Source organism: Pseudooceanicola marinus, from assembly GCF_020177265.1.
Lineage (GTDB): Bacteria > Pseudomonadota > Alphaproteobacteria > Rhodobacterales > Rhodobacteraceae > Pseudooceanicola > Pseudooceanicola marinus_A.
This window is the reverse complement of the sequence record NZ_JAIVMC010000001.1, coordinates 56627-168662: the sequence shown is the minus strand read 5'-3', so window position 1 is coordinate 168662 and position 112036 is coordinate 56627. Positions and strand designations below refer to the sequence as shown.

Annotated in this window: 112 protein-coding genes and 2 tRNA genes (2 of these 114 cut by a window edge); 71 read left to right on the top strand and 43 right to left on the bottom strand. The window is 67.0% G+C overall.

The window, feature by feature from the left end; genetic code table 11:
- On the top strand, positions 1-1707 hold the 3' portion of the coding sequence (gene typA, locus LC066_RS00830) for a translational GTPase TypA (protein WP_222481022.1). The gene continues 108 nt to the left of window position 1, outside the view; only the last 1707 of its 1815 coding nucleotides appear in the window; its start codon lies off the left edge, out of view; its stop codon occupies positions 1705-1707.
- A gap of 78 nt (positions 1708-1785) precedes the next feature.
- Here typA and LC066_RS00825 read toward each other — a convergent pair whose 3' ends face one another.
- From LC066_RS00825 to recA, 4 genes are all read right to left on the bottom strand, one after another.
- The gene (locus LC066_RS00825; protein ID WP_224896148.1) at positions 1786-2568 is read right to left on the bottom strand and encodes a pyrroline-5-carboxylate reductase family protein; all 783 of its coding nucleotides are present in this window, start codon (positions 2566-2568) and stop codon (positions 1786-1788) included.
- A 111-nt stretch (positions 2569-2679) separates the two neighbouring features.
- A complete protein-coding gene (locus LC066_RS00820) occupies positions 2680-2973 on the bottom strand; it encodes a DUF1330 domain-containing protein (RefSeq protein ID WP_085888037.1) in 294 nt (97 codons plus the stop codon).
- Between the two features lie 11 nt (positions 2974-2984).
- The gene (gene alaS, locus LC066_RS00815) at positions 2985-5639 is read right to left on the bottom strand and encodes an alanine--tRNA ligase (RefSeq protein WP_224896147.1); all 2655 of its coding nucleotides are present in this window, start codon (positions 5637-5639) and stop codon (positions 2985-2987) included.
- A 272-nt stretch (positions 5640-5911) separates the two neighbouring features.
- The gene (gene recA, locus LC066_RS00810) at positions 5912-6988 is read right to left on the bottom strand and encodes a recombinase RecA (RefSeq protein WP_224896146.1); all 1077 of its coding nucleotides are present in this window, start codon (positions 6986-6988) and stop codon (positions 5912-5914) included.
- A 191-nt stretch (positions 6989-7179) separates the two neighbouring features.
- On the opposite strand from recA, the gene LC066_RS00805 reads away from it, so the two are divergent.
- Positions 7180-7779, top strand: a complete 600-nt coding sequence (locus LC066_RS00805) for a gamma-glutamyl kinase (RefSeq protein ID WP_224896145.1) — start codon at positions 7180-7182, stop codon at positions 7777-7779.
- A gap of 42 nt (positions 7780-7821) precedes the next feature.
- On the opposite strand, the gene LC066_RS00800 is transcribed toward LC066_RS00805, so the two are convergent.
- From LC066_RS00800 to LC066_RS00790, 3 genes are all read right to left on the bottom strand, one after another.
- Entirely contained in the window at positions 7822-10209 is a 2388-nt protein-coding gene (locus LC066_RS00800; RefSeq protein ID WP_224896144.1) for an ATP-binding protein, read from the bottom strand.
- Positions 10210-10337: 128 nt separating this feature from the next.
- On the bottom strand, positions 10338-11501 hold the full coding sequence (locus LC066_RS00795; RefSeq protein WP_224896143.1) for an RsmB/NOP family class I SAM-dependent RNA methyltransferase: 1164 nt from the start codon (positions 11499-11501) through the stop codon (positions 10338-10340).
- Complete coding sequence (locus LC066_RS00790; protein ID WP_224896142.1) at positions 11501-12913, bottom strand: FAD-binding oxidoreductase; 1413 nt, start codon at positions 12911-12913, stop codon at positions 11501-11503. The genes LC066_RS00795 and LC066_RS00790 overlap by 1 nt, the downstream gene beginning before the upstream one ends.
- Positions 12914-13666: 753 nt before the next feature.
- Between LC066_RS00790 and LC066_RS00785 the strand changes: the two genes are divergently transcribed.
- Positions 13667-14593 (top strand): carbohydrate kinase family protein, encoded by a 927-nt coding sequence (locus LC066_RS00785; protein WP_224896141.1) that lies wholly within the window; start codon positions 13667-13669, stop codon positions 14591-14593.
- A gap of 122 nt (positions 14594-14715) precedes the next feature.
- Here the strand turns inward: LC066_RS00785 and LC066_RS00780 are convergent, their stop codons facing one another.
- Together LC066_RS00780 and guaB are read right to left on the bottom strand one after the other, a co-directional pair.
- Complete coding sequence (locus LC066_RS00780) at positions 14716-15669, bottom strand: sugar-binding transcriptional regulator (RefSeq protein WP_224896140.1); 954 nt, start codon at positions 15667-15669, stop codon at positions 14716-14718.
- A gap of 232 nt (positions 15670-15901) precedes the next feature.
- Positions 15902-17350, bottom strand: coding sequence for an IMP dehydrogenase (gene guaB, locus LC066_RS00775; RefSeq protein ID WP_222481042.1), 1449 nt, complete (start codon positions 17348-17350; stop codon positions 15902-15904).
- Between the two features lie 247 nt (positions 17351-17597).
- Here guaB and LC066_RS00770 point away from each other — a divergent pair, with 247 nt between their 5' ends.
- Together LC066_RS00770 and LC066_RS00765 are read left to right on the top strand one after the other, a co-directional pair.
- Complete coding sequence (locus LC066_RS00770; RefSeq protein ID WP_224896139.1) at positions 17598-19646, top strand: ASKHA domain-containing protein; 2049 nt, start codon at positions 17598-17600, stop codon at positions 19644-19646.
- 233 nt (positions 19647-19879) lie between these two features.
- Positions 19880-19953, top strand: a tRNA-Gly gene (locus LC066_RS00765).
- A gap of 901 nt (positions 19954-20854) precedes the next feature.
- Here LC066_RS00765 and LC066_RS00760 read toward each other — a convergent pair.
- From LC066_RS00760 to LC066_RS00725, 8 genes are all read right to left on the bottom strand, one after another.
- Positions 20855-21637 carry a DUF1684 domain-containing protein gene (locus tag LC066_RS00760; RefSeq protein WP_224896138.1) on the bottom strand — a complete coding sequence of 261 codons (783 nt, stop codon included), beginning with the start codon at positions 21635-21637 and terminating at the stop codon, positions 20855-20857.
- A 15-nt stretch (positions 21638-21652) separates the two neighbouring features.
- A complete protein-coding gene (locus LC066_RS00755; RefSeq protein WP_224896137.1) occupies positions 21653-22414 on the bottom strand; it encodes an ABC transporter ATP-binding protein in 762 nt (253 codons plus the stop codon).
- A complete protein-coding gene (locus LC066_RS00750; RefSeq protein WP_224896136.1) occupies positions 22411-23223 on the bottom strand; it encodes an ATP-binding cassette domain-containing protein in 813 nt (270 codons plus the stop codon). The genes LC066_RS00755 and LC066_RS00750 overlap by 4 nt, the downstream gene beginning before the upstream one ends.
- A complete protein-coding gene (locus LC066_RS00745) occupies positions 23220-24068 on the bottom strand; it encodes an ABC transporter permease (RefSeq protein ID WP_224896135.1) in 849 nt (282 codons plus the stop codon). Before LC066_RS00745 ends, LC066_RS00750 begins: the two co-directional genes overlap by 4 nt.
- Entirely contained in the window at positions 24068-25021 is a 954-nt protein-coding gene (locus LC066_RS00740; protein ID WP_085890115.1) for an ABC transporter permease, read from the bottom strand. Before LC066_RS00740 ends, LC066_RS00745 begins: the two co-directional genes overlap by 1 nt.
- A 76-nt stretch (positions 25022-25097) precedes the next feature.
- Positions 25098-26627: an ABC transporter substrate-binding protein gene (locus LC066_RS00735; protein ID WP_224896134.1), complete on the bottom strand. Its 1530-nt coding sequence runs from the start codon at positions 26625-26627 to the stop codon at positions 25098-25100.
- 419 nt (positions 26628-27046) lie between these two features.
- Positions 27047-28198: a chorismate-binding protein gene (locus LC066_RS00730; RefSeq protein ID WP_224896133.1), complete on the bottom strand. Its 1152-nt coding sequence runs from the start codon at positions 28196-28198 to the stop codon at positions 27047-27049.
- Positions 28199-28295: 97 nt separating this feature from the next.
- Positions 28296-29282, bottom strand: coding sequence for a LysR family transcriptional regulator (locus LC066_RS00725; protein ID WP_222481058.1), 987 nt, complete (start codon positions 29280-29282; stop codon positions 28296-28298).
- Positions 29283-29327: 45 nt separating this feature from the next.
- Between LC066_RS00725 and LC066_RS00720 the strand changes: the two genes are divergently transcribed.
- The 5 genes from LC066_RS00720 (at position 29328) to LC066_RS00700 (ending at position 34341) form a co-directional block, all read left to right on the top strand.
- Positions 29328-30116 (top strand): shikimate dehydrogenase family protein, encoded by a 789-nt coding sequence (locus LC066_RS00720; RefSeq protein ID WP_224896132.1) that lies wholly within the window; start codon positions 29328-29330, stop codon positions 30114-30116.
- A gap of 144 nt (positions 30117-30260) precedes the next feature.
- A complete protein-coding gene (locus LC066_RS00715; RefSeq protein WP_222481062.1) occupies positions 30261-31286 on the top strand; it encodes an ABC transporter substrate-binding protein in 1026 nt (341 codons plus the stop codon).
- A gap of 21 nt (positions 31287-31307) precedes the next feature.
- Entirely contained in the window at positions 31308-32075 is a 768-nt protein-coding gene (locus tag LC066_RS00710; protein ID WP_222481064.1) for an ABC transporter ATP-binding protein, read from the top strand.
- Positions 32076-32224: 149 nt separating this feature from the next.
- Complete coding sequence (locus LC066_RS00705) at positions 32225-33073, top strand: ABC transporter permease (protein ID WP_224896131.1); 849 nt, start codon at positions 32225-32227, stop codon at positions 33071-33073.
- Positions 33073-34341, top strand: a complete 1269-nt coding sequence (locus LC066_RS00700; protein ID WP_224896130.1) for an FAD-dependent oxidoreductase — start codon at positions 33073-33075, stop codon at positions 34339-34341. The genes LC066_RS00705 and LC066_RS00700 overlap by 1 nt, the downstream gene beginning before the upstream one ends.
- A gap of 325 nt (positions 34342-34666) precedes the next feature.
- Here the strand turns inward: LC066_RS00700 and LC066_RS00695 are convergent, their stop codons facing one another.
- A complete protein-coding gene (locus tag LC066_RS00695) occupies positions 34667-35641 on the bottom strand; it encodes a calcium/sodium antiporter (protein WP_224896129.1) in 975 nt (324 codons plus the stop codon).
- 641 nt (positions 35642-36282) lie between these two features.
- On the opposite strand from LC066_RS00695, the gene LC066_RS00690 reads away from it, so the two are divergent.
- The gene (locus tag LC066_RS00690) at positions 36283-37554 is read left to right on the top strand and encodes an IS256 family transposase (protein ID WP_224896128.1); all 1272 of its coding nucleotides are present in this window, start codon (positions 36283-36285) and stop codon (positions 37552-37554) included.
- Here LC066_RS00690 and LC066_RS00685 read toward each other — a convergent pair whose 3' ends face one another.
- Positions 37555-38415, bottom strand: a complete 861-nt coding sequence (locus LC066_RS00685) for a saccharopine dehydrogenase NADP-binding domain-containing protein (protein WP_224896127.1) — start codon at positions 38413-38415, stop codon at positions 37555-37557.
- An 87-nt stretch (positions 38416-38502) separates the two neighbouring features.
- On the opposite strand from LC066_RS00685, the gene LC066_RS00680 reads away from it, so the two are divergent.
- From LC066_RS00680 to LC066_RS00665, 4 genes are all read left to right on the top strand, one after another.
- Positions 38503-38883, top strand: a complete 381-nt coding sequence (locus tag LC066_RS00680; RefSeq protein ID WP_224896126.1) for a winged helix-turn-helix transcriptional regulator — start codon at positions 38503-38505, stop codon at positions 38881-38883.
- Between the two features lie 709 nt (positions 38884-39592).
- Positions 39593-40468 carry an STAS domain-containing protein gene (locus LC066_RS00675; RefSeq protein WP_224896125.1) on the top strand — a complete coding sequence of 292 codons (876 nt, stop codon included), beginning with the start codon at positions 39593-39595 and terminating at the stop codon, positions 40466-40468.
- 1 nt (position 40469) lies between these two features.
- Positions 40470-40823 (top strand): STAS-like domain-containing protein, encoded by a 354-nt coding sequence (locus tag LC066_RS00670; protein WP_224896124.1) that lies wholly within the window; start codon positions 40470-40472, stop codon positions 40821-40823.
- Positions 40816-41367, top strand: coding sequence for a type II toxin-antitoxin system VapC family toxin (locus tag LC066_RS00665; protein WP_224896123.1), 552 nt, complete (start codon positions 40816-40818; stop codon positions 41365-41367). The genes LC066_RS00670 and LC066_RS00665 overlap by 8 nt, the downstream gene beginning before the upstream one ends.
- Positions 41368-41816: 449 nt before the next feature.
- On the opposite strand, the gene LC066_RS00660 is transcribed toward LC066_RS00665, so the two are convergent.
- From LC066_RS00660 to LC066_RS00635, 6 genes are all read right to left on the bottom strand, one after another.
- Positions 41817-42494, bottom strand: a complete 678-nt coding sequence (locus LC066_RS00660; RefSeq protein ID WP_224896122.1) for a hypothetical protein — start codon at positions 42492-42494, stop codon at positions 41817-41819.
- The gene (locus tag LC066_RS00655; protein WP_224896121.1) at positions 42491-43084 is read right to left on the bottom strand and encodes a hypothetical protein; all 594 of its coding nucleotides are present in this window, start codon (positions 43082-43084) and stop codon (positions 42491-42493) included. Before LC066_RS00655 ends, LC066_RS00660 begins: the two co-directional genes overlap by 4 nt.
- A gap of 183 nt (positions 43085-43267) precedes the next feature.
- Positions 43268-43915, bottom strand: a complete 648-nt coding sequence (locus tag LC066_RS00650) for a hypothetical protein (RefSeq protein ID WP_224896120.1) — start codon at positions 43913-43915, stop codon at positions 43268-43270.
- Positions 43916-44177: 262 nt separating this feature from the next.
- Entirely contained in the window at positions 44178-44729 is a 552-nt protein-coding gene (locus LC066_RS00645) for a hypothetical protein (protein ID WP_224896119.1), read from the bottom strand.
- A gap of 346 nt (positions 44730-45075) precedes the next feature.
- Positions 45076-45549 (bottom strand): hypothetical protein, encoded by a 474-nt coding sequence (locus LC066_RS00640; protein WP_224896118.1) that lies wholly within the window; start codon positions 45547-45549, stop codon positions 45076-45078.
- Entirely contained in the window at positions 45542-45838 is a 297-nt protein-coding gene (locus LC066_RS00635) for a helix-turn-helix domain-containing protein (protein ID WP_224896117.1), read from the bottom strand. Before LC066_RS00635 ends, LC066_RS00640 begins: the two co-directional genes overlap by 8 nt.
- An 88-nt stretch (positions 45839-45926) precedes the next feature.
- Here LC066_RS00635 and LC066_RS00630 point away from each other — a divergent pair, with 88 nt between their 5' ends.
- The 13 genes from LC066_RS00630 (at position 45927) to LC066_RS00570 (ending at position 54094) form a co-directional block, all read left to right on the top strand.
- A complete protein-coding gene (locus tag LC066_RS00630) occupies positions 45927-46184 on the top strand; it encodes a helix-turn-helix domain-containing protein (protein ID WP_224896116.1) in 258 nt (85 codons plus the stop codon).
- A gap of 353 nt (positions 46185-46537) precedes the next feature.
- Complete coding sequence (locus LC066_RS00625) at positions 46538-46768, top strand: hypothetical protein (protein WP_224896115.1); 231 nt, start codon at positions 46538-46540, stop codon at positions 46766-46768.
- Positions 46769-46841: 73 nt separating this feature from the next.
- Positions 46842-47018 carry a hypothetical protein gene (locus LC066_RS00620; protein ID WP_224896114.1) on the top strand — a complete coding sequence of 59 codons (177 nt, stop codon included), beginning with the start codon at positions 46842-46844 and terminating at the stop codon, positions 47016-47018.
- Positions 47015-47197, top strand: coding sequence for a hypothetical protein (locus LC066_RS00615; protein ID WP_224896113.1), 183 nt, complete (start codon positions 47015-47017; stop codon positions 47195-47197). The genes LC066_RS00620 and LC066_RS00615 overlap by 4 nt, the downstream gene beginning before the upstream one ends.
- Complete coding sequence (locus LC066_RS00610) at positions 47194-47472, top strand: hypothetical protein (RefSeq protein WP_224896112.1); 279 nt, start codon at positions 47194-47196, stop codon at positions 47470-47472. The genes LC066_RS00615 and LC066_RS00610 overlap by 4 nt, the downstream gene beginning before the upstream one ends.
- A 23-nt stretch (positions 47473-47495) precedes the next feature.
- Positions 47496-48710: a hypothetical protein gene (locus LC066_RS00605; protein ID WP_224896111.1), complete on the top strand. Its 1215-nt coding sequence runs from the start codon at positions 47496-47498 to the stop codon at positions 48708-48710.
- A gap of 12 nt (positions 48711-48722) precedes the next feature.
- Entirely contained in the window at positions 48723-49043 is a 321-nt protein-coding gene (locus LC066_RS00600) for a DUF2312 domain-containing protein (protein WP_224896110.1), read from the top strand.
- Positions 49043-49405, top strand: coding sequence for a hypothetical protein (locus tag LC066_RS00595; protein WP_224896109.1), 363 nt, complete (start codon positions 49043-49045; stop codon positions 49403-49405). Before LC066_RS00600 ends, LC066_RS00595 begins: the two co-directional genes overlap by 1 nt.
- A complete protein-coding gene (locus tag LC066_RS00590) occupies positions 49405-51189 on the top strand; it encodes a DNA cytosine methyltransferase (RefSeq protein WP_224896108.1) in 1785 nt (594 codons plus the stop codon). Before LC066_RS00595 ends, LC066_RS00590 begins: the two co-directional genes overlap by 1 nt.
- Entirely contained in the window at positions 51186-51500 is a 315-nt protein-coding gene (locus tag LC066_RS00585; protein ID WP_224896107.1) for a hypothetical protein, read from the top strand. The genes LC066_RS00590 and LC066_RS00585 overlap by 4 nt, the downstream gene beginning before the upstream one ends.
- Before the next feature lies 1 nt (position 51501).
- Entirely contained in the window at positions 51502-51699 is a 198-nt protein-coding gene (locus LC066_RS00580) for a hypothetical protein (RefSeq protein WP_224896106.1), read from the top strand.
- Between the two features lie 5 nt (positions 51700-51704).
- Entirely contained in the window at positions 51705-52769 is a 1065-nt protein-coding gene (locus tag LC066_RS00575) for a tyrosine-type recombinase/integrase (protein WP_224896699.1), read from the top strand.
- A gap of 242 nt (positions 52770-53011) precedes the next feature.
- Positions 53012-54094: an AbrB family transcriptional regulator gene (locus tag LC066_RS00570; protein WP_224896105.1), complete on the top strand. Its 1083-nt coding sequence runs from the start codon at positions 53012-53014 to the stop codon at positions 54092-54094.
- Positions 54095-54227: 133 nt separating this feature from the next.
- Here the strand turns inward: LC066_RS00570 and LC066_RS00565 are convergent, their stop codons facing one another.
- Together LC066_RS00565 and LC066_RS00560 are read right to left on the bottom strand one after the other, a co-directional pair.
- Positions 54228-56060 carry an ABC-F family ATP-binding cassette domain-containing protein gene (locus LC066_RS00565; RefSeq protein ID WP_224896104.1) on the bottom strand — a complete coding sequence of 611 codons (1833 nt, stop codon included), beginning with the start codon at positions 56058-56060 and terminating at the stop codon, positions 54228-54230.
- Positions 56061-56251: 191 nt separating this feature from the next.
- Complete coding sequence (locus LC066_RS00560; RefSeq protein WP_224896103.1) at positions 56252-57349, bottom strand: tRNA-dihydrouridine synthase; 1098 nt, start codon at positions 57347-57349, stop codon at positions 56252-56254.
- A gap of 324 nt (positions 57350-57673) precedes the next feature.
- On the opposite strand from LC066_RS00560, the gene LC066_RS00555 reads away from it, so the two are divergent.
- Positions 57674-58306, top strand: coding sequence for a trimeric intracellular cation channel family protein (locus tag LC066_RS00555; protein WP_224896102.1), 633 nt, complete (start codon positions 57674-57676; stop codon positions 58304-58306).
- 21 nt (positions 58307-58327) lie between these two features.
- Here LC066_RS00555 and LC066_RS00550 read toward each other — a convergent pair whose 3' ends face one another.
- Together LC066_RS00550 and LC066_RS00545 are read right to left on the bottom strand one after the other, a co-directional pair.
- Entirely contained in the window at positions 58328-59062 is a 735-nt protein-coding gene (locus tag LC066_RS00550; RefSeq protein ID WP_224896101.1) for a GNAT family N-acetyltransferase, read from the bottom strand.
- A 204-nt stretch (positions 59063-59266) separates the two neighbouring features.
- Positions 59267-59728, bottom strand: coding sequence for an outer membrane protein assembly factor BamE (locus tag LC066_RS00545; RefSeq protein WP_222479212.1), 462 nt, complete (start codon positions 59726-59728; stop codon positions 59267-59269).
- 86 nt (positions 59729-59814) lie between these two features.
- On the opposite strand from LC066_RS00545, the gene LC066_RS00540 reads away from it, so the two are divergent.
- From LC066_RS00540 to LC066_RS00500, 9 genes are all read left to right on the top strand, one after another.
- Entirely contained in the window at positions 59815-60390 is a 576-nt protein-coding gene (locus LC066_RS00540; RefSeq protein WP_224896100.1) for a YceD family protein, read from the top strand.
- Between the two features lie 224 nt (positions 60391-60614).
- The gene (rpmF, locus tag LC066_RS00535) at positions 60615-60821 is read left to right on the top strand and encodes a 50S ribosomal protein L32 (RefSeq protein ID WP_085888100.1); all 207 of its coding nucleotides are present in this window, start codon (positions 60615-60617) and stop codon (positions 60819-60821) included.
- Between the two features lie 31 nt (positions 60822-60852).
- Positions 60853-61977, top strand: coding sequence for a phosphate acyltransferase PlsX (gene plsX / locus LC066_RS00530; protein ID WP_222479215.1), 1125 nt, complete (start codon positions 60853-60855; stop codon positions 61975-61977).
- Complete coding sequence (locus tag LC066_RS00525; RefSeq protein WP_224896099.1) at positions 61974-62948, top strand: beta-ketoacyl-ACP synthase III; 975 nt, start codon at positions 61974-61976, stop codon at positions 62946-62948. The genes plsX and LC066_RS00525 overlap by 4 nt, the downstream gene beginning before the upstream one ends.
- A 111-nt stretch (positions 62949-63059) precedes the next feature.
- On the top strand, positions 63060-63365 hold the full coding sequence (ihfA, locus tag LC066_RS00520) for an integration host factor subunit alpha (protein ID WP_085888105.1): 306 nt from the start codon (positions 63060-63062) through the stop codon (positions 63363-63365).
- A gap of 11 nt (positions 63366-63376) precedes the next feature.
- Positions 63377-64192, top strand: a complete 816-nt coding sequence (locus LC066_RS00515; RefSeq protein ID WP_224896098.1) for a MerR family transcriptional regulator — start codon at positions 63377-63379, stop codon at positions 64190-64192.
- Between the two features lie 103 nt (positions 64193-64295).
- Positions 64296-64372 (top strand) — tRNA-Pro (locus LC066_RS00510).
- Between the two features lie 127 nt (positions 64373-64499).
- Complete coding sequence (locus LC066_RS00505; RefSeq protein WP_224896097.1) at positions 64500-65576, top strand: 2'-deoxycytidine 5'-triphosphate deaminase; 1077 nt, start codon at positions 64500-64502, stop codon at positions 65574-65576.
- A 49-nt stretch (positions 65577-65625) separates the two neighbouring features.
- Positions 65626-66765, top strand: a complete 1140-nt coding sequence (locus tag LC066_RS00500; protein WP_224896096.1) for an MFS transporter — start codon at positions 65626-65628, stop codon at positions 66763-66765.
- Between the two features lie 10 nt (positions 66766-66775).
- Here LC066_RS00500 and LC066_RS00495 read toward each other — a convergent pair whose 3' ends face one another.
- From LC066_RS00495 to argS, 6 genes are all read right to left on the bottom strand, one after another.
- A complete protein-coding gene (locus LC066_RS00495) occupies positions 66776-66970 on the bottom strand; it encodes a hypothetical protein (protein ID WP_085888113.1) in 195 nt (64 codons plus the stop codon).
- Positions 66971-67060: 90 nt separating this feature from the next.
- On the bottom strand, positions 67061-67789 hold the full coding sequence (scpB, locus tag LC066_RS00490; protein ID WP_224896095.1) for an SMC-Scp complex subunit ScpB: 729 nt from the start codon (positions 67787-67789) through the stop codon (positions 67061-67063).
- Positions 67782-68630 (bottom strand): segregation and condensation protein A, encoded by an 849-nt coding sequence (locus tag LC066_RS00485; protein WP_085888117.1) that lies wholly within the window; start codon positions 68628-68630, stop codon positions 67782-67784. The genes scpB and LC066_RS00485 overlap by 8 nt, the downstream gene beginning before the upstream one ends.
- Before the next feature lie 3 nt (positions 68631-68633).
- The gene (nagZ, locus tag LC066_RS00480) at positions 68634-69629 is read right to left on the bottom strand and encodes a beta-N-acetylhexosaminidase (protein WP_224896094.1); all 996 of its coding nucleotides are present in this window, start codon (positions 69627-69629) and stop codon (positions 68634-68636) included.
- A complete protein-coding gene (locus LC066_RS00475; RefSeq protein WP_224896093.1) occupies positions 69630-70592 on the bottom strand; it encodes an SPOR domain-containing protein in 963 nt (320 codons plus the stop codon). It abuts the gene before it with no gap.
- An 81-nt stretch (positions 70593-70673) separates the two neighbouring features.
- A complete protein-coding gene (gene argS / locus LC066_RS00470; protein WP_224896092.1) occupies positions 70674-72419 on the bottom strand; it encodes an arginine--tRNA ligase in 1746 nt (581 codons plus the stop codon).
- A gap of 269 nt (positions 72420-72688) precedes the next feature.
- On the opposite strand from argS, the gene LC066_RS00465 reads away from it, so the two are divergent.
- Positions 72689-74167 (top strand): Hint domain-containing protein, encoded by a 1479-nt coding sequence (locus LC066_RS00465; protein ID WP_224896091.1) that lies wholly within the window; start codon positions 72689-72691, stop codon positions 74165-74167.
- Between the two features lie 167 nt (positions 74168-74334).
- Entirely contained in the window at positions 74335-74592 is a 258-nt protein-coding gene (locus LC066_RS00460; protein WP_085888127.1) for a YjhX family toxin, read from the top strand.
- 61 nt (positions 74593-74653) lie between these two features.
- Here the strand turns inward: LC066_RS00460 and LC066_RS00455 are convergent, their stop codons facing one another.
- Positions 74654-75865, bottom strand: a complete 1212-nt coding sequence (locus LC066_RS00455) for a deoxyguanosinetriphosphate triphosphohydrolase (RefSeq protein ID WP_224896090.1) — start codon at positions 75863-75865, stop codon at positions 74654-74656.
- 120 nt (positions 75866-75985) lie between these two features.
- Between LC066_RS00455 and LC066_RS00450 the strand changes: the two genes are divergently transcribed.
- Entirely contained in the window at positions 75986-76303 is a 318-nt protein-coding gene (locus LC066_RS00450) for a HesB/IscA family protein (RefSeq protein ID WP_085888131.1), read from the top strand.
- A 112-nt stretch (positions 76304-76415) separates the two neighbouring features.
- Here LC066_RS00450 and LC066_RS00445 read toward each other — a convergent pair whose 3' ends face one another.
- The 3 genes from LC066_RS00445 to LC066_RS00435 all read right to left on the bottom strand — a co-directional run bounded on the left by LC066_RS00445 (position 76416) and on the right by LC066_RS00435 (position 79159).
- Complete coding sequence (locus LC066_RS00445) at positions 76416-77396, bottom strand: DMT family transporter (protein ID WP_318246697.1); 981 nt, start codon at positions 77394-77396, stop codon at positions 76416-76418.
- Complete coding sequence (locus tag LC066_RS00440; protein ID WP_224896089.1) at positions 77393-78511, bottom strand: DUF6902 family protein; 1119 nt, start codon at positions 78509-78511, stop codon at positions 77393-77395. Before LC066_RS00440 ends, LC066_RS00445 begins: the two co-directional genes overlap by 4 nt.
- 129 nt (positions 78512-78640) lie before the next feature.
- Entirely contained in the window at positions 78641-79159 is a 519-nt protein-coding gene (locus LC066_RS00435; protein WP_224896088.1) for a DUF6749 family protein, read from the bottom strand.
- Positions 79160-79594: 435 nt separating this feature from the next.
- Between LC066_RS00435 and xth the strand changes: the two genes are divergently transcribed.
- Positions 79595-80404, top strand: coding sequence for an exodeoxyribonuclease III (xth, locus tag LC066_RS00430; protein WP_224896087.1), 810 nt, complete (start codon positions 79595-79597; stop codon positions 80402-80404).
- On the opposite strand, the gene LC066_RS00425 is transcribed toward xth, so the two are convergent.
- Both LC066_RS00425 and dksA read right to left on the bottom strand, forming a co-directional pair.
- A complete protein-coding gene (locus LC066_RS00425) occupies positions 80381-81637 on the bottom strand; it encodes an FAD-dependent monooxygenase (RefSeq protein WP_224896086.1) in 1257 nt (418 codons plus the stop codon). The two genes, xth and LC066_RS00425, sit on opposite strands and share 24 nt — an antisense overlap.
- Positions 81638-81932: 295 nt before the next feature.
- The gene (dksA, locus tag LC066_RS00420) at positions 81933-82355 is read right to left on the bottom strand and encodes an RNA polymerase-binding protein DksA (protein WP_085888137.1); all 423 of its coding nucleotides are present in this window, start codon (positions 82353-82355) and stop codon (positions 81933-81935) included.
- Between the two features lie 506 nt (positions 82356-82861).
- On the opposite strand from dksA, the gene LC066_RS00415 reads away from it, so the two are divergent.
- The 10 genes from LC066_RS00415 (at position 82862) to LC066_RS00370 (ending at position 90831) form a co-directional block, all read left to right on the top strand.
- Complete coding sequence (locus LC066_RS00415) at positions 82862-83710, top strand: AAA family ATPase (protein ID WP_222479243.1); 849 nt, start codon at positions 82862-82864, stop codon at positions 83708-83710.
- Positions 83711-83982: 272 nt separating this feature from the next.
- Positions 83983-84426 carry a GNAT family N-acetyltransferase gene (locus LC066_RS00410; protein WP_224896085.1) on the top strand — a complete coding sequence of 148 codons (444 nt, stop codon included), beginning with the start codon at positions 83983-83985 and terminating at the stop codon, positions 84424-84426.
- A complete protein-coding gene (locus LC066_RS00405) occupies positions 84423-85877 on the top strand; it encodes a DUF2927 domain-containing protein (RefSeq protein ID WP_224896084.1) in 1455 nt (484 codons plus the stop codon). The genes LC066_RS00410 and LC066_RS00405 overlap by 4 nt, the downstream gene beginning before the upstream one ends.
- Before the next feature lie 77 nt (positions 85878-85954).
- Positions 85955-86122, top strand: a complete 168-nt coding sequence (locus tag LC066_RS00400) for a hypothetical protein (RefSeq protein WP_198431905.1) — start codon at positions 85955-85957, stop codon at positions 86120-86122.
- Between the two features lie 51 nt (positions 86123-86173).
- Positions 86174-87358: a vWA domain-containing protein gene (locus tag LC066_RS00395; RefSeq protein ID WP_222479251.1), complete on the top strand. Its 1185-nt coding sequence runs from the start codon at positions 86174-86176 to the stop codon at positions 87356-87358.
- Between the two features lie 63 nt (positions 87359-87421).
- Positions 87422-87853, top strand: coding sequence for an OsmC family protein (locus LC066_RS00390; protein ID WP_198431906.1), 432 nt, complete (start codon positions 87422-87424; stop codon positions 87851-87853).
- Between the two features lie 171 nt (positions 87854-88024).
- Complete coding sequence (locus LC066_RS00385; RefSeq protein ID WP_224896083.1) at positions 88025-88405, top strand: hypothetical protein; 381 nt, start codon at positions 88025-88027, stop codon at positions 88403-88405.
- A complete protein-coding gene (locus LC066_RS00380) occupies positions 88402-89061 on the top strand; it encodes a DedA family protein (protein WP_224896082.1) in 660 nt (219 codons plus the stop codon). The genes LC066_RS00385 and LC066_RS00380 overlap by 4 nt, the downstream gene beginning before the upstream one ends.
- Before the next feature lie 51 nt (positions 89062-89112).
- Positions 89113-89799: a M48 family metalloprotease gene (locus LC066_RS00375; RefSeq protein ID WP_224896081.1), complete on the top strand. Its 687-nt coding sequence runs from the start codon at positions 89113-89115 to the stop codon at positions 89797-89799.
- Positions 89800-89832: 33 nt separating this feature from the next.
- The gene (locus LC066_RS00370) at positions 89833-90831 is read left to right on the top strand and encodes an LLM class flavin-dependent oxidoreductase (RefSeq protein ID WP_224896080.1); all 999 of its coding nucleotides are present in this window, start codon (positions 89833-89835) and stop codon (positions 90829-90831) included.
- Positions 90832-90963: 132 nt separating this feature from the next.
- Here LC066_RS00370 and LC066_RS00365 read toward each other — a convergent pair whose 3' ends face one another.
- Together LC066_RS00365 and LC066_RS00360 are read right to left on the bottom strand one after the other, a co-directional pair.
- Entirely contained in the window at positions 90964-91512 is a 549-nt protein-coding gene (locus LC066_RS00365; protein ID WP_224896079.1) for an RSP_2648 family PIN domain-containing protein, read from the bottom strand.
- Positions 91509-92723 (bottom strand): RSP_2647 family RNA methyltransferase, encoded by a 1215-nt coding sequence (locus LC066_RS00360; RefSeq protein ID WP_224896078.1) that lies wholly within the window; start codon positions 92721-92723, stop codon positions 91509-91511. The genes LC066_RS00365 and LC066_RS00360 overlap by 4 nt, the downstream gene beginning before the upstream one ends.
- A gap of 491 nt (positions 92724-93214) precedes the next feature.
- Here LC066_RS00360 and edd point away from each other — a divergent pair, with 491 nt between their 5' ends.
- From edd to LC066_RS00265, 19 genes are all read left to right on the top strand, one after another.
- Positions 93215-95020 (top strand): phosphogluconate dehydratase, encoded by a 1806-nt coding sequence (edd, locus tag LC066_RS00355; protein ID WP_222479267.1) that lies wholly within the window; start codon positions 93215-93217, stop codon positions 95018-95020.
- A 4-nt stretch (positions 95021-95024) separates the two neighbouring features.
- Complete coding sequence (gene eda / locus LC066_RS00350) at positions 95025-95672, top strand: bifunctional 4-hydroxy-2-oxoglutarate aldolase/2-dehydro-3-deoxy-phosphogluconate aldolase (RefSeq protein ID WP_224896077.1); 648 nt, start codon at positions 95025-95027, stop codon at positions 95670-95672.
- Between the two features lie 144 nt (positions 95673-95816).
- Positions 95817-97136, top strand: a complete 1320-nt coding sequence (locus tag LC066_RS00345) for a sensor histidine kinase (RefSeq protein ID WP_224896076.1) — start codon at positions 95817-95819, stop codon at positions 97134-97136.
- Positions 97133-98122, top strand: a complete 990-nt coding sequence (locus LC066_RS00340; RefSeq protein ID WP_224896075.1) for a HupU protein — start codon at positions 97133-97135, stop codon at positions 98120-98122. Before LC066_RS00345 ends, LC066_RS00340 begins: the two co-directional genes overlap by 4 nt.
- Positions 98119-99549 carry a nickel-dependent hydrogenase large subunit gene (locus LC066_RS00335; protein ID WP_224896074.1) on the top strand — a complete coding sequence of 477 codons (1431 nt, stop codon included), beginning with the start codon at positions 98119-98121 and terminating at the stop codon, positions 99547-99549. The genes LC066_RS00340 and LC066_RS00335 overlap by 4 nt, the downstream gene beginning before the upstream one ends.
- Before the next feature lie 16 nt (positions 99550-99565).
- Positions 99566-101866 carry a carbamoyltransferase HypF gene (gene hypF, locus LC066_RS00330; protein WP_224896073.1) on the top strand — a complete coding sequence of 767 codons (2301 nt, stop codon included), beginning with the start codon at positions 99566-99568 and terminating at the stop codon, positions 101864-101866.
- Positions 101867-102057: 191 nt separating this feature from the next.
- A complete protein-coding gene (locus LC066_RS00325) occupies positions 102058-103152 on the top strand; it encodes a hydrogenase small subunit (protein ID WP_222479278.1) in 1095 nt (364 codons plus the stop codon).
- Between the two features lie 3 nt (positions 103153-103155).
- Positions 103156-104949 carry a nickel-dependent hydrogenase large subunit gene (locus tag LC066_RS00320; protein WP_222479280.1) on the top strand — a complete coding sequence of 598 codons (1794 nt, stop codon included), beginning with the start codon at positions 103156-103158 and terminating at the stop codon, positions 104947-104949.
- A 14-nt stretch (positions 104950-104963) separates the two neighbouring features.
- Positions 104964-105143 carry a hypothetical protein gene (locus LC066_RS00315; RefSeq protein ID WP_224896072.1) on the top strand — a complete coding sequence of 60 codons (180 nt, stop codon included), beginning with the start codon at positions 104964-104966 and terminating at the stop codon, positions 105141-105143.
- Positions 105140-105910 carry a Ni/Fe-hydrogenase, b-type cytochrome subunit gene (gene cybH / locus LC066_RS00310; RefSeq protein ID WP_224896071.1) on the top strand — a complete coding sequence of 257 codons (771 nt, stop codon included), beginning with the start codon at positions 105140-105142 and terminating at the stop codon, positions 105908-105910. The genes LC066_RS00315 and cybH overlap by 4 nt, the downstream gene beginning before the upstream one ends.
- Positions 105911-106191: 281 nt before the next feature.
- Complete coding sequence (locus tag LC066_RS00305; protein ID WP_224896070.1) at positions 106192-106800, top strand: HyaD/HybD family hydrogenase maturation endopeptidase; 609 nt, start codon at positions 106192-106194, stop codon at positions 106798-106800.
- Positions 106801-106803: 3 nt separating this feature from the next.
- Positions 106804-107124, top strand: a complete 321-nt coding sequence (locus LC066_RS00300; RefSeq protein WP_222479288.1) for a HypC/HybG/HupF family hydrogenase formation chaperone — start codon at positions 106804-106806, stop codon at positions 107122-107124.
- A 4-nt stretch (positions 107125-107128) separates the two neighbouring features.
- Entirely contained in the window at positions 107129-107539 is a 411-nt protein-coding gene (locus tag LC066_RS00295) for a hydrogenase accessory protein (protein WP_224896069.1), read from the top strand.
- Positions 107540-107551: 12 nt separating this feature from the next.
- Positions 107552-108367: a hydrogenase expression/formation protein gene (locus LC066_RS00290; protein ID WP_224896068.1), complete on the top strand. Its 816-nt coding sequence runs from the start codon at positions 107552-107554 to the stop codon at positions 108365-108367.
- Positions 108364-109254: a [NiFe]-hydrogenase assembly chaperone HybE gene (hybE, locus tag LC066_RS00285; RefSeq protein ID WP_224896067.1), complete on the top strand. Its 891-nt coding sequence runs from the start codon at positions 108364-108366 to the stop codon at positions 109252-109254. Before LC066_RS00290 ends, hybE begins: the two co-directional genes overlap by 4 nt.
- Positions 109251-110210: a hydrogenase expression/formation protein HupK gene (locus LC066_RS00280; protein WP_224896066.1), complete on the top strand. Its 960-nt coding sequence runs from the start codon at positions 109251-109253 to the stop codon at positions 110208-110210. The genes hybE and LC066_RS00280 overlap by 4 nt, the downstream gene beginning before the upstream one ends.
- Positions 110203-110544 (top strand): hydrogenase maturation nickel metallochaperone HypA, encoded by a 342-nt coding sequence (hypA, locus tag LC066_RS00275; RefSeq protein ID WP_222479299.1) that lies wholly within the window; start codon positions 110203-110205, stop codon positions 110542-110544. The genes LC066_RS00280 and hypA overlap by 8 nt, the downstream gene beginning before the upstream one ends.
- Position 110545: 1 nt before the next feature.
- A complete protein-coding gene (gene hypB / locus LC066_RS00270; protein WP_224896065.1) occupies positions 110546-111448 on the top strand; it encodes a hydrogenase nickel incorporation protein HypB in 903 nt (300 codons plus the stop codon).
- Positions 111448-112036, top strand: the 5' end (the start) of a protein-coding gene (locus LC066_RS00265) for a sigma-54-dependent transcriptional regulator (RefSeq protein WP_224896064.1). It continues 890 nt past the right edge of the window; the window shows 589 of its 1479 coding nt (coding positions 1-589); it begins with the start codon at positions 111448-111450; its stop codon lies off the right edge, out of view. The genes hypB and LC066_RS00265 overlap by 1 nt, the downstream gene beginning before the upstream one ends.

Sequence of the window (112036 nt, the reverse complement as noted above, 5' to 3'; positions counted from 1 at the left end):
GCCGAACGCGCCATGGACAGCAACGACCTGGAACGCGAGCGCGGCATCACCATTCTCGCCAAGGCCACCTCGGTCGAATGGAAGAACACCCGCATCAACATCGTCGACACCCCTGGCCACGCCGATTTCGGCGCCGAGGTGGAACGGATCCTCTCGATGGTCGACGGCGTGGTCCTGCTGGTCGATGCCGCCGAAGGCCCGATGCCCCAGACCAAGTTCGTGACCTCCAAGGCGCTGGCCCTGGGCCTGCGTCCGATCGTGGTGCTGAACAAAGTCGATAAGCCCGACGCCGAGCCCGACCGCGCGCTGGACGAGGTCTTTGACCTGTTCTCGGCGCTGGATGCGAACGAGGATCAGCTCGACTTCCCGCATATGTACGCCTCCGGCCGTTCCGGCTGGGCCGACAATGAACTTGACGGCCCGCGCAAGAACCTGGACGCGCTGTTCAACCTGATCGTCAACCACGTGCCCAAGCCCAAGCAGCAGGCGCACCAGGACGACGATTTCCGCATGCTGGCCGTGACCCTGGGCGCCGACCCCTTCGTGGGCCGCATGCTGACCGGCCGCGTGGAATCCGGCAAGCTGAAGGTCGGCCAGACCGTTCAGGCCATTTCCCGCATCGGCCAGAAGGTCGAACAGTTCCGCGTGACCAAGATCCAGGCCTTCCGCGGCCTGATGCAGCAGGACATCGAGGAAGCCGTCGCCGGCGACATCGTCAGCATCGCCGGCATGACCAAGGCGACCGTGGCCGACACGATCTGTGCCCTGGCCGTGGACGAGCCGCTGGAAGCCCAGCCGATCGACCCGCCGACCATCACCGTCACCTTCGGCATCAACGACAGCCCGCTGGCCGGCCGTGACGGCAAGAAGGTGCAGTCCCGCGTCATCCGCGACCGCCTGATGAAGGAAGCCGAGACCAACGTCGCGATCAAGGTCGCCGATACCCCCGGCGGCGAGGCCTTCGAGGTGTCGGGCCGGGGCGAGCTTCAGATGGGTGTTCTGATCGAGAACATGCGCCGCGAAGGCTTCGAGCTGTCGATCTCGCGTCCGCAGGTGATCCTGCGCGAGGAAGACGGCCAGAAGATGGAGCCGATCGAGGAAGCCACCATCGACGTCGATGACGAATACTCCGGCGCGGTGATCGAGAAGCTGACCGGCGCCCGCAAGGGGGACCTGGTGGAGATGAAGCAGGCGGGCGCGGGCAAGACCCGGATCATCGCCCATGTGCCGTCTCGCGGGCTGATCGGCTATCACGGCGAGTTCCTGACCGACACCCGCGGCACCGGCGTGCTGAACCGCGTGTTCCACTCCTGGGCGCCGTTCAAGGGGCCGATCCCGGGGCGTCGCGCCGGCGTGCTGATCTCGATGGAACAGGGACAGGCCGTGGCCTATGCCCTGTGGAACCTCGAAGATCGCGGTCGCATGTTCATCGGCGCCCAGGCGGACATCTACCAGGGCATGATCATCGGCGAGCATAGCCGCGAGAACGACCTGGAAGTGAACCCGCTGAAGGGCAAGAAGCTGACCAACGTGCGGGCGTCGGGCTCGGACGACGCGGTGCGCCTGACCACCCCGATCACCCTGTCGCTGGAAGAGGCCATCGCCTACATCAACGACGACGAGCTGGTCGAGGTGACGCCGAACGCGATCCGCCTGCGCAAGCGGTTCCTGGACCCGCATGAGCGCAAGCGCGCCGCGAAGTCCTGATCGGGTCTGGCCGCGCGACCGCGCGGCCATGCCTTCGGCGAGAGTATTTTCAGCTTTCGGATAAGAGAAAGGCGCGGGTCAGATGGTCCGCGCCTTTTCCGTTGCCGCCAATAGCGCCTCCGACAAGGCCGCATCGAACTCGCCCCGGCGCAGATGGGTCAGGCCGGCGGCAGTGGTTCCGGCGTAGTCGACCATCTCCTGCACCTGCCGAGCGGGCGTGGGCCCCTCCTTCAGCATCTCCCCCGAGGCCAGGAAGAGCTGCCGGATGGCACGAGTCGCGATCTCCTCGGGAATGCCCTGGGCCGTGGCATGGCGGATCATGCTGTCGGCGAAATAGGCGACAAAGCCCGGCACCGGGCCGGTCAGGGCGGTGAAATCGTCGATATGGGCCTCCTCCGCGATCTCATCCGTGGCGCCGATGGCGCCGAAGATACCCGTGGCCAGGGCGCGATCGCGGGCGGTGACCGCGCCGCCCGCGACCCAGGGGGTATAAGCCAACCGCCGCTCCGCCGCCGGGCTGGACATGGCCCGGATCACCCGGTGGGCGCCCGTGGCATGGCGCATCCCGTCGAGCGTCAGCCCCGCTACCACCGACAGGACCAGCCGGTCCGACAGATCCAGCGAAAGGGCAGGCACCACGGCGGGCGGCACCGCCAGCAGCACCACGTCGCAGGCCGCGCCGAGGGCCGCCAGGTCTGTGGTCTGGGTGACCGCCGCGCCCCCTTCCAGCGTGACGGTGGTGCCGCTGCGATTGGCCAGCCACAGGTTCGATCCGGGCAAGCCGCCCATCAACAGCCCCTGCGCCATGGCGCACCCCAATTGCCCGGTGCCTATGATGCCCAGGGTGATCTCTGACAGCATGGTGCCCTCCTTTGTCTCAGGCCAAGCGTAGCAGGAGGGCACAAACGAAAAAAGCCGCGCCCGAGGCGCAGCTTCTCTGGGTCTTTCGAAGATCGGGCCGGGGCCGGAGGATCACTCCTCGAAGGCCTCGACGATCATCAGGTCGCGTTCCGAGGCACCGCGGGCATGGCTGAGCGCCTCCTGGTAGTCGGGGCCGTGGTAGCAGGCCTCGGCCTCTTCCAGCGAGGGGAAGACGGCGACGACGTTGCGCGACTTCTCGTTGCCTTCCAGCCAGGTGTAGCGACCGCCACGGGCCAGGAACTTGCCGCCATGCTTGGCAATGGCGGGGCCGGCCAGCTTGGCGTAGCGGCCATAGGCCTCTTCGTCGGTCACATGCACATGGGCAATCCAGTAAGCCTGGGGCATCGTCTCTCTCCTTACGCTTCCAACACGGCGCGGCCCGCGGCCAGCGCCTGATCCGCACCGGCAAAGTCCTTGCCGCCGCCCTGGGCCATATCGGGGCGGCCACCGCCCCCCTTGCCGCCCACGGCCGGCACGGCGGCCTTCAGCACATCCACCGCCGAGACCTTGTCGGTCAGGTCGTCAGTGACGCCGCAGGCCACGGCGACCTTGCCGTCGTCCTCGGCCACCAGCAGCACCACGCCCGAGCCCAGCTTCTGCTTGTGGGCGTCGATCAGCGCGCGCAGGTCTTTGCCCGAGACGCCCTGCAGGGCCTGGCCCAGGAACTTGACGCCATTGACCTCTTCGGCCTCGGCACCACCACCCGAACCGCCGCCGCCCATGGCGATCTCGCGCTTCAGCTGGGCCACTTCGTTTTCCAGCTTGCGGCGCTCTTCCATCAGGGACTTCACGCGGTCCACCGCCTCGGTCCCCTGGGCCTTCAGCAGGCCCTCGATGGTCGACAGGGTCACGTCACGGCCGCGCAGTTCGGCCAGGGCAGCCTCGCCCGTCAGGGCCTCGATCCGCCGCACGCCCGCCGAGCTGGCGCTTTCGCCGGTCAGGGCAAAGGCGCCGATGTCGCCGGTGCGGGTGACATGGGTGCCCCCGCAGAGCTCGATCGACCAGGTTTTGCCGTCCTGGCCCTTGCCGGTGTCGGCCTGGCCCATGGAGACAACGCGCACCTCGTCACCGTACTTTTCACCGAACAGCGCCTGGGCGCCCAGGGCGCGGGCGTCATCCGGGGTCATGATCCGGGTCTCGACCGCCGTGTTCTGGCGGATGAAGGCGTTCACCTGGGCCTCGATGCGCGCCAGTTCCTCCGGGGTCACCGCCTGGGTGTGGGAGAAGTCGAAGCGCAGTCGTTCCGGCGCGTTCAGCGAGCCGCGCTGCGCCACATGGGCGCCGAGCGCCTCGCGCAGGGCCTCGTGCAACAGGTGCGTGGCCGAGTGGTTGGCGCGGATCTTCGAGCGGCGCGCGTGATCCACTTCGAGGATCGCGGACTGGGTCTTCTTCACCTGCCCCTCGACGACCTCGCCGATGTGCAGGAAGACGCCCTCGATCTTGCGGGTGTCGGTGATGCGAACCCGGCCGCCCTCGGTCCGGATCTCGCCAGTGTCGCCCACCTGGCCGCCGCTTTCGGCGTAGAACGGCGTCTGGTTCAGCACCAGGGTCACGCTCTCGCCCGTCTCGGCAGCCTCGGCCTGGGCGCCGTCCTTCACCACGGCGATGATCTGGCCCTCGGCGGTTTCGGTATCGTAGCCTAGGAAATCGGTGGCGCCGTGGGTTTCGGCGATGTCGAACCAGACGGCCTGGTCGGCGGCCTCGCCGGTGCCGGCCCAGGCGGCGCGGGCCTTGGCCTTCTGCTCGGCCATGGCGGCGTCAAAGCCTTCGGTGTCCACGGTGCGGCCCTGCTCGCGCAGCGCGTCCTGGGTCAGGTCGAGGGGGAAGCCGTAGGTGTCATAGAGCTTGAAGGCGGAGGTGCCGGGCAGTTCGGCGCCCTCGGGCAGGCCCGTCAGTTCCTCGTCCAGCAGCTTCAGCCCGCGGTCGAGGGTCTGGCGGAAACGGGTTTCCTCCAGCTTCAGCGTTTCCTCGATCAGCGGCTGCGCCTGACGCAGCTCGGGATAGGCCTCGCCCATCTGGCGGACCAGCTCCGGCACCAGGCGGTACATCAGCGGATCCTGCACGCCCAAGAGGTGCGCGTGGCGCGCGGCACGGCGCAGGATGCGGCGCAGCACGTAACCACGCCCGTCATTGCCCGGCATCACCCCGTCGGCGATCAGGAAGGAGGTGGAGCGCAGGTGGTCGGCGATCACGCGGTGATGGGTCTTGCCCGGCCCGTCCGGGTCGCTGCTGGTCGCATTGGCCGAGGCCTCGATCAGCGCGCGCATCAGGTCCGTGCCGTAGTTGTCGTTGGTGCCCTGCAGCAGGGCGGCCACCCGTTCGATCCCCATGCCGGTGTCGATCGACTGCATGTCGAGCGCCCGCATCGAGCCGTCCTCGAACTGCTCGTTCTGCATGAAGACGATGTTCCAGATCTCGATGAAACGGTCGCCGTCCTCTTCCGGGCTGCCCGGAGGGCCACCCCAGAACTTGTCACCATGGTCGAAGAAGATCTCCGAACAGGGGCCGCAGGGGCCGGTCGGGCCCATCTGCCAGAAGTTGTCGGAGGTATCGATGCGGATGATCCGGCTTTCCGGCACGCCGATCTTCTTCCACAGCTCATAGGCCTCGTCATCGGTGTGATAGACGGTGGTGTAGAGACGCTCGGGCGAGATGTCGAAATGCTTGGTCACCAGTTCCCAGGCAAAGGGGATGGCCTCGGTCTTGAAATAGTCGCCGAAGCTGAAGTTGCCCAGCATCTCGAAGAAGGTGTGGTGGCGCGCGGTATAGCCGACGTTGTCGAGGTCGTTGTGCTTGCCGCCGGCCCGGACGCATTTCTGCGCGGTGGTCGCTCGGGTGTAGTCGCGATGTTCGACCCCGGTGAAGCAGTTCTTGAACTGCACCATGCCGGAGTTGGCGAACATCAGCGTCGGGTCGTTCCGGGGAACCAGCGGCGAGGAGGGAACAATCGTGTGTCCCTGCTTCTCGAAGTAGTTCAGGAAGGTCGAGCGGATCTCGTTCAGCGTCTTCATTCTTGGCGGCCCTTGTCCCGGTTGCCTGACGGTTCCGTCGATTTAACGGGCGCAGGGGGCAGTGTCTACCGCCCCCGGGGACGCACGCGCGGATTTGACGGGTGACATGGGCCTTCCCTGCAGGCACGGGCCGGGGCGGCGGGTTTTCTGACGCTGCCACCGCCGCATCAGCCACCGGGCGCGCGGCGCGCGACCCGCCACAGACAACAGGGCTGCAAACGCAAAGAGCGGCCCGGGGGCCGCTCTCTACCAGGTCGTTATGACGGCGGGCCTCAGCCCTCCATCACGTCGCCATCGTCCTCCTCGGAGAAGTTCTCGCCGAACTCCAGCCCGTGGGCGGCACGGATCTTGTCCTCGATCTCGAAGGAGATGTCGGGGTTTTCCTTCAGGAAGGTCTTGGCGTTCTCACGCCCCTGCCCGATCCGTTCGTCGCCATAGCTGTACCAGCTGCCCGATTTCTCGACCACGCCGGCCTTCACGCCCATGTCGATCAGTTCGCCGGTCTTTGAGATGCCTTCGCCATACATGATGTCGAATTCCACCTGCTTGAACGGCGGCGCCACCTTGTTCTTCACCACCTTGACGCGGGTGGAGTTGCCGACCACCTCGTCACGGTCCTTGATCGCGCCGATGCGGCGGATGTCCATCCTGACGGAGCTGTAGAACTTCAGCGCGTTGCCGCCCGTCGTGGTTTCGGGGCTGCCGAACATCACGCCGATCTTCATGCGGATCTGGTTGATGAAGATCACCGTGCACTTGGTGCGGCTGATCGAGCCGGTCAGCTTGCGCATCGCCTGGGACATCAGACGCGCGTGGACACCGACAGAGCTGTCGCCCATGTCGCCTTCCAGTTCCGACTTGGGCGTCAGGGCCGCGACCGAGTCGACGATGACCATGGAGACGGCGCCCGAACGCACCAGCGTATCGGTGATCTCCAGCGCCTGTTCGCCGGTGTCGGGCTGCGAGATCAGCAGCTCGTCCAGGTCGACGCCCAGCTTGCGGGCATAGCCCGGGTCCAGCGCATGTTCGGCGTCGACGAAGGCGCAGACGCCGCCCTTTTTCTGTTCCTCGGCCACGCAATGCAGCGTCAGCGTGGTCTTGCCCGAGCTTTCGGGCCCATAGATCTCGACGATGCGGCCCTTGGGCACGCCGCCGATCCCGAGCGCGATGTCGAGGCCCAGCGAGCCGGTCGACGTGGCCTCGATCTCCTGGATGGCGTCCTTGCCCCCCAGCTTCATGATCGAGCCCTTGCCGAACTGGCGTTCGATCTGGGACAGCGCCGAATCCAGCGCCTTCTGCTTGTTGGGGTCTTTTTTGGAGTTCATGGAGAGTAGATCTGCCGTTGCCATTCTCTGCTTCCTTATTTCACACCCTGCCTGGGGCAGCAATGAGCGCTTATGTTCGCCTCTTGTTCCCCACTGTATGGGGGCAAAAAGAGAACATTTCAATCGAATTCTTCAGCTTCCGACTTTGCGGAGCCAGGGTTAAGGAGTAGTTTACGTGCGCAAATGCAGGGGCCAGGACGGCCAAGGGGGTTGAAATGATGGTATTTTCCAAGGCCCGGCTGGTGTTCCTGTCGGTGCCCAAAACCGGAACAACCGCCTACGAATCCGCCCTCGGCCCGCTGGCCGATATCCTGGTGTCGAATCCGCCCGAGCTGAAACACGCCCCCGTCTATCGCTACAATCGGTTCTTCCGGCCCATGCTGGAGAAGTTTGTCGGTGAAGATCTGGACGTTCTGGCCGTGGTGCGCGAGCCGATCTCCTGGCTCGGCTCCTGGTATCGGTTCCGGCAGCGGCCCTTCATGGCCGGCAAACCCAATGCCACCCATGATCTGAGCTTCGACGACTTCGTCGTGGGCTATTGCAAGGGACAGCGCCCGGGCTTTGCCAACGTCGGCAGCCAGGCCAAGTTCCTGGAACCCGCCGGCAACGGCACCTGCGCCACGAAGCTGTTTCGCTACGAGGATCAGGCCGGGTTGCGCGCCTGGCTGGAAGAGCGGCTGGAGACCCGGATCGAGACGACACGGGAAAACGTCTCCCCCGAGATGGACCTGGCCCTGTCGCCCGAAGTGGAGGCCAAGCTGCGGCGCAAGCAGGCCGAGGAATTCGCGCTCTACGACAGCATCCCCATCGCCTGACCCCGGCGGGCGCACCGCCCGGGCGGCCCCTGCCCGGCCTGGTCAGTCGCCCGACACGGCGCCACGCGCCAACTGGCGCTGCACCGTCTCGGTCAATTCGGCCAGGGAAAAAGGCTTGGGCAGGAAGACCGACCCGTGGATGCGCCGGGCCGAGTCGGCAAAGCTGTCCTCGGCATAGCCGGAGACGAAGACAACCCGCGTCTCGGGCCGGGTTTTCAACGCCTCGCGCACCCAGCTGGGCCCGTCCATGCCGGGCATGATCACGTCGGTGACGAAGATGTCGATGTCACGGTCGGTGGCAGCCAGCAACTCCAGCGCCTGTTCACCGCTTTCGGCCTCCAGCACGTCATAGCCGCGCAGGCGCAGGGCCCGGCCGGCAAAGGCGCGCACAGGCGCCTCATCCTCCACCAGCAGGACCACGCCCTCGGCGCGCGCGGGCATCTCCGCCTCGACCGGTCCGGCGGGGGCCACATCGGACGACGCCTCCGCCTCCCGCGCGGGGAAGAGCAGCGTGAAACAGGTGCCCTCGCCCGGGGTGCTGTCGATGAAGATGAAACCACCCGATTGCTTGATGATCCCGTAGGCGGTCGACAGGCCCAGGCCTGTCCCCTCGCCCACGCGCTTGGTGGTGAAGAAGGGCTCGAACACCTTCGGCAGCTTGTCGGGCGGAATGCCGTGGCCGGTGTCGCTGACCCGCACCTGGACATACTCCCCGGGCGCCACCACGGCGCGGTCGCGGCGCATTTCGCCGTCGAGGTGCAGCAGCTCGGTCTGTATGCGGATCTCGCCGCCCTCTGGCATCGCGTCGCGGGCGTTGACCACCAGGTTCATCAGCACCTGTTCCAGCTGCCGCTTGTCTGCCCGGATCTGCGGCAGCAGCGGATCATGGCTCAGCGACAGGGTCACCTTCTCCCCCACCAGGCGGTTCAGCAGGTGGGTCAGATCCGACAGCGTGTCGCGCAGGTCCAGCGGTTCGGGCCGCAGGGTCTGCTTGCGCGAAAAGGCCAGCAGCTGTCCGACCAGGGACGCAGCGCGGTTGGCGTTCTGGTTGACCTGGATGAGGTCGGCGTAATCCGGGTCCCCAGGATCGTGGCGCAGCAACAGCAGGTCGCAATGGCCGGTGATCGCGGTCAGCAGGTTGTTGAAGTCATGCGCCACGCCCCCGGCCAGCTGGCCGATGGCCTGCATCTTCTGGCTCTGGACGAACTGCGCCTCCAGCGTCTTGAGCTCGGTCGCGTCCGACAGCACGGCGATCAGCGCGCTGCGCCCCTCGTGCACCACCGGCTTCACCGCCACCTGAACGAAGACCTCACGTTCGGAATGCGACAGGCGCAGGAACTCCGAGTGCGGCTTGCTCTGCCCGTCCACCGGCTGCCCGGCGGCCTCAGCCAGCCACTCCGGGATCGACCGACCCAGCCCCTCCATCAGCTCCCCCAGCACCGCGTCAGGGCGGGGGCCGATGGACAGCAACTGGCAGGCAGCGGCATTGGCCAGCTCGATCTCCCCCTCGACCGACAGGCGCAGAATCGGCACCGGCAGGGCGTCGACCATGGACCAGATCAGCTCGCTGCCCCGCGCCACGGGCCGCGCCCGGTCGGCGGGCAGCAGCAGCACCTCGCGCCGGCCACCGACGCGGGGGGCAGAGCGCAGGAACCGCTCCTCCGTGCCGCTGGCGGTGCGGATCACCACGCGCCCCTCGGCGCGCTCCGGGTCCTCCGGCCCCTCGACCACCAGATCTTCCAGGTGCCGTACCCGGCCGCCGGCCAGGTCCCGCGCGGCGTCATTCATGTAGAGCACCGCATTGCCCCGCCCCAGCGACAGCATCGGCAGGGCGCCGCCCTCCGCGGCCAGGGGCCCGCCCAATTCTTCCAGGCGCCAGAGGATGCGATGCGCGGCCCGCCCCGCCGCCCTGTCCAGAACCTGGGCGCTGAGACGAAGGTGTCCGACCCGGCCCACCAGGTCCTCGCGCACGGAGCCGCGATCCTGCAGCTCCATCCGCAGGCGGCGCAGCACGGCCGCCGGCTGGGCCAGACGCGGCTCCAGCGCCGCCTCCAGCGTCTCGGCCGTGCCACCGGGCAGCATGTCCCGGGCAACACGGTTGGCAAAGAGAAGATCGTTTTCCGGTCCGGTGATCAGGACCGCGGCCGGGTCATTTTCCAGCACCGCCTCGACCGAGGCGCGGAGGCCCTGCCTCGTGGCGGCCCCGTCCAGCGCCGGGGCCTGCGCCCCCTGAGGCCAGAAGGCCAGCCAGCCCAGCACCAGGGCCAGGCTTACCCCGCTCAACAGGAAGGCCAGGGTCAGGATCGGGTCGGGCACCACGGAGGCGACGATGACAAAGACCAGGCTGAGCCCGAACAGCAGCGGCGCCCGCGCGCCAAGGGCACGCCGGGCCAGCTCTGTCCGTTCCGCTGCCAAGCCGGTCTGGGCCACCTTGCCTCCTGTCGCCAAACTCTGCTCCGCAGCTTGCGCCGGCAGGATTTAAGCGATGGTTAACAGGACACAGGGTAACGTCGCCGCGCCGAGCGGAACACGCCCGTTCACCGCGCAGAGATGGGACATTAGTCGCGCAATAGTTGCGATACGTAGAAGCCGTCACCGCCGTCCAGCGGCGTCAGTCGCCGTTCGCTGTCCTGCCGCCAACCGGGCGTGCGGTTCAGAAAGGCCTGGATCTGCGCGGCGTTCTCGGCATCGAAGAGCGAACAGGTCGCATAGGCCAGCCGCCCGCCCGGGGCGACCAGGGGCGCGGCCGCGTAAAGGATCTGCGCCTGGATCGCCGTCAGCTCTTCCAGCCGGTCCCGGGTCAGGCGCCACTTGCCCTCGGGCGCGCGCCGCCAGGCACCGCTGCCGGAACAGGGCACGTCGCAGAAGACCAGATCGAAGGGGCCATGGGCGGCCAGATCGTCGCTGTCCAGCAGGGTGACACGCAGCCCGGCGCGGCGAGCGCGGGCCGGCAGGTCCTTCATCCGCTGGGGTGCCGCGTCATGGGCGTGCAGGCGCAGTTCGGCCCGGGCGCCGAGGGCCAGCGACTTGCCGCCGCCGCCCGCGCAATAGTCCAGCACGCGCTGCCCGTCGGCCAGCGGCACCGCTTCGCAGATGGCCTGGCTGCCCGCGTCCTGCATCTCGAACCGGCCATCCTCGTAGGCGGCGGTGCGCTGAAGCTTGCGGGCCCCCTCGGTGACCTCCAGCGCGGCCTTGGCCAGCTCCATCGGCTGCGCAGTGATACCCTCGTCCGCCAGCTCCGTCTGCAGGGCACCGCGGGTCGTCAGACGGCGGTTCACCCGGATCTGCACCGGGGCCCGGGCGCGCAGCACGTTGGCCACGGCCAGGGCGTCGTCGCCCAGAGAGGCCTCGAAGTCGGGACGGACCCAGTCGGGGATATCGGCCCAGCCGGCCTCGTCCTCGCTCAGCCCCTGCCCGGTCTCGGCCTCGGTCAGCGGTGCCGGCGCGTGCCCTTCGCCGGTGAAAACCCCTGCCGGGTCCTGCCTGGAATCGCGCAGCATCCCGGCCATCAGGCCGCGCCCGGTCCGCGCCCCTCCCAGCAAGGCGAAGGAGCCCATGCAGCGCAGCGCGTCGAACACGTGGTCCCGGATCGCCGCGCGATCCTTGGACCCGGCGAAGCGGGCGCCTCGCGCCCAAGAGGTCAGCGCCTTCTCGGCGGCCTCCCCTTCCAGCACGCGGTCGAGGATCTCGGCGGCGGCGGCAATACGGGCGGCGGGCTGCATCAGGCGGCCCCGTCGGTCATGGCGAAGATCTTGCCCGGGTTCAGGATGCCCTTGGGGTCCAGCGCCGCCTTCACCGCGCGCATGGCGACCAGCGCGGGGCCGACCTCTTCGGCCAGGGCGCCCATCTTGCCCTGCCCGATCCCGTGTTCGCCGGTGCAGGTGCCGCCTGCCGCCTGGGCGCGCAGGGTGATGGCGTGCAGGAAGTCCTCGACCCGCGCGGCCTCGTCCGCATCCTCCGGGTCGGTCATCAGAACGACGTGGAAGTTACCGTCACCCACGTGGCCAAGGATGGTGCCGATCAGCCCCTTGGCCTGCAGGTCCGCCTGCGCGGCGGAGATGTTCTCCGCCAGGGCAGAAATCGGCACGCAGGCGTCACTGACCAGCCCCTTGCAGCCCGGCCGCAGCGCCAGCGCGGCCCAGTAGCTGTCGTGGCGCGCCGCCCACAGCTTGTTGCGGGTATCGGGATCGGTCGACCAGTCGATATGGGTGGCCCCGGCATCGCGGGCGATCTCGGCGAAGGTCTCGGCGGTGTCCTGCGCCACGACCTCGGTGCCCGTGCATTCGAAGAACAGCGTTACGGTCTCTTCCAGGTCCAGCTTGGAATAGGCGTTGCAGGCGCGGATCTGCATGGCGTCCAGCAGTTCCACCCGGCCGATGTCCAGCCCCATCTGGACCAGCAGGATGACGGCGGAGACGGCGCTGTCGAGATCGGGGAAGGCCGCGATGCCCCCCAGCACGGTTTCCGGGATGCCGCGCAGGCGCAGGGTCGCCTCGGTGATCACCCCCAGGGTCCCTTCGGAGCCGATCATCATCCGCGTCAGATCATATCCGGCGGAGGATTTCGCCGCGCGGGAGCCGGTGCGAATGACGGTGCCGTCGGCCAGGACCACCTCCAGCGCCAGCACGTTGTCGGCCATGGTGCCATAGCGGACGGCATTGGTGCCGGACGCCCGGGTGGCGCACATGCCGCCGACCGAGGCGTCGGCGCCGGGGTCGATGGGGAAGGTCAGGCCGGTGGCCCGCAATTCCTCGTTCAGCCGCTTGCGGGTGATGCCGGGCTGCACCACGGCCAGCAGATCCTCGGGGTGGGTTTCCAGAACGGCGGCCATGCGGCTCATGTCCAGGGACACCCCGCCCTGAGGCGCGTTCAGCTGCCCCTCCAGGGACGACCCCGCGCCGAAGGGAATGACCGGCACGCCCTGGGCCCAGCAGGTTCGCAGGATCAGCGACACCTCTTCGGTGCTTTCCGGCCAGACCACCATGTCGGGCGCCTGGGTGCCGCGGCCCGTCGCCGTGTTGGCGTGCTGTGCGCGGATCGCGGCGCCGGTCTGAAGCCGGTCGCCGAAGGCCTCGGCCAGGGTCGCGTGCACGGTGGCGATTGCGGTTTCACGCGGTTGTACCGTCTGGGTCATCAAAGCCTCCTGCGCTGCGCAAACGATCTACCGGGCGCAGTCGCGGGCCGGGCCGCCTGCGCGCGGGACCAGAGGCCTTTCCCCTAAACCGCCCGCCGGGAGGAGGCAAGCGGGACCGCCCGCACAGGCCTCCAGAGGCGTGTACACCACGATTGAGCGCCAACGCGGACGGGAGAGCGGTGCGAGCCTCAAGAAATCTACACGCCGGACATTTCACCCACTATTTCAAGAAGTTAAACAACAAAACTTACAAACATCATCAAACACCGCCACCTTTCCGCGCTTCCGCGGCCGCACACACCGGCGCGACAAGTCGATGCGCTTTCCACCCCTAAGCCTTTTCCAGGGCCGCAAAAAACATATCCACCTTGTCTCCACATCTCCGTCCCGCGACCGTCCACAGATCCAGGCCCCCGGCGCCAGTTGAATGGCCACGACGCGTGGAGCTTCACGCGACACCACAGGTTATAGTCACAACACATTGCAATTCGGAGATTTCCAACACCCCGCCACTACCTTCTCAGGCCTACAAAACGGCGGCCCCACGGCGCAGACGATCCAGGCAAGCCCCCTGTTCCGCCAGCCTTTTTCATGTCGAGCTGCCAAAACATACCAGCTCATCCCCAGAGTTATCCACAGGCTTCTCCCAAGTGGGGATGACCCGGCTTGGTAGCGATAACGCTTTCTCTCGCCCCGCGCGTCGGAATGCCTTATGCCTGCCCGCGAAACACCATCCCGGAGGAGGACCCGCTGATGCTGATCTGTTGTGGCGAAGCCCTGATCGACATGATCCCCGCGAAGACGAAGGACGGCCAGGACGCCTACGTGCCCCACGTGGGCGGCGCCGTCTTCAACACCGCCATCGCCCTCGGCCGCCTGGGCACCGAGGTCGGCATGATCTCGGGCATTTCCACCGACCCCTTCGGAGAGCGGCTGAAGGAGGCCCTGGGCGCATCGGGCGTCGACACCACCCGCCTGATCCGTGCCGACCGTCCCACCACCATGGCCTATGTGACACTTCAGGAAGGCAGCGCAAGCTACAGTTTTCACGATGAAAATTCCGCCGGCCGAATGATCGCGCCGGAGGACCTTCCGGCGCTGCCCGAGACCTGCGAGGCGCTTTACTTCGGGGGGATCTCCCTGGCGGTCGAACCGGGGGCGGAGACCTACGCCACCCTCTGCGCCCGGGAATGCGCGGACCGCGTGGTGATGATCGACCCGAACATCCGCCCCGGCTTCATCCGCGACGAGGCCGCCTTCCGGGATCGCATGGAGCGGATGCTGGGCCAGGCTGACATCATCAAGATTTCGGACGAGGACCTGGACTGGCTGCACCCTGGGGCCGAAGGGTCCAGCGAGAAGGCCCGCGCCCTGCAGGCGCAGACCGGCGCGCTGGTGATCCTGACGCGAGGCGCGCGCGGGGCCGAGGCCTTCCACGCCGGGGGCGAGATCCAGGTGCCCGCCCGCACCGCCGAGATGGTCGATACCGTGGGCGCCGGGGATACCTTCAATGCCGGTGTCCTTGCAGAGCTTTCCGCGCGCGGCCGGCTCAGCAAGGCCGACCTGGCTGCGATCGACGAGACCGATCTGCGCGCCGCGCTCGACTTCGGCGCACGGGTCGCGGCTGTCACCGTCTCTCGGGCCGGCGCGAACCCGCCCTGGCGGTCCGAGCTCGACTGACAGGCCCCGATCTCTTGTCATTTCCGGCATTTCGGCCGGGAATGACAAGCCCAGCCACCTGCCCTGGCTAGGAGACGCTTGTTCTTTCTGAACATTTCCAACCGCTTGGGGCGGCGATCGGTTCAGTGGTCGAGCAGCGCGCGCGCCGTCGCCTCGTCGGTTACCAGGCCCTGCAACAACCCGCCCCGCAGAGCCGCCTTCAGCGGGGCGACCTTGTTCGGGCCCGCCGCCAGGCCGATCACCCGCGTGCGGCCAAGCGGCATGCGGATGCTCAGCATGCGGCGGTTGCAGGGATGGTCGATGTAGCGGCCTTCCGCATCGAAGGCATGACCGCAGAGCTCTCCGACCGCGCCCGCTGCCCGCAGGCTCTCGACGTCCGACGGAGACAGACTGTCAGCCAGGGGCAGCGGCGTGGCAATCACGCCAACCCCGACAAAGGCGGTGCCAGCCGTGGCGACCAGATCCCGAGCCTGGCGCACATGGGGCATCTCCCTGTACTGCGCCACCTCCGCCGCTTCACCCGCCATGAGCGGCACCGGAAGAAGATGCGGCGGGGCGCCGACCCGTTCGGCGACACGCATCAGGGCCTCGTGGAACCCCGCCGCCCCGTCCGGAGCGACATTGCCGACCAGGGACACCAGCCGATGATGGCGCGCGTCCATGCTTTGCATTTCCTCGGCCATGGCGTTCATGGCCTTGCCGCAGGCCAGACCCACGACCCGAGGCGTCTGGTCCGCCAGGATCCGCTCCAGCACCTGGGCGGCAAAGGGCGCGATGGCCGCGACCGGATCGGTGCCCTCCCCCAGCCCCGGCGCCACACGAACGAGTTTAAGATCAAAACGCGCCGCGAGATCGCGCTGCAGTTCCTCGCAAGCGGCGATCGGATGCTCGATCCGCACCTGGACCAGCCCCTGCTGCGTTGCCCGCGCCACCAGGCGCTGTACGCGCTGGCGCGAAATCCCCATTTCACGCGCGATCTGGTCCTGCCGCATCCCGCCCCGATAATAAAGCCAGGCCGCCCGCGCCGCATCATCATCGCGCGTGCGGTCCCCGTCCTCTGCGTATCCCGTCCCCATGGTACCCTTCGGTCAAATATTCGTCCCCGCCGGAACAATGCTGTATACCCGTACGAAGTGCAAAGGCTTACCGGCAAGAAGACCAAGGCATGCCACCTCCAGCTGTCTCGCCTCAGAGCACCTGATCGGGAAAAGGCGCAGCATGCTCGACCTTGCTGCACGGCACGAAAAAGGGCCGGTGCGCCTTCGCGCAACCGGCCCTTTGCGGGGTCACGGGCGTGAGGTCCGAGCCTCAGCCGATACGGTAGTTCGGGCTTTCGCGGGTGATGCGCACGTCATGGACGTGGCTTTCCGACAGGCCCGCGTTGGTGATCTTCACGAACTGGCAGTTCGCGCGCATTTCCTCGACCGTGGCGCAACCGGTGTAGCCCATGGCGGCGCGCAGACCACCGACCAGCTGATGGATCACGGCGCCGGCTGGGCCCTTGTAGGGCACCTGCCCCTCGATCCCTTCCGGCACCAGCTTGTCGCTGGCCGCGTCCTTCTGGAAGTAGCGGTCGGCGGAGCCGCGTGCCATGGCGCCAAGGGAGCCCATGCCGCGGTAGGATTTGAACGACCGGCCCTGGTAGAGGATCACCTCGCCCGGGGATTCGTCAGTGCCGGCGATCATGCTGCCGACCATGGCGCAGCTGGCGCCTGCGGCGATGGCCTTGGCGAAGTCGCCCGAGAACTTGATGCCGCCGTCGGCGATGACGGGCACGTCGCCCGCCGCCTTGGCGCAATCCATGATTGCGGTCAGCTGCGGCACGCCCACGCCCGCGACCATGCGGGTGGTGCAGATGGAGCCCGGCCCGATACCGACCTTCACCGCATCCGCCCCGGCGCCGATCAGCGCCTTGGTGGCCTCGGCGGTGGCGACGTTGCCGGCGATGATCTGCACCTCGTTCGACAGCGCCTTGGCGCGTGCCACCGCATCCACCACGCCGGCGCTGTGGCCGTGGGCGGTGTCGATCACCAGGATATCGACGCCCGCGTCAACCAGCGCCTCGGAGCGTTCAAAACCCGCGTCGCCCACGCCGGTGGCCGCGGCCACGCGCAGGCGGCCCAGGTCATCCTTGCAGGCCGTGGGGTTCAGCACGGCCTTCTCGGTGTCCTTCAGGGTCAGCAGGCCGGTCAGCTTGCCGGTCCCATCGGTGACCAGCAGCTTCTCGATCCGGCGCTCGCGCATCATGTCGATGGCGCGGTCGCGGTCGGCGGGCTCGTGCAGGATGGCCAGGTTGTCCTTGGTCATCATCACCTTGACCGGGGTCTCGTCCTTCTGGGCGAAACGCATGTCGCGGTTGGTGACGATGCCGACCACCTTGTGGTTTTCATCCACCACCGGGAAGCCGGTAAAACCGTACCGCTCGGTCAGGGCCTTGGCGTCGGCCAGGGTCTGATCCGGGGTCAGGGTGACAGGGTTGTAGACGATGCCGCTCTCGAACCGCTTCACCCGGCGCACTTCCTGCGCCTGCTTTTCCAGGTCGAGGTTCTTGTGGATCACGCCGATCCCGCCAGCCTGGGCCATGGTGATGGCCATGCGCGCCTCGGTCACGGTATCCATGGCCGAGCTGAGCAGCGGGATGTTCATCGAAATCCGCTTGGTGACGCGGGTCTTGGTATCCGCGGTACTGGGCAGGACCGACGAGGCCGCCGGAACTAGAAGAACATCATCGAAGGTGAGAGCCTCGCGAATCTCCATCGGGTCACTCCATGGACAAGATCACTTGGCGCCTCCCTATTACATGTCTCGGACGCAGGGGAAAGGCGAAATCATGCCCCTGCGGAGCTTGCATGACGGGCATGCGGAGAGGCGGTTCCGGCGGCCCCGGGCACCGGCCTGCACGGGCTGCCTATGTCGGGACTGCGCCCCGGCGCGTCGGGGACAGGCCCGCGCCGCCCCACGCCACCGCCTAGGCTGGGGTCAGGACAACCCGCGGAAGGCCCCCATGACCGATCCCGACCCGCTCGTCATCTTCACCCCCTCGGGCAAGCGGGGACGGTTCCCCGTGGGCACACCGGTGCTGACCGCCGCCCGCCAGCTGGGGGTGGATCTCGATTCCGTCTGCGGCGGGCGCGGCATCTGTTCCAAATGCCAGGTGACGCCGGCCTATGGCGATTTCCCGAAACACGGGGTGCACGTCACCGACACGGCCCTGTCCCCCTGGAACAGCGTCGAGGCGCGTTACGACAGCACCCGCGGTCTGCCCGAGGGGCGGCGGCTGAGCTGCCAGGCCCAGGTGCAGGGGGACGTCGTCATCGACGTGCCGGCCGAAAGCCAGGTCCACCGCCAGGTGATCCGCAAGCGGGCGGAGACCCGCGCCCTGACCATGAACCCCGCCACCCGGCTGCACTTCGTCGAGGTGGCGGAGCCCGACATGCACGATCCCTCCGGCGATTTCGAGCGGCTCTCCGCAGCGCTGGAGGCCCAATGGGGCGTCACCGGGCTGACCGCCGACCTATCGATGCTGTCGGCGCTGCAGGGCGTGCTGCGCAAGGGCAACTGGCGGGTGACGGCGGCGGTCTACCGCGACCACACCGGCGCCGCGCCGCGCCTGCTGCACCTCTTCCCCGGCCTGCACGAAGACGGGCTGTACGGGCTGGCCATCGACCTCGGCTCCACCACCATCGCGGCGCATCTGACGGATCTGGAAACAGGCGAGGTGCGCGCCGCCTCGGGCCTGATGAACCCGCAGATCCGCTTCGGCGAGGACCTGATGAGCCGCGTGTCCTACGTGATGATGAACCCCGGCGGCGACACCGAGATGACAAACGCCGTGCGCGGCGCCCTGTCGGACCTCGCGGCGGAACTGGCGCGTGACGCCGGGATCGACCCGGCGCTGATCGTCGAGGCGACGCTGGTCTGCAATCCGGTGATGCACCACCTTGCGCTTGGCATCGACCCGACGGAGCTGGGCCAGGCGCCCTTCGCGCTGACCACCTCCTCCGCCCTGTCCCTGCCTGCGGCCGAGCTGGGCTTTGCCGCCATCAACCCGCGTGCGCGGCTCTATATCCTGCCCTGCATCGCCGGGCATGTGGGCGCGGATGCCGCTGCCGTCGCCCTGTCGGAGGCCCCGGAGAAATCCGAGGACCTCGTGCTGATCATCGACGTCGGCACGAACGCGGAGATCCTTCTGGGCAACACCAGCCGCGTGCTGGCCTGCTCCTCCCCGACCGGACCAGCCTTCGAGGGGGCGCAGATCTCCTCCGGGCAGCGCGCCGCGCCGGGGGCCATCGAGAAGGTGGAGATCGACCCGGTGACGAAGGAGCCGCGTTTCCGCGTGATCGGGATGAAGCGCTGGTCCGACGATCCCGGTTTCGCCCCCCGCGTGGCCGCCACCGGGGTCACCGGGATCTGTGGCTCCGGCATCATCGAAGCCCTGGCCGAAATGCGCATGGCCGGCATCATGGATGCCTCGGGCCTGATCGGATCGGCCGAACAGACCGGCAGCGCGCGCTGCATCCCAGACGGGCGCACGCATGCCTACGTGCTGCACGACGGTCGCGCCGAGGGCGGGCCGCTGATCACCGTGACCCAGGGCGACGTGCGGGCGATCCAGCTGGCGAAATCCGCGCTCTACGCCGGCGCCCGGCTGCTGATGGACGAGATGGGGGTCGAGCGTGTAGACCGCGTGGTGCTGGCCGGGGCCTTCGGGGCCCATATCTCCGCCAAACACGCCATGGTGCTGGGCATGATCCCCGATGTCCCGCTGGCGCGGGTGACCTCGGCCGGCAATGCCGCCGGCACCGGCGCCCGGATCGCGCTGTGCGACATTGCGGCCCGCGCCGCGATCGAGGGCAACGTGGCCCGCATCACCAAGATCGAGACCGCCATCGCGCCGGCCTTCCAGGCCCATTTCGTCGCCGCCAACGCCCTGCCCCACGCCAGCGATCCCTTCCCGGAACTGGCCAAGGTGGTGCAGCTGCCCGATGTCAGCTTCAACACCGGCGGCAGCGGCGCAGACGGCGGCGGGCGGCGCAGGCGGCGGCGCGGCTGAGGCTGAGGCCGCGCCCGGATCTCGCCCCGCCTCCGTCCAAGGGCGCGCGCCTCGGCCTCGCGCGCCCCGCCCCTGCTTCACCTCGTCCAAAATACTCCGGGGGGAGTCGCGCCCCGCGCGACGGGGGCGGAGCCCCCTCCTCCATTTCCCCGTAGCGCCACCGCCAACCGCCTGACGCCTCTCACTTCCCGCTTGACGCGACCGGGGGCTTGGCATACCTCAACTCTCGCGCGGCGGGTATGATGTAATGGTAGCCTGTCAGCTTCCCAAGCTGAACGCGCGGGTTCGATTCCCGCTACCCGCTCCATTCCCGATCACAAAATCATTATATTTCCGTCTCTTAAGTACAAAAGTGTCCCATGCAGGATTTGCACGTGGGACACATCGGCCGCTGAACGGCCGCGAGATGGACGCGACCGATGGATCGAACTTCCCTTTGCCCCTGCTAAACGACGCGAAATCCCAGACCGATCCTCGGATCGACGACGTCAAATAGTCTCTCCTCGTCTCCGCCAAACCTCCGGGTCTGCATCAGTCGTCCAGTGGACAATAGCGGCCTTGGCCCACGTTCGTCAGTACGCAGAATAAGGCGCCGCCCGAGGCCCGATCGGCCATCCGGCCTTTCAACTGCGCATGAACCGCATTGTCGGCGCCTGAATCCACTAGAGCACTCCTCACCTCCCCAGCACCCGTTCCCTAGGCACAAGCCATGCCTGAACGTCTTAAGAAGCGCGCTATTTCCCCCACAAGTTCAACAAAGCAGGTGACGCCGGCCAGCGGATTGCGGCGGCGGCGATAGTAAAGGCAGAGCAAGGCAAGCAGCGGCGTTCAAGCGCCCATCTTCCGCAATAACCACCCCGCCTCGAAGACCTCCGCTCATCTCTTGCCAAGAAGACACCCGATGCCGATACCGTTCAGTACGGAAAGATATGCTTGAGTGGTCCGCACTTCTACCGGCCGGATCGAGACGGAGCATTCGTCGAGTTGTTCAATCGCCTTACGGCTATCCGCGCCGGAGGACATTCAAGCCTTGCTCGCCCACAACCGCACCCGAACTACAAAGTCGACCTGATCGCATCGCTGGAAGCGACGCTGCTGTTACGTATCAGGTCTGCGGGACCAAGCACCAGTGTCATCGCGCGGAGCCTGTATGCATCGCCACGGCATCATCCGAGTATCGAAACTGCGCGAATAGGGATCGCCGTCTATCAGAGACGGCGTTCACCTGCTTCAATCCGCACCGGAAAGAGGTTTTCGCGCGGAGGCAGCGGGCAGACCGCATGGGCGGTAAAGGCGCAGGGCGGGTTGGTCGCCCGGTTGAAATCGAGCACCACGGTGTTCTCCGTGACCTCCTCGCCGAAGACAAAGCGCATATGCGCGTAGGTATCGTCGAGCGAGGTCAGGTCGCGGAACACGAACTGCGGCCTGTCGGCGGTGCCATAGGTCGGCAGCATGGCCATCTCGCGGCCCGCGAATTCGAATCTCGCCACATGGGTCACCGGCACCTGCGTGGGCACGCCGATGATCGTGTCGAGCGTCAGGCTCATTGGTTCGGGCAGCGGCTCCCAGCGGGCCGTGATCCGCAAGGCCGGGTCCAGCGGAAAGAACGCGATTGGCTTCATCTGTGCCGCCGCCTCGGATTCCGCATCGCGGATACGCAGCGCGCGCAGCTCATTGAGGGAGGTGATCTCCAGCAGAAAGCGATCTACCCGCCAGGCAAACGCACCCGCCGCCTTGTCGAGCGCGATTGCCTCGCCATCCATGCCTTCAAAGAGACCGGTATCGTCGGCGTTCAGGGTCAACCGGCCCAGCAACTCTGGCCCGACGGGCAATTGCACGTCACAGGCCGCACCGCGCCCGATGGTAGGCGTGCCGGGGGTCACCCACCAACGGCCCAGCAGGTTCAGCCAGCCGTCCTCGGCCGTCAGCTTGGCCATGCGGGTCTCGAACCAGGCAGCATGCGCCTGTTGGAACTCTGGGGAAACGGTCATGTCATATCCTTGAAACTAGAGGGCCACGGGGCCTTCCGGCATCCGCGGGATGCTGGCCAGAAGGCTTTGGGTATAGGCATGCTGCGGATTGCGCAGGATCTCGGCGGTGGCGCCCGCCTCCACGATCCGACCGCGATCCAGCACCACCATCTGGTCACAGAGCGCGGCGACGACCCCCATGTCATGCGACACGAAGACCATCGTCATCTTCTCGGAAATTTCCTGGAACAGGTCGACCACCCGCACCCGCGTTGACAGGTCGAGCGCGCTCACCGCCTCGTCGGCCAGCACCAGTTCGGGCCGGGCCACGATGGCGCGAGCAATGGCGATCCGCTGCCGCTGCCCGCCGGAAAACTGGTGCGGAAACCGATCGAGCGTATCCGCGCTCAGCCCGACCGAGGCAATCGCCTCCTCGGCCATCCTGCGGTGATCACCGGGCACCTTGAGCGAGCGCAGCGGTTCCGACACGATCCGCCCGATGCGGTGCGCCGGATTGAGCGAGGAATACGGATCCTGGAACACCGCCTGCACCCGCTTGCGATAGCCCTGCATGTAATGCCGGTTGCGCGCCTCCAGCGGTGCGCTGTCGAACAGGATCCGCCCCTGCTGCGGGCTGTCCAGCCCCAGCATCAGCCGCAACAGCGTCGATTTTCCAGATCCGCTCTCTCCCACCAGGCCCACGTTGGCACCCCGCGGCACGGTAAAGGAGATATCCTCCAGCACACGGCGGCCAGGGCCATAGGCAAAGCCGACATTCTCCAACGACATCAATGTCATGGCTGTCCCTCCAAGGCCTGGTCAAACCGGCGTGCGGCCGCCACGAGACTGCGGGTATAGCTGTCTTCTGGCCGTGTCAGCACCTGCTGCGCAGGCCCCGTCTCGATACTCCGTCCGTCGCGCATGACCATCACGCGCTCGGCCACCTGCCCCACCACGGCCAGATCATGGCTGATGAACAGCAGGGCGATGCCCAGGTCCTCGACCAGCGCGGTGATCAGGCGCACGATTTCCGCCTGGGTCGTCACGTCGAGCGCGGTTGTCGGTTCGTCCGCGATCAGCAGGCGCGGCTGGCAGGCCAGCGCCATGGCAATCGCCACCCGCTGCCGCTGGCCGCCCGATACCTCGTGCGGATAGGATCGTATCAGCCGCTCCGGCTCGGGCAGCCGCACCTGCTCCAGCAGGGTCTGCACCTCCCGCGCGACAGCGGCCCGGCCGGCATCCTGCCCCTTGCGTTTCAGGCGGCGACGTACCGGCCCGGCGATCTGCCGGCCCAGCGGCATCAGCGGATCCAGCGCCGTCAGCGGCTCCTGGAACACCGTGGCCACAGCGTCGCCGCGCATCCGCACAAGGCGTTTCTCCGGCGCGCCGATGATCTCCTCGCCGGCCAGCGTGATGCTGCCCGCGGGCCGGATCGATGGTTCCAGCAGCCCGGTGACCGCCAGCGAGGTCAGCGATTTGCCCGAACCGCTCTCACCGATCAGGCCGAAACGCTCGCCTGGGGCGATGGAAAAGGACAGGTCCTCCACCAGCACCTTGTCCGGGGTGGCCAGTGTCAGGCCGCGCACAGTCAGAAGATCGCCCATCATCCATCCCTCCGTGCCGGGTCGAAACGGTCGCGCAGCCCGTCAGCCAGCAGGTTGATCCCGATCACCAGCGCAAACAGCGCCAGGCCGGGCAACACGGCGCCCCATGGCGCGGTATAGACCGTGCCCTGCGCCTCCTGCAGCATCCGCCCCCAGCTTGCATTGGGCGGTGGCGCGCCCAGCCCGAGATAGGACAGCGAGGCCTCGGCCATCACGGCCAGGCCGAACTGCAACGCCAGGTTCACGCCCAGGAAGGGCACGATATTCGGCAGGATGTGCCAGTAGACGATGGCCCCCCAGGAGGTGCCCGAGACCCGCGCCGCGGTGATGTAATCCTGTCCCAGCACCTGTTTCGTCAGGATCCGCGTGATCCGGCCGACGATGGGCGACAGGCCGATGCCAAGCGCCAGGATCGCCGTCCCGAGAGAGGCCTCTTCGCGCGCGGCCACCACCAGCATGGCAATCAGCAGCGTCGGAAAGGCGATCAGAATATCGAAGAAGGCCGCCAGCGCATCATCTAGGAACCGCGTGGCAAAGGCAGCGAGGATCCCGGTCGCCACGCCGATCACCGCGCCGATGGCCACGGCACCGCAGCCGACGATCAGCGCGATCCGCGCCCCGATCATCAACTGGGTGAACAGGTCGCGGCCCAGGCGGTCGGTGCCCGCCCAATGCGCCGCGCTCGGCGCCTCCAACCGTCCGCCGGCCATGTCCGACAGCGCATAGGGCGTCCAGAAGAACGACACGATCCCAGCGAGGACGATCACCCCCACCAGGATCAGTCCCAGCCAGAAAGTAGCGTTGCCCCGCCGCCGCCGGGGCGGCAGTTCGGTGCTTTCAGCAGACATCAGCGGGCCTCCTTGCGCAGACGCGGATCAAGTACCCGTTGCAGGATATCCGCTAGGAACCCGGTCAGCAGAACCAGCAGGGTTGAAACGATCAGAACGCCTTGGATGTTCGGATAGTCCCGCTGCTGGATCCCTAGCAACAGCATGGAGCCCATGCCCGGCAGCGAGAACACCTGCTCCACCACAACGGCCCCAAGGAAAGTGGTCGACAGCTCGATGCCCAGCACCGAGACTACCGGCACCGCCGCGTTGCGCAGCCCGTGGCGCATCAGCGCGCCAGTATGACTCTCGCCCAGCGCCCGCGCGGTGCGCAGGAAATCCGATCCCAGCACCTCCAGCGTCGCCGCACGCACGTAGCGCATAAGCGAGGCCGACATGACAATGGCGATGGTCAGCACCGGTAGCACCATAGACTCGATGGCGCGCCCCGGATCGGCATAGCCCCGCAGCGGGAACCCCCCTGAAGGCAGCAGCCGCAGGTTCAGCGAGAATTCATAGACCAGCAGGATGCCCAGCCAGAACACCGGCACCGCGATGCCGACCTGCGAGACCACCGACAGCAGCAGCCCGTACCAGCGATCGGCCTTCACCGCGGCCAGGATCCCGAGTGGAATGGCAATCACCAGCGCCAGCACGAAGGCGGCCAGTGTCAGCGGAAGCGTCACGCTCAGACGCCGCGATATCTCGTCGAGCACCGACGAACGCGACACGAAGGAATTGCCGAGGTCGAACCGCGCAAGATCCCCCAGGTAGGACAGGAACTGGACGCCGAGCGGCTGATCAGACCCAAGTTGCGCTTGCGCCGCGGCAATCTGCTCGGGTGTGGCGCCCACGCCGACAAGCGCGTTCGCGGGATCCCCCGGCAGCAGGCGCAACAGCACGAAGAGCACCACCGCGGCAATGAACAGCGACAGCAGCAGGATCACCAGCCGTCGCAAAATGTATCTGAGCATTTTGATCCCGTTCCCCGGACGTTTCGGGGCCACGCCCTATGGCGCGGCCCCTTTTCATAGCGCGCGATCAGAGGCCTCAGTCAGCCTTCTGGATATCATACGCGAAGAACTGCGAGTTCAGGCCGTTCAGCGGATAGCCAGAGACGTTCGACGTGGAGACGACGATCTGCGGGTACAGGTACAGCCACATGCTGGCGGCATCCTCGGCGATGATCTTGTTCGCCTCGGTCAGCATCTCGGTCTGTTCCTCCATGCTGTGCGCGCTCTCGCTTTCGCTGATCAGCCGGGTGACCTCGGGGTTGTCGTAGCCCCAGTAGAAATCCGGGTTGCCGTAGAAAACGATGTCGCGGTGGTTCACGTGTTCCTGCAGGGTCGCATCGAAATCATGCGCCTTGTAGATCTTGGTGTACCACTCGTTGGCCGTGATGATGTTGATCTTCACGTCCACGTCGACCTTGGCCAGCTCGTTCTGCAGGAACTGCGCCACCACGGGATGCGGATCGTAATCCGGCGTGTCGAGGGTGAAGGAGAAACCATCGGGATAGCCCGCCTCGGCCAGCATCTCCTTGGTGCTTTCCGGATCGTAGGCGTTCACGTCGTTCAGATCGACGTACCAGGGGTCGGTCGGCGGCACGAAGGACCCGATCAGGGTGCCATAGTCGCCCCAGATCGCCTGCAGCAGCTTTTCCTTATCCACGGCGCGCGACAGGGCCGCCCGCACCTGGGCATTGTCGAAGGGCGCGACGCGGTCGTTGTAGGCCATCAGCTCCTTGGTGGTGGAGGCACCTTCGGACACCGTGAAATCCGGGTTGTCGGTGAACATCGACAGCGCGTCCGGGCTCTGCACCGAGGTGATGATGTCGACCGCGCCGGTCAGCAGCGCATTGTTCTGCGCCGTCGCGTCGGTGAAATACTGGAACATCACGCCGCCATTGGTGGGCTCTTCGCCCCAGTAGTCCTCGAAGGGCACCATGGCCAGGGCCGAGCCGCGCCGCCATTCCTGCAGCGTGTAGGGGCCGGTACCGTCCTCGCTGGCGCTGATGTCGCCGGCGTCGTCATTGACGATCCAGACATAGGACAGGTTGTAGGGCAGCGAGATCGAGGGGGCGCTCAGGGTCACCACCACGGTCTTGTCGTCCGGGGTCTCGATGCTGTCGATCACCGTCAGGGTCTTCTTGCGCGAACTGGCGGAATTTTCCGCGGTGACCCGCTCGATCGAGCTTTTCACGTCGGCAGAGGTCATCTTCTCGCCGGAATGGAAGGTCACACCGTCTTTCAGCGTGAAGGTATAGGTCAGCCCGTCGTCGCTGATCTCGTAGCTGTCCACCAGCTTGGGTTCGACATCACCGTCGTCGGTGAGAACGAAGAGGCCTTCGTAGACGTTGCCGTTGAAGGCCTCGTTGATACCCTGGCCCGCGCCCTGGGTGTTGTCGAGGTTCTGCGGCTCGTAGAGCGATCCGATGTTCACTACGGCCTGCGGGTCGTAGTCCTGCGCCATGGCAGCGGCGGAGGACAGCGCAAGGGCGGAAACGGCCGTCAGCGTCGCAAGGGCGGCCCGGCCGCGCGCAAGCGGCGCACCGAAAGACATGTCTGTTCTGGAGAGCATGGGGAAGTCCTGTTGGTTCTTGTTGGCGGACGATAGCGTCACGAACTAAGGCATCGAAGCATGCGGGGCGACCGAAGACAACATCACCCTTTGCGAGAGGCGCACCCTGCCCCTGTGCTTGCTTCCGAAGACTCCGAGCCGAACAGGCCGCAGAATGATGGCAAATTACGGTGCGAGAGCTGTGAGATCTTGCATTCTGGTTGCGCCCCCCGATTGCGGCTCTCTGCGCCAAACGGCCCGCCCACGCCCACGCAGCGAATGGTCGGAGCCGGTTCAAGGCCGACGGGTGTCCGTGAGCCGTGCTGCGCAGCCACGTCGGCTTCGGGTCTCCCTGGCAAAACTGATCTTTCAGCAGTCGCAGGGTCAGGCGTGACGACAGAACAGTCGACGCCTGACCCTTGTCTTGTGGCCGCCTTCGGCTACAAAACCGCACTGATGGTCTTGGCTTTTTCGACCGTCTCTTGCCATTCCGTGGCGGGGTCCGAGGCTTCGACGATCCCGCCCCCCACGTGCAGGAAGATCTGATTGCCGGAAATGCTGGCAGACCGCAAATTCACATAAAGCTGGGTGCCTCCGTTCAGGCCGCGCGGCCCCAGGTAGCCAGTATAGAAACGGCGTGTCGGCCCCTCTTCTTCCATTATGAAAGCCCGCGCCGCTGCTTTCGGCATGCCGCAGACCGCGGAGGTCGGATGCAGTCGGCCCAGCAACCGGCAGAGCGCCTCTTCGCTGCCACCCGGCGCGCTGAAGTCTGAGCGCAGGTGGCAAAGGTTGGCCGCACGTACCGTGTATGGCGCGGTTTCTTCGACGTCGTCGAAACCTTCGGCTGCAAAGGCCTCGCGGATGTAGTCGGCCACCAGGGCTTGTTCGTCGATAATTTTCCGGGGCCAGGTCAGCGAGGCAATATCGGTGTCTGGCTCGGGCCACTGGGTTCCGGCCAAGGCCATGGTCCGAATCCCGTTTTCGTCATTGGCAAGCAAGATCTCGGGGGTCGCGGTCAGCCAAGTGCCCGTAGCTTCCGACGAGACCAGGCAGACGAAGGCATGGGGGTGAAGCTCGGCCAGACCTTCAGCCAGATCCAGAAGGTCGCGATCATCCGGCAGGGCACGCGGATCAATGCGTGAGAGAACGATCTTGTCACAGTCGCCCGCGCGAATACTGGCCACGGCGCGCGCAACCCGTCCCATGTAGGAATCCCGATCAGTCGGATCAGGGCTTTCGCCGTCTGGCGTCTTGAGTGCCGACGGAGGCGTGCTTGTCGGATCTGTGATTTGCCCCTGGGCCGTGCTCACCGGGTGATCGACCAGCGCGATGCCGTCACGATAGAGAGGGCCGTCTTCCGAAATCACGACATCAGCCGGCAATGTCCAGGCTTGACTGCCGTCCTCGGTATCAAAGGGGGCCATGACGAAAGCGGGGGCGGTTTGTTCCCCGAAAACGGGCTCTTTTTCCGGCTGTGTCGTCGAGATCAGCGCGGTGAAGGCTCTCCCAAAGGGATCGCGCCACAGAGCGAAGGGCAGCCCGGCGGCGCTGGCGCGCGTGCAGGCAGTTCTCTGCATGTCATTGATAAGCAATGGAAACCTCCTCATTCGTCGGGAGGTAACTTGCGCTCTAGCGCGGCCTGCCGTCCAGATCGAAGACTATGGCGAACCATAGCTCCGAGCTATGGCGTCAGGGCTCGAGCCCGGTTTCATCCGGCAATCCCAGCTCCAACGCGGCCTGCAGGAGGCAGCGCCGGGCCTCCTGCACCTCGATGTTCTCGACGTTGTCGGACCGACAATGAAGAGAGATCGGCTGGCGTGGCGTGCCTGCCAGCGGCAACACCTTCAGCGCGGGGTTCGTGACCCCCATGGCCGAAAGCTGATCCTGTAGGGCGATGCCGAATCCTTCGCGCATCAAGTGCGGTGCGGTTTCCGCAAAGCGGGTCTCGATGGCGATATTGGGCTCAATCCCCGCCGCCTGGAAGATCTGGCGCACCAGTGCGCCGTGTGGCGTGTTGGGGTGAAAAAAGATCAGCGGCTCCTCGGCGATGTCGTGCACCGTCACTTCGCTTTTCGCCGCCAGCCGATGATCCCTTGGCACCACGCAGACCATTCCGGCCGAGGAGATCCGGAATGAATTAATACCGGGATCGTCGAGGGGAAAGATGGTGACCGTGCAGGTCCCTTCCGCCATCCAGAGATAGTCGCGGTTCTGCTTCATCGACAGGGTGTCCATCCGCAGCTTCATTTCGGGTCGACGACGGCGGAAGATCGACAGGCTACGCGGCGCCAGAGCCTGGCTGACGGAGGGCGAGACGCCCATGCGGAACATGGTGCCCTTGCCGCGGACCATGTCGTTGACTCGATCGGTAATCTGCTCGAAGGCGGTCATCGACGGGGCAGCCACATCGAAGATCTGTCGGGCAAGCGCCGTGGGCCGTAGGCGGGCTCCGGATCGGTTGAACAGCTGGATGCCCAGCACATCCTCCAACCTGCGGATCGTGTTGGTCACCGTGGGCTGGGCGATCCCGAGCTGCTGCGCTGCGCCGCTGATGGACCCGGTGAGCATGACCGCGCGGAAAACCTCAAGCTGTCGAAATGAAAGCAATTTTTGACCCGTCTGCTGTCGCTTCTGCGAGGTGGTGGCGGAAAGTCCCTGTCTTGACAGAGATGTCACATTAGGACGTTCTGCGCGGCGAAGTAAATTCCGAGGTGCCCCGACATGTCCAATTCTCCGACCGCAGCCGCCCGCCTGGCCTACATGATCGGGCATCCGATCGCCCACACGGCCATGCCCGCGGGGGTCAACACTTGGGCCCATGACAGCGGTATCGACGCACTCATGGCACCCGTCGACGTGCCGCCCGGCGCCCTTGCAGGCTTTGTCGCTGCGCTGCGCAGCACCGCCAATTGCGACGGTGCGGTGGTGACCGCCCCGCATAAGGTCGCCTTGACGGCGCTGGTGGACGATCTGACCCCGGCGGCCCGCCTAGTTGGCGCGGCGAACGTGGTGATCCGCAACACCGATGGCAGGCTGACCGGGGACAACACCGACGGGGCCGGGTTCGTTGCGGCCTTGAGAGAGGCCGGGGCCGACCCGTCTGGGCGACACGCCCTGCTCTTTGGCTGCGGCGGGGCCGGTGCCTCGATTGCGGCGGCGCTGGTAGCCGCCGGCGTTGCCCGGCTGGAGCTGGTGGATCCGGACGCAGCCAGGGCGAGGACGCTGGCCGACGCGCTTGGCCCCTCGGTACAGCCTGTGACGGTGCCCGAAAGCGTCGAGGCCCATGACCTGGTCATCAATGCCACCGCCATTGGACTGGACGGCACGTCGGTCGTGCACCCATTGACCGGCCTACGCCCCGGGGCCACGGCAGGAGACGTCGTCACCAAGCCGCCGGTCACCCCCTTCCTGCGTCAAGCGGAGGTCCTGGGCGCGCGCATCCAGCCCGGCAGCGCCATGGCTCTGGCACAGATCCCGCTTGTCCTGCGCCTCTTCGGATGGATTGAGTGACACCGTTTTGAGGCCCGCCCATAGCTCCAGGCTATGACCTTCAAGCAAGTAGTTGCTTTTCGTTCCCCACGGCATAGTCCAAAGTTGGGCTCCCTGCCGGGTTCTGGAGAGACCTGGCACCGACAAGACTCTGGGAGGAGTTCCATGACTTTCGCTAACATGACCCGCCGGGCCTGGCTGGCCGGCGTTGCAGGCCTGTCGCTGCTGTCCGCGACCGCTGCCACCGCGCAGGAAAAAGACGACGTCGTGCTGGGCGCGCTGCGCTTCACCAGCCACGGGGCCGGTTTCGTGGCCTTTGAAAAGGGCTATTTCGACGAGGAAAACCTTAACGTCTCCTTCGAGTTCTTCCAGGCGGCGCAGCCTATTGCCGTGGCCACCGCCAGCGGCGACGTGGACTTTGGCCTGGCCGGTGTGACCGGCGGCATGATGAACTTGGCCGAGAAGGACGCGGTGCGCATCGTCGGCGGCGTCCTGCATGAGAAGAAGGGCGTGGACGGCATGATGGTCATGGCCTCCAACCAGGCCTATGAGGACGGGCTGGACACGGTGCCCGAGATCAAGGGCCATTCCATGGCGATGACCCAGGTCGGGTCCACCTTCCACTACATGACCAGCCGGATCGCCGACGCCGAGGGCTTCGACATCTCCGACGTGCGCCTGGTGCCCCTGCAAAAGGTCGGCGCGATGGTCGCGGCCCTGAAATCGGGCCAGGTCGACGCCATGATCATGGTGCCGCATATCGCCAAGCCGCTGGTCGAGGCGGGCGCCGCCAAGGAACTGGGCTGGCTCTACGACTATGCCGAATACCAGATCTCGACGCTCTTCACCTCGGTGGACAACATCGAGAACAACCGCGACATGGTTGAGCGGTTCATCCGCGCCTACGCCAAAGGCATCGCCGATTTCAACCGCGTCATGCTGGCCGAGAACCCCGATCCGGCAGAGCTGGACGAGATGACCCGGATGATCGCCAAATACGTGGCGCCGGACAAACCCTATGAAGAGGCGATGGCGTCGATCCAGCAGGGCGCGATGAACCTGAACGAAGGTCTGGCCCTGAACATGACCGACGTCGCCGCGCAAATGCAGTGGTTCAAGGACCAGAACCTGGTCGACAGCGACCTGGCCGTGGACCAGCTGGTCGACGACAGCTTCGTCGAAACCTACTGATCCCTGAACGAGGCTGATGACATGGACCTTCGCGTCGAGAACCTTTCGCATTTCTACAACGATCTCGAGGTGCTGCGGGATCTCAACCTGACCATTCCGCATGGCGAGATCGTCTGTGTCATCGGCCCGTCCGGCTGTGGCAAGTCCACCCTCCTGCGTCTGCTGGGCGGGCTGGAGAAACCCAGCAAGGGCCAGATCCTGCAACTGGGCGAGGCGCCAAGCGGCTCGCTCAACCCGCTGACCTACGTGTTCCAGGACTTCGCCTTGCTGCCTTGGCGCACGGTCGAGGGCAACATCTCGCTGGTCCTGGAGCCGCATGGCCTGTCAGCCGAGGAAAAGGAACGCCGCATCGCCGACGTGCTGGAGCGCACCCGCCTGAGCGATTTTCGCCAGGCGGTGCCGAAGCAGCTGTCGGGGGGCATGAAGCAGCGCGTAGCGATTGCCCGCGCCCTGGCGGTGAACCCCGCCGTGCTGCTGATGGACGAGCCGCTGTCGGCCCTGGACAGCCAGACCCGCGAACTTCTGATGGATGACCTCGTCGGCCTGTGGCAGCGGGAGCCCTTCACCTCCTGCTACATCACCCACAACCTGAACGAGGCGGTGCGCCTGGGCCACAAGGTGGTCGTACTGTCGCGTCGTCCCGGCCTGATCCGCGAGATCGTCGACATCGACATTCCGCTGTCAGAGCGCGACGTGTCCAACCCCAAGCTCGCCGCGCTGCAACAGCAGCTGTGGGAGATGATGCGCGACGAGGCGCAGACCGCCGACATGGAACTGGCCGCGGGCTGATCGCCCGGGCGCGACCGACCGACACAGACATCTGGCCATCGGGGGAGCGGCGCATCGCCACCGCCCCGGGCCGCAGCCGGACAGACCCGCCCCTACCGATCCGGGGCCGAGGATGTCCGCTACGCTCCCTTTCGTGAAAGGACACCTTCATGAGTGACATTTCCACCCAACCGGGCCAGCAAACCCCGGCCCCTGCCGCCCTGGACGCGGCATCCGGCAAACCCGTCAGCTTCCGCGGCGGCGGCTTTGCCCCGAAACCGCGCAAGCTGGTGGGACTGGCCGTCTTCGTCGTGCTGATCGCCCTGTGGGAATTGGGCTCGCGCGCGGGGGTGATCTCCTCGCTGGTGCTGCCCGCGCCCTCGGAGGCCTTCGGCGCCTTCATGGACCTGGCCAATTCCGGCAACCTCTGGCGGCACCTCTCGGCCTCGCTGCAACGGTTGGTGATCGGCTTTGCCTGCGGTGTCAGCCTGGGCCTGATCTTCGGCACGGCGGCGGGCCTCTCCTCGGTGGCGCGCGCGGCGATCACGCCGCTGGTCTCGGCCATCTTCCCGATCCCCAAGATCGCGCTGCTGCCGCTCTTCATCATCTGGTTCGGCATCGGTGAGGGTTCGAAGGTCGCCACGATCCTCTTCGGCTGCTTCTTCCCGATGGTCATCGCTACCTACAGCGCCATCGACAACGTCGACCGCACGCTGATCCGCATGGGCCAGAGCTTCAGCTTGTCGCGGGCGCAGATCATCTGGAAGATCGTCCTGCCGGCCGCCCTGCCCGGGATCCTGTCGGGCACCCGCATTGCGGCCTCGATCTCGATCATCCTGCTGGTCGCGGCGGAGATGATCGGTGCCGAATACGGGATCGGCGCCTACGTCTTGCTGGCCGGCAACCTGATGGCCACGGACCAGCTGATCGCGGGGGTGGCGATCCTGTCGCTGCTTGGTCTGACGGTGAACTGGCTGATCTCGCGCCTCGAAAACCACTTCCTCGGATGGAGAAACTGATGCCCCGTCACGAAACCGATTACGACGTTGTCATTGCCGGTGGCGGCGCGGGCGGCATTGGCGCGGCCCTCGGCGCGGCGAAGTCCGGTGCCCGGGTGGCGCTGGTGGAGAAATACGGCTTCCTTGGAGGGGCTGCGACCAACGCCCAGGTGCTGGCCTACTGCGGCTTCTTCCACCAGGGCAAGGACCCGCTGCGCGCCGTCGCCGGCGCGGGAGAGCAGGTGCTGGAGGAAATGCGCGCCATGGGCGTCGCCTGCGATCCCTACCGCTCCCCCACCACGAACAACTGGATCGTGTTGCTGGACCCGGAGCGCCTGAAGGTGGCACTGGACCGGGTGCTGGCGGCGCATGGGGTCGATGTCTTCCTGCACTCGCGTGTCGCTGCGGCCAGCCGCACCGCACGGGCACTGGAAAGCGTGACCGTGGCCGGCATGGACGGGCGGTTCCGCCTGATCGCCGAAAGCTTTGTCGACGCCAGCGGCGATGCGAACCTGGCGCTTGTGGCCGGTGTGCCCATGCGCACCGGCGATAGCCGGGCGCGTATCCAGGCCTATACCATGCCGATCCGCGTCGGCGGCCTGGCCCCCGACACGAAGATCGACCGCGCGCTGATGCAGGCCGCGATTGCCGAATTCAACGAGGGCTCGCCTCACAAGATCCACCGGACCGACGCGGGCATCTTCACCCGCGTTCCCGGCACCACCGATTTCTGGTGGCTGGTCGTCGACCGCGACATGCCCGACCTCAGCTCGGGCAGTTTCACCCGCGCCGAGCAGACAGGGCGCGAGATGTCCCTGGGCCTGGTCGAGGTCCTGCGCGCCCGCGTGCCGGGGTTCGAGAATGCCTGGCTGGCGCAGACCGGCCCGCAGATCGGTGTGCGCGAAACCCGCCACCCGGCCGCGCGTTACGACATCACCCATGACGACGTGTTGCAGGGGCGCCTGCGCGAAGACGGCATCGCCCGGGGTGCCTGGCCGATCGAACTGCATTCCGAAGCGGGCAAGCCGATCTACGAACATGTCGGCGGCGAGGGCTACTTCCACGTCCCCTACGACGCGATCCACGCTCGCGACCTGGACAACCTGTGGTACGCGGGCCGGGTCATCGGGGCGGATGACTACGCCTATGGATCGATCAGGGTCATGGGGACGGCCTTCGCCACAGGTGAGGCCGCAGGTGTCGCAGGAGCCCTCAGCGCGAAGGGTGGAAACTCGGTAACGACGGAGGCAGTGCAAGAGAAGCTGCGGCAACTAGGAGCATTGATCTAGCAGCTGTATCCATCAGACACCCTGTTAGCCTTTGGTCTGAACTACTCCCCGTCTCTTGGACAGGATCTGGCGTAAATTATGCCCGCCCCAGTAGCTGCGGCATGTAGGGAAGGCAGTTCATCTCATTAGGGCATGGGCTTTTTTCTCCAATTAGCCGAGCACGAAAACGTCGGTCCCCTCACCGGTCAGGATCATTTTGCCCAGATTTTCAGGGTACCCCCCGGGGGGTAGAGGCGGAGTGAGATGCGCGAGGGCGTATGTTCCTGCACCGCAAAGCTTAAGCCCACTCGCAGCCCTAGACTGCCGGTCGCGCCTCAGCTCATCTTCACGGCCAGAGCAGCCAGAGGTAAGCGACATAGCCACCCAGCAACACGACGCCCTCCCGTCGTCCAATCCGTAGGCCGGTTGCCGCAAAGAGCACCAGCAGCAGCGACACGGCGACCATCAGCGGCGCATCAAAGGAAACGATCTCGCCCGGAACACGGGACGGTGCAATGAGCGCCGTGGCGCCGCCAATGCCCAGCAGGTTATAGATGTTTGATCCAACGACGTTGCCGAAGGCCACATCTCCCTGCCGTTTCAGGGCGGCGATGACCGAAGTTACAAGCTCGGGCATGGAAGTGCCAACAGCCACGATGGTCAGACCGATCACCGTTTCGGACACTCCGAAGCCCCGCGCCAGCGCCACCGCCCCGTTGACCAGGAAAGACCCGCCCAGCACGACGAGCGCCAGCCCCGCAAGGGCTATGAGCAGCGGCAGCACCAGCCGCTTGGGGGCATGGGGCCGTGCAAGTCCAGGATCAGCCTGTGCCAATGCCAAGGTCTTGTCATTCAGCGCTCCACCGCCGGCCGAGCCGCGCTCCTGCCGGATGACGAAGGTGATGTAGCCGATCAGCAAGGTCACCAGCGCCAGCCCGGCCATACGCCCCAGGGGCACCGCCCAGGCCAACGCCATGAAGCCCCCGGCCACTGTCAGCATCACGGCGGCATCACGGCGTAGGGCCGACCGCGCCACGATGATCGGGCAGATCAGTGCTGAGACACCGGCGATCAACAGGATGTTGGCAATATTTGAGCCTACCACGTTGCCATAGGCAATGCCCGGAGACCCGTTCAGCCCGGCCTGGACCGATGTCACCAGTTCCGGCATCGACGTGCCGAACCCTACGAGGGTCAGACCGACCACCAAGGGCGAAATGCCGAGACGCTCGGCCGCCTGCACCGCCCCTCTTACCAACAACTCTCCGCCCGCAACCAACAGTACCAAGCCCCCCAGCAACGGTATCCAGGCGTCTGTCATCTCGTTCGCTCCTCCGGGCACATGCGGCCCAAGCTTCGGATATCTGGACAGGCGACCCTGCCGATGCAAGGTCGTCGACATCCAATATCCTAGTGCCGGGGAACTGCGGGTCGACCCGCACTAAAAGCCGGGTCGGTGGCGATGCACCCCCACCAAAACGCACACGGGCCTTCGCTACATGCGATTGGTCCCGCTGCAAGACCTTGTCAGCCAATAGCCGCTACTCATGCCATGCGCTGACCGCGCCTAGTGTCGGCCCGAACCGGACCTTCGTGCCTGGCCAAGAGCCTGTCCGGTCCCTGCTCAAAGCATCCGGATTCATGCATCCCTTCAAACGTCAGTTCGACGGGAAGGCTCCCCTACGAATTTGCCCCAGAGAAGGTGATCTGTTGCGCGAATAACGCGCCAGACATATCCGCCAGGCGCAATACGTCGTCGAGATGCCTCACGCCTTGCACCCGCATGCCCTCAATCCGCAGCGCGACCTCCGCAGCAACCTGCGCCGTAATCTCTGCCTCCTCGCGGCCCTCCAGGGACAGGCGACAGAGCTATGGCTGAATTTGGGTGATACGGCCTGAGAAGGCGGCGTATCGTGGCGGGTGTCAAAGCCTGCCAGAACCTCCCGAAGGAGCGATACGCCTATGGAAGACGATACCACGATCACCCCGTTTCACCAGCCCGGATCGGTTATCGATCCACTCACCGAGATCGCGCGAGACGGCGCCCGCCAGATGCTTGCCGCGGCGCTGAAGGCAGAGGCTGCGAGCTTTGTCGCGCAGTTTGCTGAGGAGCGCCTGCCCGACGGCCGGCAGCGCGTCGTTCACCACGGAACCGGGCCGGAGCGGTCGATCCAGACCGGCATCGGCCCGATCCCCGTGCAGCGCCAGAAGATCCGCGACCGATCTGCCGATGTGCGGCCGGAGAGCAAGATCCGGTTCAGCTCACGCATCCTGCCGAAATGGGCGCGGCGCTCGCCCAGCCTCGATGCCTTGCTCCCGGTCCTCTACTTGCGGGGCGTCTCGACCGGGGACTTCCAGGAGGCCCTGAGCGCGCTGGTCGGGCCGGATGCGCCGAACCTGTCGCCGGGCGCGATCTCGCGTCTTACCAGCGAGTGGCAGGGCGAGCATGATCGCTGGCAACGTCGCGACCTCTCCGCGCGACGCTATGTCTACGTCTGGGCCGACGGTGTCTACCTCCAGGCCCGAATGGAGCCCCAGGCCGAGTGCATGCTGGTGATGATCGGGGCGACCCCCGAAGGTAAGAAGGAGTTGGTGGGCTTCCAGGTCGGGGTCCGCGAGAGCGCGCAGAGCTGGCGCGAACTGCTGGTGGACCTCCGGAGCCGCGGCCTCTCGGTGCCGCCGGACGCGGCGGTCGGTGACGGCGCGCTCGGGTTCTGGAAGGCGATGGAGGAGATCTTTCCCAGCACGCGCCATCAGCGGTGCTGGACCCACAAAGTGTCCAACGTCCTGAACAAGGTCCCGAAGTCGATGCACCCGGCGGTGAAAGCCGATCTGCGCGAGATCTGGCAGGCCGAGACCCGCGCCGTCGCCGAGACCGCCCTCGACACCTTCACCGAGAAGTATGGCGCCAAATACCACAAGGCCGTCACCTGCCTGGCCAAGGACCGGGAGGCGTTGCTGACGTTCTACGACTTCCCGGCCGATCACTGGGATCATCTGCGCACCTCGAACCCGATCGAGAGCGTGTTCGCCACCGTCCGGCATCGAACGGTCCGCACCAAGGGCGCCCTGTCTCAGAAGACCGCGAAACTCATGGTCTTCACGTTGGTTCAGGCCGCGGCCAGGAAATGGCGGAGGCTCAAGGGCGCCAACCAGTTGCCTCTCGTCGTCGAAGGCATCATCTTCAACGACGGTGTCGCCAGCCGCGATGCCGACAAAAGCCGCGCCGCTTGATCAGACCGCGTCACCCAGATTCCAGCATAGCTCCAGGCGACATGCAGGTGCCTCCCTGCCCTTGGCATAGGCCTCGACAACCAGCGCCGCCCGGTCACTGCCGATCCTGAGGAAGGGCATGCTGTGCACAAGGGCCCGTCGCAGGGCAGGTCGCCCCGAGCTCCATGCCAGCGCCCTCAAGGTCAGGGGGGTGATGAGCGGTGACGCCAGGGCCAGCCGCGTCTCGACCTCCGGGAAACCCCGGCGCATCAGGCTGTGTTGATCGGAAAAGTCGAACGGGATCGATGGCAGGGGCCGACGGTCATCTCCGAAGCGCAGTGGCTGGATCTCGCCGGGGGCAAGCGGCGCCAGACTGCGCAAGGTCCAGTCGATCGCCGCCGGGCCGTGGCTGTCGCCCAGTCCCAGCAGGACACCAATACGAAAACGGGTCGCATCCGGGCTCTGCGCGCGCGCCTCCTGCACCAGGAGGTTGGTCAACCCCGGCGCTAGGCCGACCGACAGGATGGCCAGCGCACCGGTGCCCCTCGCCAGACCATCCAATTGCTCGATCCGGCGCAGCACCGAGTCTGTGGCCGAGATGTCGATCAGGCGCACCCCACGCTCCAGAACTGCCCGTGCCAGCTCTGCCGACCGCGTGTCGAGACAACAGATCACCACCGAGGCCGTCGACAGGGGCTTTGTCCAGGTTTCAGCGCGCTCGAGATCCAGTATCGTTGCCTCGCAGCCCAATCGAGCCGCCACTGCCCTTGCCTTTGCACCGTCGCGCCCGGCCAGCATCACCGGTCTGCCGGCGGCCACCAAACGGCGCGCGATTTTCTGCCCCACATGGCCGTAGCCACCGATAATGAGTATTCGTCCCATGTCATGTTCCTCATGCGTTTGGACCTGCTAGAGTGCCCGCGAACGCCTAGAACACGCCGACTCTGGGCTAACCAAATGGGAAGCCCGATGCCTGAACCGAAAGCTGCCATGGCCGCCGTTTGCCGTCCCGACGAATGCCTTGCCGAGGACTGGCTGGCCTTTCTGGGTCACCGATGGAACGCCCTGCTGCTGTGGCACCTTTCAGGCGGGCCAAGGCGATATTCCGAACTCCAGGCGCTCTTGCCGCGGATCTCGCCCAAGGTTCTGACCGACAGGATTGCCGGGCTGACGCGCCGCAACCTGGTGCAACGGACAGAGACGAATACCTATCCGCGCGAAGTCACCTACCGCCTGACCGCGCGAGGAGAGGCTCTCCGCACCATCCTGTCCGAGCTCTACGACTGGGCAGCGGATGTCGTCCATGAAGATGCGCTCGCCGTCCCGCAGGCGGCTGAAGGAGCGCGGTGACGCCGGCTTTGGCCGTAGGCGAAGTCAGCAATCAGTGTGGTGCCGTCGACCAGGGATGACGTAGCGGCGGTCAGCTTCTTGAGCCGAAAAGGCGGAAGGGCCGGGCATCGCCCACAGCGAACCTTTGTCCCGGTCGGGGCGGATGACCGCTCCCAGCCCGAAGCTGACCTTCGCGCCAGGCGCAGCGAATGACCGGAGCCAGCCCTTCCGCGACATTCCTGCCTGGCGCAGCATCATACCAGGCGACAACACGAAGGGCGGAGAGCTGCCGTTCGCCGCGTGCTGGACGAAAGGCTGCTGTGCGCAGGATAGCGGACGTGGCAATCGACAGGGGCGCACCTGGAGCGGCTGTCGCTTTCGGCCCACAGACGACCTTGCTGCAGGGCGATGTAGATGGCCGGTCACAACCCTAGTGGGACATTGTGCTCGGCATGCCCTGTGGCGAGGGCATGCCCGATGCCTATAGTCCGAAAAGTCAAAGACCGCGCGCGGAACTGTCTCATAGATGTCTCACAATCATCACCGTCTGTATGCTATCGTACTCAGAGGTCAAATGTACGCATAAATACGCTGAATGCTTGTCTGACGGAGACGACCTCCTAAGTTCCTTAGCTCAACAGGTATCCGATCGTGACACCGTCAAGTCTCTGCTGTAGGCAGAAACCACGAGACACAAATAGCCCCCAATAGCTGAAGGCGAGCCGGCAGAGTGACTGACGAATTCATGGTGGTGTTAGGCGCAAGCGAGATTTCCGCCGATGTGTATGGTTTTCAAGCACTAGCAACACTTCATGAGCAACTGGAGACTTTCGACCACCGAAAGGTAGGCATCGACTGCTCGCGTCTCCGATGGATCGATGCGCAGCTCGGCACCTGTCTGCTCACGATAGTCAATCTATCTCGGAAAAGAGGCAATGAAATATCTCTCTACGGCATTTCACCAAAGGTGCAAACAATTCTTCAAAAGAACAAAACCCTCACGGGATCAGTTGCTGATCGGTACGGAACCACGATTCCAGTGACAAAGTTCGAACTCGATGCCGAAGTGGAGTTCTCAAAGTACTGCAGCGCCCACCTTTTGCGTCCAGAAGTCCCGAAGATGAGCAAAGGTTTGAGGGAGAAGTTCCTCGAAGGATTGGATGAGCTATTTGCTAATAGCTCCCTGCACTCTAAATCCAGCATACCGGTCTTCTCGGGGGGGCAGTTTTTCCCCAACAGGGACAGATTGACATTTGTCATCTCGGATGGCGGGAGGGGAATAAATGGATCACTTGAAGCTGCAGGATTCAGATTTCCGACAGTCGCAAACTCAATTGAATGGGCGATGCAGATGAATAATAGCGCCAGAAGCGGGGATATTCCCGGGGGGTTAGGGTTGGGTATCTTGCAGGAGTTCGTTCGGCTAAACGAGGGAAGTCTGATTGTTTGCTCTCAAACAGGATACTGGGAGATGAGAGCGGGACGTGTCTCCATGCACAACATAAGGGCGTCCTATCCGGGCACGGCGGTTTCACTTGAAATTAACACGAGAGATACAAGGTCGTACCATATGAAGTCGCGCGTCAATCCCAAGGAGATATGGTGAAATGTCAAAAGTTATAAGAGTCTCCATATCGACGATCGTGGGCGGAGGGATTTGCGTGGCGGCTTCTGATGGGCAGAAAGTTCATCAGTTTTTGTATGACGTCATTCAAGGAGGTAATCGAGCGGAGATTTCTTTCTTTGGCGTTACACGAATGACCACGGCTTTTCTAAACGCAGCAGTGGGTCAGCTGTATGGGGAGTTCGAAGAAAGTGTTCTCAGGAGTCGCTTATTGCCACCTGTGGATTTCGAGGAGTGGCATTTGAGAAGATTGAAGCTCGTGGTTGACAGGGCGAAGCTGTACTTCTCGGATCAGGAGCGAGTCGAGGAAATCTTCAAAGACAACTTGGATGATTAAAATGGCGCGAGTATATGATGCTGGCTCGGAGTGTGCCTTTGAAAGCAGAGAAATTCTTTTCGACACAAATGTTTGGATTTCCATATATGGCAACGATCCGAGTCGCGAACGCGCCGTCTATAGTAACTTCTACGCCAGCGCTCTCTCCAAGGGGAACACGATTGTCACCTGCGCAAACGTCATATCTGAGCTATTCAACCGGATGTGTAAGATCGAGTATGAGCTCCTATTTGGTGGAGGTGAGTACCACCTTCTGAAAAGCAGAAGAAAGAGCGACGAGGACTATCTCGAGCGCGTTGAATCCGTGCGTGACACTTGTTTATCCATCCTAGAAGATTGTGAATTGATCGTTGACACCAACGACGTTGAGGCAATTGAGCTGCAACTAAATGAGGCCGCGAAGGGTCTTCTTGACTTCACTGACGCGGCTCTCGTCGCTAGCTGCTTGTCCAACGATCTAATTTTCGTTTCGCATGACAGGGACTTTGTCCATGTGGATTTCGATCTGGTCTCAGCGAACCCGCGAGTTCTCAGAGGCGCTTAGTATAGCGCCAAAGTAAGTTGGCTTGGCTGATCGGGATTCATCCGGGGAGTGTCGGGTCTCAGGTCATCTGGCTTTCCCAGTGCTAACTTGCGAGACGGTCCAGACACAATGGTAGGGGTTGCTTCCGGCGCTTCGCTGTTGTCCGTCCAGGATGCAGCGAACGGCTGCTCACTGGCCTCGTGCCCGAACACGACGTCATGCTGCGGCTTGGACAAAAGTCGCGAAGGGCTGGGACCGGTCATCTACCGCGCCTGGTTCGAATGTCCGCTCAGGGCCGAAAGCGCCTGAAGGTGAAGCTAGAGACAGCCCGCCCGGCGTGTCCGCTCCCTGCGCAAAGCTACCATTGAAGCATTGCGTTAGGAAGGTCCGCTTTTGACCTGACGGCGCCCCTGAAAGCGGAAGGCCGAGGCAATGCCCCGGCCCTTCTTTCTCCCTGCCCTGCCCGGCCCTCAAGCCGCCCGCCTGGCCCTCTCCCCTTCCCAGGGCTTCATCGGCGGCAGCGCGTCGGTGACCTGGTGTGCGGTCAGCCCGCCGTAGATCCGGAAAGTGTCGCGCAGCTCTTTCAGTGCCGCCCACCAAAGCAGGTAGTCCCGCCGCGCCCGCGCCTGATCCCGCGGGTGGTTTTCGATGGTGATCGGGCAGCAGCGCAGATCCACCTCCCGCACCTTGCCGCGGCTCGTGTAGCGCGCCTTGCCGCAGGTCTCTGTGACGGCAAAGCGTCCGTGTTTGGTCTGCTTCCAGTCGATGGGCTGCACCTGCGGCGCAAGGTCCGAACCCCAGCCGAGCGTTTCGCCGGCGCGGCAGAGATCGGCGATCACCAGCGCCATGCGCCGGCCACCAACGCCCTCCGGCAGCTGCGCCAGAGCATCGGCCACCGCGTCCGCGTCAGGGTGCGGCTCCGAGGTGCCGCCGCCTTGGACCCGGCAGCCGAGTTCCGCTTGGCGCATCAGGATGTGCTCCATGCCATAGCCCTTGAGCGCGCCCTGCGGCCGTTCATTGGCGCCCTGGTCGAAGTCGATCCGGACCTTCTCCTTCTGGAAGGCCCAGTCGAGCAGCTGCAGGATGCTGACTTCACGCGGAGACGCGCTGCTCAGGCCCCGGGGCCGGTGTCGGAGGGCCATGGTCATGCCGCCTCCCCCTGTGCCTGGCCGCGTCGCACCAGCTCGCGCGCGGCGTCCTGATGCGCTTCATAGGCGTGGAGCCATTCCCGGTCCGTGGCGTCGACCGGCAGGCGCAGGCCAAGGCGCTCGCGCAGGCGGGCCACCTTCGACTGTGCCGCCCCGGCCCTGTCGGCGATGATCCGGCGTTCCTGCGGGTTCAGCGGCGGGCGGTGTTTCGACAGCCACCAGCGGTATTCCTCGACCAGGCGCCCCTCGGCCAGCGCGGCGCGCCCGGCGGCGCTGCCGAACCAGCTGGCCAGTCCGGGCATCTCCTCGAGGGGGCGCGGCTGCGCGACCTGCGCCAGGGCCACGAAGGCCGCATGGCTGGGCCAGAAGTCCCGGGCCCGGCCCTCGCCCTTCGAGCGCATCGCCTCGAAGAGACGCCGCAGGTTGGCGTCGCTCATGTAGCCCAGCTCATCCGCCAGCCGGTCGAGGCGCTTGCGGCCTTCATCCGGCTCCACCGCCTTCGGGAAGCGGAACCCGATCCCCTCCAGCGGCCCCAGCAACAGCCGGCGAACCCGGTCCCGCTTCGTCTCGTGATCCTGCTCGATCCGCATCCTCTTGCCCTTTCTCAGCCAAGGTCCGACTTATCCACAGGCGCCCCGCTCGAACTGTCCGCGCAACGTCCTGTGTCTTCTGATGTCTCTGTCCATGTCTCTATCGGAGCGGACAGTTTGAAAGTGTCCAGGACACTGTCCGAACTGTCCGGTGGACACTTCCGACACTGTCCACTGGACAGTTCAGGACAGTTGCCTGCCGCCCCGCGTGTGCATGTGAAGTTGATGATCGGACCAGGCGCCGATGGCGCGCTCGATCCAGGAGGCGCCGCGATAGCCGCAGCCCTGTTCCATGAGCCATTCGTCCATCCAAAGGATGGCCGCGTCATTGGCCGCGAGATCCACGTGATAGCCCGCGATGGCGCTGCGCAGGCGCTGCCGGCGCTTCATCGCATTGCCCGCCTCGTTACGCGCCCGGTTGTCGTGCTTGCGCGCGATGGCATCGGTGACGACCTCCAGCACCATCGGGTGATATAGGCGAACCACGCCCTCGCAGAGACAGGGGCGCCACTTGTGAAGCGGACCGAAGCTGCCTTCGCAAAGCCGCTGCAGCCGCCCCTGTTCCACGCCCAGGAGCTTGGCCAGCTGCTCGGTATCCGCCGGAAGCGTCCCGATGGGGTTCTGTTCCTGGGCGATGCAGATCAGATCGAAGTAAAGCGCGCGACACTCCTCGGTGGCCTTCAGGCGCATCTCCGAGTTCAGCCAGCGGCGGTGATGCCAGGCGATGAAGTAATGGCTGTCGAGGCGCTCCTGGCCCGACAGCGGGTATTCTTCGAGGTCATCGGTCTCGACGGCGCGCAACGCCGCGCCTGCAGAGGTCAGCGAGCGCATGAGGCGACCCCCCGGAACCGGAGGCGCGCCATTTGGCACGCCAATAGCCTCAACCAGATCGCGGAATGCAGGCACTGAGCAGGTCGCGTGGCGATCCCGCCAAACGGCGCGGCAGCCAAGCAGAGATCACCACCGCGCCGGGCCACGCCAGCGCGCGGGGTGCGCCAGGTGTCCGCCCGCCTCTCCCCCTGAGCGGACAGGTCAAAGCAACGCATGGGGCGCCATCCGCTGTCAATCGGCCCAAATCCGGGGGGTCTGAACGTCACGCGACTTTCCTCCGCTTGGCGGCCGGGATATCGAGCTTCAGCCGATCCCGGCGCAGGCGCACCGCATCCTTGTGGCAGCCCGCCAGCCGGGCGATTTCCGTCAGCCCCCGTTGGCCATCGACCAGCGCCAGGATCTTCCGGGTGATTTCCTCGTCATCGCCCGAGACGGACTTCTCGCGCCCGCCCCGGAGCGGCGCGGGCTTCGGCCGGGCGATCTCCAGCCCGTCCTCGCGCGCCACCCGCTGAATGCGCTGGCGCGCCGTATGCCGCAGCAGGATGATCTCGCTGATGCTCAGACCGTCCTTGATGTCCTGGGCGATCTCGCGGTCCTTCAGCCGGTCCGCCAGGGTCGGCACCTGCGCGCGCTGCATCGTCCGGAAGCCGCCCTTGAAGGCCTCGTTGCGGGTGATGAGCGACTGGGTCTTCGGGTCCCAGACGTAGTCACGGTCCATGCCGCTGACGCCCGTGGGGATGCGCCGCTTCTCCTCGGGGATACGCTCCAGCGCCTCGTCGATCAGACGGCGCTCTTCTGCGGTCACGATGTCCATGCGAAACCCTCCAAGGAAAAGGCGGGGCGCGCCGGGAGGGACGCGCCCCAAGTCGGGGACGGACAGATCGGGACCGCGACGCCCCGGACGGCCGCGCGGTCCCGCGGGGCGGCCTGACAAGGTCCGGGGAAACTGGCGGCGCGGAGGGACTGGAGGACATGGGCCCTCCGCGCCAGGAAGCGCCCTGCCCTGCCCGACAGCCGGCGCTCCGCACGGCCCGGCGCCTGTGCCGGGGTCCGTGAGTGGATCTGGGAAATGATCGGCGCGGGGAGCGCACCGCCAACGAAAGCACCCTCCCCGCGACGATCGCCCGCCCGTCGGCGGGAGGAGTATGTGAGACAAGCCATCATGCGCGCCGCTCCGCCTTGCCGAGCAACGTGGCGCGGAACTGCATGGCGGCCGTGACCATTTCGTCCAGTTCGGCGATCTGGTCCTGCGCCTCCTTGGGCGAATAGTCGTGCGGGACCGCCGACGCCGAGGAATGCGCCTCGGCATGGCGCTGCAGCACGTCCGCGAACTCTCGTGTAATCCAGTGAATATCCGATGCGGTCGAGCCTTCGATGTTCAGCGGGTGGAAGGTGCCGCCGCCCAGGGCGGCGAAGTGGGCCGCGATCGGCACGGCGGCTTCCGGCACGATGCGGCTCAGGCGGTCGAGGTAGTTGACGCCAAGCCCGCCCGGACGCTGCTCCGAGACTTCCGTCCCGTGCGACAGAGTCGAGACCCCGACGCCGATGTCATTGGCCACGGCCTCCAGGCCGCCGGCCGCGCGAATGGCGGTCTGCACCGCCGACTGGATCGAAGCGGGCCGCGCCTTACGCATGGGGAAACTCTCCGGGGGTTTTCGCGGGACAAGGTTGTCTCCCTGAGCCACAAAGCTCAGGCGACCTGGAATGCCCTTGCGGCGGCTCGCCCTCAGCGGCCCTCATGCCAAAGAGCTCCGGCGGACAAGGAATGTTTGCGTTTAGAGCCAGTCTGTTGACGACAAGAAACCACGATGCCGGGAAGCGACCGCGAGATACGGCGTTGCTCACAGCGCTATCACCGACACCAAGCTCAGACGCCAAGCGAGCCCGCCCTAAGATGTTTGCTATGTGGAGCGCAGATACCATGCATCATCTAAATCCACATTTCGTGGATGATTGCAATACCACAATCTGTGGTTTGCCGAACAAACCACATTCGGTGGATTATCACCCCATGGCAGAGGACGCTCCCTACTCAGAAATCGGCTCGCGCTTGCTCGCTATCAGGCGCGCGTTCTCCGACCTTTCCCAGAAGGATTGGGCGGCTCGACACGGCTTCAGCGCGACCAGATACAACAACTGGGAAACGGGGATTCGTCGCATACCCGTCGACGAGGCCGTAGTGCTGGCCGATCTTTACGGCCTCGATCTCGATTTCATATATCGTGGAAGAAGGTCTGGATTGTCTGAGAACGCCTCGAAGGCTCTCTGACTACAGCGGCCCATGTACTTGACCACGTGGTCAAGCGGAACGTCCAACTGATCCGCAATCTCAATCATGCGGTCCAGGCGCCGATCTATTTCTTTCATAGCACAGTCCCTAGAACACCCCGCCAACCCGCGCTCTCCTGACGCGGCCGACTTCGCGTTCTCAATTCAACTCAAGCCGAACCCTCTCCCACTCGCACTGGCGTACCCGAGCCAAACCCACCGACCATGACGCTACATAGGGTCATGAACGGACGGAAGATGCTAGAATCAAAAAATCCACCATTGGTGAATTATAGCTTGCCATAAACCACGTTTTGTGGATTTTAACTTCCATCACCACAGATGGAGGCTTCGATGCTGACCCCTGACGAAAGCGCGCGCCTGCGGTCCGACTGGGCGGCGCGGAAGGCCGCCCGCGGCACCCCGATCTCGCCTGACCGGCTGGCCCGGCTCACGCCGCATCACCTCGCCGGCGCGCCGACCGTGTCGTCCCAGATGGCCGAGGTCCTGGACATCACCAAGCGCTGCCGCGGCAAGGTCCGCGCCCTGATCGCCAGCCGCGCCCATCCGGAGGGCGCCGCATGAGCCTGCTCCCCGTCGCCATGATCGGCTGGCTGCTGACCACCGTTGCCCTGGCGCTGATCGCGGGGGCGCCGGCATGACGCGTCCCCTGATCGCCCCCGATACCATGGGCTTCTACCGCGCGGTCACTGCGACCGGCTGGGCCACATTCGACCGCGAAAGCGGCGCCTGCCGGGCCTCCACCCCGGAGGAAGCCCAGAAAGCCGAAGACCAATCGCGCCCGGCGCCCGAGCCCGTGGAGCCGGAAGCATGAGCGTCCGGATGCCCATGACCTCGCGCCGAACCGACCGGCGCTCTTTGGTTCACCTCGCGCTGGAAGGTCTGTGCTGGCTGGCGGTCGCGTTGCTGATCGCCGCCGCGCTGCTGGATCTGCCGACGACGCTCGCGCGCCGGGCGCTCCAGCCCGACGCCACCGTCGGGGGTCAGCCATGACCGGGCGCCTCCTCGACAGCCACGCGATCACCGCCTTCCTGGCGCGCGTCGCGCCACTGAGCGGCGATGCCCTGCACGAGGCGTTTGTCTGCGCGGCGCTGGAAGGGGGTGGCAGCCTTCACATCCCCGCCGAGGGCCGCGCCGCTCTCACGCTTTACCGGATCACCGCGAGCGGTCCGTCCGAGGCTGAGGCCATCGCCGCCTGGATCTCGCGCGCCCGCGAGGCCGTGACCGACACCGCAGCCGAGGCGGACGCCCTGCCCGCCTGCTCCTGATCTCTCTTCGGAAAGGACCTGCCATGTTGCACCAGATGCCCCGCGCCGCCGCGCCTGCCCCGGAGATGTCCGAAGGGCCAAGTGCCGCCGTCGCCCTTGCCGAGCTTCGGCTAGCGGCCAACCGCCTCGGGCGCGTTGTCGAGCGCTGGAACACGATCCCGGCCCTAGGCTGTGTCCGCATCCGGTTCACCGGCGACCGGCTCACCCTGGAAGCCACCGACCTCAAGATGACCCTGGCGCTGGACCTAGAGGCCCAGACCAGTGGGCATGCGGATCTAGTCGTCTCACACCGTGCCCTTGCCGGTTTCCTGCGGGCCGCCCGGGGCCCGGTGACCATCACCCATATGCGCGGCGAGGACCATGACCGTGTCCGCCTGTCCGACGGCGAGATCCAGGTGACCCTGCAGCTGAGCATTCCTCCCGAGGACTTCCCCCAGCCCTTCAAGGACCCGGACCCCGACGGGATGCACGGCGCGGGCACGTTCACGCTCTCCGGCGCACAGGCGCTACGGCTCTTCGATCTGGGCCGGTCCTGCGTCAGCCGCGAAGAGACAAGGTATTATCTCAATGGCACCTTCCTGACGACAAAGCCCGACGCGTGCACTCTGCGAGCCGTGTCTACCGACGGCCACCGCATGGCGATCATTGATTGCGCCGAGCCGGCCCGCTTCATCGAGGGGCCGCGCGCCGACGGCAGCAAGGCAACCGACCGCCCCGACGGCCTCATCGTCCCCGTGCGCGCCGTCGATCTGCTCATCGCGATCGCGCGCAAGGCGAGGAACGGGGCTCTGACCTTCCATACCGGCCCGCGCCATCTGCTGGTGACGGCGCCCGGGCTGCGCCTGGTGATCCAGGGGATCGACGGGACCTATCCGGATTACACCCGCGTGACGCCGCAGGCCTCCGATGCCTTCGCCGCGCATCTGTCGGCCGCCGCGCTCACGCGCCTGCGCACCATCGCCAGTGCGACCTGCTACGGGCGCAGCCTGCCCCTGCGGCTGGATCCTGGCGCGGGACGCATGTCGCTCAGCATGCCCGATGGCGTCGATCTGAGCACCGCCCTGCAGGGCCACGCTGCCAAGGACGGCCAGACCGCCACCTACAGCCTGGCCCTGCTCTCCGAGTTCGCCCGGATCGCCCCGGCCTTCACCCTCTCCAGCGCCGGCCGCGGAGAGCCCGCCCGCATCGTCACCGAGGACCCGGATGCGCTCTGGATTCTCATGCCGATGCGCGACTGAGGGGGCGGGGCGATGAAGGACATGGGCTTCCCGAAGACATCCAAGGAGGATGCCGGGCTCAAGGAAACAGAGGCGGACCGCCAAGTCCGCGACGGCGCCTATCGCGTGCATGCGGCCGAGTTGCGGAGCTTCATCGAGCGCTTCGAGCGGCTCGCGGCCGAGAAGAAGGAGATCGCCGACCAGCAGAAGGAGGTCATGGCCGAGGCCAAGGGGCGCGGCTACGACGTGAAAGTCCTGCGGCTGCTCATTGCGCTCCGCAAGCGCGAGCCCGACGACATCGCCGAGGAAGAGGCGGTGCTGCAGATGTACAAAGACGCCATGGGGATGAGCTGATGCGCTGGCTTTTCTGTGCCCCCGTCCTCGCCTGCCCGACCGTCGCCGCGCTCTCGGCCGCCGCCCTGGCGCAAGGTGGCAACCTGGTACAGCTGACGCTCGTGCTGGCCATGACCATCGCGCCCTATGACGCGGCACGGACGGTCTGCGACACCCCCGCTCTGCACCCGATGCCCCGCCTGCTGCGCCGGCTCGCCCCCTGCGGCCCCTACCTACTCGGCGCCGCGCCGGGCGCGGGCTGGCTGTTCGGCCAGGCGCAGGACGGCCCCTCGCTGGCGACCCTGGTGCTCTGCACCGGGCTGGCCACCCTCGCCCTGCTGCCCGCCTACCACGCCCTTGTCTGCACCCCGGAGGCCTTCTGATGGACGGAGCGCATCTTCTCGACCTTGAACTGGCCGGTGACACCCGCGCGGCGCCCCTCGGCCCGCCGCTGATCGTCGACAGCTTTGCCGGCGGCGGTGGCGCCTCGACCGGCATCGAGATGGCCCTGGGCCACGGCCCGGACATCGCCATCAACCACAACCCGGCGGCGCTGGCCCTGCATGCGGCCAACCATCCCGACACGCTGCACCTGAGCGAGAACGTCTACCGCGTCGATCCGCTGGATCACCTCGCCGGCCGCCACATCGGCCTGATGTGGTTCAGCCCCGATTGCCGCCACTTCTCCAAGGCCAAGGGCGGCGCCCCGGTGGCCCGCAACATCCGCGACCTGGCCTGGGTCATCCCCGGCTGGATCGAGCGCATCCAGAAGAGCGGCGGCCAGGTCGACGTGGTCATCATGGAGAACGTCGAGGAGTGGAAGACCTGGGGACCGGTGATCGAGACTCCGCGCGGGCCGATGCCCTGCCCGCAGCGGCGCGGCGAGACGTTTGAGCGCTGGCGCAAGGCGATCCGCAGGCTGGGCGGCAAGATGGAGACCCGCGAGCTGCGCGCCTGCGACTATGGCGCGCCGACAATCCGCAAGCGCCTCTTCGTCATCATCCGCTTTGATGGCCAGCCGATTGCCTGGCCGGATCCGACCCACGGGGCGCCGGACGATCCCCGCGTGATCGCGGGCGCGCTGAAGCCTAGGCGCACGGCCGCGGAGTGCATCGACTGGTCCAGTCCCTGCCCGTCGATCTTCGACAGCGCCGAGGAGATCCGCGCGCGCCTCGGTCTGCGCGCCGTGCGGCCCCTGGCCGACAACACGCTCGCGCGCATCGCCCGCGGCGTGGCCCGTTACGTGCTGGAGGCCGAGGCCCCCTTCCTGGTCAACCTCACCCACGGTGGCCGGGTGGAGGCGGCAGAGGAACCATTCCGCACCATCACCGCCGCGCGTCGCGGCGAGAAGGCCGTCGTGGCCCCGGTGCTGACATACGCCCAGCAGGGCGGGAACAACCGAGCGCCCACGCTGCCGCTGCACACGATCTGCGCCAGCCGGAAGGACCAGAACGCCATCCTGCTGCCGACCCTGATCCAGACCGGCTATGGCGAGCGGCCCGGCCAGGCGCCGCGCGCGCTGGATCTCGGCAGGCCGCTCGGGACCATTGTCGCGGGCGGCGCCAAGCATGCAACCTGCGCTGCCTTCCTGGCCCAGCAGAACGGCGGGCCGCGCATGGGCATCCACGCGGGTCACGACGCCCGCGAACCGCTCTCAACCGTCGCGGCCAGCGGCAGCCACCAGACGCCCGTCGCCACCTTCTTTGCCAAGTATTACGGCACCGGGGACGGCGCGCACACCGATGCGCCCTGCCACACGATCACCGTGAAGGACCGCATGGCCCACATTCAGGCCGCCCTGCAGGCTCCGCCCTTCACCGAAGCGCATGAGGCCCGCGCCCGCGAAGTGGCCGCCTTCCTGCGCGCCCATGGCGCCTGGGACGGCGGCGACCTGGTCACCCTCGACATCGCCGGCACCCGCTACGTCATCGCCGATATCGGCATGCGCATGCTCACCCCGCGCGAGCTCTTCACCGCACAGGGCTTCCCCCGCGACTACGTGATCGAGGGCGTCTGGGAGCAGGACAGCGATGGCGAATGGGATTGGCGCAGCTTCACCAAGAACACCCAGGTCAGCTGCGTCGGCAACTCTGTCTGCCCACCCGTGGCCGCGGCGGTGGTGAAGGCGAACTGTGGGCAGCTGGCTGAGAAGGAGGAAATGGCATGAGCAACGCCGCCCGGAAGCTCCAGCAACTGAACGCACTGCGCGCCCGCGCGCAGCGGCACGCCGACAGCAGCGACAGCCCGGCCATGCGCCGCGTCTGCCTCGCCATCATGGTTGAGACGAACACGATGCTGCGCCCGCTTTGGCGGTCCGCACATGCCCATGCCAGCCCCATGGTCGCGGATGGCTTCACGATTCTGCAGATCGCAGCGCCTCTCGGCCCGCGAGATCGCCCGCCAGCACACGACACTGGGAACCCCCGCAACGCGCATGCCGATGCGCGGCATCAGCCCATCGAACCCACGGAGACCTGACATGGCGAAATCCCCCGCCCCTGCGATGCCCACGTCGCGCCAGATCAATGAGGCGCTCGAGACGGTCAGGAAGTTCCACCCCGACGCCCGTATCGCATCCGTCGGACCTGAAGGCGTGAAATTTACCTACGGCGACCAGAGGGTTGCTCAGGGCAAGGACGCCCTCGATGATAGGCGGCAGCCCCTCTCCTGGACGTGACCGCGATGAAAATCCGATACCCCGGCCTCTTGGCGGAAAAGCTACCCTCCGGCAGCATCCGCTATCGGGTGCGCGTGGAGGGGGACAAGAAGCGCCGCATTCGGCTCTCCGTGGCACCGGATCACCCGCAGTTCGTTGAGATCTACCACGCAGCGCGAGCCGGCGTGATCCTTACGCCCGAGTCCACGCCGGAGGAGAGGGCTATCCGCCATTCCATCGGCTGGATTGCAGCAAAGCACCTGGCGGCGATGGAACGCGACGTGGCCGCCGGCGCCACGTCGCCCCTCACCCTGAAAAAGCGCATCGGGGTGATGAAGGTGCTGACAGATCGCTACGGCGATTATGCCATGGCGATGCCGCAGGCGAAGCTGGTCGAGCTGCGCGACGAGTTCGTCGCCACCCCGGCCCGCGCTGACAGCATCATTGAGGGCATACGGTCGATGTACCGATGGGCTTGCGAGCGCGGCCTGTGCGACGTGAACCCTGCCATCGGCATCGGCCGGATAGACAGCGGCAAGGGCGGCGCGGTGCCGTGGTCCCCTGATGACCTCAAGAAATTCCGAAACAAGCACCCGGCAGGGACAACACCCCACCTCTGCCTCACCCTTCTCATGTTCACAGCCTGCCGGATCGGTGATGCGATATGGCTCGGCCGAGATCATGAGACCAACGTGCAGGGCGTCCAGGCTCTCCGCTGGCAGCCTTCAAAGCGCGGCTCGGCCGAGGTGACCATTCCCATGCTGCCGCCCCTCTATAGGGCCACCAGGGCCTGTTCCGTGCAAGGCCGGACCTACCTGCTTAACGCCAAGGGCGCGCCGTTCTCCAGCCCGGACTCCCTGGGCACCATGTTCCGGCGCTGGTGCGATGCGGCGGGTCTTAAGGGCCGATCGGCCCACGGCGTCCGCAAGGCCGCCGGGAACCTACTCGCCCAGGAAGGATGCTCTCAATACCAGATCATGACCATCCACGGGCATACCCAGGCCCAGACATCTGAAGTCTACACTAAGGGCGTGGATCGCTGGAATCTCGCAAGGACCGCAATGGCAACTCTTGAGCGCATGGATTGGTGAGAATTTCGTGGGACACCTTGGCTGCAACCTATTGATTTCAATAAACCGCTAGCTTAAGAGCTACGGGACACCTCTTCACTGAATTCAAAGTGAAAAAAACTCTCCACCGGAGCTCGCTACCCGCTCCATCTCTTTCGCGCGTTTTCCATTCCCGCGCCCGGTGCCGGGCGGCCCTTTCTTTGGACCGTTCCGAAGCTCTGGCCCGGCGCCCTGCGGCGCCCAGATCACCGGCCCGCTGACCCTTGCAAGATCTTCCCAGGACAATCGCCCGCGTCGTCGTTCTCTGCCTCGTCGGGCTGACCGGCGGCTACCTGGCGCACCTGGCGCATCTGCCCCTGCCCTACATGCTGGGCTCGCTCTTCCTGGTCGGGATCCTGACAGCCGTCTTCCCCCGCGCCCTGCCCCGCGACTACCGCTTCCCCGAAGGCTTCCGTTCGCTCTTCATCGCCACCATCGGGGCGACCATCGGGGCGCAGATCAGCTGGGAGGTGGTCGGCAACGTGCCGCGGCTCTGGGCCTCGATCCTGGCGCTGACGCTTTTCGTGCCGCTGACGCAGGCGGTCAACTTCGTCATCTTCCGCCGCCTCGGCGGCTATGACCGTGCCACGGCCTTCTACGCCGGGGCACCGGGCGGGCTGATCGACTCGATCATCGCGGGCGAACAGGCCGGGGCCGATGTGCGCATCCTGGCGGTGCAGCAGTTCCTGCGCATCATCGTGGTGGTGGCCGGCCTGCCGGTGGCCCTGTCGCTGTGGTACGGCCACCCCGTCGGCTCATCCGCCGGCATCAGCTTCAACGGCCACGCCGTCGGGCTGGAGCACCTGCCGGAGGTCTTCGGCGCGGCCCTGGTGGGGCTTGTCGTCTTCCGCCGCCTGCACCTGCCCGCCTCGCAGCTGATCGGCCCGATGATCTGTGCCGCTATCCTGACGCTCTCGGGGCTGGCGGTGATCGAGGCGCCGCAATGGGTCGTTTCGGGCTCTCAGGTGGTCATCGGCACCTCGCTGGGCACCCGGTTCATCGGCGTGGAATGGACCCGGCTGCTGCGCGCCACCTGGCTGTCGGCGCTGTCGGTCACGTCGATGCTGGCCATCGGCCTGAGCATGTCCTTCGCCGTGGCGCCGCTGACCGGTCTGGACTTGGACGTGCTGTTCATCTCCTTCGCGCCGGGGGGCGTGACGGAAATGGCCCTGGTGGCGCTGTCTCTGAACGCCAGCCCGGCGGTGGTGACCCTGCACCACCTCTACCGCATCATCCTGACCGTGGTGCAGCTGAGCTGGGTGACCAAGCGCGGCTGGTTCAACACGGCACCGGGCAAGGCAGGGTAGTCGCGAGAATCGGCGCAGGGGCTCAATCCGACCCCTGCCAAGTCTCCCCGGCGACCCAGCGGAGCAACTTCCAGTCGGTCAACACCCAAGATGTCGGCAACTGGACCAAACCCTGAAGAGGCGTCGGGCGCGATCAACCCGCCGCCTTTTCCTCTAGCTCCATCCATTCCTCCTCGGCGGCGGCCAGCATCTTCTGCCGCTCGGCCAGCGCCTCGGTGCCCTTCTGGAACTTCACCGGCTCCTTCTGGTACATGTCCGGCTGCGCCAGGAAGGCCTCCAGCTTGGCGATCTCCGCCTCGATCCGCTCGATCACCGACGGCAGTTCCTCCAGCCGGTGCTTCTCGGTGAAGGACAGGCCCGCCTTCTGGGCCTTGGGCGCGGGTTTGGCGGCCTCCGTCTTCGGCGCCTCGGATTTGGCAGACGCCTTGGGCGACCCCTCGCCCAGCTCTGCCAGCCGCTCCTCGCGCTGCGCGCGATAATCCGTCCAGCCACCGGCATAGACGGTCGCGCGGCCATTGCCCTCCATCGCGATCGTCGTCGAGGCCACCCGGTCGAGAAAATCGCGGTCGTGGCTGACCAGCAGCACGGTGCCGTCGTAGTCGTCCAGCAGTTCCTGCAGCAGGTCCAGCGTTTCGACATCCAGGTCGTTGGTCGGTTCGTCGAGAACCAGAATGTTCGATTCCTTCGCCATCAGCTTGGCCAGCAGCAGGCGCGCCTTTTCACCGCCCGACAGCGATTTGACCTTGGCGCGGGCCTGCGCCTCGTCGAAGAGGAACTCCTTCAGGTATCCCACCACATGCTTGGGCGTGCCGCGCACCATCACCTGGTCGGCGGCGCCCGAGACGCGCATTTCCTTGTCGCCGGTCAGGCTTTCCCACAGGGTCATTTCCGGATCCAGCGCCGCGCGGCTCTGGTCGAAGATGGCAGGCACCAGATTGGTGCCCAGCTTCACCTCGCCCTCGTCGGGGGCGACCTCTCCCATCAGCATCTTGATCAGGGTCGTCTTGCCCACCCCGTTGGGGCCGACGAAGGCCACCCGGTCACCGCGGTTCACCAGCAGGTCGAATTTCGTCACAATCCGCTTGTCGCCGAAGCCCTTGGCCAGGCCCTTGGCCTCGATCACCTTCTTGCCGCTGGCAGGTCCGGCCTCCAGCTCCATCGCGGCGGTGCCCTTGCGCCGGATCTGGTTGCCGCGCTCCTCGCGCAGGGCCTGGAGGTTGCGCACCCGGCCCTGGTTGCGCTTGCGCCGCGCGCTGATGCCCTCCACGGCCCAGCGGGCCTCGGCCTTGATCTTGCGATCGAGCTTGTGGCGGGCGATGTCCTCTTCCTCCCAGACCTTGTCGCGCCAGGCCTCGAAATCCTCGAACCCCTTCTCCTGCCGCCGGACGGCCCCGCGGTCGATCCACAGGGTGGCGCGGGTCAGCGCACGCAGGAAGGCGCGGTCGTGGGAGATCAGCACATAGGCCGCGCGGGTCTGCTTCAGCTCGTTTTCCAGCCAGGCAATGGCCTCGATGTCGAGGTGGTTGGTCGGCTCGTCCAGCAGCATCAGCTCGGGCGCCTCCGCCATCAGCTTGGCCAGTGCCGCACGGCGCCTCTCGCCGCCCGAGGCGGTGTCCACCGGGCGGTTGGGATCGAACTTCAGCCCCTCGCTCGCGATCTCGACCTTGTACTGTTCCGACACGTCCAGCCGCGACATGGCGAATTCGCCCAGGGTGGCGAAGCCGGACATGTCCGGCTCCTGCTCCATGTAGCCCACGGTGGTGCCCGGGCTGAGGACGACCTCGCCCTTGTCCGCCTCCACCAGGCCCGCCATGACCTTCATCAGGGTGGATTTGCCCGACCCGTTCCGCCCCACCAGGGCCACCCGGTCGCCGGGCTGCACGGAGAGGGAAAGATCGTCGAAAACCGGATCGCCGCCGAAGGTCAGGGAGATCGAGGTGAGTTGGAGAAGGGGTGCCTGTGCCATGGCGCGCAGCTAATCAGGCGCCGCGGCGGCGTCAAGCTGGGATGGCAGGACGAACGGCAGCGCCGCGGCCCATACGACTGCCCAGAAAGGTCGAGGGCGCCGCAACGCCCACCCGAAGGTGGGGCTGCGACGCCCTCGTCAGAGATTTGCGGTGAACAGGGCGCGCCGCAGCCCGCCCCGCAGTCCGCCGATCAGGCCGATTTCATGAAGCCGCCGTTGTAGTCCTCGCTCTTCCGGCGGATCTTGGAATGCTCGACGATGCGTTCGCGGGCGATGCCGCGGAAATCCTCGATCGAGGTGTAGCCCTTGCTTTCCATGTAGGCCGCCAGATCGTCGCACAGCTCCTTGATCAGCTGCACGCCGACGCCGCCACTGCCCTTTTCCTCCATCGCGGCGGTGCAGACCTGCAGGTTGCCGGCACCATGGGCGATGAAGTTGAAGGCCTCGCGGAAACCCTTGATGCCCCCGATGCCGGAAATCGACTGATCCGGGTAGGCGCGGGAAATGTCGGACACGCGCTGCAGTGCCTGGTGCAGGATCGCTAGCCCCCCGAGACCGCCGGAGGTGACGTAGCCGTCGACCTCCACCTCGAACTTGTGGGTTTCGGGATCCATCAGCGGCAGCGAGGGGAAGGTGTTGCACAGCGAGATCGCCGAGGCGCCGGCCGCATAGGCCGCCCCCGCGGCGTCGACCAGGGTCGAGGTCGCCGGCGTCAGCTTCACCCAGATCGGCACATCGACCTCATCGGTGACGGCCGCCAGGACGGAGCGGATGATGTCCTCGTCATTGGCGATATGGGCGCCCATGTCCTTGCGGTCCATGTGGGGGCAGGACATGTTCAGCTCGATCCCGTCGCAGCCGACATCGACCACGGCGCGGGCCAGCTTGCGCCAGTTCTGCATCTCTTCCTCGCCATCGGCACCCGCCATGATCGAGGCGATGACCATGCGGTCCGGGTAGGCCTCCTTGATCTCCTTCAGGTCCGGCAGCCACTGTTCCAGCGGCTGGTCCGAGATCAGTTCCCAGTTCCAGGAGGAATGCGACACGGTGTCGGGCCGCTTCATCCGCGAGACATAGGGTTTCTCCTCGCTGGCGCGCTGGTAGATGGTTTTCGGCCCGGCGACGTTTTCCACCGGATGCAGGCCGATCGTCTTGGTGACGACGCCCCCCCAGCCGGCCTCGAAGGCCTTCATGATCTTGCGCTTGCTTTCGGTCGGCGGGGCCGAGGCAAGGATGAAAGGATTTACGAAGTCGAGACCCGTGAAGGTGGTTTTAAGCGAGACAGTCATGGCACACCCCTGTTGTGGTTGGCCCTTGTGGTCGGGCCTGTGTATTGGCATCAGGAACTCAATTTTTTACCATTTAGTCAACAATGGCCCGGGAAACGCTGTCCTGCATGGGTAAAACAGCCCTGTGACGGGCGGCATTTGATCGAAAACTGTGCAGTTGAGCGGTCTGTCCCCGGTCTGCGCAGGCATCCTGATCCCCATCTGAAGGGGGCCGCCCCGCCCTGCGCCCAGCCCTATGCGCAGTGAAGTGTTGCCGCACGGCCTGCCCCCGTGGCACGTCTGGCGGGCCGACCGCCCCCTTTCGCCACCGCATGGACCTGCCCGATGATCGACCATCCCCTGCTCTTTGCCGCCGACGCGCTGGCCACGCTGGTCTTTGCCACCACCGGGGCGCTGGTCGCCTCGCGCAAGGAACTGGATATCTTCGGCTTCATGTGGTTCGCCGCGATCACCGGGGTCGGCGGCGGCACCCTGCGGGACCTTCTGCTGGACGTGCCCGTTTTCTGGATCGAGAACCCATTTCCACTGGCCCTGTGTCTGGGCATCGCCGTGGTGCTGCATTTCACCGCGCACCTCGTCCAGTCGCGGATGGTGCTGATCCTCTGGCTGGACTGTTTCGGGCTGGGCTTTGCCGCCATCGCCGGGACGCTGAAGGCGCTGGACCAGGGCGTCGCGGGGCTGGTCGCAGTCATCATGGGGGTCTTTTCCGGCACCGTCGGGGGCATCCTGCGCGACACGCTGGGACAGGAGCCCTCGATCATCCTGCGGCGGGAAATCTATGTGACCGCCGCCGCCCTGGGCGCCAGTGCAACGGTGCTGGTCGCCGCCGGCGGGGAAAGCCGCCTGGCCGCTGCGGTGACAGGTTTTGCCCTTGTCTTCGCGCTGCGCGGGGCGGCTTTGCTACGCAGCCTCACCCTGCCGGCCTTCCGGCCCCGCAAGGGCCGCGACTACCCCTGAACGGGCCGACGCGAATGGGACTTATCCGGCGGTGGCGCGCAGCAGACGCTTGCGCGCCGGGGGAATGGCCTTGATCTCCAGCCCGGTGAAGACGTGCAGCGTGTTCATCTTGGGATCGACCACCGCATGGTCCGACACCCAGCCCCCCATCAACAGGTAGGTGCGCAGCAGCGGCGGCATGCCCAGCATGGCGCGTTTCGCATCGGGCTTGCGCCGCAGTTTCTGGGCGAAGCGGAAGACCTTGGGCGCCTTGACCCGCGGCAGGAACCGCTTCGGCGCCAGGTGCTTTTCCTTCAGCATGGCAAAGGCATCCAGGTAGGCCTCGGCATCGGTGCCCTTGAAGGACGAACAGCCGAACAGCATCTCGACCCCGTTGCGGTCCACGTAGGCGGTCATCGCCCCCCAGGCCACGCGCAGGATGTCCGGATCGCGGTAGTCGGGGTGGATGCAGAACCGCCCCATCTCGACCATCGGCCCCTCGAAGCTCTCCAGGCTCGACAGCTCGTAGTACTGCGCGGAATAGCTGCGCCCGATCTCGCGCCCGGCGGCCAGGGGCAGCATGCGGAAACAGCAGACCAGGGTGCCGCTACGCGTGTCCTCGACCAGGATGTGGGCGCAGATCGAATCGAAGTCGTCGGCGTCGGGCCGGTCGGCATCGCCGAGGAAGGTCAGCGCGCGCAGCCGCTGCGCGGCAAGAATGTCTGCGGGGGTCTCGGCCAGGCGGGCGGCATAGCGCCCCTTCTTCAGCGACAGCATGTCAGGCTCTCCGTCGGCGGGGCGGATCAGGTTCCGCTTCGCCTAGCATGACAGATGTGACCGCATCGTGACAGCCACAAGGTCCGAGGGGGAAAGGCCCAACGACAAAACGCGCAAAAGCGAAAAATGAAAGGCCCGGCGCGTCTGTCACGCTCCGGGCCTTCGCAGGAAACTATTGTCGGGGCGCCGCGCGCGCCGATGCGCTTACTCGCCGCCCAGGACCGAGGCCGCATTGAACCGGCCCAGGTTGCCCAGAAGCTGACGGATGAACGTCTTGTCGGCGGTCGAGGAGCTGGTGACGCGGCTCTCCAGGGTCACCACCCGGCCCTCTTCCAGGCCGAAGGTCTCGATGTTGCTGACCACGTCCCGCTGGTCGAAGCTGACGGCCATGACCGTGCGCTCCACCGGCTGGGGTCGTTTCCAGGCATATTGCTCCATCCGGGTGCGGATGTAGTAGAAGTCGCCCTGCTCCAGCACGCCGGAGGTCGTCGGGGCGCCCAAGGTCTCCAGGACGGTGTCGCGTGTATCTACGCCAACGGTGATCTGCGACAGGATCTCTTCGTCCGGCATGTAGCCGTGGTTTCGATACTGTGCCGTACAGCCGGCAATCCCCAACATGGCCACTGCCATGACGATTGCGCTTGCTTTCTTGCCGATCCCCGCCATCTTGCCCCTCTTGTTTTCCAGTGCACAGGCTTCTACCTCGCCTACATAACGAGTTACACTGGTGCAAGAAAGCACGAAAGGCCCCCATGACCGAAACCTCCGCCACCGCGCTGCGGGTGTCCGCCCTGCCCAAGACCGCGCCGACCCCTTTCTCGCTGACGCCCGAGGCCGCAGAGCTGTCCGGGCTGGCTGAGATGCTGGATCTGAAGGCCCTGCGCAAGGTCGTCTTCAAGGGTGAGATCCGCCCCGCCGGCAAACGCGACTGGCTGCTGACCGGCCACCTGGGCGCCACCGTCGTCCAACCCTGCTCGGTCACCCTCGCCCCCGTGACCACGCGGATCGAGGAAGACGTCACACGTCGCTTCACCCCGCATCTGCCCGATGAGACCAACGTCGAGTCCGAAGAGGTCGAAATGCCCGAGGATGAAACGCTGGAGAAGCTGGGCAGCCACATCGACCCGGCCGCCGTCATGGCCGAGGCGCTGGCGCTGGCCCTGCCCCTTTACCCGCGCGCCGAAGGCGTCGAGATGGAGCAGCAGGAGTTCACCGAACCCGGCAAGACCGCGATGACCGATGAGGACACCAAGCCCCTCGCGGGCCTTGCTGACCTGCTGGCCGCCCGCCGCAACGAGGGCGATGACTCGGACGGGACCAAGAACTGAGGACCGGCGCGGGTGCCGCGCCAGTCCTCATTGGCCCGGCTTGCCCCTGCGCAGTCCGGCCCAGCCCCAAAGAATCGCTTGCAAGGGATCTTTTTCGCAGTATTTTCGCGCTTCCATCCGAATTTTGGGTTGAATGCGACGGGCCTGTCCGACTAAGAGCCTCGCATCCACGAGAAACCGGGCCGGGTTTCATGCTTTGGCCCCCGAATACGATAGGTTGTGACATGGCTGTCCAACAGAACAAAGTCTCCAAGTCGCGCCGCAACAACCGTCGTGCGCACGACGCTCTGACGGCTGCGAACCCCAACGAGTGCGGCAACTGCGGTGAGCTGAAACGCCCCCACCACGTCTGCCCCTCCTGCGGCCACTACGCCGAGCGCGAAGTTGTCGCGCTGGCCGACGAGATCGATCTGGACGAAGACGCGGCATAAGGCCGTGAACGCCGGGGAGCATCTGTCCTAAATGTCTGCGTCTCATCCGTCAGATCAGGACAGGAACGAGTCCCTTCCCGGCGAAGCGGCCGCGCGCCGCGTCGTTCTTTCCGTCGACGCCATGGGCGGCGACCGCGGGCCGGCAACTGTTGTTGCCGGCATTTCGCGTTCGGCGCGGAAGAACCCGGACATCGATTTCATCCTGCACGGCCCCAAGGACGAGCTGGACCGGCTGATCGCGCGCAAGCGTGGGTTGGCGGGCCGCGTCACCGTGCGCGATGCCAGCGACGTCGTGACCATGGACGACAAGCCCAGCCAGGTGGTCCGCCATGGCAAGTCGACCTCGATGTGGTCGGCGCTGGACGCCGTGCGCGACGGCGAGGCCGAGGTCTGCGTGTCCTGCGGCAACACCGGCGCGCTGATGGCGCTGTCGATGATGCGCCTGCGCAAGCTGCCGGGGGTCAACCGCCCGGCCATCGCCGTGCTCTGGCCCTCGCGCAACCCGCAGGGGTTCAACGTCATGCTGGACGTCGGCGCCGACATCCGCGCCGACGAAAAGGACCTGCTGCAATATGCGCTCATGGGGGCTTCCTATGCGCGCAACGGCATGAACCTGGCCCGCCCCCGCATCGGCCTGCTGAACGTCGGCACCGAGGAGCACAAGGGCCGGCCCGAGCTGAAGGTCGCGCATGAGCTGATCAGCGAAGCGGCTGAGCAGGCGAATTTCGAATACGTCGGCTTCGTCGAGGGCGGTGACATCCCCGGCGATCGTTGCGACGTGATCGTCACCGACGGCTTTACCGGCAACGTGGCGCTGAAGACCGGCGAAGGCACTGCCTCGCTGATCGGCGACCTGCTGAAGGAAGCCTTCAAGTATTCGCCCCTGTCGCGCTTTGCCGCTGTGCTGGCGCTGACTTCGCTGCGGCGCCTGCAGAAACGCATCGACCCGCGCCGCGTCAACGGGGGTGTCTTCCTCGGGCTGAACGGGCCGGTGGTGAAAAGCCATGGTTCGGCCGACGCCATGGGGGTTTCCGCCGCCGTCAAACTGGCCTATCAGCTGGCGGCCAGCGGTTTTCAGGAGAAGATCGCGGCACGGGTTGCATCCGCCGTTTCGCTGGCACAGGATGCCGCGGAACGAGGGACGGAGACCGAATGACTATTCGCGCAGTAGCAACCGGCGTCGGACATTATCTTCCCGAACGCATCGTGCCAAACGCCGAGTTCGAAAAGACCCTCGACACCACCGACGAATGGATTCGCACGCGCTCGGGCATCGAGCGCCGGCACTTCGCCGCCGAGGGGGAAACCACCTCGCAGATGGCGATCAAGGCCGCCGAGCAAGCCCTTCGCAACGCAGAGCTTTCCGCCGACGACATCGACTGCGTGATCGTCGCCACCTCGACCCCCGACCTGACCTTCCCCTCCGTCGCCACGATGGTCCAGGAAGGCCTCGGCATGACCCGTGGCTTCGGCTACGACGTGCAGGCGGTTTGCGCCGGTTTCATCTTCGCCCTGGCCAACGCCAACGGGATGATCCTGTCGGGTCAGGCAAAGCGGGTCCTGGTGATCGGCGCCGAGACCTTCTCGCGCATCATGGACTGGACCGACCGGTCGACCTGCGTGCTGTTCGGCGACGGCGCCGGTGCCCTGGTGCTGGAGGCGCGCACTGGCTCCGGCTCGTCGCAGGATCGTGGCATCCTGGCCTGCGACCTGAACTCCGACGGGCGCTATCGCGAGATGCTCTATGTCGACGGCGGCGTGTCCACCTCCGGCGTGGCGGGCAAGCTGCGGATGCAGGGCAACCCGCTCTTCCGTCAGGCCGTGGGCAAGCTGGCCGCGACCGCCGAGGCCTCGCTGGAAAAGGCCCAGCTGAGCGCCGAGGACGTCGACTGGATCGTGCCGCACCAGGCCAATATCCGCATCATCCAGGGCACGGCCAAGAAGATGGGCGTTCCGATGGAGCAGGTGATCGTGACCGTCCAAGATCACGGCAACACCTCCGCTGCGTCGATTCCCCTGGCTCTTTCGGTGGGCGTCGCCGAGGGCAAGATCACCCCCGGCCAGGTCTTGGTGGCCGAGGCTATCGGTGGCGGTCTGGCCTGGGGATCGGTCGTGATCCGCTGGTAACAGCCGGGCAGCCCCTGCTGCAAAGCCGCATTCTCCTTTGGTATCAGACCATTGATGTTGACTCGGAAATTGCGCGGTGCCTATGCTGACCCAACCAGAGAGGGATCGATGATGAGTGAAAAGACCCTGACCAGAATGGACCTGAGCGAAGCCGTCTTCCGCGAGGTCGGCCTGTCGCGCAATGACTCCGCGCAGCTGGTGGAGTCTGTTCTCAATCACATGTCCGACGCGCTGGTCGACGGCGAACAGGTCAAGATCTCCTCCTTCGGGACCTTCTCGGTCCGTGAGAAGGCCGCCCGGGTGGGGCGCAACCCCAAGACCGGCCAGGAAGTGCCGATCAACCCGCGCCGCGTGCTGACCTTCCGGCCCTCGCATCTGATGAAAGATCGCGTCGCCGCCGGCAACAAGGGCAGCTGAGGGGCATATAGATGCCCAAGTCCGCAGATGCCTTCCGCACCATTTCCGAGGTGGCCGAGTGGCTCGGCACGCCCGCGCATGTCCTGCGTTTCTGGGAAAGCAAGTTCACCCAGGTCCGCCCGGTGAAACGCGCCGGCGGGCGTCGGTACTACCGCCCCTCCGACATGGAATTGCTGGGCGGGATCAAGCGGTTGCTGCACGAAGAAGGCATGACCATCAAGGGCGTGCAGAAATTGCTGCGGGATCGCGGCATTGCCCATGTGGCCGCCATGTCGCCGCCGCTGGATGATCTGGCCGTGCCGCTGGAAGCGGAGGTCGTGCAGCTGAAGCCGCGCAGCGCCCCACCCGAGGCCGGACCCGATGCCATGATGCCGCCTGACGGCAGCGAGAGCGGTCCCGCCGCCGCCGCCGACGCGGTAGCCCCGCCGGCAGAGGATGCCCCCGCGGATCCGCTTCCCGGACACGCGACGATGACGACCGACGTCGCCGCCGAAGCGCCCCGGGCGCCCGACCTGACCGAGACGCCGGTTGTCGCGGCCGAGTCGGACAATCAGGACGAGGGAGATAGCGAGGATCGCAATCTCTTCTCCGACCTGGACGCGCAGGAAGCACCCGAGGTCGAGGAGACCACCGCCGCGACGGTGGCCGCAGCCGCCGAGCCCCCTGTCGCGCCTGCGCCGGTCACCGTGCCGGACGACCCCGAGGATGACGCCTTCGCGCCCGAATCCGGTGTCCTGTCGTGCCTCCTCTCCCGCCGCAGCCCCCTGCCCCCGGCCACGGCCGCGCGCGCCCTGGCCCTGGCACAAGACCTCGTCGCACTGCGCTGAGACCGGCCCGGGCAGCCCTTGAAAAGGCGCCCGAATTTTTGCGGCCAAAGGCGCGAAAAACCCCTTGCCCCCAGCCTCAGATCGGATAGAAAGCGCGAACCGTCGGGCTATAGCGCAGCCTGGTAGCGCGTCCGTCTGGGGGACGGAAGGTCGCAGGTTCGAGTCCTGCTAGCCCGACCAAATATCCCCGATACCAATCGTCGGTCACCAAAGACCCGCTGGAGAAAACCCTTTCTCCGGCGGGTCTTGGCGCTTTTCTTCGTCCCCTGCACGCCGTAGTCTGCCACTCCAGAAGGAGACATGGCCCATGACCGGCATCCTGCCCAGCCAGCACCTGAAACGCATGATCGCCGCGGGCGAGGTCACGGGCACGCCCGAGATCATCCCCGAACAGATCCAGCCCGCCAGCCTCGACCTGCGCCTGGGCAATGTGGCCTGGCGCGTGCGGGCCTCCTTCCTGTCGGGCAAGGGCCGCAGCGTGGCCGACCGGCTGGCCGAGTTCGAGATGCACAAGGTCGATCTGAGCGATGGCGCGGTGCTGGAAAAGGGCTGTGTCTACGTGGTGCCGCTGATGGAATCGCTCGCCCTGCCCGAGGGCACCGCGGCGATGGCCAACGCCAAGAGCTCCACCGGGCGGCTGGATCTGCTGACCCGGCTGATCACCGATGGCGGCACGGAATTCGACCGAATCCCCGCCGGTTACACCGGCCCCCTCTATGCGGAGATCTGCCCGCGCAGCTTCTCGGTCCTCGTTCGGCCCGGCATGCGCCTGAACCAGATCCGCTTCCGCGCCGGCCACGCGGCGCTGTCGGATGACGCCCTGCGCGCGCTGCATGCCGAAACCCCGCTGGTCAGCGGCCACGCGGTGATCGAACAGGGCCTCGGCTTCTCCGTCGACCTGTCGCCCGGCCCCGACCGCCTGGTGGGCTATCGTGCGAAACCCCATACCGGCGTCATCGACCTGGACCGGATCGGCCAGTACGATCCGCACGAGTTCTGGGAGACTGTGCGCACCGAGGATCGCCAGATCATTCTCGACCCGGGCGCCTTCTACATCCTCGTCAGCCGTGAAGCGGTGACGATTCCCCCCGACTATGCCGCCGAGATGGCCCCCTACCTCGCCATGGTGGGGGAATTCCGCGTGCATTACGCCGGCTTCTTCGATCCCGGTTTCGGCTATGCCGAGGCTGGCGGCTCGGGCTCGCGCGGGGTGCTGGAGGTGCGCTGTCACGAGGCGCCCTTCGTGCTGGAGGACGGCCAGGTCGTGGGCCGCCTGGTCTTCGAGAAGATGGCCGAACGCCCCGAGACCCTCTACGGGCAGGAGATCGCCTCGAACTACCAGGGCCAGGGTCTGAAGCTGTCGAAGCATTTCCGCAGCGGCTGAGGGCACCGCAGCGCCCCCCTCCCTCTCCCTGCTCCAAGACGAAGACCCCATGGCATTCATCACCAAACCCCTCGCCCTGATGACCGGCGCCATCGCCGTCGTGGGCGCCAATTCCATGGTGCTGGCCCCGATCAGCGCCGCCGTCGCCCGTGACCTGGGCACCGAACCGGCCGAGATCCTTCAGGCCGCGGCGGCCTACGGCGGCACCACTGCGCTGTCGGCCCTGCTGCTGGCCCCGCGCGCGGACCGCATCGGGCCGGGTCCGGCGCTGATGCAGGCATTGGTCTTGCTGCTGATCTCGCTGCTGGTCTCCACCCTGGCGCCGGGCAAATGGGTGCTGATCGGGGCACAGGCCATCGGCGGGCTGGGCGCGGGGATCGCCATTCCGGCGATCTACGGGCTGGCGCCGGAGCTGGGGCCGCCGGGCGAGGAGAAACGCTCCATGGGCCTGATGCTGTCAGGCTGGACGCTGGCCCTGGTGGCGGGCGTCGCGGGCGCGGGGTTCGTAGCCGAATGGGTCGGCTGGCGCGCGGTCTATGGGTTGCTGCTGGTCTTCATGGGGCTGCTGTACCTGGCGCTGATGCGGGCGGACCTGTCCGTGCGCCGCGTCGGGAGCGCCACCTCGCCGCTGACCGCGCTGCGGGTGCCGGGGATCTGGCGCGGGCTGGCCTCTGCCGGGCTGCTGATGACGGGCTTCTACGGCACCTTCGCCTTCATTGGGGTGCATGTGGCCGACGACCTGGCCCGTGGGACCGATGCGGCCGGCCTGGTGATCCTCTGCTACGGCAGCGGCTTCGGGATCGCGACGCTCTTTGATCGCCACTTCGACCGGCTGCCACAGATCAGCGCCGGCGCGATCAGCTTTGCCGGGCTGCTGATGGTCTACCTGGCCTTCTCGGTCTCGGCCCCGCATTATGGCCTGCTGCTGGCGCTGGCGCTGGCTTGGGGGATCATGCAGCACTTCGCGCTGAACTTCGTCGTCAGCCGCCTGGCCGGGCTGGAGGCCAGCCAGCGCGGCGCGATTCTCGGTCTGAATTCCTCGATCACCTACCTGGCCGTGCTGGGCGGTGCGCTGACCTTCCGCCTGCCCTACGAGGCCGGCGGGATCGCCTGGTGCAACCTGATCTCGGCCACATGCCTGACGCTGGCGCTGATCGAGTGCCTGGCACCGCGCCGGGTGGCGATCTGACCGCGGCCGCTCAGAACCGGCCGAGCTTGCGCACCACGCGCTGTGCCTGACGGGCCTGGCGGGCCATCTTCTTGCTCTGCTTGGCGCGCTGCTGCCCTTCGGGGCTGTCGCCGGCCATCCGGTCGATCCCGGCGTTCATGCCCTTGTTGACCGAGCGGCGCAGCACCCGGTTGAACAGCATGCGGATCAATCTGTCTGCGTTCATGTCCTGTCCCTTCCTTGGGTTCGGACACAAGGTAACAGCAAACGGCGGAGAATGCATGGCCCCCTCACACCGAGGTGAGAGCACGGGGTCTCATTCGTCCTCGTCGGGCTCGATCACCGCGTCTTCGTCGAACATGTCGGCCTGTTCCTCGTCGCTCTCGCGCTCCTCCTCGTCGCGACCCGGCGGCGGGCGGCTGTCCAGAAGGCCGGCGGCGCGCAGGTCCTTCAGACCCGGCAGGTCGCGCGGCGTTTCCAGCCCGAAGTGATCAAGGAAATGCGGCGTCACCACGAAGGTGACCGGGCGGCCCGGGGTCATCCGACGCCGACCAAAGCGGATCCACTCCAGTTCCAACAGCAGGTCGATGGTCCCGCGGGACACGCTGACGCCCCGGATCTCCTCGATCTCGGCGCGTGTGACGGGCTGGTGGTAGGCGATGATCGCCAAGGTCTCGATCGCCGCGCGCGACAGCTTGCGGGTCTCCACCGTCTCCTTCTGCAGCAGGAAGCCCAGGTCGGGCGCCGTGCGGATCGCCCAGGCCTCCGCCACGCGGACCACCCGTACCCCGCGCCCCTCATAGCGTTTCTGCAATTGCTCCACCGCCGCCGCGCCGTCGCAGCCGTGCGGCATGCGGGCGTTCAGGTCGGCCACGGTGACCGGCTCGGAGGAGGCAAAGAGGATCGCCTCGACCATGCGTTCCTGCTCGCCCAGGGGCGGCGCCTCGAAAAGGCTCTCGCGCGGGCCATCGGCCTCGGGGGTCTCGGCAGCCAGCGTAGCCTCGCTCACGTCGTCCTCGGGGGTCTCGGGATCGGGGTCAGCCATCTTTGCGGTCCTCCCGGCGGCGCAGTTGAATGGGGGCGAAGGTCTCGGACTGGCGGATCATCACCTTGCCCTCCTTCGCCAGTTCCAGCGAGGCGGCAAAGGTGGCCGCGGTGACCGAGCGGCGGCGCACCGGGTCGCTGGTCCAGCCGGGGGGCATGTAGGCCGACAGTTCGGTCCAGGTTCCGGCGAAGCCAACCATCGAGCGCATGTGATCCAGCGCCTGTTCCATGGTGAAGACGTTGTCGCGGTCCATGACGAAGGGGCGGAATTCGTCCTTGGTGCGGATGCGGGCATAGGCCTGCATCAGCTCCAGCAGGGTGGCGGAATAGGTCACCTTGCGCACCCGCTCCACGGTTTCGGGCACGCCACGCACGAAGAAATCGCGCCCCTTCTGATCGCGCGCCATCAGCCGGGCAGCCACGTCGCGCATGGCCTGAAGCCGTTCCAGCTGGAACGCCAGGTGGGCGGCCAGTTCCTCGCCGGACGGGCCCTCTTCCTCGGGGTCGGGCGGCAGCAGCAGGCGCGACTTCAGGAAAGCCAGCCAGGCCGCCATCACCAGGTAATCGGCGGCCAGCTCGATCCGCAGGGTCTTGGCCTTCTCGACGAAGGCCAGGTACTGTTCCGCCAGCGTCAGGATCGAGATCTTCATCAGATCGACCTTCTGCGTGCGGCTGAGCGTCAGCAGCAGGTCGAGCGGCCCTTCGAAGCCTTCCACGTCGACGATCAGCGCCTCCGCCGCCAGCCGTTCGGCCACGGTGATGCGCCCCTGCCCGTCCGGGCCGGAGGCATCCGTCTCCAGCCGCCGCAGCGGGGTGTCGTCTTCGAAATCGTCGGCGGCCATCGCTTACCCGTTCATCAAGGCGGTCAGCTTGGCTTTCAGGGCGTCAATGTCAAGCGCGGGCGCCGGGGCCTGCAGGGCCATCACCCGTTCCGCCCGCGCCTGTGCCGGCGGGGTCATCAGGCCGACGGCCTCCGCCACGCGGGTCCGCGTGTCGAGATCGGCATTGCACAGCAGCGCCACGTCGCAGCCCGCTTCCAGCGAGGCCAATGCCAGATCGGCCGGCTCCCCCGCCAGCGCCTTCATCGTCAGGTCATCGGTCATCAGCAGGTTGTCGAACCCGATGCGGTTGCGGACCGCCTGCATCACCACCGGCGACAGGGTCGCGGGGCGGTCGGGATCCAGCGCGTCATAAACCAGGTGTGCGGTCATCCCCATGGGCAGATCGTTCAGCACCTTGAAGGGGGCGAAATCAACGTCGTCCAGTTCCTCCAGCGAGGCGGTCACACGCGGCAGCTCCAGGTGGCTGTCGGCTTGCGCCCGGCCATGGCCGGGGATGTGTTTCACCACCGGCAGCACGCCACCCTGCATCAGCCCCTGCGCCACGGCGCGGCCAAGCCGGGCCACTTGCGCGGCATCGGTGCCGTAGCAGCGGTTATACAGGAAGGGATGGGTGCCCTCGCCCGCCACGTCGACCAGCGGCGCACAGTTCACGTCGATACCCACGGCGCGCATTTCCGCCGCCGTGATGGCATAGCGCAGGCGCATCGCTTCCTCGGCGTGGACGCCGGCACGCGCGGCGAAGTCCAGCGGCGGCTCCCAGTCGGTGCCGAGGGGCGGGCGCAGGCGCTGCACGCGGCCCCCCTCCTGATCCAGCAGGATGGGCGCGTTGCGGCCGACGCTCTCACGCAACTCGTCACAAAGCGCGCGGACCTGCTCGGCGCTGTCGATGTTGCGGGCGAAGAGGATGAAGCCGAAGGGCTGCGTCGCGGAGAACAGCGCCTTTTCCTCCGGCGTCAGCCGCAGGCCGGTCGGGTCCAGGATGGTTGCGCCGAAGGCCATTTACTTCGCCGAGACGGGGATGCAGTCGGCGCCCTCGGCCACCAGCGCGGCGCAGAAGCGGCGGCTGTCGGAGAGGTCGTCGAAGCCCAGAACGCGCAGGCGATAGAAGATCCGGCCGCCGCTTTCGGCGCGCTGGATCACCCGCTGCTTGCCATCCATGTAGATGCCGAAGCGGGCGGCGAACTTGTCCCATTCCTGCACTGCGACGTCATGCGATCCGAAGGCGCCCAGCTGGGCCATGCGGGTGCCCAGGGGCACCTCCTCCGGTGCCACGTCCAGCACGGTTTCGGGGGTGGACACGGGGCCCGCCACCTGGCGCGCGGCGACATTGGCCAGCAGTTCGTCCGGGCGCGTCTTCGGGCGCACGGCGACGGCCACGCCCCCCGTGGGACGGCGCGCGGCGGACTCAGCCTCGCTTGCCGCAGAGGTCTCGGGCGGGGTCACGGTCTTCGGCTGCATCGCCGTCAGCGGATCGGCGCCCTGCGACAGCTGGGCGGCCAGGTCCTGGATGCGATCGGGGTTCGACAGGTCCAGCGGCGCGGGCGCGCTCACGGGGGCCGCGGCCTCCGCCTCGGCCCGGGCGCGCGCCTCCAGCTCGGCCTCGGTGACGGCATCATCGCCCAGCCCCATGGGCGCCGGCGCCAGCCGGACCGTCCCGGCGGAGCCCTCGGCCCCCTGGGTCGCGGCAACATGGTTCACCGAGAGGCCCTGGAATTCCGCCTCCTGTCCGCCGGCACTGTCGGGGACGCGGCGGCTTTCGCCCGACATGGCCCGCACCACCGGCACGCCGGAGACGTCGCGCATGACCATCTTGTAACCCCAGAGGCCGACACCCGCGATCAGGGCCAGCGACAGGGCGCCGCCCACCCAGGTGACAAGCCCCCCGAAGGAGGCCGGTTGCCCGGGTGCATCGGGATACTCGTCATAGGACGCATAGCGTCCGTCCGCCGGAAAATCTGCCATATGCCTCTGCCCGCCGGGCTATGCTGCCCGGTCTCGCTGGAAAATCAGGGGTCGTGCCTGTCGTCAGCCGGCAGCGGTGCGTTAGCGCATCTCTTCTGCCGGTTTCACGCCCAAGATACCAAGACCTGCGGAAATGACAACGGCCACGGACCGGGCAAGTGCCAGTTTCGACTGGGAAACCGCCGGATTGTCCTCCTGGACGAAACGCAATTGGGTTTCCTCGTTGCCGCGGTTGTAGAGCGCGTGCAGATCGGAGGCCAACTCATAGAGGTAGAAGGCCACCCGGTGCGGCTCATGCGTGCGGGCCGCGATCTCCACCAGGCGCGGCCATTCGGCCAGCTTGCGGGCCACGGCCAGTTCGCTTTCGTGGGTCATGCCAGACAGGTCGGCGGCGGCCAGGGTGGCGTCGTCGCAGGCAATGCCCGCCTCGGTCGCGCGGCGCAGGGCGCTGCAGACCCGGGCGTGGGCATATTGCACGTAGAAGACCGGGTTGTCCTTCGACTGTTCCAGCACCTTGTCGAAATCGAAATCCAGCGGCGCGTCGTTCTTGCGGGTCAGCATGACGAAACGGGTCACGTCGGGGCCCACCTGTTCGACCACGTCGCGCAGGGTGATGAAGGTGCCGGCGCGCTTCGACATCTTGAACGGCTCGCCGTTCTTGTAGAGCTTCACCAGCTGGCACAGCTTGATGTCGACCGGGACCCGGGCGTTGGACAGGGCCGAGACAGCCGCCTTCATCCGCTTCACGTAGCCGCCGTGGTCGGCGCCGAAGACGTCGATCAGCTGATCGAAACCGCGGCTGACCTTGTCGTAGTGATAGGCGATGTCGGGGGCGAAATAGGTCCAGGCGCCGTCGGACTTCATGATCGGCCGGTCCACGTCATCGCCATGTTCGGTCGACTTGAACAGGGTCTGTTCACGCGGCTCCCAATCCTCGGGCTGCTTGCCCTTCGGCGGCTCCAGCACGCCGCGATAGATCAGGCCCTGCGAGCGCAGCTGCTCGATCGCCTTCTCGATCAGGCCGGTGCCGTAGAGCGATTTCTCCGAGAAGAAGACGTCCATCTCGACGCCGAGCATCTTCAGGTCCTCGCGGATGAGGTCCATCATCGCATCGGTGGAGAAGTTGCGGATCTCCTCCAGCCAGACGTCCTCGGGCTGGTCGACATAGGCGTCGCCCACCTTCTCCTTCAGGGCCTGGCCGACCTCGATCAGGTAGTCACCGGGATAGGTGCCGTCGGCGAACTCCACCTCGTGCCCGTGCGCTTCGAGGTAGCGCAGGTAGACGGAGCGGGCCAGCACATCGACCTGGGCGCCGCCGTCGTTGATGTAGTATTCGCGGGTCACGTCATGGCCCGCGTAGTCCAGCAGGGCGGCCAGCGCATCGCCGAAGACGGCGCCACGGGTATGGCCCACGTGCAGCGGCCCGGTGGGGTTGGCGGAGACGTATTCCACGTTGACCTTCTGGCCCGCGCCCATGTCCGAACGTCCGTAGGCCGCGCCCTGCCCCAGCACACCGGCAACGATGCCTTCCCAGGCATCCCCCGCCAGCCGCAGGTTCAAGAAGCCCGGGCCCGCCACCTCTGCCGAGGTCACGCGCGGGTCTTCCGTCAGCTTCGGCGCCAGCGCCTCGGCGATATCGCGCGGCTTGGCGCGGGCGGGCTTGGCCAGCACCATGGCGGCGTTGGTGGCCATGTCCCCGTGGGCCGGATCGCGCGGCGGCTCGACCGTGACGTTGTCGAAGGAGAGGCCCTCCGGCAGATGCCCCTCCGCCTGCAGGGCAGCAAGGCTGTCGAGAACGAGGGCGCGAATATCGGTAAAGAGGTTCATGGCATATCCCTGAGGTGTTCCGCGCGGGTTTAGCAGCCCGGCGCGCAAGGTCAATGGCGGCCCGTCCGCACCCCCGGAGACGGCCGATTGCGACGTCCTGACGCGACGCGGCGCGGGAGTGGCCCCGCCCTCTGGTAGACTCCTCAGTTTAGGCGTAGACGCATGAGAAGAACCGAAACTTCCCCTTCATCGCCACATTAAACACACAATGAAGGTCAAATTGAAATTAGCCAAAATGGTTAATTTTACTGAGCAGAAAGTCAGTCACCATGTCGGATCTCGATTATTCCTCCGAGAGCGCCAAGACCATCGCAGAGCTTCTTTTCGGCGCAGACAGCGGAATCAAGGTCAATTCGGCCGACCTGATCGGAACCTCGGCGCAGACGCGCACCTATTCCAATGGCGATGACGTCGCACGGGACGCGACGCCGGGCGACACCGGCGTGATCTTCTCCACCGGGCGGGCCGAGGATTTCAACGCGGGCTGGGGCGACAACCACAACGACCACCTCAGCACCGACATGCACAATGACTGGGACTGGGACCAGGGCCGTGATCGCGACATCGAGGAGGTCGTGCCGGGCAGCGCCCGGTCCTACGACGCCGCGGGGATCGAGCTGAACTTCACCGCGACCGAAAGCGGGACCTACACCGTGCCGCTGACCTTTTTGACCGATGAATACCCAGTCTACTACGGCAGCGAATACTCGGACAGTGCCGCCGTCTTCCTCGGCGACGAGAACGGCAACAACATGGAACTGCTGCCGATCAGCCACCAGGAGGGCGGCTATTTCAATCTGAACTCGATGGAGAACGGGCCCTACCGCAACAACGGCGATACCGACGACTGGCTGCGCTACAACACCGATTTCAACGCCATCAAGACCGGGCACCTGACGCTGGAGGTCGAGGCGGGCAAGACCTACACGCTGAAGATCGTGGTGGCCGATTTCAACGACGCCAAATACGATTCCGCGCTGATGATCGGCGAAGGGGCCTTCACCTCCACCGCGCCGCCCTGTTTCACCGCCGGCACGTTGATCGCCACGCCCGACGGCCCCCGCCCAGTGGAAGACCTGGCGCCCGGTGACCTGGTGATGACGCTGGACCACGGGCCACAACCCCTGCGCTGGCATGCCGCGACGCACGTCGCCGCCAGCCGCCTGGCAAAACAGCCGAACCTCTGCCCGGTGCAGATCCGCGCCGGCGCCCTCGGCCCCGGTGTGCCCGCCCGGGACCTGTCGGTCAGCCAGCAACACCGCATGCTGGTCCACTCGCGTATCGCCCAGCGGATGTTCGGCGCCGAGGAGATCCTGATCGCCGCCAAGCACCTGGTCGGCCTGCCGGGCGTCACCCTGGGCACGCCCGAGGGCGCGGTCAGCTATCACCACCTGGTCTTTGACGGGCACGAGGTGATCGAGGCCGAGGGCGCCGCCGCCGAAAGCCTCTACCTCGGCCCCCAGGCGCTGCGGTCGCTCAGCCCGGCGGCGCGGGCGGAACTGGCCGCCCTGTTCCCCGACCTGCTGCGTCGTCTGGCCGAGGGCGAAAGCCTGCCCGCCGCGCGTCCTCTGGTCGCGGGTAAGCGCGGTCGCCGGATGCAGCTACGTCATCGCAAGAACCACCAGCCGTTGCAGCCGGCGCAGGCCCTCACCCCGGGCGAGGCGACCGTGGCCCAATTGCCGCAGCCAGCCAGCGTGTCGGCCCTCGCGGACAGCGGGCCTCTTGAAGCGGCCCGCGCCCACGCCTAAGTCAGTTGCGACCCGCAAAGCATACGCCAGGGAATTGTAGATGCTGGAGATTGTCGGAACCCGCTGACGGTCCCTTCCTGGGACCAGCGGCCGCGTGATCCCGCCGGAGATGATCCGGCAGGGGAAGTCGCGCGTGCCTGACGTGGTTTCACAAACGGCATCTCATCATGAACATCTCGAAAATCGAACAGCGCGTGTTGCACGCGCTGGCACAGGGTGGGCGTATCCTCTACGAACGCGCGCCCAACGGCAGGGTGACAGCAGTGACCTGCGTCACCCGTGACGGGCTGATCCTCAGCGATTGCACACTCGACATCTTCGGTAAGCTGCGACGGCGACGACTGATCGAAAGCCGCGCCTCCTCCCCCTACCGGATCTCGGACAAGGGACGGCGCAATGTCCGGGCACAGCCCGACAACAGGTAGCGAAACGAACGGGGGCGAGGCCTGTGGCCCCGCCCCCGTTTCCATTCGGTCAAATCTCGCCTCAGTCCTCTGCCACGCGGTCGGCGTAGCGGATATGGCCCGGGCCAGAGGCCCGCAGGCCCGGCTCCGGGTCGATGCCAGTGATGCGGGCATGTTCGACGATCGCGAAGCGGTCCGTCATGCCGGAGATGTAGTCGCAGACGATGCGCGCCAGCTTCATCTCGTCGCCCTCGATCTCCTCGACATCCTTGCGCCATTGCTTGGGCAGGTACTCGGGATGGGCCATGAAGATCGGGAAGAGCTCCATGATGATCCGGGTGACCTTCTTGCGCATCTCCACCACCTCGGGGGCGCGGTACATGCGGTGGAAGAGAAATTCGCGGATCACCTTCAGGTCCGACCAGATGTGCGGCGAGAACTGCACCATGGGGCGACCCGCATTGCGGATCTCCTCCACGCTGGCCGGGTTCAGCGCCTCCAGGTTGGCTCGGCTGACGTCGATCACGTCTCCCACCAGAACCCCAAAGAACCGGCGCAGCGCCTCGTGCCGGCGGCGGTAGTAGTTCAACCCGGGGTACAGGCGATCCACCTCGGCGAAACAGCCCTTCAGGATCGGCAGCTCGGCCAGTTCGTCGGTCGAGAACAGCTCCGCCCGCAGCCCGTCGTGCAGATCGTGGTTGTTGTAGGCGATGTCGTCCGACAGCGCCGCCACCTGGGCCTCGGCGCTGGCATGGGTGTGCAGTTCCAGGTCGTGGCGGGCGTTGTATTCGGCCAGGGCGACGGGCACCGCCCCTTCGACCGGGCCGTTGTGCTTGGCGATGCCTTCCAGACTTTCCCAGGTCAGGTTCAGCCCGTCCCATTCCGCGTAGGTGCGTTCCAGGTTGGTGACGATCCGGATCGCCTGGGCGTTGTGATCGAAGCCGCCATAGGGTGCCATCAGCTCATGCAGGGCATCCTCGCCGGTGTGGCCGAAGGGCGTGTGGCCCAGGTCATGGGCCAGGGCCACGGCTTCGGTCAGCTCCTGGTTCAGGTTCAGGGCGCCGGCGATGGTGCGCGCCACCTGGCCCACCTCGATCGAATGGGTCAGCCTGGTGCGGAAATAGTCGCCCTCATGCTCGATGAAGACCTGTGTCTTGTGCTTCAGCCGGCGGAAGGCCGAGGCATGGATGATCCGGTCCCGGTCCCGCTGGAAGCAGGAGCGGAAGGCACTTTCCTCTTCCGGATAGAGGCGCCCGCGGGAGAGGGCGGGATCGGAGGCATAGCGCGCGCGCATGATCGTGTTCCTTGGGCTTCTTGTCGCCTATTGCCCTCTTCCTTATATTGGGCGGTGACGACATGCAAAATGTCAGGCGCGCGAGAGTGTCGCGGCCACACGAAATTCAGGAGACGACCCATGAACCTGCCCCCGAAAGTCACCGAGCGTGCCTTCGACCGCCTGGCCGAGATCGGCGCGGAAGGCCAGGCCCTGCGCGTCGCGGTCGAGGGCGGCGGCTGTTCCGGCTTCCAGTACGACATCAAACTGGATGCCGTGGCCGACGACGACCTGGTGCTGGAGGACAAGGGACAGCGCGTGGTGATCGACCCGACCTCCCTGCCCTTCCTCGCCGGTGCCGTGATCGATTTCAGCGAGGAATTGATCGGGGCGCGTTTCACCATCGACAACCCCAATGTCACCGCCAGCTGCGGCTGCGGCACCTCCTTCTCGATCTGACACCCGTAGGCGGGGCGCTCCCGCCCCTCATCCGGCAAAGAGACGGGTCACACATGAAAACGGGCGCCAACCAGATGGTGGCGCCCGTTTTAAAGTTCCGTGTGACCCGGGTCTACTCCGCCGGCGCGGTCGGTTTGCTGCCCGCGTCGACGGCGGCCAGGGTCTTGTAGCCACCGCTGCGCACGACCCTGCCGCGCGCCAGCTGGTCATATATCAGGTAAAGCCCTGATCCGATGACGATGGCGGACCCCAACACGATATTGGCCCCGGTCCGTTCCCCGAAGACGACGCTGCCCAGGATCACCATCCAGACGAATTGCAGGTTCATCAGCGGGGTGACCACGTAGGCCGCGAGGTTGCGCAAGGCCACCACCAGCACCCAGCGGGCGAAAAACAGGAAGGCGGCATAGGCCCCGACCCAGAAGAGGTCGTGAGCCGACATCGGCCTGTAGACGAAGGGCAGCGCCACCGCCATGACCACGGCCAGCGTAGCATTCGGCCAGAAGACCTGCGCCAAGGCGTTGCTTTCAAACTGGCCGATGCGCCGGGCCATGACCATCGAAAGCGTGCCCGAGGCGGTGGCGCCGAAAGCGATCAGATGCCCGGGAGACATGCCATGGATCCCGTTCGGGAAAAGGCAGACGACACCGACGAACCCGGCCCCCAGGGCGAACCAGACCGCGGTCGTCACCTTCTCCCCCAGGATCGGGCCGGACATCAGCCCGGCGAAGATCGGCATCAAGCCGATGAAGATGAACACCTCGGCGAAATCCAGAAGCTTGAAGGCATAGAAATAGCAGACCGAGGCCAGCACCGTGGCGATGGACCGTACGGCCATTTCCACCGGGCGCAGGGTCCGGATGGCCTGGATCACGCCGTCACGGCCGCCCTTCACCCGTTCTGTCACCAGGCAGAAGGCGGCGACCAGCATGCCGGAGATCACGTAAAGCTGCGGCGCGGCATAGCCGCCAGCCAGGAACTTGGTGATCGCATCGGCCGAGGAAATCAGCGCGGTGTAAATCATGACAAGGGCGACCCCGCCAAGGGTCGCCTTCTTTGCCAGGGTCAGTTTCTGGGTCTTCAGTTCCGTCACGCAAGGGCCCTCTGCTGGGGCGCCACGAGACCAGCGCGGGCGAAGCCGGCGAAGAAGGTCTCGAAATCGGCGCAGGCGCGGGTGGCACGGTCGAGGTGGGCAAGAGCGGCATCATCGGCCAGCGCCTCGCAGATCGGCGCCTCCATCCGGGTCCAGTCAGCGGAGCGGGCGGCGTCCATCTCCAGCAGGCATTGCGACATGCGGCGCAGCGGGCCGATCGGGCGTGGTGCGGCGTGGAAGGTCACCCGCCCCTCCGGGACGGCCTGGCGGAAGACCTCTCCGCGTCCGGCGGTGGCCATCGCCCAGTTGCTCACGAGGAACTCGTGATACCCATCATGCGCCATCGCGCCCTCCCATGCGTCGACGGTGAACCCGTTCGTTTCACGGCTCAGCCAGCCTTCCCAGGTGTCCGGGGGCGTCATCCCCGCATGGCGCATCGCCACGCAGATCTCGGCCAGCAGGTCCGCATTGAGGTCAAGGTAGGCGAGCGTTCCGGCAAAGTTAAGGCTTTCCTTGGCCGATCGGGGCAATTGTACGGATTTCCGTCCATACTCGCTGAGGTAGAAGACGATATGGGTCAGTTCGTAGGCGGCCTTCTTGTTGGGCAGCATGAAGGTCGCGGGACGCGAGATGAACCGCATCAGCCGCGCCGTCAGCGCCTCCGACTCCGCGCGGCTGCCAGAGGGGTCGATGCCCCGGCGCAGCATCAGCCGCCGCGCCTCGGCGCGTTGCAGGTCCGACAGCTCGGCCTCTGCCAGACCCTCGGCCCGGGCCCAGTGCACCATGGCCGCAGCCTTGTCGCCGGCCATGCCGAGCGCCTCCAGGTCGAGGGCCAGGGACAGGTAGAAGCGATAGTATTGCGGAAAGAACCCGAGGCGCTTTTCCAGCGTCTCGTAGATATCCGCGTAGGGCGCCAGCGCCCCGTCGGGCAGATCCCCTGACGCCAGGGTCTGACCGGTGCTTTCAAGGATGTTCAGAACCTCGGCATTTTCCTTCAGCCAGAAAACGTCCTCCTGCGAGCGGCGTTCACGGGCGAAACGGTCGAGCAGGGCCGCGCGGCGCGCGGCCCGGCCCTGGCTCCGGGCGGGGAAGGTCAGTTGAACGACATTCGACATGGGTCGGATCCTTTCCGTCTGATCGTCGGCACCTGGTGGCGGCGCCATCGGGTCGGCAACAATCAGACGGAAGGCGTCCTCTCTGCCGCTCCCCTGCCCGGTCCGGGCAAGTTGCTCGGTCAGAGCGTCTTAGCTGCCGGAGGTGAAGGCCTGAACCATGTCACCGGCGGCAACCTCGGAGGAGGCCGGAGCGGAGCCGGAGGTGAAGGCCTCGACGGCATCGCCGGCGGCGGCGGCCGGCGCAGAGCCCGAGGTGAACATCTCCACCGCATCGCCTGCGGCGGCCTCGGAGGTCACCGGAGCGGACCCGGAGGTGAAGGCCTCGACCGCCTCGCCTGCGGCGGCATCGGTCGCCATCGGGGCGGAACCGGAGGTGAAGAGCTGCACCGCATCACCGGCGACGGCGTCCGAGGTCATCGGAGCCGAGCCCGAGGTGAACATTTCGACGGCATCCCCTGCGGTGGTGTCGGTGGCCACAGGCGCCGAACCGGAGGTGAACATGTCCAGGCCTTCGCCGCCCATCAGGTCGCCCTGCAGCGCGGGAGCGGAGCCGGAGGTGAACATCTCGACGGCATCGCCCTCCAGCAGGGTGTGGGACGCGGCAACAGCGGCGGAGGTGGCGACGGAAGTTTTACGAACGGCAGACATCATGTTCTCCAAGTCGTTGAAAAGAAAGGACGATGCCAGAACGCTTGCACGCATTTCGTGTTCGCAAAACACAATTTTCAATTTAACCGTGTCAAGCGAAAGTTACTCACAATAACTTCGAGTTCCAAGGTATTGTTTCGGTATAAACAACAATGAACTGCCGAAATTTTGACAAGTTATTTCACTTGCCGGAAAAATTCGGAACATTGGGAGAACACACAACCGGGATTCGCCGAGCGGCGATATGCCCGCGCCGAATCGTGCCCGTGCAGGCGCAGACGCAACCCGTCTGGACAGAGACCGCACAAAGACCCACAAAGCGGCAGAGACGGGATGCCCGGCCGCCAGCGCGCCGGGCGCACAGGTTCGGGGCCACACATGGACCTCAGAGTTGCGCTTTCCCGTCAGCAAGGAAAGAGAAAAGGGTTGCCCGACATGAGACTGGCCACGTTCAACATCAACGGCATCAAGGCGCGGGCACAGGCGCTGATGGATTGGCTGGACGAGGCGCAGCCCGATGTCGCCGTCCTGCAGGAGATCAAGTCGGTGGACGAGGGTTTCCCGCGCGAGTTGTTCGAGGAGCGCGGCTACCAGGTCGAAACCCATGGCCAGAAGAGCTTCAACGGGGTCGCCATCCTGTCGAAACTGCCGCTGGAAGACGTGACGCGCGGGTTGCCCGGCGACGAGGACGACGAACAGGCGCGCTGGATCGAGGCGACGGTGGTGGGCGAGCAGGACGCGCTGCGGATCTGCGGCCTCTACCTGCCGAACGGCAACCCGGTCGAGCTGACGGAAAGCGGCCTGCCCGTGGAGGGCGGCAAATATGCCTACAAGCTGGCCTGGATGGAGCGCCTGCGCGCCCGCGCCGAGGAGCTGATGGCGGCCGAGGAACCGGCTGTGATGCTGGGGGATTACAACATCATCCCGCAGGCGGAGGACGCCGCCAAGCCCGAGAAATGGCGCGAGGACGCGCTGTTCCGCCCCGAAAGCCGCGCCGCCTTCCGCCGCATCCAGAACCTCGGCTTCACCGAGATCTTCCGCACCCGGCACCCTGCCCCGGGTCACTACACCTTCTGGGATTACCAGGCCGGCGCCTGGCAGAAGAACGACGGGATCCGCATCGATCACATGCTGATGACCCCGCAATGCGCGGATCTGGTGACCGATTGCGGCATCGACGCCGAGATCCGCGGCCGGCAGAAGCCGTCGGATCACGTGCCCCTATGGGCAGAGATCGCCCTCTGACACCGGGCAGTCCAGATCGGCGGCCAGGCGCTGGCCGCCGGTAACGTCATGGCCGTAAAGCCAATCGAACTGATGCAGGATCGCGCCGGGCGCGACCTTGCCGCCGAGGCGCAGCGCGGCATGGGCCGCCATGCGCAGCGGCGGGAAACGCAGGTGATATTTCCAGGCATTGCGGTTCGCCGCCTGAATCGCTCGGCGCGTCCGGTCGCGGCGCGCCTGCTGATAGCGTTCCAGCGCCGGCCCTATAGCGGCCTGCGCCGCCTCCGGCCCCGCGGCACCACCCAGCCCCTCGGCCAATGTCTCTGACAGAACCCAGGCATCTTCCAGCGCCAGGTTCGCGCCCTGGGCCAGGAAGGGCAGTGTCGGATGGGCCGCATCCCCCAGAAGCGCGGTGCGCCCATCGTACCATTTCGGCGCGACCTCGTGGCGGTGCAGGCCCCAGAGATTGACCCGGCTGACCCGTTCCAGAAGCGATTGCACCTCGGGGCAGAAGCCGGCGAAGGCGCGCCGCAGGTTGTCGGGGTTGTCCTCGTGGCTCCAGCTGTCGGGGGCCCATTCGCGGCGCTCCTCGACCGCCACGATGTTGCGCAGCGCCCCGCCGCGCAGCGGATAGCTGACCAGGTGACGCCCCGGCCCCATGTAGACGCGCGCCTCGGCGCCCTTCGGGTCGTCGGGCGCGGCGGGCACCACGGCGCGCCAGCAGACCTGGCCGGTGAAGCTGGCCCGGCCGTCGCCCAGAATCGCCGCGCGCAGGCGCGAATGCAGCCCGTCGGCGCCGACCACCAGCGCCGGACGCATGCGCGCCCGGTTGGCAATGTGGATCTCGGGCGCCTCGCCCGTCACCACGTCCTCGACCCGTTGCAGCAGTCGGACACGGGCGCCCGCCTTGCGCGCCCCATGGGCCAGCGCGGCGATCAGGTCGGCGCGATGACAGAAGAAATAGCCGTTGCGATCGGGCAGCCCGCCCAGATCCATGCGCAGCGCCGTGCGTCCGTGGTGATCGACCAGACGCACCCCGTCGCTGGCCATGCCGAACAGCTCGGGCCGCAGGCCCAGGCCGCGCAGCACCGCCGCGCCATTGGGGCTGATCTGAAGACCAGCACCCACCTCGCGGATGCACTCCGCCTGCTCCAGCACCGTGACCTCGGCGCCGCGCAGCGCAAGCGCCCGCGCGGCGGCGAGCCCGCCGATTCCGGCCCCGATGATCGCGATTTTCTGGCCCGTCAGCGGCAAGGGAACTCTCCTGCTCGCGGCCCCCGTCATGGCGCGTCAGGCGCGCGGGCCGGGGCGGCATGGGGCCACCGGTCTGGCCGGGCGGCCCGTTTTGGTCATCAGGCCCGATGGCGGAAGCGACAGGGCGGAATCGCCCGTCCCGTCAGCCCGGGCGCAGCGATATGGCCCCGTATAGGGGGGTGATGCAAGCAACAACGCCGGGGAAAATCCCCGGCGTTGAAAAGAATTTATGAGGCTTGGTTCAGGCCAGGCCCACGGCGCCCTGCGCTGCGTGACCCGGCCCCGATCCGCGCGATTAGTCGTCGCGATGCACCTTCTCGCGGCGCTCATGACGCTCCTGGGCTTCCAGGCTCATGGTGGCAATCGGCCGGGCGTCCAGACGCTTGAGGCTGATCGGCTCGCCGGTCACCTCGCAGTAGCCATATTCCCCCTCGTCGATGCGGCGCAGCGCAGCGTCGATCTTGGCCACCAGCTTGCGCTGGCGATCCCGGGTGCGCAGCTCCAATGCGCGGTCGGTCTCTTCGCTGGCGCGGTCGGCAATATCGGGGATATTGCGCGTACTGTCCTTCATGCCCTCAATGGTATCGCGGCTGTCGGAAAGGATTTCCTCCTTCCACGCCAGCAGCTTGCGACGAAAATACTCCGTCTGCCGCTCATTCATGAACGGCTCGTCCTCAGCGGGACGATAATCGTCTTCTAGGAAAGTTTCTGCTTTCATCAGCGGCTCCCGAACTCGTCCTTGGCCCGCGATCGAGACAGCCGTCCCGGGCGGCAGGATCCCCTGCGCAGGGCCTTAACGCCTCCGGTCCGCCTTGTCACGAAATAATCCCGCCGCGCCGACGCTGTTGCGCATCTGCCGGGCATGGCCCGCCCCCTCCGGGCGCCGCACCGAGGGCCCTCACGCATCAGTGAAAACGCTGCGATTTCAGCCGGTTTGCCGCCATTCGCCCGGCCCTTCGCACCGGAGCGTCTGCACGCCGCAGCGTCATACGGGCGCAAATCCGGCCGCCTCATGCGCGGGCGTTTTCGCGGCGGCACCGCGAATTTGCTCAAATTACGTGCTTAACAGCAGCTTTCGCGGCAATGCCCCTCATACGTAGCGCTCCGTGACGCGATGTTTCCGGGCGCCACGGCCCCTTTGGCCCGTCTGGCGCGCCCCTGCGGCTTGCCAAGCCGCCGCGCGCCTTTTACCCCATCAGGGCATAACGGCAGGAGGAGGCCCGCATGAACGCGCGTTTCGAAGGCACCGCGGACTACGTCGCAACCGAGGATCTGACCGTGGCGGTCAACGCCGCCATCACCCTGCAGCGCCCGCTGCTGGTGAAGGGCGAACCGGGCACCGGCAAGACCGAACTGGCCCGCCAGGTGGCGCAGAGCCTGGGCGCGCCGATGATCGAATGGAACATCAAGTCCACGACCAAGGCGCAGCAGGGTCTTTACGAATACGACGCCGTCAGCCGCCTGCGCGACAGCCAGCTGGGCGAGGAACGCGTGCATGACGTGAAGAACTACATCCGCCAGGGCAAGCTCTGGCAGGCCTTCACCGCGCCGGAACGCGTGGTGCTGCTGATCGACGAGGTCGACAAGGCCGATATCGAGTTCCCCAACGACCTGCTGCAGGAACTCGACAAGATGGAGTTCCACGTCTACGAGACCGGCGAGACGATCCGCGCCGAGAACCGGCCCATCGTCATCATCACCTCCAACAACGAAAAAGAGCTGCCCGACGCCTTCCTGCGCCGCTGCTTCTTCCACTACATCCGCTTCCCGGACATGGAGACGATGAAGAAGATCGTCGAGGTGCACCATCCCGGCATCAAGGGCGACCTGCTGACCGCCGCCCTGACCCAGTTCTTCGAGCTGCGCGAGATGCAGGGGCTGAAGAAGAAGCCCTCGACCTCCGAGGTGCTGGACTGGCTGAAGCTGCTGCTGGCCGAGGATCTGACCGCCGAGGACCTGAAGCGTGACGGCGCCAACGCCCTGCCGAAGCTGCACGGCGCGCTTCTGAAGAACGAACAGGACGTGCACCTGTTCGAACGGCTGGCCTTCATGGCGCGCGGCCAGCGCCGCTGACCGGATGCCACGGGGCAAGGCGCCGCGACGCGCCCTGCCCCGCCTGACGGGCTGCGCCCTGCCGCGCGCGACCGTCCGCGCCGCTGTGCAACCCTGACGGGATCCGCGCTCCTCCGCACATTACCACCGGACGAAACCCTGCCTTGTGCGCAGGCACGCAACCCATGTGACCCGGCGTCGGGCCGCAACTTGCGCCCTACCCACAAACACGGGCTTGGCCGAGGACCACCTCTTGCCCTAGCCTTTCCTTCGGAACGACCGAAGGACCCAAGATGATCGAGATTCGCCCCGTCGCTGCCCAGGACCGTGACCGCTGGGCCGAGCTCTGGCAGGGCTACCTCACCTTCTACAAGACAGAGCTGCCGGCCGGGATCTACGACCTCACCTTCTCCCGGCTGCTTGATCCCGCGCGGGCGCAGCACGGCCTGCTGGCCTTCGTCGACGGGCGGCCCATGGGCCTGGTCCACTACCTGTTCCACCCCCACAACTGGGCCGAGGCGGATGTCTGCTATCTTCAGGATCTCTACGCCGACCCGGAGGCCCGCGGCGCCGGCCTGGGGCGGGCGCTGATCGAGGCGGTGCGCGACCGCGCGCGCGAGGCCGGCGCATCGGGCCTTTACTGGATGACGCAGCAGGACAACGTCACCGCGCAACGTCTGTACGACCGGCTGGCGGAGAAGACCGATTTCATCAAGTACCGGATGGAGCTGACATGACGACCATCGCCCGCCTGCTCACCCGCCGGATCGCGGCCGCCGCGATGCTGCTGCCGCTGATGGTCGCCACCTCCGGCTGCATGGCGCCCACGCCCTCGGCCAGCCCCTCGACCGGCGCCGCGAAAACCGCGGCCCCCACCACCCAGGCCCCGGCGGCCAGCCGCGCCGACACCAGCAAGGTGACCGCGCTGCCCCCGATGAAGGTCTTTTACGGCGACGGCCCCATGGCCCGCCCCCGCATCGCCAATGCCGACCTGGCGCGCGATTTCATCGACCTCAGCTTTCGCCTGGAATCGGGCCGCGAGATGCCCGTCTTCACCCGCTTCGAGGGGCCGATCCGCGTCGGCCTGACCGGCAAGGTGCCGCCCGGCATGGCGCGCGAGCTGGACAACGTGATCGGCCGGCTGCGCCGCGAGGCAGGGATCGACATCACCCGCCTGCCCATGGGCCAGACCGGCAATATCACCATCAACGCCGTGCCCGGTGACCGCATACGCCGCGAACTGCCCGCCGCCGCCTGCTTCGTGGTGCCCGGCATTTCGCGCCTGTCGGAATACCGCAGCGCCCGGCGCAGCGCCCGCACCGACTGGACCCGCCTGAAGGAGCGTGACCAGATCGCGATCTTCGTGCCCTCCGACGCGGCGCCGCAGGAAATGCGCGACTGCCTGCATGAGGAGCTGGCGCAGTCGCTGGGTCCGCTCAACGATCTTTACCGGCTGGCCGGCAGTACCTTCAACGACGACAACATCCAGTCCGTCCTGACCGGCTACGACATGATGATCCTGCGGATCACCTATGCGCCGGAACTGCAGTCGGGCATGACCCGGAAGGCCGTGGCGGCCCGCCTGCCCGGCGTGCTGGCCCGGGTGAACCCCGACGGGGGCTTCGTGCCGCCGCGGGTGATGGCCGAGACACCGGTGGAATGGGTGCGCGCCCTGTCCCAGGCGCTTGGCCCCGATGGATCCCCGGCCACCCGGCTGCGCGGTGCCGAACGCGCCGTGGCGATCGCCGAGGGTCAGGGGTGGAATGATCATCGCACCGCCTTTGCCAACTACGTGCTGGGCCGGCTGCTGCAGATCCGCGACCCGAAGCGGGCCGAGGCCGCGCTGCTGCGCGCCCACTCCCTCTTCGGCCAGCACCCCGAAACCCGCATCCACGCCGCCCATACCGCCGTTCAGCTGGCCGCCCACGCGATCTCCCGCGGGGAAAGCGCCCGCGCCCTGGCGCTGCTGAAGGGGCAGGATGCGATCGCCGAGCGCTACCAGAACGCGGTGCTGCTGGCCAATATCAAGATGCTGCGCGCCGAGGCCCAGGACCTGGCCGGCCAGACCGCCGCGGCCCGTGCCAGCCGTCTGGACTCTCTGGGCTGGGCGCGCTACGGCTTCGGCCCGGACGCGGCCGTCGAGGCCCGGTTGCGCGACGTGGCCGCCCTGGCCCCGCGCGGCGGCTGATCCCGGCCCGGCGCCCCGGCGCCGGCGCGGATGTCCGGAAGACGCCAAGGGGGCCGGTCCGGCCGGGAGAGAAAACAATGTTCGTCATCGCAGGTCTGATCATCGGCGCCATCTTCGGCGCCCTGCGCGCCAAACGTCGCGGCGGCAACGGCAAGGACATGTTCCAATACGGCGCCACCCATGCCATCCTCTTCGCGCTGATCGGGCTTTTCATCACGCTCTTCGTCCACCGCAGCCTGATCTGATCCCGGTCACCACCGGGCCGCCCCGCGGGGACACATCCGGGAGGAGACCAGATGTTCATTCCCTTCTTCGACGCCCTGCGGCAGCACGCGGTGCCGGTGTCGCTGCGCGAATACCTGACCTTCCTGGAGGCCCTGAAGGCCGGCCTGGTCACCTATGATCCCGAAGGGTTCTACTACCTCGCCCGCGCCGCCATGGTGAAGGACGAACGCAACATCGACCGTTTCGACCAGGCCTTTGCCGCCGCCTTCTCCGGGCTGGAGGAGATCACCTTCGATCAGGTGATGGAGGCCGTGGACATCCCCGAGGAGTGGCTGCGATCCATGGCCGAAAAGCACCTTTCCGAGGAGGAGAAGGCGCAGATCGAGGCCCTGGGCGGCTTCGAGAAGCTGATGGAAACGCTGAAGCAGCGCCTGGAGGAACAGAAGGAACGTCACCAGGGCGGGTCGAAGTGGATCGGCACGGGCGGCACCTCCCCCTTCGGCGCTGACGGCTACAACCCAGAAGGCGTGCGCATCGGCCAGAAGGACAGCCGCCATCGCCGCGCGGTGAAGGTCTGGGACAAGCGAGAGTTCCGCGATTTCGACGACACGCAGGAGCTGGGTACGCGCAACATCAAGGTGGCGCTGAAACGGCTGCGCAAATGGGCCCGCGACGGCGCGCATGAGGAACTGGACCTCGACGGCACGATCCGCGCCACCGCCGAGCATGGCTACCTCGACGTGAAGACCCGCCCCGAGCGGCGCAATGCCGTCAAGGTCCTGCTGTTTCTCGACGTGGGCGGTTCGATGGACGATCACATCAAGGTGGTCGAAGAGCTTTTCTCCGCCGCCCGGGCCGAGTTCAAGCATCTCGAACACTACTACTTTCACAACTGCCTTTACGAAGGCGTGTGGCGCGACAACGCCCGCCGCTGGACGGAACAGACCCCCACGGACGAGGTGCTGCGCACCTACGGGTCGGACTACAAGTGCATCTTCGTCGGCGATGCCTCCATGTCGCCTTACGAGATCGCCTACCCCGGCGGCGCGAACGAGCACTGGAACCCCGAGGCGGGCCAGGTCTGGCTGCAGCGCGCCCGCGAGGCCTGGCCGGACCACCTGTGGATCAACCCGGTGCCGCAGAAATACTGGGACTACACCCACTCCATCGCCATGATCCGCGAGATCTTCGAGGACCGCATGGTGCCGATGACGCTGGAAGGGCTGGACCGCGGCATGCGCGAGCTGGTGCGCTAGGACGGAACCCCGAGCCGGGGCGCACGTTGGGTCCCCAAGACCCAAACCCCGAAGGAGGTTCCCATGATCCGCAAGACCGCATCCGCCCATTGGACCGGCACCATCAAGGATGGCCAGGGCCACATCTCGACCCAGTCCGGGGCGCTGTCGGATCAGCCCTACGGCTTCAACACCCGGTTCGAGGACGCCCCCGGCACGAACCCCGAAGAGCTGATCGGCGCGGCCCACGCAGGCTGCTTCACCATGGCCCTGTCCAAGATCCTGCAGGAGCAAGCCGGTGTCGTCGCCGACGAGCTGTCGACCGAGGCCACCGTGAAGATGGAAAAGGACGGCGACGGTTTCACCATCACCGGCGTCGACCTGCACTTGAAGGCGAAGATCCCCGGCGTCGACGAGGAGGCCTTCTTCGAGGCCGCGAAGACCGCCAAGGAAAACTGCCCGGTGTCGCGCCTGCTGGCCGCCGCCGACATCACCCTGGACGCCGAACTGGTCTGAGGTATCGCCACCCACAGCAAATCATCCCGAAGGGGCGCGGCGCGGTCGCGCCCCTTTGCCGTTATGCGTCGCGCCACGGTGGACACACTCGCCGCGCCGTGATCGCACTGGCTCCATCCCCTCTCGACCTCCGCCCCCGGATCGGCTTAGCTGCGGGCCGGAGGATCGCGCATGTCTCTTCTCGCCCAGCTCTGGCGGCGCCACCCGCTTGCCTGTCTCGGCTTCCTGGCCGGGCTGGGCCTGACGCTCGTCTTCCTTGTGCGGCTGGCGCTTTTCACCTTCTACTGGGCCGATCCCGACCACCGTCGCCTCGTGCCCGAGGGCTGGATGACCCCGGGCTATGTCGCCCATTCCTGGAACCTGCCAGTGAAAGAGGTGGCGGCCCAGCTTGGCCTGACGGAACGGCCCGAGGGCAAGCCGCCGACCCTGGCCGAGATTGCCCGCGCGCAAGGCGAGGACGAAGCCGCGCTGCTGGCGCGGCTGGAAGGCTGGCTGGATGCCCAGGCCCCTGCCTCAACGGCCCCCGCACCGGCGCGGCCCGGTGAGCCATGACCGATTGGCTGCTTGCCGCACTGGTCGACTGGGGCCTGCCCCTTCTGGGGATCGGGACATTCCTGTCCTGCCTGGCGCTGCCCATTCCGTCGTCGCTGATGATGCTGTCGGCGGGCGGGTTTGCCGCCTCGGGCGATCTCGACCTGACGGGGGTCATCCTGGCGGCCTACTTCGGCGCCGTGGTGGGCGATCAGGCGGGCTACCAGCTGGCGCAGGCGGCCTACGGACGGCTGTCGACCCGGCTGACGGGTCGGCGCAAGACCGCGCTGGCCCTGGCACGGGCGCAGCATTTCCTCGACCAGCGCGGGGTGGTGGCGGTCTTCCTGTCGCGCTGGCTGGTCTCGCCGCTTGGCCCCTACGTGAATTTCGCCGCCGGGGCCGCGCGGATGCGGCGTGGAGCCTTCACCCTGGGCAGCGTCACGGGGGAAGGTGTCTGGGTCAGCGCCTATGTGGGTCTGGGCTACAGTTTCGCCGCCTCGATCGCCACTTTGGGAGAGATTGCCTCGGACGTGACGGGCATCCTGGCGGGGCTGGTGCTGATGGCCGGCATGGCGCTGTGGATGCGGCGCAGCCTGCGCCGCGCCCGGCTGCGGACGGCGCAATCCGACGGCCCGCCCGAAGACAGCGGCGCGCTGCCGCGCAGCGGGCCGGAATGATGCGCGCGCCCCGCTCTTGTCCCGCCCCGAAGCTGCATACATATCGGTGACATGCTGAAACTCACCCCGATCCTGCTGGCCCTGCTCTACGGCTATGTCACCTGGCGCTTCTCCGCCTGGCGCCTGAAGGCGCAGTTGGATCAACGGTCGGCCGAACTGGCCGAACCGGGGCTGAAGCGGCAAATGGAACAGCTGGCCCAGGCCCTCGACCTGCCACGGATCAAGGTGCATCTCTATGACATCCCGGCGATCAACGGGTTGGCGGCGCCCGACGGGCGGATCTTCCTCACTCGCGGCTTCCTGGAAGCCTACCGCGCAGGGCGCGTGACGGCCGAGGAACTGGCCTCGGTCATCGCGCATGAACTGGGCCACGTCGCCCTGGGCCATTCCCGGCGCCGGATGATCGACTTCTCCGGGCAGAACGCCCTGCGCATCGGCCTGGCCCAGGTGCTGGGCCGGTTCATTCCCGGCCTCGGGCCCCTGATCGCCAATACCGCCATGTCGCTGCTGGCCGCGCGGCTGTCGCGCAGCGACGAATACGAGGCCGACGCCTATGCCGCCGCCCTGCTGACCAAGGCGGGCATCGGCACGGCCCCCCAGGTGGCGCTGCTGGAAAAGCTGGAACATCTCACCGGCGCGGCGGGCGCAGGACGCCCCGCCTGGCTGATGAGCCACCCCAAGACCCCCGACCGCGTCGCGGCCATCCAGGCCCTCGACGCGCGCTGGACCGGCGCCTGACCCTCCTCCCCGAGGCGCCCAGAAAGGACGACCATGAAATACTCCCTCCTCGATCTTGCCCCGATCCCCGAAGGTAGTGACGCCGCCCAGGCGATCCGCAACTCCGTGACGCTGGCACAGCGCGCCGAAGAGCTGGGCTATCACCGCCACTGGCTGGCCGAACATCACAACATGCCCGGCATCGCCTCCTCGGCGACCGCGGTGATGATCGGCCATATCGCCGGCCAGACGAAACGCATCCGCGTGGGCGCGGGCGGCATCATGCTGCCCAACCATTCGCCGCTGACGGTGGCCGAACAGTTCGGCACGCTGGCCACGATCCACGGCGACCGCATCGACCTTGGCCTGGGCCGTGCGCCGGGCACGGACATGCCGACGGCCCGCGCCCTGCGCCGCCACATGACGGGCGAGGATCACTTCCCCCGCGACGTGGGAGAGTTGCTGGCCTACCTGGGCGATCCGGCCGAGGGCCAGACCCTGCACGCCATCCCGGGCGAAGGCACCAAGGTGCCGGTCTGGATCCTGGGCTCGTCGCTCTATGGCGCGCAGCTGGCCGCCCAGGCGGGCCTGCCCTATGCCTTCGCCTCGCATTTCGCGCCTGACGCGCTGGACCAGGCGGCGGAGATCTACCGCGCGCATTTCCAGCCCTCCGAATGGCTCGACAAGCCCTATTTCATGCTGGCGATGAACGTCTTCGCGGCGGAGACGGAAGAGGAGGCGATCCGGCTGAAGACCTCGATGCAGCTGACCTTCGCGGCGCTGCGTACCGGCAATCCTGGCAAGCTGTCGCGCCCGGTGGATCGGATCGAGGATCACGTGGCGCCCGCGCTTCTGGCGCAGGTCGAACGCGCGTTCCGTGTCACCGCCCTGGGCACGCCCGAGATGGTGCGCCGCCAACTGGCCGATTTCATCGAGACCTACCAGCCCGACGAGATCATCGCCGCCGCACAGATCCACGACCCCGCCGCGCGGATCCGCAGCTACGAGATCGCGGCCGAGCAACTTAAGGCCCTCGGCGCCGAGGCCAGTTGAACGGACGGAGGGGGGCCTTGCCCCCCGCCGCCTGCGGCGTCTCCCCCCAGAGTATTTAGGGCTGTCGGATAGTCAGGGGCGCTGGCTCTTTCCTCATCCGAAAGCTGAAAATACCCCCGCAGGAGGATCCCCCTAGAACAGGCGTTCCAGTGCCTTGCCCGTGCGGGGCAGCCGCGCCTTGCGCATAAGGGCGCGCATGGTCCAGTCCTCGCCCGACAGGCGCCGGGCGGTGGCCAGCACCTCGGCGCCGAGGGCGCGCATCGCCTCAGGCGCGCTGTCGCAGAACCCCTGCAGCAGCGCGTCCGGGTCCGCGCGGCTGACGCCCTCTTCGGCCAGGATATGACGCGGGAAGTCTTTGGCATTGGCCGTCACGATGGCATCGGCAGAGCTGGACACAGCCAGCGCCAGAACGTGCAGGTCACCCGGATCGGGCAGCCAGAGCCAGTCCTCGATCCCGGCCCGGGTCTTCTGGCAGGCCTGCGGGAAGGCCGCCTGGGCCAGGGCGATCTCGCCCCGGGCCTGGGCCTCCACCTCGGCGCCGAACTTGCGGCCCGTCAGGGCCCATTCCTCCAGCAACCGTTCCGACCAGACGGGCTGGTAGAGCCCGGCGCGCGCCGCGCCGAGAAGCATTTCGCGCATCACCGTCGGGTAGAGCACGCAGGCGTCCAGCACCGCCTTCATAGCCGGAAGAACAGCGCCTTGAGGTAGCCGCTTTCGGCCAGTTGCGGGTGCATCGGATGGTCCGGCCCCGCCTGTCCGGTGTGGATCAGCGCCGCATCGCGGCCCGCGCGGCCGATGCCACGGATCGAGGCGGCGCGGAACTTCGACAGGTCGGCGGCGTGCGAGCAGGAGCAAAGCCCGAGGAAGCCGCCCTCGGTCACCAGCGGTGCGGCCAGGCGCGCGACGCGTTCATAGGCCCGCAGCCCCGCCTCCAGCGCCTGTTTCGACGGCGCGAAGGCCGGCGGGTCGCAGATCACCACGTCGAAGCGCGCGCCCTCGGCAGCCAGCGCTTCCAGCTGGGCGAAGGCATCGCCCTTGCGGGTCTCGAAGCGGGCGCCGGCGCCCATGGCCTCGGCCCCCTGCTCGGCCAGGGCCAGGGCGGGGGCCGAGCCATCGACGGCCACCGCGCTGTCGGCCCCGCCCGCCAGGCAGGCCAGGCCGAAGCCGCCGACGTGGCTGAAGACATCCAGCACCTTCGCGCCCTGCGACAGCCGCGCGGCGAAGGCGTGGTTCGGGCGCTGGTCGTAGAAGAGCCCGGTTTTCTGCCCGCCGGTCACATCGGCCATGTAGGTGGCGCCGTTCATCTGCACCGGCACCGGCGCGTCGGGCGCGGTGCCCGCCAGGGTGGCGGAGACATCATCCAGCCCCTCCAGCCCGCGCGCGCGGCCCGAGGCGCTTTTCAGCACGTTGGTCACGCCGGTGACCGCCACCAGCGCCTCGGTCAGCGCTTCGAGCCGGGCATCGGCCCAGGCGGCATTGGGCTGCACCACCGCCGTGTCGCCGAAACGGTCGATGATGACACCGGGCAGCCCGTCGGCCTCGGCGTGGATCAGCCGGTAGAAGGGCGCGTCGAACAGCCGTTCGCGCAGGTCCAGCGCCCGTTGCAGACGCGCCGCGAACCAGGCACGGTCAGGCCCGCCCTGGGGCATTTCGGCATCTGGCCGGCCCAGAACCCGGGCGAAGATCCGGCTTTCGGGGTTCACCGCCACCAGCGCCAGGGGCGCCCGGTCAGCATCCTCCAGCAGGGCCACGGCGCCGGGTGTCAGCGCCTTGGTGCGCCGGTCGGTGACCAGTTCGTTGGCATAGACCCAGGGAAACCCGTGCCGGATCTTCCGGGGGTCGGATTTCGGTTTCAGGCGGATCGTCGGGAAAAAAGAGGAGGATGGCTGCATGGCCACCCTCCTATAGTCTTCCCCGTGTCTGGGGAAGTCGGGAACGACAGAATGTCGCCTCTGGACGCGCGTCGCGGGGCCTCTCCGGCCCGGTCGCGCGAATTCCGTTGCGGGACAGCGGGCGGCGCTCTCGCGGCCCTGCGGCGGATCGGGGGGACCGACGCGCCCGTCGCGCCTTCGTCCGCACCCTGAATGGCCTGAAATCTCTCTCCCTCGGGCCCTTCCGGGACCCTGCTTTTCGCACATACGCTTTTGCATGGGAAACGGGGCCGAAATGCGGCAGGCTGGGGGCATAGGAATGAAGTTGTGTACAGGTGCGTAGCGCCCCCGTATCCGCGCGCATCGGCCCAAACCACACTGCCCCGTGCGACCGGGGTGGAATCCCGCGCTGTTAGCGCTAAACTGGCCGCGATAGAGTTCCTGCCGACTCATTGGCCCCGGCCCCTCCCCAGGCCGGCGCCCCGGACGACGCCAAAGCGGAGACCCCAGCCATGTCCCTCAACCAGACCATCGCCGATGTGACCGACCGGATCATCGAACGCTCCCGAGACCGGCGCGAGGGCTACCTCGACCGGGTTGGTCGCGCGGCAGAGGCAGGCCCCGTCCGGGCCCACCTGACCTGCGGCAACCAGGCCCATGCCTACGCCGGCGTGCCGACCGACCAGGACGCGCTGGCTGGGGGACGGGCCGCCAACATCGGCATCATCAGCGCCTACAACGACATGCTGTCGGCGCATCAACCCTTCGAGAAATTCCCCGAGCTGATCCGCGCCTCGGCCCGCGCCAAGGGCGCGACGGCCCAGGTGGCGGGCGGCGTGCCCGCCATGTGCGATGGCGTGACCCAGGGCCAGCCGGGGATGGAGCTGTCGCTGTTTTCCCGCGACGTGATTGCCATGGCGGCGGGCATCGGCCTGTCGCACAACTGCTTCGACGCGGCGCTTTACCTCGGTGTCTGCGACAAGATCGTGCCGGGGCTGGTGATGGCCGCGGCGACCTTCGGCCATATCCCGGCGATCTTCCTGCCTGCCGGCCCGATGCCCTCCGGCCTGCCCAACGACGAAAAGGCCAAGGTGCGCCAGCAATTCGCCTCGGGCGAAGTGGGTCGTGACAAGCTGATGGAGGCAGAAATGGCCTCCTACCACTCCCCCGGCACCTGCACCTTCTACGGCACCGCGAACTCCAACCAGATGCTGATGGAATTCATGGGCCTGCACCTGCCGGGTGCCTCCTTCGTCAATCCGAACACGCCCCTGCGCGACGCACTGACCGTGGCGGGCACCGAACGCGCGCTGGAGATCACCGCACTCGGCAATGACTACCGTCCCGCGGGCGAGGTGTTGGACGAGAAGGCCTTCGTCAACGGCATCGTGGGTCTGATGGCCACCGGCGGCTCGACCAACCTGGTGCTGCACATGCCCGCCATGGCGCGTGCCGCGGGCATCATCCTGGCCCCGGAGGATTTCGACGCGATCTCGGCGGTCACGCCGCTGCTGGCCAAGGTCTACCCGAACGGCCTGGCGGACGTGAACCACTTCCACGCCGCGGGCGGCCTGGGCTACCTGATCGACCAGCTGCTGAACGACGGCCTGCTGCACGACGACACCAAGACCGTGGCCGGCGACGGGCTGGAGCTTTACACCCGCGAGCCGCAGATCGGCGCCGATGGCCGCCTGACCTATTCCGAGGGCGCGCGGAAATCCGAGAACGACAAGATCGTCCGCCCGGCCTCCGACCCGTTCCAGAAATCGGGCGGGCTGAAATCGCTGTCCGGTCCGCTGGGCTCGGCGATCATGAAGGTGTCCGCCGTGGCGCCCGAACGCCATGTCATCACCGCGCCGGTGCGCATCTTCCACGATCAGAACGACGTGAAGGCCGCCTTCAAGCGTGACGAGTTCACCTCTGACACCATCGTCGTGGTGCGTTTCCAGGGGCCGAAGGCCAACGGCATGCCGGAACTGCATTCCCTGACGCCCACCCTGGCGGTGCTGCAGGACCGGGGGCTGAAGGTGGCGCTCCTGACCGATGGACGCATGTCGGGCGCCAGCGGCAAGGTGCCCGCCGCCATCCACCTGTCGCCCGAGGCCGCCGACGGTGGCTGGATCGCGCGGCTGCAGGACGGCGACGTGGTAACGCTCGATGCCGTGAACGGCACCATCACCGTCGACGCCGACCTGGAAAACCGCACGCCGGTGACGCCCGACCTTTCGGCCAACAGCTTCGGCATCGGTCGCGAACTGTTCGAAACCTTTCGCCAGAACGCCTCGCCTGCCCGCGACGGTGCCTCCAACGTGGTCTGAGGAGATGTCCATGACCCCTGAATCCGCCTCCGCCGAGGCCCGCAAGATCTGTGAACTGGCCCCCGTGGTCCCCGTGCTGGTCGTGCATGACGTGGCCCATGCCCGCCCCCTGGCCGAGGCCCTAGTGGCCGGCGGCCTGCCCGCGCTGGAAGTGACCCTGCGCACCCCCGTGGCGCTCGATGTCATCGCCGAGATGGCCAAGGTCGAGGGCGGCGTCGTGGGCGCGGGATCCATCCTGACGCCCGAGCATGTGACACGGGTGATCGCCGCGGGCGCCAGGTTCGGCGTCTCCCCCGGCTCCACCGACAAGGTGCTGAGCGCCGCCGAAGAGGCCGATCTGCCGATGCTGCCCGGCGCCGCCACAGCGTCGGAGGTGATGGCGCTTCTGGAACGCGGCTATTCGGTGCAGAAGTTCTTCCCCGCCGAGATCGCCGGCGGTGCGGCGGCCATCAAGGCCATCGGCGCCCCGATCCCGGGCGTGTCCTTCTGCCCCACGGGCGGCGTCTCGCCCGGCAATGCGCAGGACTATCTGTCGCTGAAGAACATCCTCTGCGTCGGCGGCTCTTGGGTGGCACCGCAAAAGCTGGTCGAGGCCGGCGACTGGAAGGCGATCGAGGAACTGGCGCGCGAGGCGGCAAGCCTGCCGCGCTGAGCATCCGCAGCAAGGGGCAAGCGCGCCAGTGGCGCGCGGCCCGCAAACGCCAGGCGCGCCCGGCGCTTCAGACCCGGCGGTCAACGCCGCCATTTCTTTCCGTGCCCCGCTCGCCTAGACTGGCGCAAGACCACCGGGGACGGCATGAAACTCGACCTGCCTCATAACGCATTCACCGACGACGCCTGGGCCAGCGTGCTGGAGGCGGTCGACCGGTCCTATGCGGAACTGGTGGCCCACCAGGAACAGCTGGAACGGCAGAACGAAGAGCTTCAGGACCTGCGGCGCTTCATCGGCTCGGTGCTCGACTCGGTGACCGAGGTGATGGTCGTGCTGGATCGTGACGGCATGATCGAGGAGGTCTCGGCCTCCCTCGCCGAAACCACGGGTGCGCCGGCCGACAGCTATCACGGTCGCCCGGTGACCGGGCTGATGACGCCTGCCGGGGCGGAGATGCTGTCGGGCGCCCTGCGCGGCCTGCGCCTGTCGCATGCCCCCGCCCAGTTCGAAGCGGAGATCGTGACCGCCGAGGGCCCTGCCCCCTTCGAGATCGGCCTGTCGGCCCGGGTGAACGAGCGGGGCCGCGTCATGGGCGCGGTGCTGGTCGGCCGCCCCCTGGGCGAGCTGCGCCAGGCCTATTCGGAGCTGGAACAATCCCACCGCCGCCTGCAGGAGGCCCAGGCCCAGCTGGTGCGCAACGAGAAGCTGGCCTCCCTCGGGCGCCTGCTGGCCGGCGTGGCGCATGAGCTGAACAACCCGATCAGTTTCGTCTACGCCAATGCCCATGCGCTGGAGAAATACCTGGGCCGGTTCGAGGCCTATTTCGACCGGGTGCAGGGGGGCGCCGAACGTGAGGAACTGGTGCGCCTGCGCGCCGAGCTGAAGCTGGACCGGAACCTGAAGAACCTGCGCGACGCGATCCACGGGGCCCGGGACGGCGCCGAACGGGTGCGCGACATCGTGGCCGACCTGCGCCGGCTGTCGGCCGATGGCAGCGACGCCGGCGCCCCCTTCGACCTGGTGGAAACCGCGCGCGTCGCCGCTCATTGGGTCGAACGCGGGTCGAAATCGGGCATCACCGCCAGGATCACCGGACTGGACAGCCTGGAGGTCACCGGCACCGCCGGCCATGTCCAGCAGATCGTGATGAACCTTGTGCAGAACGCCATGGACGCCCTGCGCGGCGCCGAGGCCCCGGAGGTCGTGATCGACATCTCCCGCCAGGACGGCTGCGCCCGGCTGACGGTGACCGACAATGGCCCCGGTATCGCCCCGGAACACCACGCGGCGATCTTCGACCCCTTCTTCACCACCAAGCCCGTCGGCCAGGGCACCGGTCTGGGCCTGTCGATCAGCCACAAGATCGCCGAGGAACACGGTGGCCGCCTGGCCCTGCTGCCGTCGGAGCGTGGCGCCGCCTTCTGCCTGACCCTGCCGATGACCCCCGGGGAGACCTGCGAATGAACATGCTCTGGCTGCAATCGGCCGGCTGCGGCGGCTGCACCATGTCGCTTCTCTGCGCCGAGGGTCCCAATGTCTTCGAACTGCTCGCCGATGCGGGGATCGAGACGCTCTGGCACCCCTCGCTGTCGGTGGAGACCGGGGGCGAAGTGCGCCGCATCCTGGCCGCCGTGGAGGCCGGAGAGATCCCGCTCGACGTGCTTTGCGTCGAGGGTTCCGTCGTCACCGGCCCACGCGGCACCGGGCGCTATCACATGCTGGCGGGCACCGGGCGCCCGATGCTGGACTGGATCGGTGCCCTGGCGCCACTGGCGCGCGACGTGGTGGCCGTGGGCAGCTGCGCGGCCTTCGGCGGCATCACCTCTGCGGGGGGCAACCCGGCGGGCGCCATCGGGCTGGCCTATGACGGCAAGCTGCCGGGCGGCGCCCTGCCCGGCGATTTCCGCGCCCGGTCGGGCCGGCCGGTGATCAATATCGCGGGCTGCCCCACGCACCCCGACTGGATCACGGAAACCCTGCTGCTGCTGGCCGACGACCGGCTGGGCGCGGAGGACCTCGACCCGCTCGGCCGTCCCCGCTTCTTCGCCGACCACCTGGTGCACCACGGCTGCACCAAGAACGAGTTCTACGAATACAAGGCCAGCGCCCGCGAACTGTCCGAGATCGGCTGCATGATGGAACATCTGGGCTGCGTCGGCACCCAGGCGCATGGCGATTGCAACATCCGGCCCTGGAACGGCTCCGGCTCCTGCACCCGGGGCAACTATCCCTGCATCAACTGCACCGCGCCCGAGTTCGAGGAACCGCGCCACCCCTTCACCGAAACGCCGACCATCGCCGGGATCCCCGTCGGCCTGCCCTCGGACATGCCGAAGGCCTGGTTCATGGCCCTGGCCTCGCTGTCCAAGGCGGCCACGCCCCGGCGGATCGACACCAACGCCCATTCGGATCGCATCCGCATCCCGCCGGGAGGAGACACGCGCAAGTGAGCGAAAGACAACTGCTGGTCGGCCCCTTCAACCGGGTCGAGGGCGACCTGGAGATCCAGCTGGACATCCGCGACGGCCATGTGGCGGCAGCCCGGGCCAATTCGCCGCTGTTTCGTGGCTTCGAGATGATGCTGCAGGGCAAGGACCCGCGCGACGCGCTGACGATCACGCCGCGGATCTGCGGCATCTGTTCGGTCAGCCAGTCGGCGGCGGCGGCCTTCGCGCTGGCCGATGCAGGCGGCGTGCAGATGCCGCCCCAGGGCGCCCGCGCCGCCGCGATCCTGCATGCGGTGGAAAACCTGGCCGACCACGTGACCCACTTCAACCTGTTCTTCATGCCCGACTTTGCCCGCCCCGCCTATGCCGGCCGGGCCTGGCATGCAGCGGCGGTGGAGCGGTTCACCGCCCAGCAGGGCAGCGCCGTGCGCCGCGCCGCCGAGGCGCGCGCGCAGCTTTTCCATATCGCGGGGACTCTCGGGGGCAAGTGGCCGCATACGCTGGCCATCCAGCCGGGCGGCGTGACCCGCGCCCCCGATGCCCGCGATCGCATCCGCATCCTGTCGGTCCTGCGTGGCCACCGCCGCTACCTCGAAGAGGTGCTTCTGGGCGGCGCACCGGAGGCCTTCGCAGCACTTGACGACATCGCGTCGCTGGAAAGCTGGGAGGCAGGCGATGCCGGCCTCTTCCTGCGCATCGCCGCCGACCTGGGGCTGGCGCAAGCGGGCCGTGGCCCCGGGCGCTACCTCTCAGCCGGCGCCTACCCGCTGGCCGAGGGGCGCGCCCTGGCGGCCGGGGTCTGGGAGGACGGCGCTCTGTCCCCCTTCGATCCGGCGCAGATCGCCGAGGACCTGTCCCATGCCTGGATGCTGGGCGAGACGGCCCACCCCCAGGCCGGGCGGACCGAACCGGACGAGGACATGCGCGAGACGGCCTATTCCTGGTGCAAGGCCCCGCGCCTGGGCGGCCGCACCGTGGAGGTGGGCGCCCTGGCCCGGCAGATCGTGGACGGCCATCCGCTGGCGCGCGCCCTGGCGGCAGAAGGCGGCGTGCGTGCCCGCATCGCCGGCCGCCTGCTGGAGATCGCGCGCACCCAGATCCTGCTGGAGGAACTGGCCCGCGACCTGGATCCCGACGCCCGCTTCATGGATCCGGCCCCGACCCTGCGCGAGGGCACCGGCACCGGTCTGCTGGAAGCCGCGCGCGGCGCCCTGGGCCATTGGCTCCGGGTCGAAAACGGGCGCATCGCCTCCTACCAGATCATCGCGCCGACCACCTGGAACTTCTCCCCCCGCGATGCCGCGGGCACCCCGGGCCCGGTCGAGGCCGCGCTGGTCGGTGCCCCCGTGGGCGCCGAGGAGGACACGCCCCTGTCGGTGCAGCATATCGTGCGCAGTTTCGATCCCTGCATGGTCTGCACCGTGCACTGACGGACCGGGGACAACGATGGACCAGGGCTATCTTCTTCGCGTACGCGGCCAGGTGCAGGGGGTCGGTTTTCGCCCCCATTGCTGGCAGCTGGCCCGACGCATGGGCCTGCGCGGCTGGGTCCTGAACGATGCCGAAGGGGTGCTGATCGCGGTGGCCGGCCCCCGGGCCGGTGACTTCGCCGCCGCCCTTCAGGCCGACGCCCCGCCCCTGGCGCGGATCGAGGCGATCGAGGTCACGCCGCATCGCTTCGACAATAGCTCCGACCCCGGCCCGGGGTTCGAGATCCGCGCCTCCGGCGGGCCGGGCGCCGAAACCCGAGTGACACCCGACGCCGCCACCTGCCCCGATTGCCTGGCGGAGATCCGGGGCACAGGGCGCCGCGCCGGTTATGCCTTCACCAACTGCACCAACTGCGGGCCGCGGTTCACCATCGTCACCGGCCTGCCCTATGACCGGGCGCAGACCACAATGGCCCCCTTCGCGCTCTGTCCCGCCTGCCGGGCGGAGTACGTGGATCCGGCAGACCGCCGCTTTCACGCCCAGCCCGTGGCCTGCCCCGCCTGCGGCCCGCGCGCCTGGCTGGCCACCCGCGACGGGGCCGAGGTGCCGGGTGAGGCGATCGCGCTGGCCGCGGACCGGCTGCGCGCGGGGGAGGTCCTGGCGATCAAGGGGTTGGGCGGCTACCACCTGTGCTGCGACGCCACCAACGCCGCGGCCATCCAGCGTCTGCGCGCGCGCAAGCACCGGCCGACCAAACCGCTGGCCCTGATGGCGCCGCTGGCGCTGATCCGGCGTCACGCGACAGTGTCCGACGCCGCCGCCACCCGGCTGGCGGACCCCGCCGCCCCGATCCTGCTGCTGCCCCGCGCGGGAATGCCCCTGCCCGACAGCCTGGCGCCGGGGCTGGACGAGCTGGGCTGGATGCTGCCCGCCACGCCGCTGCACCACCTGCTGTCCGACGCCATGGCGCGCCCGCTGGTGATGACCTCCGGCAACCTCTCGGGCGAGCCGCAGGCCATCGGCAACGACGAGGCCCGCGCCACCCTGGGCGGGATCGCCGAGGCCTTCGTGCAGCATGACCGCGCGATCGCCCGCCGCCTCGACGACCAGGTGGAGCGGATGAGCCCGCGCGGCCCCGTCGTGCTGCGTCGCGGGCGCGGGTCGGTGCCCGGCACCCTGCCCCTGCCCCCCGGCCTGCCGGACGGCCAGGTTCTGGCCTGTGGCGGACAGATGAAATCGGCGATCTGCCTGGTGAAATCAGGCCGCGCGCTGCTGTCGCATCACTTGGGAGAGTTGGACGCGCCGCTGACCTGGCAGGCCTTCCAGCAGGCCGATGGCGACTATGCCGGGCTGTTCGATCACGCGCCGGAGGCGGTGGCGGTGGACCGGCACCCCGACTTCCGTGCCTCGCAACACGGGGCCGAACGCGCCCGGGCCGCCGGCCTACCGCTGGTCCGGGTTCAGCACCACCACGCCCACATGGCCGCCTGCATGGCCGAGGCAGGCTGGGGGGCGGAGGACGGGCCCGTGGCCGGCATTATCCTCGACGGGCTGGGCCTGGGCGACGATGGCACGATCTGGGGGGGCGAGATCCTTCTGGGCGGCTACGCCGGTGCACGTCGTGCCGCGGCGCTGGCCCCGGCGCCGCTACCTGGCGGGGACCGAGCGCAGGCGGAACCCTGGCGCAACGCGCTGATGCGCCTCGACGCGGCAGGCCTCGGCTCGGCGGCCGACCGGCTGTTCCCGGATGCGCCGCGCGCCCTGCTGCGCCAGGCCGCCAGCTCCGGCATGAACGCGCCGCTCTCCTCCTCTGTCGGGCGCCTATTTGACGCGGCGGCGGCCTGCCTGGGAATCTGCCCGGACGCGCAGGGCTACGAAGGCGAGGCCGCGATGCGGCTGGAGGCCCTGGCGGGCCGCGCCCGCGATGTCGAGACGCCCCGTTGGGACCTGGCAGAGATCACCGACGCCGGCACGCTGGACCCCGCGCCGCTGTTCCACGGGCTGATCGAGGGGTTAGCACGCGGTACCTCCGAGGCGGCGCTGGCGCGGGGCGTGCACCTGTGGATCGCGGCCAGCTTCGCCCGCCCGGCCCGCGCCCTGGTGGCACGCGGAGAGGCCCGCGCCGTGGCCCTGTCGGGGGGCTGTTTCCAGAACGCCCTGCTGACGGAGATGATCGCCGAGGCGCTCTCCGACCTGCGGGTTCTGCACCACGCCCGGGTGCCGGCGGGGGACGGCGGCCTGGCCCTGGGTCAGGCGGTCATCGCCTTGGCCCGGCGCGGGACCGACTGGAAAGACCCTGACCGGATCACCTGGTAGCCCGGAAGCGCCGCTCCCGCAGAAACCGGGCGCCGCAGCGCGGAAAATCACGCTAATCCATTGAGAATATGTCGATAAAAAGGTGACCCCCCGGGCTCCACTTTCTCCTCCGCATACGCCGGCATACGCGCGAAAACGGATCCACTCCGGGCGGTGCCCCGCCCGTTCCAAAGGACCGGAGGAGACGCCACGTGACACAGATCGAGACCTTCTACGACGTGATGCGCCGGCAGGGGATCACCCGCCGCAGCTTCATGAAGTACTGCTCGCTGACCGCAGCCGCCCTGGGACTGGGCCCCAGTTTCGTGCCCAAGATAGCCCATGCGATGGAGACGAAGCCGCGCACGCCCGTCATCTGGGTGCACGGGCTGGAATGCACCTGCTGCTCGGAAAGCTTCATCCGCAGCGCGCACCCGCTGGCCAAGGATGTGGTGCTGTCGATGATCAGCCTCGACTATGACGACACGCTGATGGCCGCCGCCGGGCATCAGGCTGAAGCGGCGCTGGAAGACACCATCCAGAAGTACAAGGGCAACTACATCCTGGCCGTGGAGGGCAACCCGCCCTTGGACGAGGACGGCATGTTCTGCATCGTCGGCGGCAAACCCTTCGTCGAACAGCTGCGCCATGCCGCGAAGGACGCCAAGGCGATCATCAGCTGGGGCGCCTGCGCCAGCTACGGCTGCGTCCAGGCAGCGAAACCGAACCCGACGCGCGCCACGCCGGTGCACAAGGTCATCACCGACAAGCCGATCATCAAGGTGCCGGGCTGTCCGCCGATCGCCGAGGTGATGACCGGCGTCATCACCTACATGCTGACCTTCGACCGCCTGCCGGAGCTGGACCGTCAGGGCCGCCCGGCGATGTTCTACGGCCAGCGGATCCACGACAAGTGCTACCGCCGTCCGCATTTCGACGCCGGTCAGTTCGTCGAACACTGGGACGACGAGAACGCGCGCAAGGGCTATTGCCTCTACAAGATGGGCTGCAAGGGTCCGACCACCTACAACGCCTGTTCCACCGTGCGCTGGAACGAGGGCACCAGCTTCCCCATCCAGTCGGGCCATGGCTGCATCGGCTGTTCCGAGGACGGGTTCTGGGACCAGGGCAGTTTCTACAACCGCGTCACCGACCTGACCCAGTTCGGGGTGGAGGCGAACGCCGACAAGGTGGGCCTGGCCGCTGCCGGTGTCGTCGGCGGGGGCATCGCCCTGCACGCCGCCGTCTCGGCGCTGAAATCGGCCCAACGCAAGACACAGGACACCCGGTCCAAGGAGGAGGTGTAAGCCATGGTTCTCGACACGCCCAACGGCTTTTCGCTCGACAATTCCGGTCGCCGCATCGTCGTCGACCCGGTGACCCGCATCGAGGGGCACATGCGCTGCGAAGTGAACGTGGATGACGAGGGGGTCATCCGCAACGCCGTTTCCACCGGCACAATGTGGCGCGGGCTGGAGGTGATCCTGAAGGGCCGCGATCCGCGCGACGCCTGGGCCTTCACCGAACGGATCTGCGGTGTCTGCACCGGCACCCACGCGCTGACCTCGGTGCGCGCGGTCGAGGATGCCCTTGGCATCCAGATCCCCGACAACGCCAACTCGATCCGCAACATGATGCAGCTGGCGCTGGAAATCCACGACCACGTCGTCCACTTCTACCACCTGCACGCGCTGGACTGGGTGAACCCGATCAACGCCCTGCGCGCCGATCCCCGCGCCACCTCCGAGTTGCAGCAGACCGTGGGGCCGAACCATCCGCTGTCCAGCCCGGGCTATTTCCGCGACGTGCAGAACCGGCTGAAGAAGTTCGTCGAAAGCGGTCAGCTGGGCCTGTTCAAGAATGGCTACTGGGACAACCCGGCCTACAAGCTGCCGCCCGAGGCGGACCTGATGGCAACGACGCATTATCTCGAGGCGCTCGATCTTCAGAAGGAGATCGTGAAGATCCACACGATCTTCGGCGGCAAGAACCCCCATCCCAACTGGCTGGTGGGTGGCGTGCCCTGCCCGATCAACGTCCATTCCACCGGCGCGGTCGGCGCGATCAACATGGAACGGCTGAACCTGGTGTCGTCGATCATCGACAAGACGCAGGAATTCAACCGCAACGTCTACATCCCCGACGTGAAGGCCATCGGCGGTTTCTACCGCAACTGGCTCTACGGCGGCGGGCTGTCCTCGCAGGCCTGCCTGGCCTATGGCGACATCCCCGAGCACCCCAACGATTTCTCGCCCGAACAGCTGCATCTGCCGCGCGGCGCGATCATCAACGGCAACCTGAACGAGGTGCTGGACGTCGATCCGCGCGACCCCGAACAGGTGCAGGAATTCGTTGACCATTCCTGGTACACCTATGGCGAGCCGGGCCGGGGCCTGCACCCGTGGGACGGGGTGACCGAGGCGCAGTACGAGTTGGGCCCCAATGCCAAGGGCACCCGCACCAATATCGAGGAGCTGGACGAGGCGGCGAAATATTCCTGGATCAAGGCGCCGCGCTGGCGCGGCCACGCGATGGAGGTGGGCCCGCTGGCGCGCTACATCATCGGCTATGCCCAGGGGCACGAGGACATCAAGGACCAGGTCGACGGGCTTCTGCGCGACATGGACCTACCGTTCGACGCCATCTTCTCCACCCTGGGGCGTACCGCCGCACGGGCGCTGGAATCCGAATACTGCGGCCGTCTGCAGCGCCACTTCTTCGACAAGCTGGTGCAGAACATCAAGAACGGCGACGAGACGACGGCCAACATCGAGAAATGGGATCCCTCCACCTGGCCCGCAGAGGCCAAGGGCGTGGGCATGACCGAGGCGCCGCGCGGCGCGCTTGGCCACTGGATCCGCATCAAGGACGGGCGCATCGAGAACTACCAATGCGTCGTGCCCACCACCTGGAACGGCAGCCCCCGCGACGTTCAGGGCAACATCGGTGCCTTCGAGGCCAGCCTGATGAACACGCCCATGGAACGCCCCGAGGAACCGGTGGAGATCCTGCGCACCCTGCACAGCTTCGATCCCTGCCTGGCCTGCTCGACCCACGTGATGTCGCCCGACGGCGACGAACTGACCGAAGTCAAGGTTCGCTGAGGGAGGAACAGCACATGACACGTCTTGCAATCCTGACCGCCGCAGGCGCCCTGGTCCCCCTGCCCGGGGTGGCCCTGGCCCACGGGCTGCACGGCCCGGTCTCCGATCACGCCGCGGCCCATGCCTGGCCCGTGCTCGTGCTGGCCGCCGTCGCGGTGGTGTCGCTGCTGGTGCTGCGGAGGGCGCGGAAATGACCGGCGCGGCAGGCTCTTCCGGGCAGCCTGCGGGAGGCCGCCCGCCCCTCGGCACCGCCGACGCCGGTCACACGGGCCAGCACCACGTCACCCGCCAGACCTCGATCTACGTCTACGAATGGCCGGTGCGCCTGTGGCACTGGATCAACGCCGCCGCCATCCTGGTGCTGATCGTCACCGGCTGGTTCATCGGCTCGCCACCGCCTTCGATGCAGATCGGCGAGGCGACACACCAGTTCGTCTTCGGCTACATCCGCTTTGCCCATTTCGCCGCCGGAATGATCATGACCGTAGGCTTCTTCGGGCGCATCTACTGGGCCTTCGTCGGCAATCACCATGCACGGCAGATGTTCTACCTGCCCCTGGCCCGCAAGAGCTGGTGGCAGGAGATCTGGCACGAGATGAAGTGGTACGCCTTCATCGAGAAGACCCCGAAGAAGTACATCGGGCACAACCCGCTGGCGCAGATCGCCATGTTCTTCTTCATGACCGTGGGCCTGACCTTCATGATCGTGACGGGCTTCGCCCTTTATGCCGAAGGGGTCGGCCAGGGCAGCTGGCTCGACGCGATCTTCGGGCCGCTGCGCGACTGGATCGGCAACAGCCAGGTCCTGCATTCGCTGCATCATCTGGGCATGTACGCGATCCTGGTCTTCATGATGATCCACATCTACGCGGCCATCCGCGAAGACATCATGTCGCGTCAGTCCATGGTCTCGACCATGATCTCGGGCCACCGCACCTTCAAGGACGACGCACCGGAGTGACCGTTTCGCGAGTCGGGTGGAAAGAGGATGGCGGTCCCTGCGGGGGCCGCCATTTTCGTTGGCATATTGCACTTTTCGCTTGAGATACAAAGTGGAAAGTTCGTGACCACTTTTGACAGCGGCCAGAAGTGCGAAAAGGAATATTTAACAAATACTTTCAGACCCTTAACTCCTTCGCGTCTGGACCGGCATTTCCCTGTCCAGATGGTCGCACCAGGCCTAGATTGGCCCACACCCACGGGGAAGAGGAGCCCCGTCGAAGACCAGCGGAGGCGCATCACATGACAGGCAAGGCCCTGATCCTCGGCATCGGCAACGTGCTCTGGGCGGATGAAGGATTTGGCGTGCGCTGCGTCGAAGAACTTGCCCGCACGCTGTCCTACGGGCCCGAGGTGCAGATCCTCGACGGCGGCACGCAAGGCCTATACCTGCTGCCCTTCCTCGAAGAGGTCGACGCCATGGTCGTCTTCGACGCGGTCGACTACGGCCTGGCGCCAGGCACGATGAAGGTCGTCGAAGGCGAGGAGGTGCCCGCCTTCATGGGCGCCAAGAAGATGTCGCTGCACCAGACCGGGTTCCAGGACGTGATCGCCACAGCGCAGCTCATGGGCTGCTGCCCGGCCGAAATCGTGCTGATCGGCTGCCAGCCGGTCGAGCTGGAGGATTACGGCGGCGGCCTGCGCCCTGCCACCGCCGCGCGCATCCCCGACGCCATCGCCATCGCCCGCGACTGGCTGGCTGCCCGTGGCCACCACGCCAGCGCGGGCCAGACCCGCACCGACGACCTGGCCGACGCCTCGCTGCGGCGCGAGAACTACGAGGGCAATCGCCCCTCGGAGACGGAGGCCTGCCGCACCGGCGACGCCCGTTTCTTCCCGGCGGAGCCCTGAGCCATGTGCGTCGGCATCCCCATGCAGATCCTCGACTGCGACGGCATCGCCGCGACCGCCGCCGATGGCGACCGCGAGGTGCTGATCGACCTGTCACTGACCGGCCCGCTGCCCCGGGGCACCTGGGTGCTGACCTTCCTCGGCACCGCCCGCGCGGTTTTGCCGGAGGCGGAGGCGCACCTGATCCTCGATGCGCTGCAGGGCCTGCGCGACATCATGGCCGGTGGCACCGGCGGCGACGCCTTCGCCGATCTGGACGCCCGCACGCCGCAGCTTCCCCCGCATCTTGCCGCGGCCCAGGCCAGCGGCCGAACCGAAGGATGACCCGATGACCCACCCTCTCGTGACACGCCTGACCGAGGAGTTCGGCTTCCCCGCCTTCGAGGATCGCGCCGCCTTCGACGCCTGGCGCGACCGCCCCGGGGTCCAGGTGGCCTTCGTCCCCGGCGACGCCGCGCGCAACCTGGAAACGCCCGACGTGGCGGTGATCCTGCCCGAGCTGCACATGACCTTTCAGCGGGCCTTCGACGTCTGCGTCGTGGGCGACGGGATCGAGCGGGAGCTGCGCAACGAGACCGGCGTGCTGAAGACGCCCTCGCTGATCTTCTTCCGCGACGGGATCTGTCTGGGCGGGATCGCCCGGGTGCGCGACTGGGACGATTACATGGCGCGCATTCCGCGCTTCCTGGCCGCCCGTCCCGCCGCCGAAGCCCCCGCCGTCCCGACCCCCGCCGCCTAAGGAGAGGCCAAGATGCAGAACTTCCACATGCCCCCCACGGGCTACGGCCCCGGCTCCCAGACCGCCGAGGATGGCGAGGAACTCGAATACCTGCCTATGCCGCAGGACATGCGCACCTATTCCGCGCATCTGCCCGAGGTCGAGGAGGCCCCGGCGGCAGCGCTGGCGATGCTGGACGCCCTGGCCGAGGCCTGTGACCGGGTGGCCGCCGGCGGCGCGCCGGAACGGTTCGACCTGTCGACGATGGAGGCCCGCGCCCGCGCCGTGATGGCCGAGACCCTGGGCGAGGGCGAGGTGGCGATGAAGATCCGCGGCATCCCGGCGATCCGCGTGCAGGAAAGCGTCTTTGCTGGGGTCTGGTCGCTGACCGGCGCGGGCGTCGACCTGGTCGAGGTGGCCCAGGTGCCCGCCGCCGCCATCGACCGCGCCGCAGACCCCTACCGCCCCGCCACCGGCGACGCCCCCGGGCCCGGCGTGGTCAACGCCCCCGCGCTGCTGGTGGAGCTGCAGGACCACGCCGCCAACCGGCAAGTCGCGCATCACGTCATCAACCTGTCGCTGCTGCCCCATACCGAAGAGGACCTGGCCTGGCTGGCCGCGCGCCTGGGCGAAGGCTCCGTCGATATCCTGTCGCGCGGCTATGGCAACTGCCGCGTCACCGCCACCGCCCTGCCGCGCTGCTGGCATGTGCAGTTCTACAACTCCACCGATCAGCTGATCCTCGACACCTACGAGATCACCGCCATGCCCGAGGTCGCCCTCGCCGCAGGCGAGGATCTGTCGGACAGCGCCGAGCGGCTGCGCGAAGTACGGGAGGCGATCCGATGAGCGCCACAAGCCCCGCGCCCGTCGCGACCTTCGAGGGCTCCTACCTCGGCGCGCAGGACAAGATTTCCGACCAGGCGATCATGGAATGCAAGGTCTGCTGGACCCCCTACGATCCGGCAGACGGCGACGACAGCCGCCAGGTGGACCCCGGCACGCCGTTTTCGGCCCTGCCCGAGGACTGGACCTGCCCGACCTGCTCGGCCCCGGCTGAACAGTTCATGGTGCTGGAGGATCCCGGCGCCGCCGAGATGCGCGAGGCGGCCCGCATCGCCGCCGTGACCGCCCGGCTGGTGGATGATTTCACCGAGGTCTGGCATGCCAAGATGCGGGACGTGCCGCTGGTCAACAAGTCGCTGCAGGTGGAGGCCGTGGGCTTTCGCGCCTGGCAGGAGCAGATCCTGGGCGTGCTGATCTCGCCCTGGTTCATGAACCTGGTGCTCTTGCCCGACGGCGACAGCTGGGACCTGGTGCCGGGCGAGAAGGAGGTGATCTCCTTCCCCTCGGGCGATTACGAATTCCTGCACAACACCCGCCCGGCCATCGGCAGCTACAAGGCGTGTTCGCTGTTCTCGCCCATGGGCGATTTCACCCGCCAGAAAGACGCCACCGACGTCGCCCGCGCGGTGATGATCGCGATCTTCGACGAGGCCAACCGCGCCGAAACCGACCGAAGCGCCGACATCCGCGCCGCCCGTGAGGCGGAACTGGAGGCGGCGGCAAGCGCCGAAGCCGGGACGGACGGCCCCGAGGCACCGCCGGTCCCGATCCTCACCGATCGGCCCAGCCGCCGCGCGGTGTTGACCGCGGGGCTGGCGGAGGAGGCCCCTGCCCCATCCGACGCGCCCGAGGCCACCCCATCGGATATCACGGCGGATCCGGACAGATGAACGCCATGGTCGCCGCCCCCTCTGGCCTGCGCCTGCGGCGCCCCCCGGCGCTGCCGGTGGCCCGGCTGGTGATCGGCAAGCGCGTGGAGGAGGTCGAGGCCCTGCTGCCCCGGATCTTCGCCCTGTGCCGCAACGCCCAGACCGCCGCGGTTCAGGGCGCCTTGGGGCGGCTCGACGCGGCCACCGTGCAACCGGCGCTGCGTGGCATCGCCGAGGAAATGCTGCGCGACAACCTGCTGAAGTTTCTCCAGTCCTGGCCCCGCCTGCTGGGGCTCACCCCGCGCGACCTGGACCTTCTGCACGCGCCGCCGGACTGGATCGCCCTGTCGCTTTTCGGCTCGGCGGGCCGTCTGCCGACGCGCCCGGCCGACATGGCCGCCTTCCTGGGCTCCGGCCAGGGTATCGCGCCGGTCCTGGCCGGTATCGACGCCGCCTTCGGCCCGGGCGAGGGTGTGGCGGAGGGACTGCCCCTGGCCTCGGCTGCGAATGCCTGGGACGGCGCCATCGACAATGGCCCGGCCGCACGCCATGCGACACACCCCGCCATGGCCGCGTTGGAGGCCCTTGGCCGAGGCCCCTTGTGGCGCGCCCTCGGCCGGGCTTACGATACGGAAAGCGCGCTGCGCTGCGCCCTGCCCGCGATCCACTGCCCCGCCCCCGGCACGGCCATCGTGCCCGCGACGAGGGGCGCCTATGCCATCCGCATTGCCCAGAAGGAGGGGATCGTGACGGAGTTCGAACGCATCACGCCCACCTGCTCCCTGCTGGCGCCGGGCGGTGTGGCGGACCGGGCCCTGGCCAGCCTGCCCGGCGGCGCCGAAGACCGCGCGCCGCTGCTGCTGGATATCCTCGATCCCTGCACCCCGGTCCAACTGGAGGCGACCCACGGGTCCCCCGTTCCGCCCCCCGCCCCCGTCTGCGACGCCGCCCCCGCCGAGGAGGCGCCCGATGCATGAGATGGCGCTGTGCGAAGGGATCCGCCGCGTGGTGGATCAGGCCGCGAACCGCCCCGATGTGACCCGCGTCACCCGGGTCCGGCTGGAGATCGGCCAGTTCGCCGGCGTGGAAAAAGCCGCGCTCTCCTTCGCCTGGGAGGTCGTGATGCGCGGCTCCAAGGCCGAGGGTGCGGATCTCGTGATGATCGACCTGCCCGGAAAGGCGCTGTGCTACGACTGCATGGAAGAGGTCGAGATCCCCGAACGCCTGTCGCCCTGCCCGCGTTGCGGCGGCGGCAAGCTGCTGCCCCAAGGCGGCGATGAAATGCAGATCAAGGACATGGAGGTGCTCTGATATGTGCACTGTTTGCGGTTGTGGTGACGCCAGCGTCGCCGGTCATTCCCACGATCACGATCACGATCACGGGCACGATCATGGCCATGCTCACACGCATGGCCACGGGCATTCCCACGACCATGCGCATCATCACCACGGGCACCATCACCACGGCGCCGCGGGTGATCTGCATTTTGGCCAGGGGCCTGCAGGCACCGAGGTGGCCGGCATGTCGCAGGAACGCCTGATCGAGATCGAGACCGGCATCCTCAGCCAGAATGATGCCCATGCGGCCCGCAATCGTGCCCGCCTGGCCGAGCTGGGCGCCTATGCCGTCAACCTCGTCTCCTCCCCCGGGTCGGGCAAGACCACGCTTCTGTGCGCCACGATCCGCGCCATGCAGGCGGCGCCAAACGCAGGCCCCGTCGCGGTGATCGAGGGCGACCAGCAGACCACCAACGACGCCGACCGCATCCGCGCCACCGGCGCCCCGGCGGTGCAGGTCAACACCGGCAAGGGCTGTCACCTGGACGGGCACATGGTGGGCCACGCGATGGAGCATCTCGGCCTGGCGCCCGACAGCACGCTGTTCATCGAGAACGTCGGCAACCTGGTCTGCCCTGCGGCTTTCGACCTGGGCGAGGATGCCAAGGTGGCGATCCTGTCGGTGACCGAGGGCGAGGACAAGCCGCTGAAATATCCCGACATGTTCACCGCCTCGCGCCTGGCGCTGCTGAACAAGACCGACCTGGCCCCCCATTGCGACGTCGATCTAGATCTCTACGAGGCCAACCTGCGCCGCGTGAACCCGGTGATCGAGGTCATCCGCGTCTCCGCCCGCACGGGTGAGGGGCTGGACCGCTGGATCGCCTGGCTGCGTGGCGAAGCGGCGGCGAAACGCATCCGCATGGCGGCCGAGTGATGGCCGAGGCACAGCTGCCCACCGTGCTGGTCGTCGATGACGAACCGCATTCCGTCGCCGCCATGCGCATGGCGCTGGAGGATGATTTCACTGTCCTGGAGGCGACCAGCGCCGAGGAAGCCTGGGCGCAGATGGAACAGCACTGGGTGCACGTGGTGATCTCGGACCAGCGGATGCCGGGCGAGACGGGCGTGGGCCTGCTGACCCGGGTGCGCGACCGCTGGCCCGACACGGTGCGCATCATTGTCACCGGCTACACCGAAAGCGGCGACATGATCGACGCGATCAACGAGGCCGGCATCTACCAGTTCATCACCAAGCCCTGGCATCCCGACCAGTTGCTGATGGCCGTCAACAATGCGGCGCGGCTGTTCGAGCTGGCGCGCGATCATGAACGCATGACGCTGGAGATGCGCTATCTCGGCACCGCCGCCGCTGCGCGGACCGAGGAACGCCGCCAGATCCTGCAGGCCGGGCTGGGCTTCGACAAGGTGCTGCGCGGGCCGAACTCGCCTCTGAACGCCACCATCGCCCGCGCCCGGCATTTCGCCAGCTTCGACGTTCCGGTGCTGATCACCGGCGAGCCGG

Bases quoted from the DNA above. Each gene is read 5' to 3' on its own strand.
- LC066_RS00825 (WP_224896148.1), bottom strand. From the start codon at position 2,568: ATGCTGTCAGAGATCACCCTGGGCATCATAGGCACCGGGCAATTGGGG.
- LC066_RS00820 (WP_085888037.1), bottom strand. From the start codon at position 2,973: ATGCCCCAGGCTTACTGGATTGCCCATGTGCATGTGACCGACGAAGAG.
- alaS (WP_224896147.1), bottom strand. From the start codon at position 5,639: ATGAAGACGCTGAACGAGATCCGCTCGACCTTCCTGAACTACTTCGAG.
- recA (WP_224896146.1), bottom strand. From the start codon at position 6,988: ATGGCAACGGCAGATCTACTCTCCATGAACTCCAAAAAAGACCCCAAC.
- LC066_RS00805 (WP_224896145.1), top strand. From the start codon at position 7,180: ATGATGGTATTTTCCAAGGCCCGGCTGGTGTTCCTGTCGGTGCCCAAA.
- LC066_RS00795 (WP_224896143.1), bottom strand. From the start codon at position 11,501: ATGCAGCCCGCCGCCCGTATTGCCGCCGCCGCCGAGATCCTCGACCGC.
- LC066_RS00790 (WP_224896142.1), bottom strand. From the start codon at position 12,913: ATGACCCAGACGGTACAACCGCGTGAAACCGCAATCGCCACCGTGCAC.
- LC066_RS00785 (WP_224896141.1), top strand. From the start codon at position 13,667: ATGCTGATCTGTTGTGGCGAAGCCCTGATCGACATGATCCCCGCGAAG.
- LC066_RS00780 (WP_224896140.1), bottom strand. From the start codon at position 15,669: ATGGGGACGGGATACGCAGAGGACGGGGACCGCACGCGCGATGATGAT.
- guaB (WP_222481042.1), bottom strand. From the start codon at position 17,350: ATGGAGATTCGCGAGGCTCTCACCTTCGATGATGTTCTTCTAGTTCCG.
- LC066_RS00770 (WP_224896139.1), top strand. From the start codon at position 17,598: ATGACCGATCCCGACCCGCTCGTCATCTTCACCCCCTCGGGCAAGCGG.
- LC066_RS00760 (WP_224896138.1), bottom strand. From the start codon at position 21,637: ATGACCGTTTCCCCAGAGTTCCAACAGGCGCATGCTGCCTGGTTCGAG.
- LC066_RS00755 (WP_224896137.1), bottom strand. From the start codon at position 22,414: ATGACATTGATGTCGTTGGAGAATGTCGGCTTTGCCTATGGCCCTGGC.
- LC066_RS00750 (WP_224896136.1), bottom strand. From the start codon at position 23,223: ATGATGGGCGATCTTCTGACTGTGCGCGGCCTGACACTGGCCACCCCG.
- LC066_RS00745 (WP_224896135.1), bottom strand. From the start codon at position 24,068: ATGTCTGCTGAAAGCACCGAACTGCCGCCCCGGCGGCGGCGGGGCAAC.
- LC066_RS00740 (WP_085890115.1), bottom strand. From the start codon at position 25,021: ATGCTCAGATACATTTTGCGACGGCTGGTGATCCTGCTGCTGTCGCTG.
- LC066_RS00735 (WP_224896134.1), bottom strand. From the start codon at position 26,627: ATGCTCTCCAGAACAGACATGTCTTTCGGTGCGCCGCTTGCGCGCGGC.
- LC066_RS00720 (WP_224896132.1), top strand. From the start codon at position 29,328: ATGTCCAATTCTCCGACCGCAGCCGCCCGCCTGGCCTACATGATCGGG.
- LC066_RS00715 (WP_222481062.1), top strand. From the start codon at position 30,261: ATGACTTTCGCTAACATGACCCGCCGGGCCTGGCTGGCCGGCGTTGCA.
- LC066_RS00710 (WP_222481064.1), top strand. From the start codon at position 31,308: ATGGACCTTCGCGTCGAGAACCTTTCGCATTTCTACAACGATCTCGAG.
- LC066_RS00705 (WP_224896131.1), top strand. From the start codon at position 32,225: ATGAGTGACATTTCCACCCAACCGGGCCAGCAAACCCCGGCCCCTGCC.
- LC066_RS00700 (WP_224896130.1), top strand. From the start codon at position 33,073: ATGCCCCGTCACGAAACCGATTACGACGTTGTCATTGCCGGTGGCGGC.
- LC066_RS00695 (WP_224896129.1), bottom strand. From the start codon at position 35,641: ATGACAGACGCCTGGATACCGTTGCTGGGGGGCTTGGTACTGTTGGTT.
- LC066_RS00690 (WP_224896128.1), top strand. From the start codon at position 36,283: ATGGAAGACGATACCACGATCACCCCGTTTCACCAGCCCGGATCGGTT.
- LC066_RS00685 (WP_224896127.1), bottom strand. From the start codon at position 38,415: ATGGGACGAATACTCATTATCGGTGGCTACGGCCATGTGGGGCAGAAA.
- LC066_RS00680 (WP_224896126.1), top strand. From the start codon at position 38,503: ATGCCTGAACCGAAAGCTGCCATGGCCGCCGTTTGCCGTCCCGACGAA.
- LC066_RS00670 (WP_224896124.1), top strand. From the start codon at position 40,470: ATGTCAAAAGTTATAAGAGTCTCCATATCGACGATCGTGGGCGGAGGG.
- LC066_RS00665 (WP_224896123.1), top strand. From the start codon at position 40,816: ATGATTAAAATGGCGCGAGTATATGATGCTGGCTCGGAGTGTGCCTTT.
- LC066_RS00660 (WP_224896122.1), bottom strand. From the start codon at position 42,494: ATGACCATGGCCCTCCGACACCGGCCCCGGGGCCTGAGCAGCGCGTCT.
- LC066_RS00655 (WP_224896121.1), bottom strand. From the start codon at position 43,084: ATGCGGATCGAGCAGGATCACGAGACGAAGCGGGACCGGGTTCGCCGG.
- LC066_RS00650 (WP_224896120.1), bottom strand. From the start codon at position 43,915: ATGCGCTCGCTGACCTCTGCAGGCGCGGCGTTGCGCGCCGTCGAGACC.
- LC066_RS00645 (WP_224896119.1), bottom strand. From the start codon at position 44,729: ATGGACATCGTGACCGCAGAAGAGCGCCGTCTGATCGACGAGGCGCTG.
- LC066_RS00640 (WP_224896118.1), bottom strand. From the start codon at position 45,549: ATGCGTAAGGCGCGGCCCGCTTCGATCCAGTCGGCGGTGCAGACCGCC.
- LC066_RS00635 (WP_224896117.1), bottom strand. From the start codon at position 45,838: ATGGTATCTGCGCTCCACATAGCAAACATCTTAGGGCGGGCTCGCTTG.
- LC066_RS00630 (WP_224896116.1), top strand. From the start codon at position 45,927: ATGGCAGAGGACGCTCCCTACTCAGAAATCGGCTCGCGCTTGCTCGCT.
- LC066_RS00625 (WP_224896115.1), top strand. From the start codon at position 46,538: ATGCTGACCCCTGACGAAAGCGCGCGCCTGCGGTCCGACTGGGCGGCG.
- LC066_RS00620 (WP_224896114.1), top strand. From the start codon at position 46,842: ATGACGCGTCCCCTGATCGCCCCCGATACCATGGGCTTCTACCGCGCG.
- LC066_RS00615 (WP_224896113.1), top strand. From the start codon at position 47,015: ATGAGCGTCCGGATGCCCATGACCTCGCGCCGAACCGACCGGCGCTCT.
- LC066_RS00610 (WP_224896112.1), top strand. From the start codon at position 47,194: ATGACCGGGCGCCTCCTCGACAGCCACGCGATCACCGCCTTCCTGGCG.
- LC066_RS00605 (WP_224896111.1), top strand. From the start codon at position 47,496: ATGTTGCACCAGATGCCCCGCGCCGCCGCGCCTGCCCCGGAGATGTCC.
- LC066_RS00600 (WP_224896110.1), top strand. From the start codon at position 48,723: ATGAAGGACATGGGCTTCCCGAAGACATCCAAGGAGGATGCCGGGCTC.
- LC066_RS00595 (WP_224896109.1), top strand. From the start codon at position 49,043: ATGCGCTGGCTTTTCTGTGCCCCCGTCCTCGCCTGCCCGACCGTCGCC.
- LC066_RS00590 (WP_224896108.1), top strand. From the start codon at position 49,405: ATGGACGGAGCGCATCTTCTCGACCTTGAACTGGCCGGTGACACCCGC.
- LC066_RS00585 (WP_224896107.1), top strand. From the start codon at position 51,186: ATGAGCAACGCCGCCCGGAAGCTCCAGCAACTGAACGCACTGCGCGCC.
- LC066_RS00580 (WP_224896106.1), top strand. From the start codon at position 51,502: ATGGCGAAATCCCCCGCCCCTGCGATGCCCACGTCGCGCCAGATCAAT.
- LC066_RS00575 (WP_224896699.1), top strand. From the start codon at position 51,705: ATGAAAATCCGATACCCCGGCCTCTTGGCGGAAAAGCTACCCTCCGGC.
- LC066_RS00565 (WP_224896104.1), bottom strand. From the start codon at position 56,060: ATGGCACAGGCACCCCTTCTCCAACTCACCTCGATCTCCCTGACCTTC.
- LC066_RS00560 (WP_224896103.1), bottom strand. From the start codon at position 57,349: ATGACTGTCTCGCTTAAAACCACCTTCACGGGTCTCGACTTCGTAAAT.
- LC066_RS00555 (WP_224896102.1), top strand. From the start codon at position 57,674: ATGATCGACCATCCCCTGCTCTTTGCCGCCGACGCGCTGGCCACGCTG.
- LC066_RS00550 (WP_224896101.1), bottom strand. From the start codon at position 59,062: ATGCTGTCGCTGAAGAAGGGGCGCTATGCCGCCCGCCTGGCCGAGACC.
- LC066_RS00545 (WP_222479212.1), bottom strand. From the start codon at position 59,728: ATGGCGGGGATCGGCAAGAAAGCAAGCGCAATCGTCATGGCAGTGGCC.
- LC066_RS00540 (WP_224896100.1), top strand. From the start codon at position 59,815: ATGACCGAAACCTCCGCCACCGCGCTGCGGGTGTCCGCCCTGCCCAAG.
- rpmF (WP_085888100.1), top strand. From the start codon at position 60,615: ATGGCTGTCCAACAGAACAAAGTCTCCAAGTCGCGCCGCAACAACCGT.
- plsX (WP_222479215.1), top strand. From the start codon at position 60,853: ATGTCTGCGTCTCATCCGTCAGATCAGGACAGGAACGAGTCCCTTCCC.
- LC066_RS00525 (WP_224896099.1), top strand. From the start codon at position 61,974: ATGACTATTCGCGCAGTAGCAACCGGCGTCGGACATTATCTTCCCGAA.
- ihfA (WP_085888105.1), top strand. From the start codon at position 63,060: ATGAGTGAAAAGACCCTGACCAGAATGGACCTGAGCGAAGCCGTCTTC.
- LC066_RS00515 (WP_224896098.1), top strand. From the start codon at position 63,377: ATGCCCAAGTCCGCAGATGCCTTCCGCACCATTTCCGAGGTGGCCGAG.
- LC066_RS00505 (WP_224896097.1), top strand. From the start codon at position 64,500: ATGACCGGCATCCTGCCCAGCCAGCACCTGAAACGCATGATCGCCGCG.
- LC066_RS00500 (WP_224896096.1), top strand. From the start codon at position 65,626: ATGGCATTCATCACCAAACCCCTCGCCCTGATGACCGGCGCCATCGCC.
- LC066_RS00495 (WP_085888113.1), bottom strand. From the start codon at position 66,970: ATGAACGCAGACAGATTGATCCGCATGCTGTTCAACCGGGTGCTGCGC.
- scpB (WP_224896095.1), bottom strand. From the start codon at position 67,789: ATGGCTGACCCCGATCCCGAGACCCCCGAGGACGACGTGAGCGAGGCT.
- LC066_RS00485 (WP_085888117.1), bottom strand. From the start codon at position 68,630: ATGGCCGCCGACGATTTCGAAGACGACACCCCGCTGCGGCGGCTGGAG.
- nagZ (WP_224896094.1), bottom strand. From the start codon at position 69,629: ATGGCCTTCGGCGCAACCATCCTGGACCCGACCGGCCTGCGGCTGACG.
- LC066_RS00475 (WP_224896093.1), bottom strand. From the start codon at position 70,592: ATGGCAGATTTTCCGGCGGACGGACGCTATGCGTCCTATGACGAGTAT.
- argS (WP_224896092.1), bottom strand. From the start codon at position 72,419: ATGAACCTCTTTACCGATATTCGCGCCCTCGTTCTCGACAGCCTTGCT.
- LC066_RS00465 (WP_224896091.1), top strand. From the start codon at position 72,689: ATGTCGGATCTCGATTATTCCTCCGAGAGCGCCAAGACCATCGCAGAG.
- LC066_RS00460 (WP_085888127.1), top strand. From the start codon at position 74,335: ATGAACATCTCGAAAATCGAACAGCGCGTGTTGCACGCGCTGGCACAG.
- LC066_RS00455 (WP_224896090.1), bottom strand. From the start codon at position 75,865: ATGCGCGCGCGCTATGCCTCCGATCCCGCCCTCTCCCGCGGGCGCCTC.
- LC066_RS00450 (WP_085888131.1), top strand. From the start codon at position 75,986: ATGAACCTGCCCCCGAAAGTCACCGAGCGTGCCTTCGACCGCCTGGCC.
- LC066_RS00440 (WP_224896089.1), bottom strand. From the start codon at position 78,511: ATGTCGAATGTCGTTCAACTGACCTTCCCCGCCCGGAGCCAGGGCCGG.
- LC066_RS00435 (WP_224896088.1), bottom strand. From the start codon at position 79,159: ATGTCTGCCGTTCGTAAAACTTCCGTCGCCACCTCCGCCGCTGTTGCC.
- xth (WP_224896087.1), top strand. From the start codon at position 79,595: ATGAGACTGGCCACGTTCAACATCAACGGCATCAAGGCGCGGGCACAG.
- dksA (WP_085888137.1), bottom strand. From the start codon at position 82,355: ATGAAAGCAGAAACTTTCCTAGAAGACGATTATCGTCCCGCTGAGGAC.
- LC066_RS00415 (WP_222479243.1), top strand. From the start codon at position 82,862: ATGAACGCGCGTTTCGAAGGCACCGCGGACTACGTCGCAACCGAGGAT.
- LC066_RS00410 (WP_224896085.1), top strand. From the start codon at position 83,983: ATGATCGAGATTCGCCCCGTCGCTGCCCAGGACCGTGACCGCTGGGCC.
- LC066_RS00405 (WP_224896084.1), top strand. From the start codon at position 84,423: ATGACGACCATCGCCCGCCTGCTCACCCGCCGGATCGCGGCCGCCGCG.
- LC066_RS00400 (WP_198431905.1), top strand. From the start codon at position 85,955: ATGTTCGTCATCGCAGGTCTGATCATCGGCGCCATCTTCGGCGCCCTG.
- LC066_RS00395 (WP_222479251.1), top strand. From the start codon at position 86,174: ATGTTCATTCCCTTCTTCGACGCCCTGCGGCAGCACGCGGTGCCGGTG.
- LC066_RS00390 (WP_198431906.1), top strand. From the start codon at position 87,422: ATGATCCGCAAGACCGCATCCGCCCATTGGACCGGCACCATCAAGGAT.
- LC066_RS00385 (WP_224896083.1), top strand. From the start codon at position 88,025: ATGTCTCTTCTCGCCCAGCTCTGGCGGCGCCACCCGCTTGCCTGTCTC.
- LC066_RS00380 (WP_224896082.1), top strand. From the start codon at position 88,402: ATGACCGATTGGCTGCTTGCCGCACTGGTCGACTGGGGCCTGCCCCTT.
- LC066_RS00375 (WP_224896081.1), top strand. From the start codon at position 89,113: ATGCTGAAACTCACCCCGATCCTGCTGGCCCTGCTCTACGGCTATGTC.
- LC066_RS00370 (WP_224896080.1), top strand. From the start codon at position 89,833: ATGAAATACTCCCTCCTCGATCTTGCCCCGATCCCCGAAGGTAGTGAC.
- LC066_RS00365 (WP_224896079.1), bottom strand. From the start codon at position 91,512: ATGAAGGCGGTGCTGGACGCCTGCGTGCTCTACCCGACGGTGATGCGC.
- LC066_RS00360 (WP_224896078.1), bottom strand. From the start codon at position 92,723: ATGCAGCCATCCTCCTCTTTTTTCCCGACGATCCGCCTGAAACCGAAA.
- edd (WP_222479267.1), top strand. From the start codon at position 93,215: ATGTCCCTCAACCAGACCATCGCCGATGTGACCGACCGGATCATCGAA.
- eda (WP_224896077.1), top strand. From the start codon at position 95,025: ATGTCCATGACCCCTGAATCCGCCTCCGCCGAGGCCCGCAAGATCTGT.
- LC066_RS00345 (WP_224896076.1), top strand. From the start codon at position 95,817: ATGAAACTCGACCTGCCTCATAACGCATTCACCGACGACGCCTGGGCC.
- LC066_RS00340 (WP_224896075.1), top strand. From the start codon at position 97,133: ATGAACATGCTCTGGCTGCAATCGGCCGGCTGCGGCGGCTGCACCATG.
- hypF (WP_224896073.1), top strand. From the start codon at position 99,566: ATGGACCAGGGCTATCTTCTTCGCGTACGCGGCCAGGTGCAGGGGGTC.
- LC066_RS00320 (WP_222479280.1), top strand. From the start codon at position 103,156: ATGGTTCTCGACACGCCCAACGGCTTTTCGCTCGACAATTCCGGTCGC.
- LC066_RS00315 (WP_224896072.1), top strand. From the start codon at position 104,964: ATGACACGTCTTGCAATCCTGACCGCCGCAGGCGCCCTGGTCCCCCTG.
- cybH (WP_224896071.1), top strand. From the start codon at position 105,140: ATGACCGGCGCGGCAGGCTCTTCCGGGCAGCCTGCGGGAGGCCGCCCG.
- LC066_RS00305 (WP_224896070.1), top strand. From the start codon at position 106,192: ATGACAGGCAAGGCCCTGATCCTCGGCATCGGCAACGTGCTCTGGGCG.
- LC066_RS00300 (WP_222479288.1), top strand. From the start codon at position 106,804: ATGTGCGTCGGCATCCCCATGCAGATCCTCGACTGCGACGGCATCGCC.
- LC066_RS00295 (WP_224896069.1), top strand. From the start codon at position 107,129: ATGACCCACCCTCTCGTGACACGCCTGACCGAGGAGTTCGGCTTCCCC.
- LC066_RS00290 (WP_224896068.1), top strand. From the start codon at position 107,552: ATGCAGAACTTCCACATGCCCCCCACGGGCTACGGCCCCGGCTCCCAG.
- hybE (WP_224896067.1), top strand. From the start codon at position 108,364: ATGAGCGCCACAAGCCCCGCGCCCGTCGCGACCTTCGAGGGCTCCTAC.
- LC066_RS00280 (WP_224896066.1), top strand. From the start codon at position 109,251: ATGAACGCCATGGTCGCCGCCCCCTCTGGCCTGCGCCTGCGGCGCCCC.
- hypA (WP_222479299.1), top strand. From the start codon at position 110,203: ATGCATGAGATGGCGCTGTGCGAAGGGATCCGCCGCGTGGTGGATCAG.
- hypB (WP_224896065.1), top strand. From the start codon at position 110,546: ATGTGCACTGTTTGCGGTTGTGGTGACGCCAGCGTCGCCGGTCATTCC.